The organism is Streptomyces sp. NPDC088147 (assembly GCF_044741565.1).
Classification (GTDB): Bacteria; Actinomycetota; Actinomycetes; order Streptomycetales; family Streptomycetaceae; genus Streptomyces.
In genome coordinates, this window is the sequence record NZ_JBIUSY010000013.1 from 57,039 (window position 1) to 148,432 (window position 91,394).

A 91,394-nucleotide genomic window follows, 5' to 3' on the forward strand; every position below is an offset into this window, starting at 1 on the left:
GCCCCAGGGTGACGTTGTCGCGGAGGGTCAGCGGCAGGTAGGTGAACCGCTGCGGTGCCACCGCCACGTGCTTCCACGCCTCCCACGGCTCCAGCCGCGCGGTGGTCGTGTGGTTCCAGGCCACTTCCCCGGAGGTCGGCAGCAGCAGACCGCAGATCAGCCGGGACAGCGTCGTCTTCCCCGACCCGTTCTCCCCGACCAGCGCCACGATCTCCCCGCGCCGTACCGTCAGCGACACCCCGGCCAGGCTGTCCTTCTCCGCGCCGTCGTACCGGTAGGTGACGTCGCGGACCTCGAACCGCTCCGGCGGCGCCGAGAGTACCTCGGAGCCACGCGAGGCCACCATCGCCTGCCCGTGCGCGTTGTCGAGGAAGTTCTGCCAGTCCTGCACGTACCAGCCGGTGCGCACCAGCCGGGCCCCGCCGTTGATGATGCCCCGCACGGAGCCGGTGGCCGTTTGCAGGGCGAAGACCGCGCCGCCGCCGGCCGCCAGGTCCATCCGGCCGGAGGCCAGCAGCCACAGCAGGGTGGCCCAGACCGCCGCCGAGGCGACTCCGCCGGCCGCCGCACCGGCCAGGCCCATCCAGGCCCCGGTGTTCGCGGCCTTGCGCTCGGAGATGTTGACGGAGGCGGCGAGGCGCCGGTAGCGGCCGAGGAGGAACGGCCCGGCCAGGCAGGCCCGCATCTCCTCGCTGGATTCCATGTAGGACATGTGCCAGCGCAGCTTGTGCAGCATCCGCCGACGCCCCGACGTCTCCAGGCCCGCGAGGTACACCACGCGGGCCGCGCGCACGTACGCGGCGGCCTGTGGCAGGCACGCCAGGAGAAGCAGAGGCAGAAGAAGGGGATGGATCACGGTGAGGACGGTCGCGCCGGCGGCGAGGGTCGCCGTGGCGGCCAGTACGTCCTGGGCCTCCTCCACGAGGTCGGGGGTGACCTGGGCGCCGCGGTCGGCGATGTCGTACTGGTCGTTGTACCCCGGCTTGTTGTTCGCCGCGGCCTCGGCGCCGAGAGCCGCCTCGACCATGCTGACTTCCGCGGCGCGGGCGAGCACCGGCCGCAGCCGCCCGGTCAGCCAGGTCACCGTGACCCCCAGCAGGGCACGCAGCCCGGCGGCTACGGCGATGACGGCCAGTTGCGGAGCCGCCTCCCGCAGCCGCTCGGTGATGTCGCCGGAGGAGATCAGCGCGGTGAGGGTGCCGGTGACGGCGAACAGGCCCAGCGCGGCCAGGACGCCGGTGCCGATCTGGCACGCGAGCAGCCCGGCCGTCGCGCCACGGTCCACCTGCCACGCCATCCGCAGCGACCGGCGCACCAGCACGGGCAGGCGCCGCGCCATCGTGGTCGTCGTCATCTGCGCGCCGGCTTGGAGCCGGGACTCGTCCCGGTACTGGAATTCCTCCTCCTGCGCCGCGCCCCCGCTGTCCGGTGGAGTCCCGTCCGCTTCGTCCGTGCTCGGCTGTGCGGCTGTGCTGCCCGAGGTCAAGTCGGTCCCCCTGTCGGTCGGTCACGGCTGGTTCGCGAGGCTCAACGACACAGCCCTGATATCGAACACACGTTTTTCGGTCGCTTCCGAAGTCCCGGGGCAGAGCGTTCGGGGGACCGCGAAACCGCACGAGCCCAGTTCCCGCAACGGCACTGCCATCAAGGGTGGTTGGCCGAATCGCCGAGGTTCCCAAGCGCCGTACGCCAGTGGGCGCGTTGGTGCGTATGGGGCCCGGCGGACTTGTGGAGTGCGGGGGCTTCCGGTACGCCACGACCCTTGTGGAGCTGACTGTGCACGTGCTTGGTGGCCGCCTTCGAGCGGCCCATCTCGGGCGGCCCATCTCGAGCGGCCCATCTCGGGCGGCCCATCTCGGGCGGCGGCGGCACAGACCCGCACCGCCCCCAAGCCGTGCTCATCAGCTTCCGGTAGTCCTCGCTGAGGCCTTGCCCTCGCGCGGTTCGAGGTTCAGGGGGGCGAGCGACATGATCCGCCAGTCGGCGAGTCGGCCCCCGGCACGCTGGTTGACCCGTGAACGCGGGTCTCTGTTCCCGACCGCGCCCGACTCAGTTGTCGCGCCTCAGCCCTACGAGGACGCGTGCGCGAAGCCGGCCATGGACACGCCGTTGGCCCCGTGGACGAGAGTGTCCGCGCCGACACCGGGAGTGTGCGGTCGGTCAGCGCGGGGTCGCGCTTGCCGGGTGCGAGGCTCTTTGCCTCCATCCCCTCAACCCCTCAACCCCTCAACCCCTCAACCCCTCAACCCCTCAACCCCTCAACCCCTCAACCCCTCAACCCCTCTAGTCCCACGAACACATGTGTCATAATCGGGCGCCGATCATGGCAAGTAACGACCGGGGGGCCGTGTGCATGCCTTTACTCTGGACGCCCCTTATCTGGACACGGATGCGGATCAACTCTGCTTCTCGCTGGACCTGACGGAGCGTCCGGCGCTGGCGGAACGGGTGGTGTCACTCGGCGGGCTGGAGGTGCGGCTGCGGCTGCTCGGGGCCTCGCACCAGGTGATCGCCGGGCCCGTGCTGGAGACGGTGGCCTGTCTGCGGGGAGCGGTGAAGGGGCTGCCCGAGACCTGCGTCCGTCATCTGCCCGGCTGGGTCTACAACTTCGGCGCCACCACCCGCCGACTGACTTCCGAGGAGTTCAGTGCCGAGGTGGCGCAGGTCCTCGGCAAGGCCGCCGACGCCGAGCACAGCCTGTGCGGGGTCTTCCCCGGTTCGCCGGAGGCGGTCACGGCGGTGGTCGTCGAAACGGCCAGAGGGCTGCACGGCGCCGGGCTCATCTGGCGCACCTGGCACACATATCCGCAGAACGGCCAGATCGTATCGACGTACAGCCAGTTGGAGGCCCGATGAACAGCGCCCGATTCGTCCCCGCAGCGGTGGCGGCCGTGCTGGCCGCGCCCCTGCTCACCGCCTGCTCCAGCGACGGGGACAACAACGCGGTCCCGCGCGAGTGGATCAGGAAGACGTACAGCGCGACCGGAGCGGACTGGCTCGACCCGGACAGCACCCCGAGTGAGGTCGCCCAGGCGATCCACCGTGAGCGGGAGGAACTGGACCGTGCCTCCGGCGACCGCATGGAGTTCCTGCGCTACGGCGACGACATGGTCACCGTCTCGCCGCATCGGAGCGGCAGCCTGATCGAGATCGAGGACTACCGCAACGGCTACCACCGCCATCAGCGCCACCTCACCTATTGGCCGGACCCGGACAGCGCGAGCTTCCGCGGCGGCGGCCCCGGCGAGGGCAAGTAACGTCCGGTGACGGCCGGATACGCCGACGCATCCCACGTTCCTCTCGCACAGCACCTGATCACGTCCCGATCCCGCCCCTCAAGAAAGGCAACGCAGTGACCGAAATCCTCGAGTCGACCGGCCAGGCCCTGATCTACGGAGTTGTGGGCCTCTTCGTCATGGCCGTCGGCTTCATCGCCCTCGACCTCGTCACACCGGGCAAGCTGTACCACGTGGTGTGGACGGACCGGAACCGCGGCGCGGCCGTCCTGCTGGGCAGCCAGTCCGTCGCCGTGGGCTTTGTCATCATGAAGGCCATCGAAGCGAGCGAGTCGGAGCAGGGCCTCGGCTACGGCCTGATCAGCACACTGCTGTACGGGTTGGCCGGGGTGTTGGTGATGACCGTCGTCGGCATCGTGATCGGCGTGTTCACGCCGGGCCAGATGGGCGCGGTCGTCCTCGACGACCAGGACGGCCGTCCGCACCCCGCAGCCTGGGTCCAGGCCGGCATGTACCTGGGCACCGGGTTCATGGTCGGCGCGGCGATCTCGTAGCGGCGCCCCACGATGAGCGCCACGACCGTGCGAAGCCGTGAAACCACCGCGGCACCCTCCCGCCCTCCGGTCGTCCAGCACACCCGGGGGGCCCGATTCCTGCTGCTGTTGTCCGTCTTCCTCTGCGCGGCCTGCGGCCTCGTGTACGAGCTGGCCCTGACCGCGCTGGGCAGCTACCTCATTGGCAACTCGGTGCTCCAGACCTCCGTGGTGATCTCCGTGATGGTGTTCGCCATGGGGCTCGGCTCCCTCGCCGCCAAGCCGCTGCGCCGCCGCGCGGTGGGCGCGTTCGCGCTCGTGGAGGGCATCCTGGCGCTGGTCGGCGGACTGTCGGTGCTGGTGCTGTACTCGGCGTTCGCCTGGCTCCAGCTGTATACCCCGGCGATGATCGTGGTCGCGATGGCCGTCGGCCTGCTGATCGGCGCCGAGATCCCCCTGCTGATGACCATGCTTCAGCGGATCCGGCGACAGGAGGCGGGCAGTGCGGTCGCCGACATGTTCGCCGTCGACTATATCGGCGCGCTGGTCGGCGGCCTGTGCTTCCCCCTGTGGCTCCTGCCGACGTTCGGCCAATTGCGGGGCGTACTGGTGGTCGGTGCGGTGAATGCGGTGGCCGGTGTCATCGTGGTGGTGTTCATCTTCCGCCGGCAGCTGCGACGCTGGGTACGCAACGCCCTGCTGGCCGGGGTCACGGTGGTCCTGGCCGTGCTCGGTACGGTGTACACGCTCGCGGACGACCTCGAAGTGACCGCGCGCCAGCAGATGTACCGGGACCCGATCGTCCACGCGGAGACGACGTCGTACCAGGAAATCGTCGTCACCCGCTCCACGTCCTTCACCAGCGAACCGGACATCCGGCTCTTCCTCAACGGCGATCTGCAGTTCAGCTCCGTCGACGAGTACCGCTACCACGAGTCCCTCGTCCACCCCGCACTCGCGGGCTCCCGCGCCAACGTGCTGATCATGGGCGGTGGCGACGGGCTCGCGCTGCGCGAGGTGCTGCGCTACGACGACGTACAGCACGTGACTCTCGTGGAACTGGACCCGGCGGTGACCCGGCTCGCGCGCGACTTCGAGCCCCTGCGCGACCTCAACGACGCGGCGTTGGACGACCCGAGAGTCACGGTGATCAACGCCGACGCCTTCAACTGGCTGCGCGGCGCCGGGCAGCGTTACGACGCGGTCATCATCGACTTCCCCGACCCGGACACGGCGGCGCTGGCCAAGCTGTACTCGGTGGAGTTCTACCACCTGCTCGGCCAGGCCCTGAAGCCGCAGAGCAGGGTGATGGTGCAGAGCGGGTCGCCGTTCTTCGCCCCGAAGACGTACTGGTCGATCGCGAAGACGATCGAGACGGCAGGCTACTCGGCGACCGAATTCCAGGTCGACGTACCGAGCTTCGGCAACTGGGGCTTCGTTCTCGCCACCCCGGGCGGCGGCACATCCCCACCGCTGCGGCTGGCATCGGACGCCCCGCAACTGCGCTACCTGGACGAGGCGGTCCTGAGGGCCGCGGCGGTCTTCCCCGTGGACCGCCGCCGCCAGGACGTACGGCCGAGCACGCTGATGGACCCGGCCGTGTTGACGTACGTGCTGGACGAGTGGGAGAACTACTGACCGCCCACGCCGGCGATCATCGTCCTTGCAGGCAGGGACGGGTTTGCGACAGCGGCCGCTACCGAAGGCGCTGGTGATCTCGTCGCGGCGCCCGCTGTGGACTCCAGCGGCGTCGCTGAGTTGCGCCACGACAGAGAGGACGGTGGCCGGCGGTTGGATCAGGGTGGCCTGAGCCTCGGTGAGGTGGTCTGAGCTGATGGGGCATCTCGCATTGACAGACAGGGAAGCCCGATCCGCCCGGAGCCCGGTCCCGGGCCGGTCACTTCGGTGCGGTGGTCTGGTACGTCCACCGGGATCCGGCCGTCCTCGTCCGCGACAGCACGCAAAGGGCGGCGCGCACGGCTGTGGTCGGCTGACCGTCCGTGGTCCGGATACCGGTTCGGTTGCCGGGCGTAACGCGGGCTCCGGAATGCCAACGCATGACGCGCACAGCGGACCGCCAACTCCCCGACCTGCGCGAGGCCGCCGCACACGGACTCGAAGGTCTTCGTCGAGGGATGGTTGCCTGATTTCGCCTGCGGAGGGGCGTGTTCGCAGACGGGACGGAGGGCGCCTTCTTCAGCGGCCCGGCCGCGTGTCCGATGGTCTGCCCACTCGGGATGCGGTACTCCGAGGTGCAGGTGCTGCCACCGGTGCAGCGGGAAGCGGACGGCCGGCCGTTTCCTCGGCCTGGTCCGCGAAGCCGCGATCGTCGGCGGATGGGAGGCTCGACCCGACGGCCGAGCCTCCGCCATCGACCGCGCGATATCAGGGCGCGAAACGATCCCAGGTGGCGATGGTAGCGATGCCGCTGCTCACGGACCTGACGGTCAGCTGACGCAGCGCCACGTGGTCTCGGGCAGCAGAGAGAACACGGAACCGCCGGGGCTGACGAACTCGCCGGGATGGATCACATGTTTTCTCCCCCCGTAATCCCGCTTCGACCACACACACCAGTCATTCTGAGTCCGGTTCCGCACCGTCTTGCCGCCGTATGGCAGCCCCGCACGGCCCGTGTCATCGGTACCGTTCACGAACCGGGCCATCGGCGAGTTCGACGGTCGGTCCTCCCACACGCAGAAGTTGTTGGCAGGACAGGACACGGCGAGGGATCTGTCGACGGCGACGCCGTCAGTGGTTGTCAGGGGAGCCAGGGTGATCGCGGCGGTAAGCACCATCGCCGCACGGCGCGCAATTCCAGCAAGCAAGCGCAACGCCTCCTTCTGTACCGGTAGCCACGGTTCCCGATGATCCCCATGGGCCATGCACAACACAATCACTCAGGAGAGGGAGCACTCTCGGTACTCGTTGACGCGTCTCCGGGCCCGAGCCCGGCCGTCTTCGAGGAAGACGTCGTGCAGCACTACCAGCAGTTCCTCGCCAACCGGCGCTGGGCACGCCCCGACTCGGAGTACCGCGACCCGACGGCCGACGAGTGGCACGCCTTCGAGGGGCACTTCGGCACCAGAAAGGCCGAGCTCGGCCTGTGCGGGCGTCCCTACGGAAGTCCGCACGAGCCACGTCCCACTCGGCATGCCCTCGATCCGCCCGGCGACCTGAGGGGCGACTGACTCTGGCAGCGGGACGACCACATGGTGAGGAACGGCATCCCCGCGATTCGGCGGGCGGGATCTGGACCGGGATCTACGCAAGGGTGGACCAGGCGGGTGATGTGTTGTGTGTCAGTTCGCCAGGCTGAAGTCGCCGCCGATCGCGGTTGCGATCTTGTCGACTCCTGTCAGGCCGGTGAGCGTGGTGACAGGGGTGCTGCTGTCGGTGGTGGTGCCGTTGCCGAGCTGGCCGGAGCTGTTGGCGCCCCAGGAGCGGACCGTGTTGTCGCCGAGCAGGGCGGTGGTGTGTTCCCGGCCCCCGGTCACCAGCTGAACGCCGGTCAGGCCGGGCACGGATACAGGGGTGTTGCGCTGGTCGGTGGTGCCGTCGCCGAGCTGGCCGGAGGTGTTCTTTCCCCAGGCGTGGAGGGTGCTGTCGGGGCCGGTCACGGCAAGGCTGTGGTGGCAGCCGGCCGCGATGCGTGAGACGTCGCCGGACCAGGCGTCCTGTGTCTTGACCGGGGTGTAGCGGTTGGTGGTGCTGTCGTCGCCGAGCTGGCCTGTGGCGTTGTGGCCCCAGGCCATCACGATGCCGCCGCTGCCGGGGCCACCGACCAGGGCGAGGTTGTGGTTCGCTCCGGCCGCGATCAGCGTCACGCCGGTCAGCTCGCTCACCCGGGAGGCGACATTCCTGCTGGCGGAGGTGCCGTCACCGAGCTGGCCGTTGGTGTTGTGCCCCCAGGCCCAGACGGTGCCGTCCTCGCGGAGCGCCAGGCTGTGGCTCAGGCCGGCGGCGATCGCGATCACCTTGTTGAGCCCTTCGACGCGGACCGGGACGCTGCTGTCCATGTTGGTGCCGTTGCCGAGCTGCCCGTAGTTGTTCTGCCCCCAGGCAACCAGGGTCTGATCGGCCAGCAGGGCCAGACTGTGCGTTCCGCCCGCGGCGATGTCGGTGGCGTTGGAGAGGTTGACGACCTGGCCGGGCGCGTTGTGGCTGAAAACGGAGCCGTCGCCGAGCTGGCCCGAGTTGTTGGCGCCCCAGGACTGCACCGTGCGGTCGGTCAGCAGCGCCAGTCCGTGACCGTTCGCCGAGCTCTTGCCGCCTGCGGCGATCTTCACGACCTCGGCACTGGTCAGGCCGAGCACCGTCGTGGCGGTAGTACGGAAGTCGGTCCAGGTCCCGTCACCGAGCTGCCCGGCACGGTTGTTGCCCCATGCCTTCAGCCGCTTCTCGGTCATGTGATGCCACCCTTCGAATCAAGGAGAGAGGAGCGGGCTGGAGGCTGGCGACGCGGACACGACCGACCTCCGGTTCGTCTCGACCTCGACCCGCGAATAACTGTTTGCAATCAAGTGATCACTATGGGGAGTTGCCTTGCGTAAGGCAAATCCCGTCGCCTGGCCCCTTCGCGAAGGTGGGCCCGCCGCTACGGATCAGCACGACACGGCACCGCGACGATGCACGTGACAGGGGCTAGCGGTTCCCCGGATGGTGCGGTTGAGGATGAAGGTTCGGGCGACCCGGACGGTCGACGCCGTGGTTGTCGCATCAGCGGACCGCTCGGCCGACCCACGTACGCCACGGTGCGACTGCCAGAACCGAAACGGCGAAGGCCCAGCCCATGCCGGCCGACATGGTGACGCTGTCGGCTGCCTGGCACCGAAGGGCGGTTGTGCTGGTGAAGGGCGCGCGGGCCGATCCGGGTGTCCCGGCCGACGGCCGGGAGCAGGACGAGGGCCAGTGGGCTGGTTGTCGCGCCACGGCGGAGCTTGGCCGCGGTGGGGACCTTGTGCGATATTCCGTGGATCACAAGCCACCCCAGCCGTATAACCTGGGGAAATGCTCACCGAAGTCACCGCGACTCGCTATGTCACGCCCTTGCGTGAGGGCGGCTCGCTTCCGGGGATTGTCGAGGCCGACGATCTCGGTACGTACGTCATGAAATTCACCGGCGCGGGACAGGGCCGCAAGACCCTGGTCGCGGAGGTGATCTGCGGGCAGCTGGCCCGCAGGCTGGGGCTGAGGATCCCCGAACTGGTGCGTATGCAACTCGACCCCGTCATCGGACTCTCCGAGCCGGACCAGGAAGTGCAGGAGTTGCTGAAGGCGAGCGGTGGAACCAACCTCGGCATGGACTATCTGCCGGGATCGATCGGTTTCGATCCGCTGGCCTACCAGGTGGGGCCGGAGGAGGCCGGGCGGATCGTCTGGTTCGACGCGGTCATCAACAACGTCGACCGCTCCTGGCGCAACCCCAACATGCTCGTCTGGCACGGTGACGTGTGGCTCATCGACCATGGCGCGACCATGATCTGGCACCACAACTGGCCCGGTGCGCCGGCTTCCGCGGCGAAGCCGTACAACGCCTCCGACCACGTGCTCGCCTCCTTCGGCCCCGATATCGCCTCGGCCGCCGCCGAGCTGGCGCCGCTGGTCACCGAGGAGTTGCTGACGGAGGTCGCCGCCGACGTACCGGACGAGTGGCTGGTCGACGAGCCCGGCTTCGACTCCACCGACGCGCTGCGCCGCGCGTATGTGGAGCCTCTGCTCGCGCGGGCCGGCACGATCCACGAGCGCCTCGTTCTCGACGCGCCCACCACGAACGGCCCGTCGCGGGCGCCCGGTTGGCTGGCCGCCCGGCTGACGCCCGGAGAGCGGACCACACGGCGGACGGCAGACGAGAAGAGCCCCAAGGACGGCGGCCGGTGAGCGTGAAGGACGTCTATGAGTACGCGCTGCTGCGGGTCGTGCCGCGCGTCGAGCGCGGCGAGTGTTTCAACGCGGGCGTACTGGTCTACTGCCGCGCCCGGTCCTACGTTTCGGCCAGGACCCATCTGGACGAGGCCAAGCTGATGATCCTCGACCCGGACGCGGATGTCGTGGGGGTGCGGGCGGCGCTGCACGCCGTCGAGAGCGTATGCCGCGGCGGCGACGCGGCCGGGCAGGCGGCGGACGACGACGCGGGCAGGCGGTTCCGGTGGCTGATCGCGCCACGCTCGACCGTCGTACAGCCCGGTCCCGTACACACCGGACTGACGGACGACCCGGGGGCGGAGGCCGAGCGGCTGCTCGATCTGCTGGTGCGCTGACGAACACTCGCGCGGTCGGCGTGACGCGGGTGGCGTGACGGTCGGCGTGACGCGGGCGGGGCGGCGGACGGCGTGACGTGGGTGGGGCGACGCGGGTGGGGCGGCGGGCGGCGTGACGCCGGTGGTGTGGTGCCGGTGTGATGTCGGCTCCGGATCCCGCCATCGGCGCGGTCGGCCGTTGACACCACGTGCCGTGGCTTCTAGCGTCTCTCTGCTGGACCTACTAAGCGGTTGCTCAGAGGTCTTGGTGATCGGGAGCCGCAGGAGCCTAGGGCGAGGAGAACAGGGATGTCCACCACCGAGCAGCGCGTAGCCATCGTGACCGGGGCGGCGCGTGGCATTGGCGCCGCCACCGCGGTACGGCTGGCGGCGGAGGGCCGCGCCGTCGCCGTACTCGACCTCGACGAGGCGGCGTGCAAGGACACCGTCGAGAAGATCACCTCGGCCGGCGGCACGGCACTCGCCGTGGGCTGCGACGTCTCCGACGGCGCGCAGGTGGAGGCCGCCGTCGCACGGGTCGCGGCCGAGCTGGGGGCGCCGACGATCCTGGTCAACAACGCGGGTGTGCTGCGGGACAATCTGCTCTTCAAGATGACCGAGTCCGACTGGGACACCGTGGTGAACGTGCACCTCAAGGGCGCGTTCCTGATGGCCAAGGCGTGTCAGAAGCACATGGTGGACGCCGGGTTCGGCCGTATCGTCAGCCTCTCCTCCAGCTCCGCGCTGGGCAACCGCGGTCAGGCCAACTACGCGGCGGTCAAGGCCGGTCTCCAGGGCTTCACCAAGACCCTGGCGAAGGAACTCGGCAAGTTCGGCATCACGGCGAACGCGGTGGCGCCCGGCTTCGTCGTCACCGAGATGACCGCCCAGACCGCCGCCCGTATCGGCATGGGCTTCGAGGAGTTCCAGGCCGCGGCGGCGAGCCAGATCCCGGTGCAGCGCGTCGGCAGGCCGGAGGACATCGCGAACGCCATCGCCTTCTTCGCGGGCGAGGAGGCCGGGTTCGTCTCCGGCCAGGTCATGTACGTCGCCGGCGGACCGCTCAACTGAGGCCGGGGGCAACGGACATGACGGAGCGGACGCGGCAGCCGGAGTCCGAGCGGCAGGTGCCGGACAGCGGGAAGGTCGCCCTGATCACGGGCGCGAGCCGGGGCATCGGGTATGGAGTGGCCGAGGCGTTCGTCGCCCGCGGCGACCGGGTGTGCATCACCGGCCGGGGCGAGGACGCGCTCAAGGAGGCCGTGGAGAGGCTCGGTTCCGACCGGGTGATCGGAGTGGCGGGCAAGGCGCACGACGAGCAGCACCAGGCGGCGGCCGTCGCGCGTGTCATGGAGGCGTTCGGCCGGGTCGACTTCCTGGTCAACAACGCGGGGACGAACCCGGTCTTCGGCCCGATGGCCGAGATGGACCTGAACGTGGCCCGCAAGGTGTACGAGACGAACGTCATCTCCGCGCTCGGCTTCGCCCAGCAGACCTGGCGGGCCTGGCAGAAGGAGAACGGCGGCGCGATCGTGAACATCGCGTCGGTCGCCGGGATCTCGGCGTCCCCCTTCATCGGCGCGTACGGCATGAGCAAGGCGGCGATGGTCAATCTGACCCTTCAGCTGGCGCACGAGTTCGCGCCGGCGGTACGGGTCAACGCCATCGCGCCCGCCGTGGTCAAGACCAAGTTCGCGCAGGCGCTCTACGAGGGCAGGGAGGCGGAGGCCGCGGCGGCCTACCCGATGGGACGGCTCGGGGTGCCGGAGGACATCGGCGGCGCCGCCGCGTTCCTCACCTCCGACCAGTCCGACTGGATCACCGGACAGACGCTGGTCGTCGACGGGGGCATCTTCCTCAACGCCGGAGTGGGGTGACGATTCCCGGCGTCGATTTCCCCAAAAGCCCCACCGGATCGGCGTATTGATCCGGTGGGCGCTGCGGTATGGTCTGCCGATCCATGGCTGAAAAGGAGCGTGCACGTGTTCGACCGGACAATTCGGCGGGCCGCCGCGGCCGTGGCGGCCACGTCCCTGCTCGCGGGATGCGGCCTGTTCTCGGACGATGACGCGGAAGCCGGACAAAGGATAACCGTCGGCACGACGAGTGAGCCGAGCACGCTCGACCCGGCGGCGTCCTGGGACAACTCCTGGGAGATGTTCCGCAATGTCTTCCAGACCTTGGTGAGCTTTCCGACCGGCAGTTCGTATCCACAGCCCGACGCGGCGCGGAAATGCCAGTTCACCGACGCCGCCAACCAGGTCTTCCGGTGCGTGCTGCGCGACGGCCTGACATTCTCCGACGGCGATCCGCTCGACGCGGCGGCCGTCAAGCACTCCTTCGACCGGATCCGGAAGATCAATGTGCCGGGCGGCCCCGCCGGTCTGCTGGAATCCCTCCGGACGGTCGAGACGAGCGGGGACGACACCGTCGTCTTCCGGCTGCGGAAGCCGGACGCGACCTTCCCGTTCATCCTCGCCACGCCCGCGATGTCCCTCGTCCCGCCGGCCTCGTATCCGCCGGACAGGCTGCGGCGGGACGGTGGGATCACCGGCTCGGGGCCGTACGTGCTGGACTCGTACACCAGCGGGGACAGGGCGGAGCTGACCCGGAACAAGGACTACCGCGGATTCGCGGAACACCGGAACGACGCCGTCACGATCCAGTACTTCGAGAACTCCGACACGGTCTTCCGCGCCCTGCGGAAGAAGGAGATCGACGCCATCTACCGGGGGCTCACCTCGGAGCAGGTCGTCGCACTCGAACACAAGGGGCCGGAGACCAGGGATCTGCAACTGGTCGAGACCGTTGGTGCCGATATTCGCTATCTCGTGTTCAACCCCGCGGATCCGGCGGCCGGCAAGCTCGCGGTACGTCAGGCGGTGGCCCAGATCGTGGACCGCGACGCGCTGGTGGCCAAGGTCTACCGGGGTACGGCCGAGCCGCTGTACTCGATGGTCCCCAAGGGCATCTTCGCGCACACCACCGGCTTCTTCGACCGGTACGGCGACCCCGATGTGAACGAGGCGAGGGCGATCCTCGAGCGCGCGGGCATCACCGGGCCCGTGCCCCTCACCTTCTGGTACACCACCGACCGCTACGGGTCGGGGACGGCCGCGGAGTTCGCCGAGCTCAAGCGCCAGCTCGAAGCGTCGGGGCTGTTCAGGATCACCCTCCGGAGCAAGCCGTGGAAGCAGTTCCAGGCCGGCTACCAGAAGGGGGAGTACCCCGTCTTCGGCCGCGGCTGGTTCCCCGACTTCCCGGACCCGGACAACTTCATCGCGCCTTTCGTCGGCACGAACAACGCGCTGAGCACGCCGTACGAGAGCCCGGAGATCACCCAGAAGCTGCTGCCCCGGTCGCGGCGGGTGAGCGACCGCGCGGCGGTGAACGCGGAGTTCGAGCGCGCCCAGGAGATCTTCGTCGATGACGTACGGCTCCTCCCGCTGTGGCAGGGCAGGCTGTACGTGGCGTCGACCGATGACATCGGCGGCGGTGAGCGGGCCCTCGATCCGCAGACGGTCATGCAGATGTGGGAGCTGAACCGCAAGGCCAGCTGGTAGCGGGCTTTCAGGGTGTTCAGGGTGTTCGGGGCGTCCAGGGCATTCGGGGCACTCGGGACGTTCGGAGTGTTCAGGATATTCGGAGTGGTGTCACCGGCTGCCGATCGCGGGCGGCCGGAGACCGTTGTCAGTGGTCCCCGGTAGGTTCAGTGCTGCACAAGTGATCGCTTACCGGAGGTTGTTGACGTGACCGACACCGACATGCTGCCCGAGTCCTGGCGCGGCGTCCTCGGCGATGAGCTGCAGAAGCCCTACTTCAAGGAGCTCACCGATTTCGTCGAGGAGGAGCGGTCGAAGGGGCCGGTCTACCCGCCCCGCGATGAGGTCTTCGCGGCGCTCGACGCCACTCCGTACGACAAGGTGAAGGTCCTGATCCTGGGCCAGGACCCGTACCACGGCGAGGGGCAGGGGCACGGCCTGTGCTTCTCGGTGCGGCCGGGTGTCAGGACACCTCCCTCCCTGCGGAACATCTACAAGGAGATGAAGGAGGAGCTGGGCCACCCGGTGCCGGACAACGGCTATCTGATGCCGTGGGCCGAGCAGGGTGTGCTGCTGCTCAACGCGGTGCTGACGGTCCGCGCGGGTGAGGCCAACTCCCACAAGGGCAAGGGCTGGGAAAAGGTGACGGACGCGGTGATCCGCGCCGTGGCCGAGCGGCCCGACCCGGCGGTCTTCGTCCTGTGGGGCGCCTACGCGCAGAAGAAGCTGCCGCTGATCGACACGGAGCGCCATGTGGTGGTGAAGGGCGCGCACCCCTCGCCGCTGTCCGCGAAGAAGTTCTTCGGGTCGCGGCCGTTCACACAGATCAATGAGGCCGTCGCCGCGCAGGGGCACGAGCCGATCGACTGGCGCATCCCTGACCTCGGCGGCCTCGCCTGATCCGCCGGACCGGCCGACAGGCTCGGGTCGTCCGCCCGAGCCTGAAGGCCATTGTCCGTCATGCCGGATAGCGTCGTGTTCGTCGGATGTACTGGACGGCGTGTGGACGGCTCATGGACGGCATACGGAGGCGGCGGTGGTGAGGGAGCGGCAGGAGGCGTCGGAGGACGCCGTCATGACCAGGATCGGGCAGGCGGTCATGCTTCTCCACGGCGGCGACCGCGAGGAGGCACGCAACCGGTTCGGGGAGCTCTGGACGGAGCTGGGGGAGGCGGGCGACGCGTTCCACCGCTGCGCCCTCGCGCACTACATGGCGGATACGCAGGACGACCCGGGCGATGAACTGGCCTGGGATCTGAGGGCGCTGACGGCCGCTGCCGGGCTGGCGGAGGAGCCGACGACCGGTGACCGGACCGGCGGCCGGGCGGATGGCGGCCGGGGGGACGGCGATACGGCGGGCGGTGACCGGGGGGACGACGGCACGGCGGACGGTGACCGGGGAGACGGCGGCGGGACCGGCGGCGACCGGTTGGCTGAGGCCCGGGAGGGGGTGCCCGGGGCCTCATCGGTCGTACGGGCCTTCTATCCGTCGCTCCACCTCAATCTCGCCGCCGACTATCTGAAGCTCCAGCGGCCGGAGGCGGCGCGGCTCCATCTGGACCGGGCGCGTGACGCGGCGGACGCCCTGGGGGCCGAGGGGGATGTGAACGGGGTCCGGGCGGGGATCGACCGGTTGGAGCGGCTGTTGCGCGGACGCTGACAGCGGGTGCGCGGGGTGGGCGTCGGTGTCGGGGTCGCGTATGCGGGGTGGCGTATGGAAGGTGGCGTGTGGGACGTGGCGTATGGGGGGCGTCAATCGCCGTACGTGTCACGGCAGATGCGGGCCTGGGGGCTGTCCTTCGGCCACTTGCCGTACCTCTCGCCGAGGGCGCAGACATCGGCGATGGACGGTGCGGACGACGGCGCCGAATGACGCCGTTCCTCGGGGTGGTCCTGGGCCCGCCGCTCCGGCCGGGACGTGGCCGGGGGCCGCTCGGAGCCCTTCGTCCGGTCCTGGCCCGCCGTCCGGTCCCCGCCCGTCGGCCCGTCCTGGACCGGCGGGCGGGGACCGGCGGAGGAGCGTGGAGCCGCTCCCGGGGCCGGCGGGGGGACGGCCGCCTCCAGCGCTTCCTTGGCCGGGGCCTCGATGATCAGCGGCTCAGGCGCTCCCGGGCCCTGGATGCCGCTGCTCGTCTCCGGGCGCGGCGAGGGACCGGGCGCGGGATGCGGCTCCACGGCCACGCATCCGGAGACGGCGGTGACCGCCACCCCCATCAGGATCATCGCCGCGCTTCTCGTTCGGTTGGTTCGGTGCACCCGGGCAACTCTGCTGGCTGGGGGCGCTGTTGGGGAGCGGAAGAGCGCGGATTGGCCCGGACGGGTGACGCCGGGCCCGCGCGCCGCTCGCTCGGCCGGGTCGGTCGGCAGGTCGGCCCGTCAGCCGGCCGAGCGGCCCGTCAGTCGGCTGACCGGCCGAGCGACCGGTCGGCCCGTCAGTCGCCCGTCGCGCCGTCGATCCGCTCGCGGAGAAGATCGGCGTGGCCGTTGTGCCGGGCGTACTCCTCGATCATGTGGGTGTAGATCCAGCGGAGGGTGAACGGGTCGCCGGTGTCCCGGCTGGGAGGTCCGGCGCCGAGAGCGTCGAGCGAGAGCGGCGCGGCCAGTTCGCGGGCGTGGGCGATCTCGGCGCGCCAGGTGGTGTGCGCCTCCTCCCAGGTGTCGGTCTCCTCGGGGTGGAAGTCGCCGTCCGGGTCGGCGTCGGTGAAGTAGATCGGCGCGGCACGCTCGTCGGCCAGCCGGTTGCGGAACCAGCCGCGCTCCACCTCGGCCATGTGCCGTACGAGACCGAGCAGGGTCAGCCCGGAGGGCGGAACGGACGCCTCCTTGAGCTGTTTCCCGTCCAGTCCCGAACATTTCAGGGCGAGGGTCTCGCGGTGGTAGTCGAGCCAGCCCTCCAGCATCTCGCGTTCGCCGGCGAGGGGAGAGGGCTCGGTGCGTTCGGGTGTGGCCTCGGTGAGTGTCATGGCGGACATCCTCATGGACGAGCCTCCGATGTGGCGAGGGCTTATTCCTCCGGGGCGGATCGGGTCCCGTCCGGGGCGGCTCGGCCCCTGTCCGGGGTCCCGAGCATGCCGCGCAGCAGCTCGCCGAATCCGAGGCGCAGCGCCTCCAGGGACGGTACGGAGTCGTGGTACGAGCCCGCCGCGCAGGAGAACATCAGCCCCTCGCACCAGGCCACCAGCGACAGCGCGTGCCGCTCGGGCTCGGCGGAGCCCGCCGCCGTCATCATCGCGACCAGCGGCTCGCGGAAGCGCCGCCCCATCGCGTCGTAGGAGGCCCGCAGCTCCGGTCGGCGGGTGGCCTCGAGCGCCAGTTCGTAACGGGAGACGAGCAGTTCGGGGTGGCCGGTCAGATAGCGGTGCAGCGCGAGGGCCAGCGCGTCGACGGGCGCGCCCCGGCCGCCCGTGCCGGCCGGCATCTCGTCCGGGGTGAGCACCCGTGCCTCGCGCTCCGCCTGCCGTCGTACCGCCGCCTCCAGCAGCGCCTGCCGGGTCCGCGCGTAATTGGAGGTGGAGCCCTGGGGGAGCCCGGCCAGCTCGTCCACGGCCCGGTGGGTCAGCCCGCGCATACCGCGTTCGGCGAGCAGGGCGAGGGCGGTGTCGGCGATCAGTTCGGCACGGGAGGACCCGGTGGAGCGTGTGGCCATGGAGCCAATCTATCCCGGTCACTACAGCTGTAGTACGGTGACGAGGGGGGTACTACAGCTGTAGTCCGTCCCGGCTTCGGTGCGAGAAGTCATCCAAGGAGAGCGAGAGGAGAGTGAGACGTCATGGATCAGCCCCGCGTCATGGATCAGCCCCGCGTCCTCGTCATCGGTGGTGGGATCGGCGGACTGACCGCGGCCGTGGCCCTGCGTCAGCGGGGGTGGGCGGTCACCGTGCTGGAACGAGCGCCGGAACTCGCCCCGGTCGGCGCCGGCCTCGCCCTCGCGCCCAACGCGCAGCGCGCGCTCGATGTCATCGGGCTCGGGGACCAGGTCCGTGCCCTCTCCGCCTGGCAGGGGGACGGCGGGCTGCGCGCCCCCAGTGGCCGCTGGCTCTCCCGTACGAGCAGCGAGGCCGCGGCCGGCCGTTTCGGCGGCCCCGTCGTCCTGGTCCATCGCGCCACTCTCGTTTCCCTCCTGGCCTCCGCCCTGCCCGAAGGAGTGGTGCGCACCGGTACGGCCGCCGAGCTGACCGACGTGGGCGGGGACGGCCGTCCGGCCGTCGTCAGCACGCCTGACGGCGCGTGGGAGGCCGAGCTCGTCGTGGCCGCCGACGGCATCCGCTCCGCCGCCCGCCGGGTGCTCTTCCCGGACCATCCCGGCCCGCGCTACACCGGGTTGACCACCTGGCGCATGGTCGTCCCGGCCTTCGGGCGGCCGTTCGCGCCGCACGAGACCTGGGGCCGGGGACGGTTGTGGGGCACCCAGCCGCTCAAGGACGGGCGGGTGTACGCGTACGCCATGGCCACGGCGCCCGAGGGCGCTCACGCACCCGACGACGAACGGGCCGAGCTGCGCCGGCTCTTCGGCGGCTGGCACGACCCCGTGCCGGGGATCATCGAGGCCGCCGACCCTGCCCAGGTGCTGCGGAACGACGTCCATGAGATGGCCGTGCCCCTCCCCGCGTACCACCGCGGCCGGGTCGCCCTGCTCGGTGACGCCGCGCACGCGATGCAGCCCACGCTCGGCCAGGGCGGCAACCAGGCCATCGAGGACGCCATCGTCCTCGCGCACCACGCCGGACCGGCGCGCCATACCGGATCAGCGCGCCATGCCGGGTCGGCGCACCATGGTGGACCGGCGCATCAGGCCGGATCAGCGCATCAGGCCGGACCGGCGGACCATGCCGAATCAGCGCACTATGGCCGACCGGTCGGCGCCTTCGGGACGGCCGCCGCATCCGCTGCGGGGCTCGCCGCCGGACTCGCCTCCTACTCCGCCGACCGGCTGCCGCGTACCACCGCGATCGTCCGCCAGGCCACCAGAACGGGCCGGATGACGGCCGTCGGCAATCCGGTCGCCGTCGCCGTACGGGACGCGCTGATCGTCGCCGTCTCCCGCTTCGGGCCCGGACTCATCCTGCGCGGCTTCGCCGGGATCGCCGACTGGCGGCCTCCTGGGCACACGTATGCTTCCGGGACACCGCGTCAGTAACGCGGACGGACACGCGAACCCGCATGTCAACGACTGCCGACGGCTCTCAACGGCCGTCGGCGGCGTATGACGGACATCGGCGCGCTACGTGTGAGGACAGGCTGGGGAGGCCCTTGTGAAGGTCGGCTGCATCGGGCTCGGCGACATCGCGCGGAAGGCGTATCTGCCGGTGCTCACCACACTGCCCGGGGTCGAGCTGCATCTGCAGACCCGTACCCCCGCCACCCTGACGCGTACCGCCGAGGTCCACCACATCCCGGCGGAGCGGTGCCACACCGATCTCGACTCGCTGCTCGCCCAGGGCCTCGACGCCGCGTTCGTGCACGCCCCGACCGCCGTGCACGCCGAGATCGTCACCCGGCTCCTGGAGGCGGGCGTACCGACCTATGTCGACAAACCGATCGCGTACGACCTCGCCGACTCCGAGCGGATCGTACGCCTCGCGGAGGAGCGGGGCGTAAGCCTCTCGGTCGGCTTCAACCGCCGCTTCGCGCCCGGGTACGCGCAGTGTCTGGAGCATCCGCGCGAGTTGATCCTCCTTCAGAAGAACCGGGTGGGCCTCCCCGAGGAGCCGCGCACCTTCGTCCTCGACGACTTCATCCATGTCGTGGACACGCTGCGCTTCCTGCTTCCAGGACCGGTCGAACACACCGACGTACGGGCGCGGGTCAGGAACGGACTGCTGCACCATGTCGTGCTCCAGCTCTCCGGCGACGGCTTCACCGCGATCGGCGTGATGAACCGGCTGAGCGGCTCCACCGAGGAGATCCTCGAAGTGTCGGGACAGGACACCAAGCGTGCCGTCCACGATCTCGCGACGATCATCGACCACAAGGGGCAGCCGAGCGTCCGGCGGCGCGGCGACTGGGTTCCGGTGGCCCGCCAGCGCGGTGTCGAACAGTGCGTCCTGGCGTTCCTCGACGCCGTACGGGCCGGGAAGACGCTCAGCGCGAGGGATGCGCTGCTGACTCACGAGCTGTGCGAGCGGGTGGTACGAGAGGCGCTGGACCAGTCCGCCGCCTGAGCGATCGCGCGCCCTCGACCGCGAAGAACGCCGCCAGGACGACCAGCGCGCCATGGACCGCCCAGTCGCCGAAGCGCGTGTAGAGGGTCGTCCCCCGGGCCAGCGGGAGATCGAAGACGGCGGCGGCCGAACGGTCCGTACCGATCACGCCGGAGACCCGTTCACCCTCGGGGCCGAACACCGCGCTGACGCCCGTGAGCGTGGCGTGCACCATCCCCCTGCCGGTCTCGGCCGCCCGCAGCGCCGCCAGCGAGGCATGCTGCTCCGGCGCCCAACTGCCCTGGAACGACGAGGTCGAGGACTGCGCCACCAGCACCTGCGCGCCGTCCCTCACCAACCGCCTGCTCATATCGGGGAACGCCGACTCGAAGCAGATCAGCGGACCGAAACGCAGTCCGCCCCGGCCCTCGCCCGGCAGCACCATCACGGACGGGCGGGTGCCGCGGATACGGTCCTCACCGGCCGCTTTGCCCACCGAGGTCACCCAGCCGAGCGCGGCACGGGCCGGGATGTACTCGCCGAAGGGCACCAGCCGCATCTTGTCGTACACATCGCCCGTCGGACCGTTCGGCCCCACCAGCACACCGCGCTTGAATATCCCCGCCCGGCCCGCCGGATCGGTACTGCGCGCGTCGACATTGACCAGGATCTCGGCGCCGACCGTGCGGGACAGTACGGCGATCCGTGCCGCCAGATCGGGCCGTGTCGCCAGATCCGCGCCGACGCTGCTCTCTCCCCACACCACCAGATCGAGATCCTGTCCTGCCAGCGTGCGGGTCAGCTCCTCGCCGCGTGCGAACCGGCGTTCCACGGAGCCCGCGCCGGCGACCACGCCCGGCTGGACCACCGCGATCCGCGCCAGCCCCGACCGCCCCGGCTCCGGGGCCCACCACACCGCCGCCGCCACGGTGACGGCACACAGCACCATGCCGAGGGCCGCCGCGGCGCGGGCCCGGGGCACCGAGACCAGCAGGGTCAGCGCGGTGTTCACCGCGACCACCAGCAAACTCACCAGCCACACCCCGCCCACCGAGGCGAGCCGCAGCGCGGGGGAGACCTCCCACTGGCTGGCGCCGAGCAGCCCCCACGGCCCGCCAAGTCCCTCCCAGGACCTGACCAGTTCGACCATCAGCCAGCCCGACGGGAGCACGGCGAGCGCGACGGCGGCGCGGCCCGCGGACGGCGCCCCGCCGAGCACGGCGCGCACCAGCCACCCCCACGGCGCCCACAGCAGCCCCAGCAGCGCCGCCAGCACCACGATGAACACATGCAGGCTCGGTATCAGCCAGTGGTGCACGGCGATGATGAATCCGAGACCGCCCAGCCAGCCGTCCAGCGCCGCGCGGCGGCCCGTGGGCGCGGACCGTATGAGCAGCATCCAGGGCACCAGCGCGGCATAGGCCAGCCACCAGAGGGAGGGGGAGGGAAAGGCGAGGGCCGGGAGCGCGCCGGCGGCCACTGCGGACGCGCCGCGCCACCACGGCGAAGCCGTTCGCATACAGCGCCTCCTCGACGATCACCCCGAACTCCCGTCCGCGTAGCAGACCCTTCCCCCGATCGGGGGAACCGAAGCGGAGACCGAGCAAGCGCGTCCGGCGCGGCTCCCGCAGGTCAGCCGAGGCCGGCCGGTACGGAGGAGCGCCGCCACTTCTCGTGGACGACCACGGTGCGCAGCTGCCAGCCGTCCTCACCGCGCAGCAGCCCGAACGTGAATCCGCCGCCACTCATCAGGTCCTCGCCCGACTCGTGCCGCAGGGGGCTGAGATAGTCGGCCCGCAGCTCGGCGCGGTCGCCCGGATAGCCCCCGAGGTCCTGGATGCGCAGCCGCCGGTTGACGATCAGATGCTGACGGACGGTGAAGGGCCGCAGCGTGCCGGCCAGCCAGTCGGCGACCTCGGCGGCCGTCCCCTCGATACCGCCCGCCGCGGTGTAGTCGGCGCGGCCGTCCGGGGTGAACAGGGCACGGAACCCAGGCCAGTCGGCGTCGTCCACGGCCACGGCGTAGCCGGTGATCACGTCTTCGATCGCCAGACGGTCCATCACGGTCGCGAGATCCACACGCTGTGTCATCGGTTCAGTCTCCGGCAGAGGGAGCCCCAGGCCAAGGGCCATGAGTGGTCAGATCGACTTCCGGACACCCACGTGGCCCATTCGGCGCCGCCCGGGGAACGGGCCCCTGGATCCGGCCGGACGACGAGCCCACCGACACCGTCTGCTCATACGGCCCGTCGGCACGGCCCGCCGACAAGGCACGGCCCGTCGACGGCCCCGTCCACCCCCTCAGCCCCGAGATCAACGGCTGCCACCATGTGTATCTGGCCGCCCCCGGGTCGGACGCCGGGCACTCCCGGCACGCGATGGTCATCCACCCGGGCATGTTCGACCGCTCGCCCTGCGGCACCGGCACCAGCGCTCGTATGGCCCAGCTGCACGCCCGCGGCGAACTCGCCCTCGACACCGACTTCGACAACGAGTCCTTCATCGGTACGCACTTCACCGGCCGCCTCGTCGAAGAGGGCGTCCTCGGGGGGCCGGCCGCGACTCGCGGCCTGACCACCGTGATCCCCACCGTCGAGGGCCGCGCCTGGATCACCGGCACCGCCCAGTACCACTACGACCCGGACGACCCGTTCCCCGAAGGCTTCGAACTCTGACCGCACGAGCACTCCCCCTGAGAGTGGTCTTCCGCCGCTCCTGTTCCGTTATCGGGTGTATGCCGCCATCGCGGGAATGTATGGAGGAAAGCCCCTTTCGGATTCCTCGGGCTGTCGTCCTCCGGCCGGCCCGCCCAGCGAACAGGAGACGGTGGTCATGAGCCGTGTCGGTGACATCCCGCACTATCCCTTCAGCTTTCGCGGCGACGCCCTGGCGAGCGAGCTGGGCAGATTCGTGGTGGAGGAGCCCGTCACCCGTGTGGTGACCAACGCCGGAGCGCGCGGCTGGCTCGTGACCGGTTACGCCGCCGCGCGGGAGGCGCTGAAGGACCCCCGGCTCAGCCGCAGCCTGATCGCCGACCCCGATATGCCGCAGGAGGACAGCTCGGCGCCGCCGCTCAGCGTCGTCGGCACGATGACCATGCTGCGGCGGGCGGGGCTGCGGGACGAGGCCGTGAAGGGCATGGGGCCCCGGCAGACGCATGTCTCCCTGGAGCGGGTACGCGACATCGCCGACACCCTGCTCACCACGATGAAGGCGAAGGCGAAGGCGAAGGCGAAGACGGACGAGAACGAGAACAGGAACGAGAACGGGAACGGGAACGCGGACGAGAGCGCCGAACCGGGCGATCTGGTGGCCGACTTCGCCCTCCCGTGGGCCTCCCACGTGACCTGCGAACTGCTCGGGCTGCCCATCGAGGCGGCCCCCGAACTGGCCGGCTGGTTCCGTCTGCTCAGTACGGGAGGCATGGCCGAGGAGAACCTCTTCGCCGACTGGACCAAGGCGCTGAGCCGCTTCGACGACTGGATGACGGGCATCGGCACGGAAGGGCTCCTCGGCCGCCTCGCCCTGCTGAACCGCTCCTCCTGCCATCCGCTGAGCCATCAGGAGCTGGTGGAGATCGCGCTGTTCCTCTTCGTGTCGGGCCTCGGGAATCCGGCCGGCTTCCTGGCCCTCTGCGGACTGGTGCTGGCACGCGAACCGGAGCTGGCCGCCCGGCTGAGGCGGGAGCCGCGGGCGCTGCCCGGCGCTCTGGAGGAGCTGTACCGGTGGTCCGTCATGCTGGGCGACTCCATCGCGCGTATCGCACGGGAGGACGCCGAGATCGGCGGGGTCCCGGTTCGCGCCGGTGAGCTGGTGCTGATCTCCATCGACGCCGCCAACCGCGACCCCGCCGTCTTCGACTCCCCGGAGCGGCTGGACATCGACAGGCGGCCGTCGACGCCGCATCTCCGGTTCGGGCAGGGCCGGCATTTCTGTCCGGCCGCCGCGCTGAACCGGGCGCAGACCGAAGTGGCGTTGCGTGCCCTGCTCGACACCGTCCCCGGGCTGCGGCTCGCCGTCGCCCCGGATCGGATCCGCTGGCGGCAGGATCACGCCGTACTGCTCCCGGAGGCGATTCCGGTGCGCTGGTGACGGGTCGTACCCCGGCGCGGTGGGCGGTGGCGCGGGTGGGGCGGGGGAGTGCGCGCGACCGCCCCCGCCCCGCCCCCGCCCCGCCCCCTGCCCCCGCCTACGTCACCACCGCCGCCGCGCCGGCCGGTGCGACCGTGGGACGCGTCATATAGCCCGAGGTGAAGAAGTACTCCAGATAGCGGTCGAGCATCGCCGCGTCCACCGGCGGACAGTGCAGCCCGCTCCCGGCCAGGGCCGCTTCGGTATGACGACGGCTCAGCCGGGGGAAGACGCCCTCCAGATACATCTCCTTGACCGAGATGTCGCCCTGGTTCGCCCGGTCCACACAGAGGGACACGAAGGGCGCGGTGGGGCTGGTGGGATGGAGCGCCACATGACGTACCAGCTCGCCCACCCACTCCCCGTACGGCAGCATGCGCATCTCGCATCCCGCCGCGCGCATCCGGTCCAGTACGTCGCGCAGCACGGCCGGGCGGGGATTGGTGAGGTGGTAGACCCGGTCCTTCGCCTGCTGCCGGGTGGCGATGTACACCACGGTCTCCGCCACATGATCGACCGGTACGAAGTCCATCGGCAGCGCGATGTCGGGGGCGAGCCCCGTCTCCGCGATGGTCTTGAACAGCGAACAGATCGCGGTCTCCGTGTTGCAGGCGCCGTGCAGCCGGTCCCCGGTCACTTCGTACGGACGGTAGACGGCGACCGGAAGCCCCTGCTCCGCCGCGTTGCGCAGCAGGCTCTCGGCGACCCACTTGCTCTCGGCGTACCCCATGGTGAGCCGGTCCGCGTGGTCCAGCCGTACGTCCTCGTCGACCTCCCGCGCTCCGGCCGTGCCGAAGCCGGCGAGGACCGCCACCGTGGACAGGAAGTGCACCGGCACACGGCGGCGGGCCGCCAGGCCGATGATCTCGCGGGTGCCCTCGACATTGGCGGCCCGCAGAGCGCTGTAGGGATAGAGGAAGTTGACCCGCGCGCCGTTGTGCACGATCAGATCCAGGCACGCGGCCAGATCGGCGGCGTGCTCCGGGGACAGGCCGAGTCCGGGAGCGGCGAGGTCCGCGGGGAAGCAGACCAGCCGCCGCCGTGCGGAGTCGTCCACGCTGAGGCCGTAGCGGGCGAGCGCGGCCAGGACGCGTCGCTCCGCGTGCGCCGCGCCCGAGGCACGTACCGGGCAGTGGATACGGGCCGTCGTGTCGAGCAGCAGCCGGTCCAGGAGGAACGCGCCGACGAAACCGCTGGCGCCGGTGAGCAGGACGTCCGAGGGGTCGCCGGGCCGAGGAACCGGCGTCCCGGCGGGCGGCAGCGAGAAACCGAGCGCGGTCTCGCGTACGAAGTCGACCTCCGCGTCCGGCGCCTGCCGGGTCGCCGGCGTGCGTGGCGTTCGTGACGGGGCGTCCGGTCGTGGTGTGCCGGCCGGCGGGGCGAGGTGGGCGCCGACGGCGGCAGCGAAACCCTCCAGCGTCGGGTCGGTGAGCAGGGCCCGGATGAGGCTGCTGCCGAGCGCCGCGTCGAGATCCAGCAACGCGAGCGTACGGGCGACGACTTCGGCCGCCAGCAGGGAATCGCCCCCGATGACGAAGAAGCTGTCCGTGGGTGCGGGCCGTACGCGCAGCACCAGCCGCCACACCTCGGCCAGCGCCTCCAGCGGACCCTCCTCCGCCTCCGTGCCGGGGCCGGACGGGCCGGACCGGGGCTCCCGGCGCCGGCCCGGTCCGTGCGCGGTGTCCGCCCATGGCTCCCCGCGCGGCGCGCCCACCTCGCCGTGCCCTGACTCGGCCAGCAGGCGTGTGCGGTCGACCTTTCCGCCGCTGGTCACCGGGAACCGGTCCCGCGCGATGAGGGTCGGCACCGCCTGGGCGGGCAGCCACAGTCCGCAGTACGTCCGCAGCGCGTCCACCGGAACGGTGCCGCCGGGCCGCGCGGGGGTGAGATAGGCGGCCAGGACCCCGTCGCGGAGTTCCACGACGGCCTCGCCGACCTCGGAGTGGCAGCGGAGCCGCGCCTCGACCTCGTCGAGTTCGATGCGCTGGCCGCGCACCTTGACCTGCCGGTCCAGCCGCCCCCGGTACTCCAGCAGGCCGTCGGTTCCCGATACGACGCGGTCACCGGTCCGGTACAGCCGGCCACCCGGTCCGTCCGGCGAGCTGACGAACCGTTCCGCCGTCAGCTCGGCGTCGCCGATGTACTCCAGCGCCAGGCCGTCCCCGCCGACGTACAGTTCGCCCTCCTCGCCCGGCGCGGCGGGTGTGCCGTCCGGGCGCAGTACCCGGCAGGTGGAGGTGGCGAACGGACGGCCGATGGGGACGCGGGTCTCGTCGCCGGTCAGCTTCGGCAGGAAGTAGGCGGTGGACACCACGCTGTTCTCGGTGGGCCCGTAGAAGTTGACGAGGGTCGTGCCGGGGCAGGCGGTCTGTACGGCGTGGGCGAGTCCGGGATCCATCGCCTCCCCGCCCGCGGAGGCGAACCGCAGTCCGCGCAGGGCGCCGGGCCGGGTCCTGGCCAGATGGTGGAAGACGCTGGTGGTGAGGTAGGCGACGGTCACGCCGTGCGTACGGAAACGCTCCTCCAGGACGGCGGGAGCGAGCAGTTCCTCGCGGTCCACCAGGACGAGACAGGCGCCGCCGAGCAGTCCGCTCCAGATCTCGATCGTGGAGGCGTCGGAGGAGAGGCCGTAGCCGTGCAGCACTCCGTCGCCGGGTCCCGGCGGGGGCAGCCGCGGATCCGACAGCACCAACTGGGCCACCCCGCGGTGCGCGATCGCGACAGGCTTCGGCCTGCCCGTGGAGCCGGAGGTGAACATCACGTAGGCGCGGTCGGTCGCCGCCGGGGACGGCGGCGGGGGGATGTCCGGGGTGTCCGGGACATCAGCCGCGTCAGCTGCGCCGGACGCGTCCGGGGGAGCGTCGCCGGTGACCCGGCCGAGCTCGACGCGGGTGTGCAGACCGCGGATACGGCGGGTGCTGCCCGGCAGGACGACGGCGACATGGACGCCCGCGTCCTCGGCCATCGCCCGCAGCCGGGCCGGTGGGTGGTCCTCGTCGAGGGGCACGTACGCGCAACCGGCCTTGAGGATGCCCAGGAACGCGACCAGCGCCTCAAGCGAGCGGCTGCCGCACACCCCCACCGCCGAGCCCGGTTCCACACCGGCGGCGACCAGCCGGGCCGCGAGCCGGTCGGAGGCGGTGCTGAGCAGGCCGTACGTCATGACGCGGTCCCGGTAGCGGGCCGCCGGCGCCTGGGGGGCGGCCCCGGCGCGCGCTTCGAACAGCTCCGGGAGGCTGCTGTTCCGCGGATAGCCGGGGTCCGGAGACGCGGGGTCCCGTGTCCGGCCGGAGTCCCGTGCCCGGTCGGAGTCCCGTGCCCGGTCGGGGCCCGGCGGACGGTCGGGGGCCGGCGGACGGTCGAGGTCCGGCGGACGGCCGGGGCTCGGCGGACGCGCGAAGCCCTGGGGGAGAGGCGTGACGGCCGGTCCGTCGCGGCCGGTCGTGGGGTCGGGGTGGCTGTCGATACCGTCCGTGCGGGGATCGGTGTCGGTCATGCGGTCCTGCCTTCCAGCGCTGTCGGGGGCGGATCAGCGTGGGCCGTCGGCACCGGCGAACTCGGCGGCGAAGGCGGCGAAGTCGGCGCTCCGCCAGTGCTCCGGACGCATCCGGAACGTGATGTCGTCGACGAGCTGGTCCCGCGTCCCCGCGAGGTAGTCCCGTGCCTCGGCGGCCCCCAGATAGCGATGCGCCATGGCCTCGCGCTCCGCCGGGTCCATCGGATCGGCGACGGAGGTGACCGGACCTTCCACGCTGACATAGCGATAGGGGGCGGTCTCGTCCTGTACGCACAGACTGAACCGCCCGGCCTCCCTCATCAGCCGCGCCTTGAGCGACGCCCGGCCGGTCTGCACCACGACGTCCTGGCCCGGCTCGTACCGGTACCAGACCGGTACGAGCAGCGGGGCTCTGACTCCTCGGGGGTCGGTGACTCCCAGGACACCCACATGGGTGTCGGCCAGGAACCGTTCGCGTGCGTCACTCCGCATGGCAGGCACCATCGACAGCCTCCACATCTCGCTCCGGGCCGGTGGACCGCCATGGGCCCCGGCAGTAAAGAGGGAGAGCAGCGGAGCCGGGCTCACCGCGGCCGGGACGTCCGGCCGCCACGCCGCGGGCGGGTCGTACCGCTTCCGCCGTACTCCGCAGCAATCGTCTCGCCCCACCGGTATGCCCCTGCCTGCGCCACATGACCCGGTAAGTAATCCCTTTGGGGGTTTAGTGCTATTAATCGGCCCTGGGGTGGGGGGTCGGTGAGCGGGGGCGGAAAAGGCCCTCTTCGCTTAACGTAGCCGTTCGGATACGTTAAGTGCCGATCGGGATGTGTCGATCAGGCCGGGCCGGAGAGACGGAGACGGATATGACCATGCCAGCGTCGCGGGTGGAGCGAGTCGGTGTGTTCTGCGGCGCCCGGCCGGGCGCCCGCCCCCAGCATCTGAGGCTCGCCACCGAGTTCGGTGAGGCGCTGGCGCAGCGCGGGACGGGCCTCGTCTACGGCGCGGGCGGTGTCGGCATCATGGGCGCCGTCGCCGATGCCGTGCTGGACGCCGGGGCGCCGGTGACCGGAGTGATCCCCCGTCAGCTGTACGAACGCGAACAGCCGGACGAGTCACGCACCGAAGTGATCGTCGTGGAGACGATGCATGAACGCAAGGCGCTGATGTACCGCCTCGCGGTCGGCTTCGCGGTGCTTCCGGGCGGCCTCGGCACGCTCGACGAGCTGCTCGAAGTGGCGACCTGGAACCAACTGGGCATCCATCACAAGCCACTTGTCCTGGTCAACCAGGGCGGATTCTTCGATCCGCTGCTCACGCTCCTGGACAACATGGTCTCCGACGGCTTCATCAGTCAGGAGGAACGCTTCGTCATCCAGGTCGCGTCCGGGGTGGAGGAGGCACTCGACTGCCTGGTCAGCCCGGAGCCCCGGCCCGAGCGGCCGACGATCCCGCCGGCGGCCTCCAGGACCCCGGCGGCCCCCACCGCCGCGACCTGACCGAACCGACGGTCGGGTCCGCGACGGGGAACCGGCGGGGGCGCCGGGCGCGGGACCACCCGGGATCCGTCTCAACTGGGTTCACCGCGCGGCGAGTTGTGTGCGGCGATCGCGCCGGGGATGCTGCCGTGAGGGTGGTGCGTGACACGTCGGGCGGGCGGACCGCCTTCTAGGCGGCCTCGTCCACACTGTCGTGGAGGGCCGCGGCCCACTCCAGCAGCAGGACCTCGTACGCCTCCGCGGGCCATGTCCCGTCGGACGTCTCGGCCGCGTCGACGAGCGCGCGGATGCGCTCATTGGCCGCGACGGCGTCGGATGCCGGGGATGCGGAAGCGGAGGAAGAGGACATGTGGCAAGCGTAGGGGGCGGCGGGTACCTCCCGGTGCCGATCGGGGAGCGTCCTTGCTCACACTTCGCTCACACACTCCCCGCACGGCCACCCCCGCACGGCCCCCGGCGGCCCGGGTCAGCCGGCCGACTCGCCCGCGTGCGGGCTCAGCGTGTCCGTGCCGACCAGAACAAAGAGCGCGATGCCGAGCAGGATCCGGTAGATCACGAACGGCATGAAGCTCTTCGTGGTGATGAATTTCATAAACCAGGCGATAACGGCATATCCAACAACAAAGGCGATGACCGTCGCGAAGATGGTCGGCGGCCAGGCGACGTGCCCCTCGCCCGCGTCCTTCAGCTCGAACGCGCCCGAGGCGAGCACCGCCGGGATCGCGAGCAGGAACGAGTACCGCGCCGCCGCCTCACGGGTGTACCCCATCAGCAGGCCACCGCTGATCGTGGCGCCCGAGCGCGAGACGCCGGGCACCAGGGCCATCGCCTGGCAGAGGCCGAAGATCAGACCGTCCTTGACACTCAGGTCCCGCAGTGACTTGCGCTCCCTGATCGCGCGGTGCTTGCCGCCGGTCTCGTCACGGGCCGCGAGCCGGTCGGCGACACCGAGCACGATGCCCATCACGATCAGCGTGACCGCGATCAGCCGCAGATCACGGAACGGCCCGTCGATCTGGTCCTTCAGCGTCACACCGAGGACACCGATCGGGATCGAGCCGACGATGACCAGCCAGCCCATCTGGGCGTCGTGGTCACCGCGCATCGACTTGTCCACCAGCGAGCGGCACCACGCGGAAACGATTCGGGCGATGTCCTTGCGGAAGTAGATGAGGACCGCCGCCTCCGTACCGATCTGGGTGATCGCGGTGAACGCCGCGCCCGGGTCGTGCCAGCCGGCGAAGGCCGCCGTCAGCCGCAGATGCGCGCTGGAGGAGATGGGGAGAAACTCGGTCAGCCCCTGGACGAGCCCGAGGATGAAAGATTCGAACCAAGACATGGGGAACTACGCCATCCAAGAGATGATCAAGCACTGGCCTGCGGAACGGCGGGGCAGTGACGGACTGAGGGGTGACGGTCGAAACGCGGGTTCGATCATATGGAGGGGTGAGTAGTCCTACTCATGCCGGCTCTTCGCTGATGTGGTGGTGGGCAGCGTAGCGTCTTGAGGGTTGCGGGACGTGGGTGGCCCCTGCTTGTCCCGGGTGCTCGTACCGGGTCCCGGTCGCGTCCGGTTCGGGTCCCCCTCGCGCATAACTCGCGCCATGAATGACCTACACTCAAGTCTTTTGGGCGAGGGCAAGGTCACAGCGTTGTGCTCTGCTGCTGGTTCGCCGGGCTGCCCTAATATCTGGGCATGACGGTCCTCCCTGACGACGGGCTTTCCCTGGCCGCCGAGTTCCCCGATGCGACCCGCGAGCAGTGGCAGAGCCTGGTGGCAGGCGTGCTGCGCAAGTCGGGTCGGGATCTCTCGGGGCCGGCCGCCGAGGACGCGCTGTCCACCGCGCTCCAGGACGGGTTCACCACCCGTCCCCTGTACACCGCCGACGACGCGCCCGGGGACTCCGGTTATCCCGGCTTCGCACCGTTCACCAGAGGCGGCCGTCCCGAAGGGGGCGCGGTCTCCGGCTGGGACGTACGGCAGCGCCATACGCTTCCCGATCCCGTACGCACCAACGAGGCGGTGCTCTCCGACCTGGAGAACGGGGTCACCTCCCTCTGGCTGTCGGTGGGTTCCGCCGGAATCCCGGTGTCCGGACTGGCCACGGCGCTCGACGGTGTCTATCTCGACCTCGCGCCGGTCGCCCTCGACGCGGGCACCGAATTCGGGCCCGCCGCACGGGAGTTGCTCAAGCTGTACGAGGAGCGCGGGGTGGCCCGCGACGCGGCGCGCGGCACCCTCGGCGCCGACCCGGTGGGTGAACTCGCCCGTACCGGACGGGAAGTGACGGGCCTTACGGAAGAGGCCGCCGAACTCGCCACGCTCTGCGCCCGGGAGTACCCGGGCCTGCGCGCGATCACCGTCGACGCGCTGCCCTACCACGAGGGCGGCGCCTCCGACGCGCAGGAACTGGGCTGTTCCCTCGCCACCGGCGTCGGCTGGCTGCGTGACCTCACCGCGGCCGGACTCACCGTCGAAGCCGCCTGCACACAGATCGAGTTCCGGTACGCCGCGACCGCCGACCAGTTCCTGACCATCGCCAAACTCCGGGCCGCGCGCAGGCTCTGGGCCCGCGTGGCCGAGGTCTGCGGCGCCGACGCGGGACCCGGCACCGGGGCGCAGCGCCAGCACGCCGTGACCTCGCCGGTGATGATGACCCGGCGCGACCCCTGGGTGAACATGCTGCGCACCACGGTCGCCTCGCTGGCGGCCGGCCTCGGCGGCGCGGACGCCGTGACCGTACTGCCCTTCGACCACGCCCTCGGACTGCCCGACGCCTTCGCCCGCAGAATCGCCCGCAACACCTCCACGATCCTTCTGGAGGAGTCCCACCTCGGCCGGGTCATCGACCCCGCGGGCGGCTCCTGGTACGTGGAGCGGCTCACCGACGAGCTCGCACACGCCGCCTGGGAGTGGTTCCAGGAGATCGAACGCGCCGGCGGCCAGCGCGCCGCGCTCCACGACGGACTGATCGCCGAGCGGCTCGCGGCCACCTGGCAGGAGCGCTCGGGCAGGCTGGCCAGGCGGCGCGAACCCATCACCGGCGTCAGCGAGTTCCCGCAGCTCTCGCAGCCCCCGGTGGAACGCGACCCGGCGCCCGCGCCGCCCGGCGGCGGACTGCCGGTGGTACGCCGCGACGAGGCGTACGAGGCACTCCGCGCCCGCTCCGACGCGCATCTCGCCGCCACCGGCGCCCGGCCCCGCGTCTTCCTGGCCGCCCTCGGACCGGCCGCCGCGCACACCGCGCGCGCCACCTTCACCGCCAGCCTCTTCCAGGCGGGCGGCATCGAACCGGTCCACGACCCGGTGACGGTCGACGCGGCGACCGCCGCCGACGCCTTCACCCGCAGCGGGGCCGCCGTCGCCTGTATCTGCTCCAGCGACACGCTCTACGCCGAAGGCGCCGCGCCCGTCGCGCGGGCCCTCAAGGCGGCGGGCGCGCTCCAGGTGTTCCTCGCCGGCCGCCCCGGCGAACAGCGTGAGACCTATGTACGGGCCGGAGTCGACGATTTCGTCGTCGCGGGCGGCGACGCGATCGCCGTCCTGACCTCCGTCCTCGACCGGATGGGAGTGGCGTGATGGGGATCCCGGACTTCTCCGAGATCGAGCTGGGCCCCGGCGACAGCGCCGGGGTCACCGAGGACCAGTGGCGTACGGCCGTCAAGGAACACACCGGCAGGGCGGATCACGACCTGTTCTGGGAGACCCCCGAGGGCATCGCCGTCAAACCGCTCTACACCGCACGGGACGTGGCGGGGCTCGACTTCCTCGGCACCTACCCCGGCATCGCGCCGTATCTGCGCGGCCCGTACCCGACGATGTACGTCAACCAGCCCTGGACCATCCGGCAGTACGCCGGGTTCTCCACCGCCGAGGAGTCCAACGCCTTCTACCGGCGCAACCTCGCCGCCGGGCAGAAGGGCCTCTCGGTCGCCTTCGATCTGCCGACCCACCGCGGCTACGACAGCGACCACCCCCGGGTGACCGGCGACGTCGGCATGGCGGGCGTGGCCATCGACTCGATCTACGACATGCGCCAGCTGTTCGACGGCATCCCGCTCGACAAGATGAGTGTGTCGATGACGATGAACGGCGCGGTGCTGCCGGTCCTCGCGCTCTACATCGTGGCCGCCGAGGAACAGGGCGTACCGCCCGAGAAGCTGGCCGGGACCATCCAGAACGACATCCTCAAGGAGTTCATGGTCCGCAACACCTATATCTATCCGCCGAAACCCTCGATGCGGATCATCTCCGACATCTTCGCGTACAGCTCGCAGAAGATGCCGCGCTACAACTCCATCTCCATCTCCGGCTACCACATCCAGGAAGCGGGCGCGACGGCCGATCTGGAGCTGGCGTACACCCTCGCCGACGGGGTGGAGTATCTGCGCGCCGGACTCGGCGCCGGACTCGACGTGGACGCGTTCGCGCCCCGGCTCTCCTTCTTCTGGGCCATCGGCATGAACTTCTTCATGGAGATCGCCAAACTCCGCGCGGCCCGGCTCCTCTGGGCCCGGCTGGTCAAGAAGTTCGACCCCAAGAACGCCAAGTCGCTCTCCCTGCGCACCCATTCGCAGACTTCCGGCTGGTCGCTCACCGCACAGGACGTCTTCAACAACGTCACCCGCACCTGCGTCGAGGCGATGGCCGCCACACAGGGCCACACCCAGTCGCTGCACACCAACGCGCTGGACGAGGCCCTCGCCCTGCCCACCGACTTCTCGGCCCGTATCGCCCGCAACACCCAGCTGCTGCTCCAGCAGGAGTCGGGGACCTGCCGGGTGACCGACCCCTGGGGCGGCAGCGCGTATGTCGAGAAGCTGACCTACGACCTCGCCAGGCGCGCCTGGCAGCACATCGAGGAGGTCGAGGCGGCCGGCGGGATGGCACAGGCCATCGACGCGGGAATCCCCAAGCTCCGGGTCGAGGAGGCCGCGGCCCGTACCCAGGCCCGGATCGACTCGGGACGCCAGCCCGTCATCGGCGTCAACAAGTACCGGGTGGAGACCGACGAGAAGATCGACGTGCTCAAGGTCGACAACTCCTCCGTACGCACCCAGCAGATCGAGAAGCTGCGGCGGCTGCGCGCCGAACGCGACGAGGACGTCTGCCAGGACGCGCTGCGCGCGCTCACCGCCGCCGCCGAGGCCGGCTCGCGCCCCGGCCTCGACGGCAACCTGCTCGGCCTCGCGGTGAACGCGGCCCGCGCCAAGGCCACCGTCGGTGAGATCTCCGACGCACTGGAGAAGGTGTACGGGCGCCACTCCGGCCAGATCCGTACCATCGCCGGTGTGTACCGGAACGAGGCAGGCAGTTCCCCGGCCGTCGAGCACACCCGCGCGGCCGTCGAGGACTTCGAACGGGCCGAAGGACGCCGGCCGCGCATCCTGGTGGCCAAGATGGGCCAGGACGGCCATGACCGCGGCCAGAAGGTGATCGCCACGGCCTTCGCCGACCTGGGCTTCGACGTGGACGTCGGCCCGCTGTTCCAGACGCCCGCCGAGGTGGCGCGGCAGGCCGTCGAGGCCGACGCGCATATCGTCGGGGTCTCCTCGCTCGCCGCCGGGCACCTCACGCTCGTACCGGCGCTGCGCGAACAGCTCGCCGAGGAGGGCCGCGAGGACATCATGATCGTGGTGGGGGGAGTGATCCCGCCCCAGGACATCGAGGAGCTGCACCGGGCGGGGGCCGCCGCGGTCTTCCCGCCCGGCACGGTGATCCCGGACGCCGCACGCGATCTGCTGACCGCGCTCGCGGCCTCGCTGGGGCACGAGACTCCTGCCGGGAACGCTCCTGCCGACGAGGCCGCTTCCGGGAACGCCGCCTCCGGCGCAGAGCGGTGAGCGCGTGCCCCCACGGATCGACATCGACAGCTACGCCAAGGGCGTTCTGGACGGCTCCCGTTCGTACATCGCCCGCGCCGTCACCCTCGTGGAGTCCACCAGGTCCGATCACCGCAGGCTCGCGCAGGAGCTGCTGACCGAGCTGCTGCCGTACTCCGGGAAAGCCCGCAGGATCGGCATCAGCGGCGTCCCCGGCGTCGGCAAGTCCACCTTCATCGACGCGATGGGAACGCTGCTCACCGGTCTCGGCCACCGGGTCGCGGTGCTCGCCGTCGACCCGTCCTCCAGCAGGACGGGCGGCTCCATCCTGGGCGACAAGACCCGGATGGAACGGCTCGCCGTGGACCCGGCCGCGTTCGTACGGCCCTCGCCGACCGCGGGCACGCTGGGCGGGGTGGCCAAGGCGACCCGCGAGACCATCATCGTCATGGAGGCCGCCGGCTACGACGTGGTGCTCGTCGAGACGGTGGGGGTCGGCCAGTCCGAGACCACCGTCGCCAACATGGTCGACTCCTTCCTGCTGCTCTCCCTGGCGCGCACCGGGGACCAGCTCCAGGGCATCAAGAAGGGTGTCCTCGAACTGGCCGACGTCATCGCCGTCAACAAGGCCGACGGCCCGCACGAACGTGACGCGCGCTCCGCCGCGCGGGAACTCGCGGGCGCGCTACGGCTGATGCACCCGGCGGACGCGGCCTGGACGCCGCCGGTGCTCAGTTGCAGCGCCCGGGAGGGCAGCGGTCTCGACACCGTGTGGGAACGGCTCGAACAGCACCGCGCGGTGCTCGGCGCCGACGGCCGGCTGGACCGCAAGCGCCGTGACCAGCAGATCGACTGGACGTGGGCGATGGTCCGCGACCACCTCCTGGACCGGCTGCGCGAGCACCCGGGCGTACGGGAGCTGGCGCCCGCGCTGGAGCGTGAGGTGCGGAACGGAACACTGACCGCGACGCTCGCCGCGGAGCGGATCATCGAGGCGCTGGCGGGCCCCACCGGTACCTGATCCCCGCGGGGGAACCGGTGGGAAGCCGCCGGGACGGCGTGTCCATACTGGACGGGCGCGGCCTCACGGACGCGTCCGCCCAGGGAAGGAACCAGCGAGCGCATGGCCCACGACGAACCGGTGCTGACCACCCGCGCGGGCCGCACCGCCCACCTCACCCTCAACCGGCCCCGCGCCCTCAACGCCCTCACCCACCCCATGGTGCGGACGATCGACGAGGCGCTGGCCGCGTGGGAGAGCGACGACGACGTCACGGCCGTGATCATCTCGGGCGCCGGTGACCGCGGGCTCTGCGCCGGTGGCGACATCCGTGTGATCCACGAGGACGCGCGCACCGGCGCGGGTGCCTCGCACGCGTTCTGGCGCGACGAATACCGGCTCAACGTCCGGATCGCCCGCTACCCCAAGCCGTATGTCGCCCTGATGGACGGCATCGTGATGGGCGGCGGCGTCGGGGTCTCGGCGCACGGCGGCGTACGCGTCGTCACCGAACGGTCCGCCGTCGCCATGCCCGAGACCGCGATCGGACTGGTCCCCGATGTCGGCGGGACCTATCTGCTCTCCCGGGCGCCCGGCGAGCTGGGCACGCATCTCGCCCTCACCGGGCAGACGATCGGCGCGGCCGACGCCCTGCTGTGCGGCCTCGCGGATCACTTCGTCCCCTCCGGCCGGCTGGCCGGACTGCGCGCCGCGCTCGCCGGGCCCGAGGTGCGGGAGGCGGAGGACGTACGGGAGGCCGTGCGCCGGTACGGGACGACCCCGCCGGAGGGGCGGTTCGACGCGGACCGCGAGTGGATCGACGCCTGCTACACGGCCGGCTCGGTGGAGGAGATCATCGAGCGACTGCGTGGCAACGGGGATCCGGCGGCCAAGGACGCCGCCGAGACGCTCCTCACCCGGTCGCCCACCGCCCTGAAGGCCACGCTCGTCGCGATGCGCCGCGCCCGGCGGACGGCCACGCTCGAACAGGTGATCGTCCAGGAGTACCGGGCGTCGTGTGCCGCGCTGACCTTTCCCGATCTCCAGGAGGGCATCCGGGCCCAGGTCATCGACAAGGACCGCAGACCCCGCTGGTCGCCGGCGGAGCTGGCGGAGGTCACGGACGCCGACGTGGCGCGTTTCTCCGCACCGCCGCCAGGCGGCGACCTGAAGCTCGCCACGCCGTGATCAGGTGGGGGAAGAGGATCATGGGGGAGAGGATCAGCGGCGGCGGAGCCGGTGGCGCTGGCGCCAGGCGACGACCGCCGCGGCCACTCCCGTGAGCACGATGAAGCCCGTCGAGATCAGGAACATCGGCGAGGTCGGGGACGACGCCTCGCTGCCCGCGATCACATACGCCGCGGTGTTGGGCACCGTTCCGATCCCGGTCGCCAGCAGGAACGGCGCCCAGCCCATACGGGAGACGGCGGCGCAGTAGTTGGCCGCGGCGAACGGCACCCCGGGAAAGAGCCGGAGCGCCATCATCGACCGGAAGCCGTGCTCGCTCAGCTGACCGTCGGCCGCCAGCAGCCAGCGGCCCCGCAGCAGTGGCCGCAGCGCCCCCTGCCCGAGGAAGCGGACGAGCCCGAAGGAGATCGCCCCGGCCAGCACGCTCCCCGCGACCGCGGCGAGCAGACCGAACGCCGAGCCGAAGAGCGCGCCCGCGGCGAGACTGAGCAGCGGACGGGGTACGAACGCGACGGCGCACAGCCCGTACGCCACGGCGAACAGCACCACCGCCGTCGCGCCGCCGAACTGCGGAGGCCAGCCGTCGGCCAGCAGCTTCTGCGGCTCGTACAGCAGCACCGCCGCACCCGCCGCGGCCAGCACGGCGATGAGCAGGGCGAACCGCGACCAGGGCGAGAGCAGCACCCGGAAGCAGCGGACAGCGAGGCCCGGCGAAGGCTCGGGGGCCGGCCTGGGGACCGGCCTGGGGGCGGTGTCGAGCATTCGGGGATGCTAACCGACCCACGTGAACTCCCGTGGCGGGGAAAACCATTCGACGTGAACGGCGGGCATGGGCCAGGATCGGCGACATGTTCCGGTACGCCTTCCCCGCAGCGCCGTCCGCAGTCGCGGACGCGCCGGAGGCTGCCGGTTTCCCCCTCGCGTACGCGGCAGTCGCAGCGGCGGCAGCGCCCGCACCCGTGGCGCCCCTCGGCGGCGCCCGAAGCTGACCCTTCCCGGATCGTCCGGCGGACCCCGCAGGGGGAGGGTCGGCAAGGCCCGGGGGTCCCTCTCAGCTTCGAGTTCCTGGAAGGAACCACGCGAACCATGCCCAAGACGGCATACGTGCGCACCAAGCCGCACCTGAACATCGGCACCATGGGCCACGTCGACCACGGCAAGACCACGCTGACCGCCGCCATCACCAAGGTCCTCAGCGACCGGGGGACCGGCACGTTCGTGCCGTTCGACCGGATCGACCGGGCCCCGGAGGAGGCCGCCCGCGGGATCACCATCAACATCTCGCACGTCGAGTACGAGACCGACACCCGGCACTACGCGCATGTCGACATGCCGGGCCACGCCGACTACATCAAGAACATGGTGACCGGCGCCGCCCAGCTCGACGGGGCGATCCTCGTCGTCTCCGCGCTCGACGGGATCATGCCGCAGACCGCCGAGCACGTCCTGCTCGCCCGCCAGGTCGGCGTCAACCACATCGTCGTCGCCCTCAACAAGGCCGACGCGGGCGACGACGAACTGACCGACCTGGTCGAGCTGGAGGTGCGCGAACTGCTCACCGAGCACGGGTACGGCGGCGACGCGGCGCCCGTCGTCCGGGTCTCCGGGCTGCGCGCGCTGGAGGGCGACCCGCGCTGGACGGCGGCCGTGGAGGCGCTGCTCGACGCGATCGACACGTATGTGCCGATGCCCGTCAGATACACGGACGCGCCGTTCCTGCTCCCGGTGGAGAACGTCCTCACCATCACCGGGCGCGGCACGGTCGTCACCGGCGCCGTCGAGCGCGGCACGGTGCGCGTCGGTGACCGGGTGGAGGTGCTCGGCGCGGGCATCGAGACGGTCGTCACCGGACTGGAGACCTTCGGGAAGCCGATGGAGTCCGCCGAGGCGGGGGACAACGTCGCGCTGCTCCTGCGCGGTACCCAGCGCGACGCGGTCCGCCGCGGCCATGTGGTGGCGGCGCCGGACAGTGTCGTACCGAGCAGGCGCTTCACCGCGCAGGTGTACGTCCTCTCCGCCCGCGAGGGCGGGCGGACGACCCCGGTCACCAGTGGCTACCGGCCGCAGTTCTACATCCGCACGGCGGATGTGGTCGGTGACATCGACCTGGGCGAGACGGCCGTCGCGCGCCCCGGGGACACGGTCACCCTGACCGTGGAGCTGGGCCGTGACGTCCCGCTGGAGCCGGGTCTCGGCTTCGCGATCCGCGAGGGCGGCCGTACGGTCGGCGCCGGTACGGTCACGTCCCTGCTCTGACCCGCGCCGACCCGGCCGGACCCGCTCCGGCGGCGCCCGTCTCCCCGTACCCCGGGGAGGCGGGCGCGCGGCCGTCGTACGAGCGCACAATGGGAGCGTGAACGAAGCGATCCCCGTCCTGCGCGCCGTGGACAGCGGCACCGCCAAACTGCTGCCCGATGTGGACCGGGAGCGTGCCTGGCTGCTGACGGTCGACGGCGCGCCCCAGTCCTACGTCGACCTCGACGAGCCGACCCATCTGGAGTTCGAGTACGTACGGCGCCTTGCCCATGTCGTCGACCGCGTCGGCGACGAGGGCGCTCCGCTCACCGTGCTCCACCTCGGCGGCGGGGCCTGCACCCTGCCCCGCTATGTGGCGGCCACCCGGCCCGGCTCCACGCAGAGCGTGGTGGAGGCGGACACGGGACTGCTGGCGCTGGTCACGGAACTGCTGCCGATACCGGACGGCACCGGCATCACCGTGCACGGCGCGGACGCGCGCCACTGGCTCGAAGCCGCCCAGGACCGCTCCGTGGACGTGCTCGTCGGCGATGTCTTCGGCGGCTCGCGGGTGCCCGCCCATCTCACCTCCGTCGAGTACGCGCGCGAGTGCGCGCGGGTGCTGCGTACGGACGGGGTCTACGCCGCGAATCTCGCCGACGGGGCGCCCTTCGGCTTCCTCCGCTCCCAACTGGCCACCTTCGCCACGGCCTTCGGGGAACTCGCGCTGATCGCGGAGCCCTCGGTGCTCCGCGGCCGCCGCTTCGGCAACGCCGTCCTGGTCGCCTCGCACACCGAGATCGACACGGCGGCCCTCGCGCGCCGTACCGCCGCCGACGCCTTCCCCGCCCGGGTCGAACACGGCGCGTCACTCAGGCGGTTCATCGGTGACGCGAGCCCCGTACGGGACAGCGGCGCCGTGCCGTCACCCAGCCCGCCCGACGGCGCCTTCAGCGTCGGCTGACACGGCGGAGATCTCCGGGGCCTTCGGCGTCCCCGCCGGTGCGGCGGGTGCGGCGGCACGGCGCGTCAGCACCCAGCCGGGGCCGACCTCCGGTCAGGAGGCCCCGGCCAGCCGGACGGTGCTCATGATCTTCTTGATCGTCGCGTCCGGGATCTCGTCCGGCACGTTCTTGTTGGCGATGAGCACCCAGGTCGCGAAGTCGCCCTTGGCGTTGGCGAACGTGAAGGCGATCGACTTGCCGTCGGTGTCGCACTTGTTCTTCTTGGCGAGGCCCGTGGCCGCCGCGGTCGCGAAGTGGCCCTTGAGTCCTGACGTCGTGGTGTACGCCTCGGACTCGCTGACCGTCACGTTCTTCTTGAGCGACGCCTCGGACTCCTCCTGGGCGAACGCGGCCCAGACCCAGCTGCCCGCCTCGCTCCGCGCGCCCGACGCCGTGTCCTTGGCGCCCCTGCCGCCCTTGGTGCCGGTGCCGCCGAGGCTGCTGTCCTCCAGCTTGCCGTCCCTGTTGGTGTCCTGGGAGCACCACTTGGACTTGTAGAAGGCGGGCGCGGAGAACGTGACGACGGGTGAGCCGTCGCCCTTCTTGGCGTCCTCGAAGCCGGATATCACGCCCGGCTTGTCGACCTCCCAGTCGGCCGGAACATCGAACTGCGTCCCGTGCTTCGGGTTGGTCACCACCTTCCAGCCCTCGATGGTCGGCTTGGCGGCGGCGCCGTCCCGGGGGTTGTCGACGGACGGGTCGGCGGACGGCCCACCGGACGGTGACGCGGAGGAGGACGCCTTGGCGTCGGCCTTGTCGCTCTTCTCGTCGTCCCCGCCCATCACGAAGAAGGCGGTGCCCGCGGCGGCGATCACGACCACCGCGGCGGCCACGACGGCGATGACCGTCGTGTTCTTCTTCCCGCCCGGCCCCGTACCGGGCGGACCGGGCTGACCCGCTACGGGGTACTGCGGCACGGTCGGCTGCTGATACGGGTTGGGCTGCTGGTATCCCTGCTGCGGATAGCCGGGCTGCTGCTGGTGCCCCGGCTGCTCCTGTCCGGGCTGCTGCGGCGGGTAGCCCGGCTGCTGATATCCCGGCTGCTGGTAGGGATTCGGCTGGTGGTACCCCGGCTGCTGGTACGGATTGGGATTCTGGTCCTGCGGGTTTTGCTCGCCCCCGGGCGGCTGCTGTCCTGGCCACATGGCGAGTAACGATAGAGGGGCCCCGCAGCGGCTGCCACGTCCGCCCTGTCAGGGGATGGTGAAGCTCTCCTACTCGCAGGTAACATCGCCCTCCATGACCGCAGATCAGATGTCCGTCGGCGCGATGCTCGCCGCCACCGTTCCCATGGTCAGGACCCTGGGACTGGAGTTTCTGGAGACCACGGGGGAACGGGCCGTCCTCCGGCTGCCCGACCGGCCCGACTACCACAACCACGTCGGCGGACCGCACGCCGGGGCGATGTTCACCCTCGCCGAATCGGCGAGCGGCGCCATCGTGCTCGCCGCCTTCGGCGACCAGCTCCAGCGCGCCGTTCCGCTCGCCGTCAGGGCGGACATCGGCTACAGGAAACTCGCCAAGGGGATCGTCACGGCCACCGCCACGCTGGGCCGGCCCGCGGCGGAGGTCGTCGCGGAGCTGGACGCCGGTGAGCGGCCCGAATTCCCGGTGTCCGTCACCCTCACCCGTGAGGACGGAGCGGTCACCGGAGAGATGACCGTGGTCTGGACCCTCCGCCCGAATACCTGACCTCCGCCCGATTCCTGACCTCCGCCCGATTCCTGACCTCCGCCCGATTCCTGACCTCCGCCCGATTCCCGGCCTCCGCCGGATTCCTCACCGCACCCGCCCACCGGGTAGGCTGCCCGGCGTGCGCCTGGCCAGGCGCACGCCGGGCAGCGGAAACAACGAGAGGAACCGGCGGTGCACGTCCAGGAGTGGCTGGAGACCGTCCCCGCGGTCAGCGTCTATCTCCTGGTGGGGGTGGTCATCGGGCTCGAAAGCCTCGGTATCCCGCTGCCGGGTGAGATCGTCCTCGTCAGCTCGGCGCTGCTCGCCTCCCAGCACGGCGACATCAACCCGTACATCCTCGGCGCCTGCGCCACCGCCGGCGCGATCATCGGTGACTCGATCGGCTATGCCATCGGCCGCAAGGGCGGCAGGCCGCTGCTCGCCCGGCTCGGCGCGAAGTTCCCCAAGCACTTCGGCGAGGCTCAGATCGCCATGGCGGAGCGGTCGTTCCAGAAGTGGGGCATGTGGGCCGTCTTCTTCGGCCGCTTCGTCGCCCTGCTGCGGATCTTCGCCGGGCCGCTCGCCGGCGTGCTGCGCATGCCGTACTGGAAGTTCCTGATCGCCAACGTGCTGGGCGGCATCGTCTGGGCGGGCGGTACGACCGCCGTCGTCTACTCGGTGGGCGTGGTCGCCGAGGCATGGCTCAAGCGCTTCTCCTGGCTCGGTCTGCTGCTCGCGGTGCTGATCGGGATCGCGTCCATGCTCATTCTCAGGAACCGTGCCAAGAAGGCCGCGGAGCGGGAGCCCTCGGCGGCCGAGCCCGATCCCGTACCCGCCGCGGACTGAGTTCCCCGGCTCAGCTCTCGGACCGAGATTTCCGCCGGGTTTTCCGGCCGGGTTTTCCGGCCGAGCTGTCTCGCCGAGCTTTCTCCGGCAGCAGCTGCCGTTCCCGTCAGTCCGCGTGCGTCTCGCGGTGTGCCTTCGCCAGCTCCAGATAGCCCGCCGCGTTCAGCCTGATCCCCGCCCGCTCCTCCTCGGTCAGCTCGCGTTTGACCTTGGCGGGCACCCCCGCGACCAGCGAGCCCGGCGGCACCCGCATGCCCTGCGGTACGAGCGACTGCGCCGCGACCAGCGACCCCGCTCCGATGTGCGCGCCGTTGAGAACCGTGGCGCCCATGCCGATCAGTACGTCGTCCTCGACCGTGCAGCCGTGCAGCACCGCGTTGTGACCGACCGAGACGCGTTCGCCGACCGTGAGCGGGAAACCGGGATCGCAGTGCAGGGTGCAGTTGTCCTGGATGTTGCTGTCCGCGCCCACCACGATCGGCCCGCAGTCGGCCCTGAGCACGGTGTGGTACCAGACGCTCGCACCCGCCGCCACGGTGACATCGCCGACCACCACGGACGTCGGCGCGGTGAACGCGGCGGGGTCGACGCCGGGGACCTTCCCGCCCACTCCGGTGATCAGTGCCCGTTCCGTCATGACGTCTCCTCCGTGCTGATCGGAGTTACACCGTAAGCGACCACTCCAGGCACATAGACCTCAGGTCCGGCACGCCGATGGCTGTATCTGATGACGGTTGATCAATAACCTTGGTGGAGTCGCCCGTTAACGATCGGGCCAGGTACTGACCGAGGAGCTCCATGGCCACCGCACAGCAGGTCCCCGACATCCTGTCGCCCGAGTTCGCCGAGAATCCGTATCCGGCCTACCGGGTGATGCGCGAGAGCGCGCCGCTCATCTGGCACGAGGCCACCAAGAGCTACATCGTCTCGCGCTACGAGGATGTCGAACACGCCTTCAAGGACAAGGAGTCGGAGTTCACCACCGACAACTACGACTGGCAGATCGAGCCCGTGCACGGCAAGACGATCCTCCAGCTGAGCGGCCGGGAACACGCCGTGCGCCGGGCGCTGGTCGCCCCGGCCTTCCGCGGCAGCGATCTGCGCGAGAAGTTCCTGCCGGTCATCGAGCGCAACTCCCGTGAACTCATCGACGCCTTCCGGCACACCGGATGCGCCGACCTGGTGACGGACTACGCCACCCGCTTCCCCGTCAACGTCATCGCGGACATGCTGGGCCTCGACAAGGCCGACCACGCCCGGTTCCACGGCTGGTACACTGCGGTCATCGCCTTCCTGGGCAACCTCTCCGGCGACGCGGAGGTCGCGGCGGCCGGTGACCGCACCCGCGCCGAGTTCGCCGCCTACATGCTGCCGATCATCCGCGAGCGGCGCGACAACCTCGGGGACGATCTGCTCTCCACGCTCTGCGCCGCCGAGGTCGACGGCGTACGGATGAGCGACGAGGACATCAAGGCGTTCTGCAGCCTGCTGCTGGCGGCCGGCGGTGAGACCACCGACAAGGCGATCGCCAGCGTCTTCGCGAATCTGCTGCTCCACCCCGACCAGCTGGCGGCCGTACAGCGGGACCGTACGCTGATCGACCGGGCCTTCGCGGAGACGCTCCGGTTCACCCCGCCGGTGCACATGATCATGCGGCAGACCGCAGAGGACGTGGAGGTGAGCGGGGGGACCATACCGGCGGGAGCCACGGTCACCTGTCTGATCGGCGCGGCCAACCGTGACGGCTCGCGCTACCAGGAGCCGGACCGCTTCAATATCTTCCGGGACGATCTGACCACGACGACCGCGTTCTCCGCGGCGGCCGACCACCTGGCCTTCGCGCTCGGACGGCACTTCTGCGTCGGCGCCCTGCTGGCCAAGGCGGAGGTCGAGACCGGCGTCAACCAACTGCTGGACGCCATGCCGGACATCCGTCTCGCCGACGGGTTCGACCCGGTCGAGCACGGCGTGTTCACCCGTGGCCCGCGGACACTGCCCGTGCGGTTCACCCCGGTCAAGAGCTGACGGCCTCCGCCGGGCCCGGAACGACCGGGCCCGGCGGCCGTACGCCCGCGCGGGCGAGCGGCCGGTACGGCTCCGTTACTGCACGACCGGGGTGAAGCTCACCGGCAGCGCGGTCAGCCCCCGCATCCAGATGGACGGCCGCCACGTCAGCTCGTACGGCTCGACCGCGAGCACCACGTCGGGCAGCCGCTCCAGCAGCGTCTCGACCGCGGTGCGCGCGATGACATCGGCCAGCAGCGGGGCCGGGTAGGGGCAGCGGTGCTCACCGTTGCTGAACGACAGATGCGCGGAGTTCTCCTGGCCGATATGGCCCTCCGGCCAGAGCTGCGGATCGGTGTTGGCCGCGGCCAGCCCCAGGACCAGACAGTCGCCCGCCTTGATGTGCCGGCCGGCGAGCTGTGTGTCGCGCACCGCCCACCGGCCGATGAAGTTCTGTGTCGGGGTGTCCAGCCACAGCACCTCGTTCAGCGCCTGCCCCACACTGAGCCGGCCGCCGGACACGTTCAGCGCGAACCGGTCGTCGGTGAGCAGCAGTCGCAGGGTGTTGCAGATCCAGTTGGCGGTCGGCTGCTGCGCGGCGGCGATGACGGTGATCAGGTCGACGACCATCTCCTCGTCCGTCAGCCCGGCCGGATGGCCGAGCATCCGGGAGGTGAGGTCGGAACCCGGCTGGTCCCGCTTGTCCTTGACCAGTCGCTGCATCCGCTCCATCACGCGCACATAGGCGGCGACGGGGTCATCGCCCTCGGCGGCGTCCAGCGAGATCCGCAGATCGCGGACGAGGTCGTCGGTGTCGACGCCGTCGGCCGGCATCCCGCAGAGCTGGACCACGGCCCGCATCGGCAGCGCGTGCGCGAACGCGGTCATCAGTTCGGCGTGACCGCTGCCGGCGAAGTCGTCGATGAGCCCCTCGGCGATCCCGCGGCAGGTATGGGCCAGTTCGAACTGGTCGATGGCCTCCAGCGCGTCGGTGATCACGCCGGCCCTGCGCTGGTGCTCCGGGCCCTCCGCGAACATGACCGACGGCTGGTAGCCGACGAACGGCATCAGCGGCCAGTCGGGCGGGATCGACGGCCACTGGTTCCAGCGCCGCGAGTCACGGGCGAACAGCTCGTCATGGCTGGTCACATACGAGACCTCGGTATAGCCGAGCACCAGCCAGGCGGGGATGCCCCCGTCGAGCACGACGGGCGCGATCGCGCCGTGCTCCCTGCGCAGGGTGCGGTACAGCTGGGACGGGGTCTGCTGGTACTCCAGGCCGCTCAGCGCCACGGCGTCCTCCTGCGCGCCGGCGTGCGCGGGGCAGCCGGGCGGCGGGACGGCGTGGTCGGGGGAGGGGTCCGCGGAATCGGTCATGGGGTCATCTCCCGGGCCATGGCCAGTTCGTAGAGGTGGTCCACGAGGGTGATCAGTACGCTCTTGCCGGACGAACGCACCCGTGCGTCGCAGTCGATCAGCGGGACATGATCCGGCAGCGAGAGCGCCTGCCTGATCTCCGCCAGTGAGAATGCCGAGACATCGTCGTCGAACCGGTTGACCGCGACCACGAACGGTGTCCTGTGGTGCTCCAGCCGGTCGATCGCGTACCAGGACTCGCTCATCCGCCGGGTGTCGACGAGGACGACCGCGCCCAGCGTGCCCGAGAAGAGCCGGTCCCAGAGGAACCAGAATCTCTCCTGTCCTGGCGCCCCGAACAGATAGAGCACCATGCGGTCGTTGAGGCTGATCCGGCCGAAGTCGAAGGCGACGGTCGTGGTGGTCTTGGTGGTCAGCCCGGCGGTCTCGTCGACACCGATCCCGGCCTGCGTCATGACCTCCTCGGTGTTGAGCGGCCGGATCTCGCTCACCGACCGTACGAGGGTGGTCTTGCCCACCCCGAAGCCGCCCACGATGACGATCTTCAGACCGGTCTCGGCGGCGTCGGCCAGCGGGGTACGGGCCGGAAGCTCAGAGGTTACGGAGTCCATGGAGCACCTCCTTCAGAAGGGCGGAGTCGGGCAGCTCGGCGGAGCGTGCCGCACGGGGATGCCGGGCGGTGATCCGGCCCGTCGCGACGAGATCACCGAGGAGGATCCGTACCACCGTCACCGGCAGCTTCAGCTCCGCGGAGATCTCGACGACCGCCGTGGGATGACGGCACAGTTCCAGGATCCGGACGTGCTCCGACTGCATCCCCGACGTCGGTTCGCACTCGCTGACGATCAGGGTGACCAGATCGAACGAGTCGTCGTCGACCCGGCTGCGGCCACCGGTGACGGTGTACAGCCGGTCGGGATCCCCGGTGTCGACGGGCCGGCGGGGGGTCATGAGGGGGAACTCTCCTGGACCGTCCCGCGTGGCTCGGCCCGCAGATGCTCACCGATCTGCTCGACCAGCTCGGTCATCTGATGGCCCACCACACCCGGGTCGGCACCGTCCTCGGCCACGACCGCGAGATGCGCTCCGTCACCGGCCTCCACGATGAACAGCAGCCCGCCGTGGAATTCGGTCATCGAGTGCCGTACACCGCCGGTGCCGTTGCCGAACTCCACCGAGGCGCCCTGGGCGAGCGCCTGGATGCCGGAACAGATGGCCGCCAGCTGGTCGGCCTGGTCCAGGGTGAGATGACGGCTCCAGCAGAGCTTCAGCCCGTCACGGGAGAGCACCAGGGCGTGCCGGGTGCCGGGGGTGCGTTCCAACAGGCTCTCGAGGAGCCAGGTCAGGCTGTTGTCAGTGGTCTGCATGGTGTGCGTGGGGCGGGTGGTACCGGGCGGACCGGTCACCTGCCCGTGCCTCCAATCTCGCGTTCCGGGTGGGGAAGGGCGCCAAGACCCCGGGCGCCGTACGGGGAGAGGGCGGCCGTTATTCGGCCGGAGTCCCGGATGTGCCGTCAGGTCCCCGCGTACCGCCGGTTCCGGACACGTCGTCGGCGCCGGACGTGCCGGCGGTGTCGGCCGCGCCGGTGGCGTCGCCGGAGCCCGGCCGGTCCTCCGAGGCGCGGCGCGCACGGTGGAAGGCGCCGAACTGCGAGCCCGCGTCACGGCCCGGCTGTACTGCCTCGCGCTCCGACTCCGGCTGCGGCCGGCCTCGGTCGGCGGCGGCCATGGTGCGGCCGGGCGGACGGACCGGCAGACCGTTGGGCGTCGCCACGCGGGGGCCGTCCACCGGGGCGGACGGTGTGGGCAGTACGGGGGAGACCGCCGGGGCGGACGGGGCGGACGAGCGGGGCGGGGCCGCCGTGGTCCGGGAGGCCGGAGTGACCGGCGGGGCGGCGGGAGCCGTCGCCTCCGGGGCGGGGGCCGGGGCCGGGCGCCGCAGGGACTGCTCCGGGGCCACACCGCGCTGCTGGGCCATGAGCTGCGGCGGGAAGAGGACCACGACGCCCGTACCGCCACGGGACGACGGCCGGTAGTTGACGCTGATGTGGTACTTGGCGGCCAGCCGGCCGACCACGGCGAGACCGAGCCGGGTGCCCTGGAGCATCGCCAGGTCGGTGACCCGTCCCGAGACGGACTCCTCGGCGCGCCGCATCGCGGCGGCGGCCATCTTCAGCCCGCTGTCCTCGATGGTCACCACGATCCCGGCGGTGCGCTCCTCGACATAGACATGGACCTCGTCGATCGGCGGGGAGAAGTTCGCCGCGTTGTCCATGAGTTCGGCGAGGAGGTGCATCACGGGCTCGGCGGCGAATCCGGCGATCGCGGCGCGGCTCGAACAGTGCAGCCTGACCCGCTGGTACGCGGAGATCCGGCCCACCGCGCCGCGCAGGATGCTCTCCATGCCGATCGGCTTGTTCCAGGCGCGGCTCGCGCGGCCCCCCATCAGCAGGGCGAGCCGGTCGGTGAGCAGTCCGAGCTGCGAGGTGTTGTGGTCGAGCTTGAGCAGGTCCCCGAAGACCTCTTCGCCGTACCGGTCCTGCATCTCGCGCAGATCCGCGAGCATGCTCACGGCCTTCGCCTGGACCCGGCTCAGCGCCTTGGCGCTGGCGGCCTGTGCCGCCGCGGCCCGTCGCTCACTGATGGCGAAGTCCCTGACCGCCGTGTCCAGCAGGACCCGCAGCCGCGGGTCGGAGGGCTGTTCGACGGTGCCGAGCACGGTGTCCGCGGAACCGCCGGAGCGCAGGCCGCCGAGAGCGTCGGGAAGCGTCTTGGTGGTGAGCAGATCCAGCTCGTCGGCGGCCCGCGTCAGCTGGGCGACAGCTCTGTCACGTTCGGCCGACGCGTCGGCCGAACGCCGTGCGGAGTCGGCGATCTCGGTGGTGAACATCTCCAGCAGGCGCCGCAGTTGGGGATCGGACGGACCCGGGACGGACTCCAGCGTCTCGTCGGCGCCCACGCCGTCCCCGACCCGCTTGACCACCGAGGGCAGCGTCACGTTCAGCAGATGCGCCGATTCCGCGCCCAGCTGGGTCAGCCGCGTCTGCGCCGCCCGCGTCTCGTGCTCGGCGGTGGCCGTTCCGCGCCGGCCGCGGCGCAGCAGCAGCGCGGAGGTGACGGTCGTGACCGCCAGGAGCGCCCAGGCGGTGGCGACGGTGGCGGCCACCCAGGTACGGGCCGCCGCGGGCGCCGTCGCGGCCACGGCGCCTCCCGCCGCGGCGGCCACCACCAGCAGACCCAGGGGTACGGCGAGCGGCAGAGACCGTGCCTTGCGTATGCGGCGCGGGCGGGGGGCGACAGGCACTGACATTCCGCGGTCCCTCGGGTGCTTGAGTGCGGGGGATATAGACGGCCGACCAGCGCGCTTCGGCCGCACGGGCGGGATCTGACACCGATGGGGACGGCGATCTTCCGCACCACATGTGGCGCTCATGCTAACCACGCCGCGAGCTCATGGAACACACAGATCGGCTGGAGCCCACTCAACGGGGGAGTTCGTCCCGAAGTCACCCACCGGCCAGGAGGGGCATGGTAGATACGGTGAACCGGTGTAGCCCCTGTCATATGCGCGAAATCCGCGTCTGCCGTGCCCGAAGCCGGGATGCCGACGCCCGTTCGGGGCTCCGGACGCCCGTCGGCGGCCCGTTGAGGCTCGGTGTGGTCAACTGCTTTCAGCCAACCGTACGGTCATATCGGCTGCCCTGAGCCCGCCCCGGGGGCCTCGGGAGCATCCACCTTTGGGGTGAGCCTCACCGTACGTCGCCCGGGGATGCCACCGCGTGGTCAGGGCGGCGATGCGGACGCGCGGGGCCTCGCAGTACAGTGCGATGAACGAGGGGTGCATCACACCCTAGTGCAGCTCATTGAACTGCCTCATTGAATTTATTGGACGGAACGTGTCGGACCTCGACCAGCTCACGCAGTCGCTCGCCCGCAATCTCAAGCGCTGGCGCGGTGAACGGGGCTTCACCCTCGACGCCTTGGCGGCCAGGGCGGGGGTCAGCCGCGGGATGATCATCCAGATCGAGCAGGCCCGTACCAACCCCAGCGTCGGCACCACGGTCAAGCTCGCCGACGCGCTCGGTGTCTCGATCACCACGCTCCTCGACTACGAGCAGGGCCCGCAGGTCAGGATCGTGCCGGAGAGCCAGGCCGTCCGGATGTGGTCCACGCCCGCGGGCAGCCGGACCACGCTGCTCGTCGGCACCGAGGCACGCGGACCGCTGGAACTGTGGGAGTGGATCCTGCGGCCGGGGGACTCCAGCTCCTCCGACCCGCATCCGTCGGGAACCACCGAGCTGCTGCATGTGACCACCGGCGCACTGACCCTCGTCGTCGACGCCGAGGCACACACCGTACCGGCGGGCGCCTCGGCGGTCTTCGAGGCGAACGTGCCGCACATCTACCGCAACGAAGGCGCCGAGACCGTCGAGATGTTCATGTCCGTGTCGATCCCGCCCGCACGCTGAGACACCCGGTCCGCGCTGGTGAGGCGGCTGTTAGCGTACGGTCCATGCGCGCTCCCCTGGGAAACTTCGACAACGCCGGACGGGCCCTTGACCGCCTCGAAGAACTGACGCCGCCCGTCGCCGACGCCGTGCGCGCCTGGAGTGGTGACGTCCCCGTCGAGCAGCTGGTGTACGTCGACACCGACCCGGCGATCGCCGACACGGCGGTCTTCGCCGAGCACCACGGCCCCGGACTGCTCGACCAGTCCGCGAACTGCGTGGTCGTGGCGGGCAAGCGGGGCGGCGAGTCGACTCTCGCGGCGTGTGTCGTGCTCTCCCGTACCCGCGTCGACGTCAACGGCGTGGTCCGCCGGCAACTGGGCGCGCGCAAAGCCTCCTTCGCCGCGATGGACACCGCCGTCGGCGAGACCGGCATGGAGTACGGAGGCATCACGCCGATCGGACTGCCCGCGTCCTGGCCGCTGCTGGTGGACTCCGCGGTGCTCGACACGGAATGGGTCCTGATCGGCAGCGGCCGGCGCCGCGGCAAGCTGATCGTCCCGGGCAAGATCTTCGGCGGCCTGCCGGGCGCGGTGGTTCTGGAGGGCCTGGGCGTCTGACCTTTCATTCCACGCCGGAACCGAGGGCGAGACGGACCGACGCCGCCTTCGGATCGAGGACGTTGGACCACAGCCAGTGGGACGCGCTCCAACTCCTGCTCCGACGTGGCCCGTTCGCGCACCGGACAACCGGGGCGGCCGGGTGTGATCCCTGGCGGCCGCCCCGGCCGTTCACTGGTAGCGCGTGGCAGAAGTGGCACGCGGCCGTCCGACGGCGGGACCCGGAGAGCGCAAGCGTTGGGCCCTGTGAGGAACGCGGGCCGGTAAGACCTGCGCGGCGAGCCCGAAGTCATCGTCCGCATGCACGAGTTCGTCAGGTTCGGGTCGGTGGCGCGCTCATCGCCGCCGTCAGGAACGTGATCGCCCATCGCCGGGCCGCCTCGCCCGCCACCGGGGACGCGCAGCCAGGGGAGGGCTGCTGGTGGGCTTCAAGGCGGTCGACGACCGTCACGGCGAGGATCCCCCGCATCCGGAACCACAGCTCCTCCGGGGAGAGGCCGGGCAGTACGCGCGCGAAGGCCGCGAGGTAGCGCTCGCGGACCGAGTCCTCGGCCGGGCCGGTCCAGCTGCGTGCCTCCTCGGCCGGGTCGCTGAGGATCGTCACGATCAGCCGGGACGTCCGGGCGCCGCCCTCGTCGCCGGCCGGCATCTCGTCGAACAGGGGCCCCGCGAATGCCTCCACCAGTTCGCCGACCGGTGGGTCGGGGGTCCGGGCGAGCAAGGTGTCGAGCCGGGCGCACTGGGCGGCGTTGACGGGCTCGCTCACGCGGCGGGCGACCGCGGCCATCAGCTCCGCCTTCGAGCCGAAGTGGTAGCCGACGGCGGCCAGGTTCGCTCCGGCGAGTTTGGTAATCGCGCGGACCGAGGTGCCGCGGTAGCCGTGCTCGGCGAAGAGGTGCTCGGCCGCGTCGAGGATCTGGGTGCGGGTGTCTGGGGTCGCCACACGAAGGACTCTACCCATGGCGGATGAAACGAACGTATGATTCAAACGAACGTGCGAAGGAGGGCTGTCATGAAACCGCTCGTGTACGACCCCGGACGGCGACAACCTCATCACGCACGCAGAGAATCAATCACGTAGAGAGTTGATCTCGATCGCCGGGCATCGGTCCATGACCATGTCGAGACCGGCCGCGCGGGTGCGGTCGTACGCCTGTTCGTCGATCACCCCGAGCTGGAACCAGACGGCCTTCGCCCCGATCGCCGCCGCCTCGTCCGCGACCGCGCCCGCCAGGTCGCTGTTGACGAAGACGTCCACGACATCGACCGGGAACGGAATGTCGGCCAGCGAGGCGTAGCCCTGCTCGCCGTGGACCCGCTCGGCCTTCGGGTGGACCGGTACGACGCGTTTGCCGAAGCGCTGGAGCACCGCCGCGACGCCGTAGGCCGCGCGGGACCGGTTGTCGGACAGCCCGACCACGGCCCAGGTGTCGCCGCTCCGCGTGAGGATCTTCCGGATCGTCTCCGTGTCTGCGTACATGTCCTGGACAACGGACCACCACGCCAGGTCATTCCGCAAGGCGCCGCTCTCGCGCCCCCCGCGTGAAATCTCCACATCGGATTCGTGACATCCTCGCTCCCCCCGGCCTCGCCGGCCCCCACATACTGATCGGTACCTGGCCGTTTCAAATCGAGGGGCAGCATGGGAACGGCGGATGAGCATCGAACAGTGAACCTCTGGTCGCTGAGCGAGGATGTCGCCGTCGCCACGGAGGCCGGCGGCCAGACGCTCGTCCTGACCGGGCGGTGGGGGACCGAGCGCATCGGAGACGCGCACCCGGTCGTCCACGAGGCGCTGCGCCGGATGCAGCTCGGGCCCGTACTCCTCGCGAATCTCGAACCCCGGCCGGGCAGTATCGTGCCCCGGGCCCATACGTATCTGGTGCTGCTGCCGGTGCTGAAGCGGCTCTCCCACCTGGTGGTCCGTACGCTCGGCCTGGACGATCTGAAGGGGCCGCTGCTCTCGGTGCTGCCCGTCGCCCGGCCCGCCCCCTTCACCCCCATACCGCTGCCGCCGAAGCGCCCCGTCCGGATGCCGCGCGGGGTGTCGTTCACCCTGGAAGCGGCGGGGTTCGCGCTGGAGTCGGTCGGCTCGCCGCACCGGGTGCTGCTGCACCGCCCCGAGGCGGCCTGGGTGGCAGGCATGCTGGCCTGGCCCATCACCCCGGACCAGGCGTCGGACGCGCTGCCGCTGCCGAGGGCGGTGACGCGGGGAATCATCGAGTATCTGGCCGCGGCCGGTATGGCCGTACCGGTGGATGACTTCGACGGCCACCTCGTCTGAGCGCGGGGGCGGCGCGTGGGCGGCGGCGCGGGGGCGTGCCGCTCTCACAGCGGCACGCTCTCACAGCAGCCAGTCCGCCTCCTGCGCGATCCTGATCGCGTCCACGCGGTTGCGCGCGTTGAGCTTGGCCACGATCGTCGTCAGATAGTTCCGTACGGTCCCCGGTGACAGATGCAGATACCGGGCGATCTCATTGGCCTCCGACCCCTCCGCCGCCATCCGCAGCACCTCCGTCTCCCGCTCGGTCAGCGGCGACTCGGCGCCGTCCCATGCCGAGAGCGCGAGCTGTGCGTCGATCACCCGGTGACCGGCGACCACCCGCCGTACCGCCGTGGCCAGTTCCTGGGGCGGCGCGTCCTTGAGCAGATAGCCGGAGACATGCGCCGACAGCGCGCGCCGGAGCGTTCCCGGCCGGCCCAGGCTGGTGAGGATCAGTGTCCGGCACTCGGGCAGCGACTCCCGCAGCCGGGCGGCCGCCGTCAGTCCGTCGATCCCCGGCAGATCGATGTCGATGATCGCGATATCGGGGCGGTGTTCCAGCGCGGCGGGCAGAATGTGGTCGCCGCGCTCCAGTTCACAGACGACCTTGAGGTCGCTCTCCAGGTTCAGCAGAGCCACCAGCGCTCCGCGGACCATGTTCATGTCTTCGGCCAGCAGAATGCGGATCGCCATGCGTCGGGTCTCCTCCTCGGATCCAGTGGGGCCGCTCAGGCCGCGGAGTCCTGGGCGTAGACGTCGTCCACATCGGGCACTCCTCTGATCAGATGGGCGGGCGCCTCGGCCATCAGATGGAAGGTGCCGTCGGCGCCGCGTGCGACGGAGAGGCGGCCCGACACGGCGCGGAGCCGTGTCTCCAGGTTTCCCAGACCGCTGCCGCTGTGCGGTGAGGAGTCGCGGTACGCCGGGTCGACACCGTCGTTGAGCACGGACAGCCGTACCCACCCGCCTTCTTGAATGGCCTCGATGTCACAGATCCCCGCGCGTGAGTGCCGCAGCAGATTGGTGATCGCCTCCCGCAGCACGGCGGCGAGCACGGTGTCGACCTGCTGGCTGATCTTCCCGAGCCGGATGGTGGCCCCCACCCGCACATCGGCGGCGGCGAGCAGGGACTGCGCCGAACCCAGCTCCTGTTCCAGCGAGAGCCCCCGCAGCCCGCTGGCGACCGTACGCACATCGGCGAGCGACTGCCGTGAGATCGCCAGGACTTCACTGATCTCGTCCATCGCGCGGCGCGGATGCGTCGGGACCAGCCGGTGGATCAGCTCGCTCTTGAGAGTGATCGCGGAGAGGCTGTAGCCCAGCAGATCGTGTAAATCCCGTGCGAAACGCAGGCGTTCCTGGGTGACCGCCATCCGGGTCAGTTCGATCCTGGTGTCGTGCAACGCCTTTACCAGCTCGGCCATCCGGGAGAGTCCGTACACGACCAGTCCGGTCAGCAGCGTCGACTGGCACAGATAGAACGCCTCCCGCAGCGGGAGACGGTCCACGACCGGGGGGATGACCATGCTGATCCCCACGGCGCCGTAGGCGAACCACGCCCGTCGGCCGGGCAGCAGGAGCAGCAGGGAGCCCGCGAGGAAACCGGCCATCGCCCCCCACTGCGAGTGGAAGGCCACGATCGGCAGATAGGTGAGCAGTGCCTGTGTGCCGAGGGTGAGCGACTTCTGCCAGGTGGGCGCCCGGCGGGCCGCGGGGCTGGAGTGTCTCAGCTGCAAGAGGAAAATGAGCAGCATGCCGGTGAGGGAGGCGGTGAGAGAGAACGTGCTGTGGTTCACTCCCATGAGATTGATGATGGTGACGCTCAGATAGCCGAGAAGAGCGATCGTCAGGATGACGCGGGCCAGTTGAGGAGCCGGCAGATCCGGTGGCGTCGTGGGGCCGCGCGTCACCTCGTCCTTCTCCCCCGGCCGGACATTCTCAGTGGATCCGTCATCGCGACTTCGCATGATCGTGTGTCTTCGCAGCCTTCCCCGTCGAACCTCCGTACTACGTGAAGAGCCTAAGTGATCGGCGTGAAGGATGTGCTGAGATCGGGCGGTGCCGGGACGAAATCGTCGTTCCGTTACGCGGACTTTACGCGTCCGCTAGTAGAGGTCATACGAACAGTGGTATGGGGTTCAGTCGGCCGTATGGCGTGGGTTCGGCGCATCTCCCCAGCTCCACAGGCGTGTTGAACAGACGGCCGGGCGCGTACCGGGGCCAGAAGTGCCGCAGCCCCGGGACGATCACCTTCACAACGGGGAGTTCCAGATCGGGTCGGCTCTGGTCGAGTACGAGCAGTTCCATTCCGTGCGCGCGCGTCAACTCCGTGATGGCGGTGACGTCTTGCCACAGATCGTCGGTCGGGGCGTAGACCCAGTCGCGCGGCCCCCGGGCCGGTACGCCCAGATCCGCCCGCAGATAGGGGCGGTTGGCGGCCGTGGAGTGGCGCCACCAGTCCTGCGGCTCGGGATCGGTGATGCGGTAGCCGTCGCCCCCGGCCGTCACCTCGCTGACGAGGGGCAGGAGTTGGCCCATCTCGGTCAGGGCCCGGCGCAGCGCCAGTCGCGGGTCGAAGTGCGCGCCGAAGCCGAAGACGATGTCCTCGGCGGGCTTGTCCGTACGCCGGGACAGGGCCGCGATCACCGGAATGCCGAGGTCCGAGGTCACGTCCAGCGCCCACACCTCGCGGCGCACCGTACGGTAGCCCTCGCGCAGCCGCTCGATGTACGGCTCGCCGAACGCGTCGAGATCGACACCGGGCTGACGGGTCCGGTTGTACCACCACAACGCCACGGCGTCCCGCTCCACCAGCTCCAGGAACCCCTGGATCAGGGCGTCTTCGGGGCTGCTGCCGGCCGCGTTGCCGTTGGAGTCGGCGCTCAGGCCGTCCGGTGACTCCTCCTCGCCGAAGTACAGCATGGAGGTCGGCAGCAGGCGTTGGGTCCGTCCGGTCAGCGACCACACCGGGGTCCAGTCGGTGGGGCGGCGCGTGTCGAAGCGCGGTGGTACGTGGTACAGCCGGTTGCCGCTCGCGTTCCACCGCCCCCTGTCCCGCAACTGCCGCTCGTCGAACAGCTGGCAGGAGTTGGGGTGGATCGCCGCCTCGCCCAGGGCGTGCAGGGAGTCGTGGACCACCGGCTCGTCGCCCTGCCGGGTCCCGCTGTAGCGCTCCACCGCCTCGCCCAGCGCGCTCGTACGGGCCTCCGTGTCCGTGAGCCCTTTGCCCCCGCTGAGGGAGCGCAGCCCGGCCCGCAGTCCCGCCAGCGTCCCACTGCGCATGGCCAGATTCTGGCCGGAGAGAAAGGCGTTGACGAACTCCGGGCTCCCCGGCGCGCGCCGGATCTCCTTGATGATCCCGGTCACGGGATCGACCAACGACCCGTAGCGTTCCAGCATCTGATGGGGCGTCAGTGCCCGATGGCCGTTGAGGTCCTGTACGGCCTTGGGCCGCGACACCGGTGTGAACGGAGCGGTGACCCGCCGGGCCACCAGACCGGGATCCCCGCAGGCCGCGCACTGCGGCAGCCGCGCCACGGGATGGGCCGTGGTGTGCAGCCCCAGTGTGTCCAGTGTGTTCACGGAGTCGTGGGAGGCCGTCCGTGCGCCCGCCAGCCACTTGGCGGCCTCCAGCACGGCGAGCTGGACGGCGATGGCCCTGCCCGCCGCCAGTGTGGCGTGTGGACGCTGAGGCGGTCCCTCCAGGCCCAGGGCGCGCTGGAGGGGGCGTTCGGAGGAGCGGTGACCGCGCAGCCGGGTCGCCAGACAGTGCCAGCACGGGCCCTGGCCGGGGCGGAAGACCGGCCCGATCCAGGGAGCCGCGGAGCCCACCCCCACCAGCAGCCAGGGCGTCCCGGCCGCGCGATGCCGGGCATCGACCTCGCGCAGCCGGGGGGAGAGATAGTCGTCGCACAGGACGAGTGAGAGGTCCGCCTCCGTGTCCGGAGGCGCGAGCGTCAGTCCCGAGGCGCGGCACGCGGCGCCGACCTGCCGCAGATCGATGTCGGTGAGGGCCACCGGGCGCACCGAGGTCCGGGCGAGCGTGTCCAGCGTACGTGCGCCGTCCAGCCCGGCCAGATCCCAGTAGGCCTCGGCGGCCGGATCGGTGCGGGGGGGTGCGGTGGGGTTTTCCGGTGCGGCCCGGTCCCGTACCGCTGCCGAGTCCCGGGCCACCGTCGAGCCGTGCGCCACCGTCGAGCCGTGCGCCGCCGTCGAGCTGTGCGCCGCCGCCGAGTCCGGCACCGTCGCCGAGCCCGGCACCGTCGCCGAGCCCTCCGCCGTGGCCGGGCGGAGCCGCAGCAGTCCCGCCGCGTCGAGGGCCCGCAGCGAGGCGGCGGCCTCCTCCGCGGTCAGCGCGGGAGCCGCGTCGCGCAGTACCCCGTCAGGGCTGCGGCTGCCGTCGAGCAGTGGTACCAGCACTTCGCTGTGATCCCCGTACAGCGCGGTGACACCGCGCTGGGACACCAGATAGGCCGCCTCTCCCGGGACCACCGTGGCGCGCAGATGGCTCTTGAAGCCGAGCCGCGCGCCGTCGCCGGCCGTCGGCCACCAGCCGTTCCCCCCCGCCTCTGTCATCCCTGGTGCTGCTCGTGCCCGTGGAACGCCGGGGCGACGGGAGAGGCGTTGATGCAGATACTCAGCAGCGCGACGCCCTGCTCGGGCATCGAGTCGAGGTCCTCGATGACGAGATGACGCCCCCCGGCCGCCGGTCCGTCGGAACCGAGGAGGGAGGTGATGGCGTTGCTCATGGCGATTGTTCCCCTTTTCATTGCTGTCAGTTGTCGTGCGGCTGTCGTGCGGCATGCCGGATTGATTCTGCGCACAGCGATGTGACCCGCAAACAGTCCCGCATTCACTGCCAGCATATGAAGTTCTCACGTTCAGTGCGGGGTTGTTTACCGACAGCCAAAGCATATGGAGATGAAATGCGGATCGACCCTACGATCTTCCGGTGCGGCGGCTCAGTTCACCGAGGCCCGGCGCGTACCGAGACGACCCGTGGAAGGGACTTTCCGCAGCCGGCCGCCCAGGAGCGCCATTCCGAGCGGTGTCACCGAATGGAGGGCGCAGTTCCGTACCCGTCGGGTGGTGATCAGCCCGGACTCCCTGAGCACGGAGGCGTGTTGGCTCGCGCTGCCGGGGGAGACGCCGAGCCGTGCGGCGAGCTGGCTGGTGGTGCAGGTGTTGGTCAGCGCGCGCAGGGCGGCGGCGCGCGTCTGTCCGACGAGTGCGCTGAGCGCCTGTCCGCCGGTGATCTCCGGGTCGTCCGGGATCGCGAACAGACCGGCGACATCCGGCGGTACGGAGAAGACCAACGCGGGCTGGTCGCTGTCCCGTTCGGAGGCGATGACGCGGCCGACCAGGCCGGGCAGGAACGCCGACGGGTTGAGCAGCAGGCCCTGGCCCTTGAGACGGACGTCCAGCTCCAGCCCGTCGTGTATCTCCAGCACCGGCGGATTCCATACGATCCGGGGGTGCAGCGTGGCGAGTAACTGCTCGACCCCGCCCGTCATGGCGATACGTCCGTGCGCGTCGCACTCACTGTCGAGCCGCTCCAGGATGCTGTCCCAGTACGGGGCGACACCGGCCCGCCACATGTCCACGGCCAGCCGGGTCGCGTCCGTACGCGTCAGGGAGAGCGCGGCGAGCGCCGACGTGTCCGCGTCCGGTGAGGAGTCGAGCAGGAACAGCAGGTCGTCCGGCGCCTTGAGGGCCCGGAGCAGCGGGACGAGCGGTCTGTTGAGGGAGGAGGTCTCGCGGAGCCGGCCGAGTACGTCGCCTCGCCATCGCGCGTAGTCGGCGTTGCGGGACTGCGTGAGCACACCGAGTGCGAAGACCCCTTCGGCGACGGGTCCGAGTGTGCTCTGAAGCCGGGTTCGGGCAAGATCTGCCGCGGTGAAATGGATCCTTTGCATGTAACGCCCCCGTAAGCAAGTGGTGAATCCGTGGCGTCGGCAGTGCGGCCGACAATACGCTCGCCGGTGCGCGGTGGGCACGGCGGGCGCGGATCGCTGGCCCGGTTCTCCGGAGGTCACACCGGTGTGGCGTGCACCAAGGGGGAGGAACCGGGACTCACCGCCGACGGTGCCACGGCCTGAGCTGTGCAGACAGTGTGCGCGTCCTCGAACCGTCATGGCCGATTCACTGCCCGGATCATGAATTCTTCAGGGGTGGCGCCGCGGCGTGCGACGTAGCATCCTGATCGGGCTGAATCATGGTTGGTTGTGGCGGTCGTGGAGGTGCGGTTGTGTTGAAGACGGGGAAGATCCAGCGGTTCGACGAGACGCGTGGGTACGGATTCATCAACCCGGACGAGGGGGGTGAGGACGTGTTCATGCACGCGAACGATCTGCTGGACGAGAAGTACCTCTACCAGGCGGGCAGGGACGTCGAGTTCTTCGTCGAGATGGGCGAGAAGGGCCCGAAGGCGTCGGAGATCCGCCTGATCCATCAGCCCTCGGGCCGCAGGCCGGAGCAGCTGGGAGCGGACGGCGGGGAGGCGGAGGGCCGGTCGGGCGCCGCCGGGTTCCGGAGCGAGCTGACCGACGTACTCCTCGACGCCGACGGCACTCTGACGGCCGATCAGATCAAGCGGATCCGCGCACGGATCGTCGAACTGGCCCGCGCGCACGGGTGGATCGGTCACTGACCGCCGGAGCGGCCGACGCGCACCGGTCCTCACCGACGGGTGAGCGTCGGCCGCCCGGTGCGTCCGTCCCCCCTCGGCCGCCCGGTGCGTCGTCCGCCCCCGTCGGCCGGCGGGCCGGTGCTTCTCCCGCTCGCGCCGCCCCGGCGGCCGGAATTCCGCGGAATTCCGCATCGCACAGAATTGACTTCCGCATAGGGAGTTTTGGCCGAGCCCAAAATGAACAGTTCGGCGGAGTCCCGTCGGGCCCGTGAATACAGGGCATTTGCCGTCAACAGAAACTGTGGCCGCTCCGGTTTCTCTGTGGTTACGTTGTCCGGGCAGGAACGTGAAGTTCTCTGCGGGAGGTCGGGAGTTGCTGGACGACCTGCCGGGATGAAGGCGCGTCACTGTGCTCCAGGGGCCGCGCCTCAGCGACCGCCGTAGGGGAGTAGCTGTGATCAGCGAATCCGTGGAGGAATCCGTACGCCGAGCCCGAGCGGCCGTTGCGGAAGTGGCGTCATGGTCGCAGGCCGACACCGACAGGGCCGTCATGGCCGTCGGCTGGCACTGCTATCGGGAGGAGACCGCGCGCGGACTCGCCCGCCTGAGCCACGAGGAGACCGGGCTCGGGGACATCGAAGACCTGTACACCCTGCAACGCAGACGCGTGCTGGGGATCCTCAACGATCTGCACGGCGCGCGGACCGTCGGTGTCGTCGAGGAACAGCCGGATCTGGGGCTTGTCAAGATCGCGAAACCGCTCGGGGTGATCGCCGTCGCCAGCCCCGCGACGGCTCCGGCCCCGGGCATCATCTGCAACGCGCTGCCGATGCTGAAGACCCGGAACGCGGCGGTCTTCAGCCCCAACCCGCGCGCACACCGCAGCGCACTCGCCACAGTGGACGTCATGCGCGCCGCGCTCGCGGAGATCGGGGCGCCTCCCGACCTGATGCAGTGTCTGCCCGTGACCGGCCGTGAGCCCGGCGAACAGCTCATGGCCGCCGCCGACTCCGTCGTCGCCATAGGCGGTGCGGGAACGGTACGGCGCGCCTACCGCAGTGGTACGCCGGCGATCGGCGCCGGAGTCGGGAACCCGACCGTGATCGTGGACGAGACCGCGGATCTCGAGGACGCCGTCGGCAAGATCCAGCACGGGGCCGGGTTCAACCACGGCACGTCCTGCTCGTCCGAGAGCAATGTGCTCGTGCACCACTCCATCGCCGCCGCGTTCGAGGAGACACTGGCACGCGCCGGCGCCCATCTCTGCACCGACGAGGAGGCCGTCCGGGTCGTCCGGCTGCTGTGGCCGGACGGCAGCACACTCAACCGCGAGATGATCGGCCGCCCGGCCGCGGACATCGCACGGGCCGCCGGGGTCGTTCTCGACGCCTCGGAGAAGGTGACCGTCCTCGTCGTCCGCTGCGCCGACCCCTGGCAGGACTCCGCGGTGCTGCGGGAGAAGCTCTCCCCCCTGCTGACCGTCTCCGTCTACACCGAATTCGACGAGGCCGTGCGGCTGGTGCAGAACATCTCGGAGCGCTGCGGCCTCGGGCACAGCTGCGCCGTGCACACGGCCAGGGCGGACAGGGTCATGCGGCTGGCCGACGCCGTCTCACACTGCCGTGTCGTGGTGAACCAGTCGACCATGACCAACACCGGCAGCCTGGCCAGCGGCGTACCCTTCACCACCACGCTCTCCAGCGGGAGTTGGGGAGGGTCGAGTGTCGCGGGCAACGTCACCTGGCGGCACTTCCTCAACCACACCACCGTCTCCAGGCCCATCCCCGCACGCGTCCCCGACGAGGCGGCGCTCTTCGGCGCCTACTGGGAGGGCGCGCGTGTCACGGATGACCGTGGGGCGGGTGCGCGGGGCGCGGATGCCGGTGAGGCGGGTGCCCGGGATGCGGCTGCGCGGGTCCCAGCGGCACGGGTCGCCCTGTCGGTGGCCGACGCCTGATCCGGAACCACGGCAGAACGGAGAGCGTACGTGGCGATCAGCCGCATCAACGGAATCAACCTCAGCTTCGAGGACACCGGCCAGGGGGAACCGGTGGTGATGGTGATGGGCTCGGGTGCGGGCGGCCGTTCCTGGCACCTCCACCAGGTGCCCGCCCTCACCTCGGCCGGCTACCGGGTGATCACCTTCAACAACCGGGGGATCCCGCCGACCGACGCCTGCGCCGAGGGCTTCACCATCGAGGACCTGGTCGCCGACACGGCGGGGCTCATCGAGCGGCTCGGCATCGGTCCCTGCCGGCTCGTGGGCACCTCCCTGGGCGCCCATGTCGCTCAGGAACTCTGCCTGGCCCGCCCGGAGTTGGTCAGTCAGCTCGTACTGATGGCGACGCGGGGGCGCACGGACTTCATGCGCCGGGCGCACGCGCGGGCGGAACGGGAGTTCCACGACAACGGTGGCACGATGACACCGCTGTACGGGGCCACCCTCCGCGCCCTCCAGAATCTGTCGCCCGCGACCCTGAGCGAGGACAAGGAGGTCCAGGACTGGCTGGATATCTTCGAACTCGCGCCCGTGTCGCAGCTGCCGGGGTACCGTGCCCAGCTCGATATCGACATCACCACCAACCGGCTCGCCGCCTACCGGGGAATCGACAGGCCCTGCCTCGTCATCGGTTTCTCGGACGACCTGATACTGCCCCCGCACTTCAGCCGTGAAGTAGCCGACGCGATACCGGGATCCCGTTATACGGAGATCCGTGACGCGGGTCACTACGGCTATCTGGAACGCCCCGACGGAGTCAACGCCGCACTGCTCGAATTCTTCGCGCGGAACGGCTGATCCGCCGAGGTCAGGCACATCGCGACACCGCACCGTCCACGCACCATTCACGCACCGTCCATCCGTCCATCGACACACATCGAATATCAGGTTCCGGCCGGGACCCTTTGGGCCCAGGCAAAACAGTTGAACCGGCTGAAGCGGCTGGGAGATCATGCCGCGGGGGGCCGGGGGAAGTCCGGAACCCGGACTTGGGGAAGGGAAAACTCATGGAAAACCCGTTCGACAACGACAACGGCTCCTTCTACGTACTGGTCAATCACGAGAACCAGCACTCGCTGTGGCCCACCTTCGCGAACGTCCCGGACGGCTGGACGGTCGTCTTCGGCGAGGACGGCCGGCAGGCCTGCCTCGACTACGTGGAGAAGAACTGGACGGACATGCGGCCCGCCAGCCTCATACGTGAGATGGAGGGCGAGACGGTACCGGCCGGAAAGGCCGGCGTCCCCGCCTGACCCGTCGGGCGCCACAGCCGCGCCCGGCCACCATCGGCCACACAAGTGCGGCAGGAGCAACGCGGGTGCCCCGGAATGCGGTCCGGGGCACCCGCCCTTTGCGTGTACAGGCGATCGCCGGGGGAAGGGAGACCGGCAATCGTCCGTACCCGCGGTCCGGCCGTCAGACCACGTCCCGTCGCATGGGTACCAGTACGGCCACGGCCGCCGCGACGAGAGCGTAACCCGCCAGCAGCAGTCCGCCGCCCACCGGTGACAGCAACGACACCGGACTCGTGGACAGTTCGTCCGCCAGAACATCGGCGAGATAGGTGAAGCTGGTGAGCGAGGCCGTCGCCCCACCGGGCAGCAGCGGGTAGAGCAGATTGACCCCGGGGATCATCATCAGGATCAGCTCACCCATGTAGAGATAGCCGATCACCACCGCGAGAGCCACGATCTGATTGCGGATCAGCGCGCCCATCGCCACCCCGAGCAGGGTGTAGACCGCCATCGTCAGCGCCAGTCTGAGCAGCAGCTCGATCACCGTGCCGGTACCCAGCCCGGGAGTGACCCCGCGCGCCGCGAGCGCCCCGAAGAACCCCACGCCCGCACTGCCGGTCTGCACCAGCCCGTACACCAGGCCGGCCACTCCGAAGGTGACCAGCTTGGCGGTGAGCACCTGCCAGCGCTGCGGGGCGAAGAGGAAGGTGAAGGTGGCCGTACGGTGCCGGTACTCCGACGTCATGGCCAGGGTGCCCAGCGCGGCGGGGACGAAGACCGTGAAGCCCAGCATCCCGAAGACGGACAGGACGCCGTCCTTCGTCTCCAGCCCCGGCATGGGCGGCGAGAAATTCTCGGGTCCGACGGCGGTCAGCAGTCCGACCATGCCACCGCCCAGGACGACGGCGGTCAGCAGCGCCCACAGCCACATGCGCGTGGCCAGCAGCCGGCGGAACTCCGCCTTGATCAACGCGTTCATCGGGCCTCCCCCTCGCTGTCCGCGGTCAGTTCGAAGAACAGCTGCTCCAGACTCGTGTCCTCGGTGAGCAGCTCATGCACCCGCAGCCCCGCGGCGGACGCCAGATCGGCGATCTGCGCGGTCGCGAGCCCATGCACCCGCAGGGCGCCGTCGTGCCCCGTCTCGACGCTCTGCGCGGCCACCCCGTCCGGTGTACCCCGCAGCAGCACCTTCTTGAGCGCCTCGGCGTCGGGGGAGCGGACCAGTACGGTCGACGGCCTGAACCGCTCCATCTCCCGCAGCGGGCCGGCCGCGACCAGCTTGCCGCGCCGGATCATCACGATGTCGTCCACGATCTGCTGGACCTCGCTGAGCACATGGCTCGACACCAGTACGGTGCGGCCCTCGTCGGCGAGTTCACGCAGGAAGCGGCGCAGCCACGCGATGCCCTCGGGATCGAGGCCGTTGCTCGGCTCGTCGAGCAGCAGCACCTGAGGATCGCCCAGCAGCGCGGTCGCGAGGCTGAGCCGCTGCTTCATGCCCGTGGAGAAGGTACGGGTCTTGCGGTGCGCGGCGTGCGCGAGGCCGAGCCGGTCGAGTAACTCCTCGACACGGCCCGCCGGGTGGCCGCCCATGGTGTGATAGATCCGCAGATGGTCGCGTGCCGAGTGATTGGGGTGGAACGCGGAGGCGTCGAGGACCGCCCCGACGATCTCGGAGGGCCGGTGCAGCTCCCCGTACGCCTTGCCGCCGATGGTGGCGGTGCCCGCGGTCGGGGTGACCAGACCGAGGATCATGCGCATGGTCGTGGTCTTGCCGGCCCCGTTGGGGCCGAGGAATCCGGTGATGACGCCCGGCTCCACGGAGAAGCCGAGGCTGTCCACCGCCGTGACCGGCCCGAACCGCTTGGTCAGGCCGGTCACTTCGATCCGGTAGTTCGGTTGGTTCATCAGCTCTTCCCCATACGCTGTCCGAGGTGCTCGGCGAGCTGGTCCGCGTCGTCGAGCGAGAGGACCAGCTCGTCGACCTTCTCACCGTCGGGGGCGCGGTCGAGCAGGATATGCAGACCGGGCCTGCCGCGATAGGCGGCCACGAGCTGACGCGGCCCGACCATGACGCCCCAGAAGCCGATCTTGGCGAACCCCGAGACGACCAGGCCGTTGCGGGTGCCGTGGGCGACGCTCAGCGGACGGTCGACCCGGGTCACCTGGCGCACACTCGCCAGCGGAACGGTCAGTGAGCTGCGGTGGAGCCAGGTCTGCTCCCGCCGGCTGAACTCGACCGTCAGCTCCGCGCCGGAAATTTTCAGCTCTGCCATGAGATCCATCCCTCCCTCTGGGGCCCGCTCCGGGATCCGGTGTGCGGTCCTGCCGTGGCCATCTGTTCTAGTAGTTGTATATCAGATAGAGTGAGCTTGTGCATCTAGTACTCGATCTCGACAGTGAGGTCCCGATCTACCAGCAGATCCGGGACCGGGTGGTGGAAGCCATCGCCGACGGCATGCTGGAGCCCGGCGCGTCCCTGCCCTCCACCAGGCAGTTCGCCGTCGATCTGGCGATCAACTTCCACACCGTGAACAAGGCGTACGACCTGCTGCGCCGCGAGGGCATCATCCGCATCAACCGCAAGAGCGGGGCGGTGGTCCACCCGGACGTGTGGAAGGCGACGGCGGAACTGCGGGTGGGGGTCGACTGGGAGCAGCGGCTGCGCACCCTCCTGGCCGAAGCGATGGTGCGGGGCGTTCCCGAGGAGGAGGTCTTGACGTACGTACGGACGACCCTGGAGGGGTTCGCGAAGCAGGGAGAGGGGGGTGGCGGGGGATGAGGACGCCCTATCGGGGCCGGCGAGTCCAGCGGGTCCGGCGGGTCCGCCAGGCGGAGTGGGTCCGCCGGGCCGAGCGGGTCCGGCAGGCGGAGTGGGGCCTGTGGGTCGAGTGGGGCCGGCGGGCGGAGCGGGGCCTGTGGGATCGGCGGGTCCGCCGGTCAGGTGGGCTCCGGCGGGCCGGGAAGACTCCGGCGGGTCGGCAGAGGCGCGGGGGAACAGGAGGGGCGCGGGGGCGGCCCGAGCGCCGGACCCTTCAGCAGCGCCTCACCCAGCGGTGTGAGCGTGTGGATGGCGTAGTTGCGCGTCCGTGTCGTCGACACCAGCCCGGCGTTGCGCAGCACGCTCGCGTGCTGGCTCGCCGAACCGGCGGACACCCCCACATACTGGGCGAGTTCGGTCGTCGTACGGCTCTCGGTGAGCGCTTGGAGCACCGCGGAGCGCGTGCTCCCGACAAGGGCGGACAGTGACTCTTTCGGCTGGGTGAGGTTCCACAGGGCGGAGGCCATCATGGGGTCGGGATGTACCGGGTAGACCAGGATCGGCGCTCTCTCCGGCGCGGCCTCGTCGAGGAAGAGACGCGGAGGGCCGGACAGGAAGAGCGAGGGCACCAGCAGCAGGCCGGCACCTCGCAGCCGCACGTCGCCCGGCAGCGCCCGGTCGCTCGGGATCGTCAGGACGGGCGGCTGCCACTGGATCCTTCCGTCCACGGCCCGGAACAGCTCGTGCATACCGCCGGTGAACATGAGCCGGCCGCTCGCCTCGCGCTCGCTCTCCAGAAAACTGTGGATCCGGGGCCAGTACGGCTGGATCGCCTCGTCCGCGAACTCGCGGAGAAAGGCCGGAAGATGGATGGAGGATCCCTGGCCGGAGGACGGCTGCGCGGACGGAGCCTGGGCGGTGGGCGCCGCGGTCGCGGGCGCCTGACCGGAGGACGCCTGGCCGGACGGAAGGCCGCTGACGTCGACTCTCACCTTTCCCGACGCCGACAGAGTGATCGACAGCAGACCGGGGGCGGCGGCAAGGCTCTCGGCCAGACCCAGCAGCTGATGGAGGCGCCGGCCCTGCCTGACCTTGACGGCTCTGCGCCATTCGGAGAACGCGTCGTCGGTATTCCGGTGGAGAACCCCCAGCGCGAAAAGCGACTCGGGGACGGGCCCGAGAGGTCTCCGCAGTCGAAAATTCATTACGTCCTTGAAGGTGAAATGAATTCTCTGTGTGTGACCCGCCGGCCCGTCATTTCTGCGTTCGCCTCTCCTCATGCCCGGGTGAACCCCCGTTCGCTCTTTCCTGGAACTCCAGGTCAGTCGTGCACCGTGACACATGGCCATGATGCACGACGGGCACATGGCCGTGCATCGAATACCGATCGGTAATAATTCCGGGACAATTCCCGGGGAAGCCCGCTCGACCTGCGGGTTTCAGTCCTGGCCAAAGGCGCTTGCAAGACAGGCGGCCGATGCGAGAAATTGGATTAGGTGAACACCGTGCTTGTCAGCCTGCTCGTCAATTCCGGGATCCTGCTGGCTCTGGGGGCCGCCCTCTACGCCGCGCCGAGCCCGCTGCTCAACCCCCACGCGGTTCCCTTCGGCGTACGGGTCCCGCCCGACAAGGCGGACGCCCCCGAAGTGAGCGAACAACGCCGCCGCTACCGCGCCCTGTTACTGCCGGCCACCCTCATCGTCACCGTGGCCGCCCTCGCCATCGGCGCCGTACTGGACAGCGTCGCGGTCGGCGGCGTGGCGGCGGTCGTTCTCTGCGCCATCGCCGCCACGCTGTGGCTGAGCGCGCACCGCGCCCTCGCCCGCGCGAAGGAGCGCGGCAACTGGTACGAGAACGTACGGCAGGGCGTGGTCATGGACACCTCCCTGCGCACCGACCCCGTACGGCTCCCCTGGGCCTGGACGATTCCCTCGTTCGTGGTGATCGTCGTGACCGCCGTCGCTGGTGCGATCGTCTACCCGCGGCTGCCCGAGATGCTGGCACTCCCGGAACGCTCCTCGAGCGGAACCGTGTACCGCGAGATCACGACCACCTTCTGGACCGCGTACAGCCTCGTCTTCGCCCAGATCCTGCTGACCGCCGCGGTCATCGGGACAGTCGCCGCCGTACTGCGCGCCCGCGCGGACCTGGATGTCTCACGGCCCCGGAGCAGCGCCGTCCGGCACCGCCGCTACCTCAGCCTGACGGCACGCAGCCTGCTGGGCGTCGCCGCCCTGCTCAACCTCATGCTGCTCGGGCTGTCCGGGATGATGTGGAGCGACAGCCGCTCCGGCGCCGTGCTGACGCTGGTCATCGGCGTACCGACGCTCGCGGCCCTCGCCGTGTCCGTTCCGCTCGTGCGCATGGGCCCAGGAGGCAGCCGACTGGCGCTGGAGAGCGGGGACGGCTCGGGCGGTACGGGCGGCTCCGGCGGCTCCGGCGGCTCGGACGAGGGAACCGGGCTGGTGCCGCGCGACGACGACCGCCACTGGTACGGAGCCGGCACCGTCTACGTCAACGCCGATGATCCCGCCGTCCTCGTGCCCCGGCGCGTGGGCATCGGCTGGACCGTCAACGTCGGCAATCCGCGGTTCCTGATCATCTCCGCGGCGGTGCTCGCGATCGCGGCGGGAGCGACGGTCGTGTCCGTCACCGTGCGATAGCGGGGAGAGCCGTAAGAGCTGGAAGTGCCGGGAGAGCCGGGAGAGTTGAGGGACCTGGAAGGGCCGGGGGACCCGGAAGGGTCGGCATGGCTCGGACAGCTCGGAAACGTACGTGGCGAGGAGGGCCGTCCCGGAGTGCCCGGGGCGGCCCTTTCGGCTGGCACTGAAGGAGTAAAAACCCTCTGACCAGGGGGTTTCCACTGCCGTCGAAGATGATTGCGGAAGCGGGGCCGGAGGGAGAGCCTGGGGACAATGAGACACCGGACAGCGGGGGGAAGCCTTCAGTGGGTACGAGCGGATCACCGGGCCGCGTCGCGGAGATATTCGACGAGCTCGCGCGCGAACATCGTGTTACGGGCGCGCAGTTGGCCCTCTACCGCGACGGCGCCCTGACGGAGCACACGGTCGGAGTCGAATCCGTCCGGACGAAGAACCCGGTGACAGCCGACACCGCCTTCCCCTTCGGCTCCGTGACGAAGTTCTTCACAGCCGGTCTCACCATGCAGTTCGTCTCCGACGGCGACCTCGACCTCGACGAACCGCTCTCCGGACTCGTGCCCGAGCTGAAGAACGCGACCAATCCGCTCATCGGAACCGGCACGGTCCGTCAACTCCTCAGCCACACCGCCGGTCTGGCGGACAGCATCGAGTACGCCGACATGCGCGGCCCCTCGTACCGGCGCTTCGCGACCGTCTGCGGGGAAGAGCCGAACCTCTTCCCGCCCGGCCTCGCGTTCTCGTACTCCAACACCGGGTACTGCCTGCTCGGCTCCGTCATCGAAGCCGTGTCCGGAATGGACTGGTGGACGGCGATGGACAGTTGTCTGCTGCGCCCGCTGGGCATCGAGCCCGCGTTCCTGCACGACCCCAGGCCCGGGGCGGACCAGCCGGTCAGAACCAGGGCCGAGGGGCACGCGATACGCGCGGGCAGCGACGAAGCCGAGCCGGTCGACCATATGACGGCGCTCTCCCTGGCGGCGGCCGGCGGCCTCGCCGGGAGCGCCCGGGACCTGGTCACCACCGCCCGGCTGCACCTCGACGACCGTGGCACCTTCGCCCACCGCCAACTGCTGCCGGAGGACGCGATCCTCCAGATGCGGGAGAGTGTGCCGGACGCCGAACCGTTCGGCCTCGCGGACGCCTGGGGCCTGGGCCTGATGTGCCACAGGAACGGGGACGACGCGTGGTTCGGCCACGACGGAGCGGTGGGCGGCGCCACCTGCAACCTCCGGATCCATCCCGGCAGCAGTACGGCACTCGCCGTGACCACCAACTCCACGGCGGGGCCCAAGCTGTGGGAGGACCTGGTGGGGGAGCTGCGCGCGAACGGGCTCGACCTCGGGCACTACAGCCTGCCGCACCCCGAGGCGCCGCAGGTCGGCGACCTCGCCGACTATCTCGGCAGCTACACGAACGGTGACCTGCTGCTGATGGTTGTCGCCGACGGCGCGGGCGAACTCTTCCTCACCCGCGAGGACTACTCGGACTACCTGCTCACCATCCACGAGGACGACCTCTTCGTCGCCCGGGACCGCGTCCACGACGCCCTGCCGATCATCGGACGGTTCGTCAGGGAGCGGGCGGGCGGACCGGTCGCCGGCCTCCAGTACGGCGGCCGGGCCCTGCGACGCCAGGGCTGAGAGCCGGCGCCAGGCGCCCACGGCGACACATTCACGAGATATACGGGGAAAACAACGATGTTCGAGGGTGGGCAGTCGATGCCGTCAGTCCAGCACGTATCGATCGTGAGTGTGTTCGGGGACAGGGTGGCGGAGTCGCCGGGTTCGGTGGCTGTGGTGTGTGGTGGTGTGTCGTTGACGTATGGGGAGTTGGATGTTCGGGCTGGTCGGTTGGCTCGGGTGTTGGTGGGGTGTGGTGTGGGTGTGGAGTCGCGGGTGGGGTTGTTGTTGGAGCGGTCGGTGGATGTGGTGGTGGCGATGCTGGCGGTGGTGAGGGCGGGTGGTGCGTATGTGCCGTTGCACGGGTCGTATCCGGGGGAGCGGGTGCGGGAGGTGCTGGGGCGCAGCGGTGCGCTGGTGGTGGTGACGGACCGTGCGGTGGACGAGGTCGGCGGGGTGCCGGTTGTACGGGTGGATGCGGAGCCGTTCGCGGATGTGCGGCTTCCGGCTGTGGTTCCTGCTGGTGCGTTGGCGTATGTGATGTTTACGTCGGGGTCGTCGGGTGTGCCGAAGGGGGTGGCGGTGACGCATGGGGACATTGTGGCGTTGGCCGCTGATTCGCGGTGGTCGTCGGGTGCGCATGACAGGGTCCTGTTTCACTCTCCGCATTCCTTCGATGCGGCGACGTATGAGGTGTGGGTGCCGTTGTTGAATGGTGGGACGGTGGATGTGGCGGGGGCTGGGTTGAGTGTGTCGGTGGTGCGGGATGCGGTGGCGCGTGGGGTGTCGGGGCTCTTCCTGACGAAGGCGTTGTTTGATGTGCTGGCGGAGGAGGATGCGGGCTGTTTCGCGGGTTTGGGTGAGGTGTGGACGGGTGGTGAGGCGGCGTCGGGTATGGCGATGGGACGGGTGCTGGAAGCCTGCCCGGGTGTTGAGTTGGTGCATGTGTATGGTCCGACGGAGTCGACGACGTTCGCTGTCTGCGGACCGGTCACTGGCACCGATACCGAAGGTGCGGCGGTGCCTCTCGGGGGGCCGATGGACAACACGTCGGCGTATGTGCTTGACGGTGGGTTGCGGCCGGTCGGCGTGGGGGATTCCGGTGAGTTGTATCTCGGTGGTGGGGGTCTGGCGCGTGGGTATGACGGTCGTGCGGGACTGACGGCTGAGCGGTTTGTGGCGGATCCGTTCGGTTCCGGTGAGCGGCTGTATCGCACGGGTGATGTGGTGCGGTGGCGGTCGGACGGCCGGCTGGAGTTCCTGGGCCGGGACGATGGTCAGGTGAAGGTGCGGGGCTTCCGTATCGAGCTTGGTGAGATCGAGTCCGTGCTGTCGCGTCATGCGTCGGTGGGGCGGGTTTCGGTGGTCGTGCGGGAGGACCGGCCGGGGGTCAAGAGCCTGGTCGCCTACCTCGTACCGTCGGGTGAGCTGGATGTTTCGCTCGTACGTGAGCACGCTGCCGGGGTTCTGCCCGAGTACATGGTGCCGTCCGCGTTCGTCGTCCTGGACGAGCTGCCGCTGACGGTGAACGGAAAGGTCGACCGACGAGCACTTCCCGCGCCCGACGCAGAGGGGGGCGCGGAGTACGTGGCGCCCCGTTCCGACAAGGAACAGCTGCTGTGCCGGATCTGGGCCGAGGTTCTCGGGGTCGACCGCGTCGGCGTGCAGGACGATTTCTTCTCCCTCGGCGGGGACTCCATCACCGGCCTGAAGGTGATGCTTCGTGTCCAGAAGGCGGTCGGGTGCGAGCTGTCGACGAGGACGGTATTCGATCACCCCACCGTCTCCGCGATGGCTGAGGCCGTCGCACGGGCACAGACACCGGAGCGCGCTCACGCTTCGTCCCGGGCCACCGCGATCGCGCCCGCGTCCCGCGACCGTGAGCTTCCGCTCTCCTACGGCCAGGAACGTCTTTGGTTCCTTGACGACTTCGCGCCCGGAGGCGTCGAGTACAACACCGGGCTGGCGCTGCGTCTCGCCGGCCACTTGGACTTGGGCGCGCTGCGGACCGCGCTCGACGGCCTGACCGCGCGGCATGAGGCGCTGCGTACGACGTTCGGCGGTCGAGTGCAGACCGTGGAATCCACGGTGGCCGTGCCCTTGCGTGTCGTCGACCTCGGTGCGAAGAACGACGCCGACCGCCCGCACGCACTGGACAAGGCGCTGAGGACCGAGCAGTCGACGCCGTTCGACCTCGCGACCGGGCCCCTGTTCCGTGTGCTGGCGGTACGCCTCGGGGCGCGGGAACACGTCCTCGTCCTGTCGATGCACCACATCGTCACCGACGGCTGGTCGATGGGCGTCATCACGCGCGAGCTGGCGGCCCTCTACGCCGCTGCCGTACGGGGTGAGGACGCGGACCTGCCCGAGCTGCCGGTGCAGTATCCCGACTTCGCCGTATGGCAGCGTGAACGGCTCACCGGTGACGCGCACGCACGGCAACTCGACTACTGGCGCGCACAGTTGGACGGTCTACAGCCCCTGGAGCTGCCGACGGACCGGCCGCGCCCGGCGGTGCGCACCTCGGCCGGAGCACTCCACACCTTCCAGGTGCCGGGGGAGTTGGCCCGGCGCCTCACGCGTTCGGGCCAGCGGCGTGGGGCGAGTCTGTTCATGGTGCTGACGGCGGTGACGCAGTTGCTGTTGTCGCGGTACAGCGGTCAGCGGGATGTGGCGGTGGGCACGGTCGTCTCGGGGCGTGAGCGTGCGGAGTTGGAGGGCCTGGTCGGGTTCTTCGTCAACACCCTCGTCCTGCGGGCGCGCATCGATCAGGACCGGCACTCCTTCGATGACCTCCTTGACCACGTTCGTACGACGGCTCTTGACGCCTTCGCGCACCAGGAGGTGCCCTTCGACCGGGTGGTGGACGCGCTCGCACCGGAACGCGATCCGAGCCGGACCCCGCTGGTGCAGGCGCTGATCGTCCTCCAGAACTCGGTGGACATGGAAGGCGACTTCGCGGGCCTGGCCGCGCGGCGTGAGCCCGTGCCGCGGGAGTCGTCACGTTTCGACCTCACGCTGGAGTTCTGGGAATCCCCGAGCGGCCTCACCGCGGAACTGGAATTCAACACGGATCTGTTCGACGCGGAGACGGTTGAGCGGTTGTGCGGTCATTGGCTGGTGTTGGCGGAGCGGGTGGTGGCTGAGCCGTCGGTGCCTGTGGTGCGGGTGGGGATGTTGGGTGGGGCTGAGCTGGAGCGGTTGCTGATGGGGTGGGCCGGCCCGGGAGTCGGGGTCGGCGAGCGGTCGGTTGTGGAGCTGATCCAGGACCGTATCGCCGCGGCTCCCGGGGCGGTCGCGGTGCTCGGGGATCGTGGTGTCTCGCTGTCATATGGCGAATTGGGTGCCCGGGTGGATCGTCTGGCGGGGCACTTGGTGGCGTTGGGCGTGGGTGTGGAGTCGCGCGTGGGCGTGTCGCTGCCGAGGTCGGTGGACCTGGTGGTGGCGGCGCTCGCGGTGCTGCGGGCCGGTGGTGCGTACGTGCCGCTGGATCCGGAGTATCCGGCGGACCGGCTGGAGTTCATGAAGGCGGACAGCGGCGTCCGGGTGGTGGTGGACGAGGCGATGTTGGCCGGGCCGCTGTCGGCGGGCGCGGATGCGGGCGCGGGCGCGGACGCGCGGGAGGCTCTGTCGGCGTCCGGCTCTGTGCCGTTGTCGTCGGCGGCGTATGTGATTTATACGTCGGGTTCGACGGGTCGGCCGAAGGGTGTCGTTGTTCCGCATGCGGCGATGGCGGGTCTGGTGCGGTGGGCGGTGGATCTGGGTGAGGATCGTTTCAGGCGGACTCTGTTCTCGACGTCGCTGAACTTCGATGTGTCGGTGTTTGAGCTGTTCGGGACGTTGGCTGCTGGCGGGACGGTGGAGGTGGTCCGGGATGTTCTGGCGTTGACGGAGCGCGACGCGTGGAGTGGTTCCCTCATTTCCGCGGTGCCGTCGGCGTTTGCGGGGGTGCTGGGTCAGGAGTCCGCTGTTTCGGCGGAGATGGTGGTGTTGGCGGGTGAGGCGTTTCCGGCTGGTCTGCTGGAGCAGACGCGGCGGGCGATGCCGGGTGCGGTCGTGGCCAACATCTACGGTCCGACCGAGGCGACGGTGTACGCGACGGGCTGGTTCTCGGATGCTGACCGAGTGCCTGAGGGGCCGATGGTGCCGATCGGGCGCCCGGTGGCGGGTAAGGCCACGTACGTACTGGATGGCGGTTTGTCTCCGGCGCCGGTGGGTGTGTGGGGTGAGCTCTATCTCGGCGGCGGCCTCGCGCGTGGCTACCACGGGCGTTCGGGGTTGACGTCGGAGCGGTTCGTGGCGGATCCGTTCCGGTCCGGTGGCCGGTTGTACAGGACCGGGGATGTGGTGCGGTGGCGTGCGGACGGGACTCTGGAGTACGCGGGTCGTGGCGACGATCAGGTCAAGATGCGCGGGTTCCGTATCGAGCTGGGTGAGATCGAGAGCGTCTTGTCCTCCCATCCGTCCGTGGCCCAGTCCGTGGTGGTGGCGCGGGAGGACCGTCCGGGTGTGAAGCGCCTGGCCGCCTACCTGGTCGGCGTGGGGGATTCGCCCCTCGACGTGGCGGTCGTGCGTGAGCATGTGGCGTCGGCTCTGCCGGAGTACATGGTTCCGGCGGCCTTCGTTGTCCTGGACGCGCTGCCCTTGAATGCCAATGGCAAGCTTGACCGCCGCGCTCTGCCCGCGCCCGAGTTCGCCTCGGCCGACGCGGCTTACGTGGCGCCCCGTACCGAGTCCGAGCGGCTCTTGTGCGGGGTGTGGGCGGAGGTGCTCGGGCTGGAGCGGGTGGGGATCGAGGACAACTTCTTCGACCTCGGCGGCGACTCGATCATCAGTCTCCAGGTCGTCTCGCGCGCCCGCCGTGCCGGACTGGCCCTGTCCTCCCGCGATGTCTTCCTCCACCCCACCATTTCCACCCTCGCCACCAAGGCCGGCCAGGTCGACACGGGTCCCGCCCTGCTCACGGAGAGCGGCCTCGTCACCGGAGCCGTGGGGACAACTCCCGTACGGGAGTGGTTCTTCGACACGCACCCGGTGTCTCCGGAGCACTTCAACATGGGAGCCGGCTTCACCCTGTCTCCCGCCACGGACCTCGATGCTCTGCGGGCGGCCGTCGCCGCGCTGCTCGCCCAGCACGACGCGTTGCGCAGCACGTTCACCCGGACCGCCGAAGGAGCCTGGACCGGGCACATCATGCCTGCCGTCGACCTCGACGCGGTCTTCGCCGTCCATGCGTGCGGCCCTGAGGAGTGGCCCGCGCTCGTCGCGGCGGCCCATGCCGGACTCGACCTGGAACGTGGGCCGTTGGTCCGCGTCCTCGTGGGAGTGACGGATCCGGAGGCGCCGGTCCGGGTCGTTCTCGCCGCGCACCATCTGGTGGTCGACGGCGTGTCCTGGCGCATCCTGCTGGAGGACCTGGAGTCCGCCTACGAGCGGATCGTGACCGGCCGAGAGCCCGATCTGGGGCCCAAGGGCACCTCCGTACGGCAGTGGGCCGCGCGGCTGGCCGAGCACACCGCCGCGGGTGGCTTCGACGCTCAACTGCCGTACTGGCTGGAGACGACGGCCCGCGCCACCACCCAACTGCCCGTGGACCGTCCCGGTGGCGACAACACGGTGAAGTCCGAGCGTTCGGTGTCCGTGCGGCTGTCCGCCGAGGAGACCCGGGAGCTGTTGCAGCGCGTCCCGGCGGTGTACCGGACGCGGCCCAACGACGTACTGCTCTCTGCGCTGGTACGCGCCGCGGGACCGTGGGCCGGTGGCGCGCGATGGGCCGTCGACATCGAGGCACACGGCCGCGAGGAGATCTTCGACGACACCGATCTGACCCGTACCGTCGGCTGGTTCACCTCCATCCACCCGGTCGTCCTGGACGTGCCGGGGGACGAGGGAGCGGACTGGCGCGGCACCATCCGGGCGGTCAAGGAGCGGCTCAGGGCGGTACCGGACCAGGGCGTCGGCTACGGCGCGCTGCGCCATCTCCGGTGGCCGGAAGGTGAGATGAGCACGGGCGGGGGAGCCGGTCTCAGCACCGCCCCCGTTCCCGAGCTGGCCTTCAACTACCTCGGGCACTTCGGCGGAGCGGACGACACCGGCGACGGCTGGTACCGCTCGCTCGTCCTGAACCCGGGCGGCGAGCACCACACCGCCGAGCAGCGGAGCCATGTGCTGGAGGTGGTGGGCGCGGTCCAGGACGGCGTGCTGGCCTTCACCTGGTCGTACTCGGCGAATCTGCACGACCGGGAGACGGTGCGGAGCCTCGCCGAGCGGTTCACCGCCGAGCTGCGGTCGCTCATCGCCCACTGCGCGGAGCCGGATTCGGGTGGCTGCTCCCCGTCGGACTTCCCACTCGTACGGCTCACCCGGGCCGAGATCGATCGGATCGCCGGCGACGGCCGGGACATCGAGGACGTCTATCCGCTGACGCCCCTTCAGGCGGGGATGTTGTTCCACTCGCTGAACTCGCCCGGCTCGGCCGCGTATCTCGAACAGTTCACGTTCGTCATGGACGGAGTCGCGGACCTGGACGCCCTGGCGCGTGCCTGGCAGCGTGTGGTCGACGCCTCGGACGCGCTGCGGGTGTCGATCGCCTGGGAAGGGCTGTCCGAGCCGGTCCAGATCGTGCACCGACGTGCCGAGATGCCCGTCGCCCGCGTCGACTGGACCGGCCGCTCGGAGGCCGAGCGCTCCGCACTGTGGGCCGCGCTCGTCGCCGAGGACCGCGCCGCCGCAGGACTGGATCCGGGCAGTGCCCCGCTCACCCGTGTCACCCTGGCCCGGCTGCCGGGGGAGCGGGTACAGGTGCTCTGGTCGTTCCACCACATCCTGCTGGACGGATGGAGCAGCGCCGCGGTGCTGTCGGACGTCGCGGTGGAGTACGCGGCGCTCGTCTCGGAGGGGGGTGCTCCCGGCCCGGTCGACGGCTCGGTGGACCGCGCGGTGGACGGCTCGGTGGACCGACCGCTGAACGGCTCGGTGGACCGACCGGTGGACCGCGCGGTCCGGCCCGTGCGCGGGGCGTTCCGGGAACACCTCAGGTGGCTGGCCGGACGGGACCAGGAGGAGGGGCGCGCGTTCTGGCGGAGCCGGCTCGCCGGCTTCGAGGAGCCGTCCGCGCTGCCCTTCGACCGCACGCCGGACAGCGCGCACCGCGCCCGCTCGACGGACCGGGTGACCCTGCGCCTGCCCGCGGCGACCGCGCGCGCCGTGGTGGACTTCGCGCGCCGCAGCAGGGTGACCGTCGGCACGATGGTGCACGGCGCCTGGGCGCTCACGCTCTCGCAGTACGCCGGGTCGTTCGATGTCGTGTTCGGTACGACGGTGTCAGGACGCCCGGCCGACCAGCCGGGCGCCGAGAGCACGGTGGGGCTGTTCATCAACACCCTGCCCGTACGGATCGCCGCCACGCCCGCCGAGCCGGTGACGCGCTGGCTGCGGCGGATCGGTGACGAGCAGGCGGAGGCGCGGCAGTACGAGTACGTCGCGCTCCACGAGATCACCACCGATGTGCCCTCCGGCGCCGCGCTCTTCGACAGCCTGGTCGTCGTCGAGAACTACCCCGTGGACACGGACGCCGCCGCACGCCACGGCATCGTCCTGTCCGGTCTCGACGCGGTCGAGTCGACGAACTATCCGCTGACACTCACCGCTCGCGCCGGCGAGGGAACGGCGCAGGAGACGGCGCAGGAGACGGCGGAGGAGACGGGGGAGGGATTCGTCCTCACCTTCGGGTACGACCCGGAGCTGTTCGACGCCGACACGGTACGGCGACTGGCGGCGCGCTGTGCGCGGGCGCTCGACGAGCTGGCCGAGGACGGGGAACGTGCCGTCGGCACACTGACACTGCTCGGCGAGGACGAGCGCGCCCGGGTGCTCGGGGAGTGGAGCGGCGCTCCCGCCACTGCTGCGGATGCCGCACCGGTGCCGTCGACCGGGCGTCCCGCGTCGGTGACGGATGTGTTCCGCGCGCGGGTGGCCGCGTCGCCGGACGCCCCCGCGGTGAAGTTCCGTGACGCGACGCTGAGTTACCGTCAGCTGGACCGGCGGGCGGACCGGCTCGCTCACGCGCTCCTGGAGCGCGGCGTGGGCGCGGGCTCGCGGGTCGGGCTGCTGCTGGCACGGTCGCCCGAGGTCGTGGTGGCGATGCTCGCGGTGCTGAAGGCGGGCGCCGCGTACGTACCGCTGCACGCGGCGCACCCGGCCCGGCGGATGCGGGACGTGCTGGAGCGCAGCGGTGCGGAACTGCTGCTGACCGACGGGTCGGTGCGGGCACCGGAGGGCGTGGCCGTGCTCGATATGAACGATGCGGGGGTGGGTGCCGAAGCTCCTCCCGCGCCTGTGTCCGTGCCAGTGTCCGCGCCCGCGCCCGCGCCCGAGTCCGAGCCCGAGTCCGTATGCGCGTCTGCCGATGTCTCGCCGGAGGCGCCGGCGTATGTGATGTTCACGTCCGGGTCGACCGGGACACCGAAGGGCGTGGTCGTCACCCACGGCGGTGTGGCCGCCCTCGCGGCCGACCGGCGATTCGACTCGGCGGCACACCGGCAGGTGCTCTTCCACTCCCCGCACTCCTTCGACGCGGCGACGTACGAGGTGTGGGGGCCCCTGCTGAACGGCGGATGTGTCGTCGTCGCCGACGAAGAGCTGACCGCCCCGGCCGTACGGCGCGCCGCGGAGCGTGGTGTCACGGCGGTGTTCGTCACGACCGCGCTCTTCGGGGCGCTCGCGGACGAGGACCCCGGATGCTTTGCGGGACTGCGCGAAGTGTGGACCGGCGGCGAGGCGGCATCGGCGCCCGCGATGACGCGGATGCGCGCACACTGCCCGGACACCGAGCTGGTGCATGTGTACGGGCCGACGGAGACCACGACCTTCGCGCTGTGCGGACCGGTCGCGGCCGGGGACGTCTCGGGCGGGCCGGTTCCGCTGGGCGGTCCGATGGACGACACTCTGGCCTACGTACTGGACGGTGCCCTGCGCCCGGTCGGCGCCGGTGTGCCGGGCGAACTGTATCTGGGCGGTTCGGGGCTGGCACGCGGGTACGACGGCCGGGCCGGGCTGACGGCGGAGCGGTTCGTGGCCAGCCCGTTCGCGGCGGGCGGACGGCTGTACCGGACCGGCGATGTCGTACGCCGAAGGACCGACGGCCGAGTGGAGTTCCTCGGCCGGAACGACGGCCAGGTGAAGATACGCGGCTTCCGTATCGAACTCGGCGAGATCGAAGCACTTCTGACGGGGCGCCAGGACGTTGGTGCGGTGGCGGTCGTGGCCCGCGAGGACCGTCCGGGCATGAAGCGGCTCGTGGCCTACCTGGTCCCGGCGGGCGGCTCGGCGCTGGACATGACCTCCGTACGTGAGCAGCTGGCGGCGGCGCTCCCCGCGTATATGGTGCCGTCCGCGTTCGTCGAGTTGGAAGCGCTCCCCCTCACCGTGAACGGCAAGGTCGACCGGCGGGCCTTGCCCGCTCCCGGACAAGGGAGTTGGAGCGGAAACGGGGGCGAGAGCGGCGACGAGGATCCGTACGTGGCTCCGCGCCCCGGAGCGGAAGAGCTGCTCGCCGGGATCTGGCGCGCGGTGCTCGGCACCGAACAGGTGGGCGCGCACGACGACTTCTTCGCGCTCGGCGGCGACTCCATCAGCGCCCTCAAGGTCGTCTCCCGTCTCCGTGCCGCCCTGGGAGCCGGGCTCTCACCGAGGGCGCTGTTCGACCATCCGACCGTCGCGCGCCTTGCTGCCGCGGTGACGTCCGGGGAACAGCTGTCCGCCGCCGGCTCCGCACCGGACGGCAGCGGCATCACCCCGGCCCCACGGGACGGTCGGCCCCTTCCCCTGTCGTACGCACAGGAACGGCTGTGGTTCCTGGACGAGTTCACCCCCGGAGGCGCCGAGTACAACGTCGTCACCACCCTCCGGCTGACCGGCACACTCGATCTGCCTGCGCTGCGGTCGGCCGTCTCGGGGCTGGTGGCCAGGCACGAGGCGCTGCGCACCACCTTCGACTCAGCCGACGGGCGCGGTGTGCAGAAGGTGCACCCGGAGCTCGACGTCACGGTACGTATCGCACAGGCGCACGGGGCGGCCGAGCTTGACGCCCTGCTCCGCGCCGAGGCGGCGGCCCCCTTCGACCTGCGCACCGGTCCGCTGCTGCGCGCGCTCCTGGTGCCGGAGGAGACCCCCGCCCCCTCGTCGTCCTGCCTGCTGATGCTGACGATGCATCACATCGTCACGGACGGCTGGTCGATGGGTGTGATCACGCGTGAGCTGAGCGAGCTGTACGCGGCGGCACTGCGCGGTGGGGCCGCGGACTTGCCGGCGCTGCCGGTGCAGTACCCCGACTACGCGGTCTGGCAGCGCGAGCGGCTCACGGGCGCCGCCCTCGACACGCATCTGGAGTACTGGCGCGAGCACCTCAGGGAACTTCCCGTACTCGAACTGCCCACCGACCGGCCCCGCCCCGCCGTACGGACCGGGCGCGGGGCGCTGCATACGTTCCGCGTTCCGGAGGAGCTGACGACCGCGCTCACGGAGGCGGCGGGGAGGCGGGGCGCCACCCTGTCGATGGCGCTGACGGCGGTCACTCAGCTCCTGCTTGCGCGCTACAGCGGACAGAACGACCTCGCTGTCGCCACGGCCGTCTCGGGCCGGGAACGTACCGAACTCGAAGGGCTCGTCGGCTTCTTCGTCAACACGCTGGTTCTACGGTCGCGCATCGATGCCTCCGCCGACTTCGACGCTCTGCTCACACAGGTACGGGAGACCACGCTCGCCGCGTTCGCCCATCAGGACGTGCCGTTCAGCCGGCTGGTCGAGGAACTGGACCCCGAGCGCGATCCCAGCCGTACCCCACTCGTGCAGGCGGCGGTCACGCTCCAGAACGCGCCCAGAGAGACCTTCGCGCTGCCCGGACTGCGGGTCGAGGAGACGCTTCCCCCTGTGGAGACGGCGCAGTTCGACCTGAACATCGAGTTCGAACCGGTCCCGGGAGGCGGCCTGTTCGCCGTGGTCTCGTACAGCACGGATCTGTTCGATGCGGGGACGGTTGGGCGGATGGTGGGGCATTGGCTGGGTTTGGCGGGTGGGTTGGTGGTTGCGGGGTCGGGTGGGGTGTTGGGTGAGGTGTCGATGGTGGGGGTGGCTGAGCGGGAGTGGGTGGTGGGTGCGGGGCGTGGTGTGGTGGGTGTGGTGTCGGGTGGTTCGGTGGTGGAGGGGTTCGCGGGTCGGGTGGCGGAGTCGCCGGGGTCGGTGGCCGTGGTGTGTGGCGATGTGTCGTTGACGTATGGGGAGTTGGATGCTCGGGCCGGTCGGCTGGCTCGGGTGCTGGTGGGGTGTGGTGTGGGTGTGGAGTCGCGGGTGGGGTTGTTGTTGGAGCGGTCGGTGGATGTGGTGGTGGCGATGGTTGCGGTGGTGAGGGCGGGTGGTGCGTATGTGCCGTTGCATGGGTCGTATCCGGGGGAGCGGGTGCGGGAGGTGCTGGGGCGTAGTGGTGCGGTGGTGGTGGTGACGGACCGTGCGGTGGACGAGGTCGGTGGGGTGCCGGTTGTACGGGTGGATGCGGAGCCGGTGGGGGATGTGCGGCTTCCGGTTGTGGTTCCTGCTGGTGCGTTGGCGTATGTGATGTTTACGTCGGGGTCGTCGGGTGTGCCGAAGGGTGTGGCGGTGACGCATGGGGATGTGGTGGCGTTGGCTGCTGATTCCCGGTGGTCGTCGGGTGCGCATGGGCGGGTGTTGTTCCACTCTCCGCATTCCTTTGATGCGGCGACGTATGAGGTGTGGGTGCCGTTGTTGAACGGTGGCACGGTGGATGTGGCCGGGGCCGAGCTGAGTGTGTCGGTGGTGCGGGAAGCGGTGGCGCGTGGGGTGTCGGGGCTCTTCCTGACGAAGGCGTTGTTTGATGTGCTGGCGGAGGAGGATGCGGGATGCTTCGCGGGTTTGGCTGAGGTGTGGACGGGGGGTGAGGCGGCGTCGGGTGTGGCGATGGGGCGGGTGCTGGAAGCCTGCCCGGGTGTTGAGTTGGTGCATGTGTATGGTCCGACGGAGTCGACGACGTTCGCGGTGTGCGGGCCGGTCACTGGCACCGATACCGAGGGTGCGGCGGTGCCCCTCGGGGGGCCGATGGACAACACGTCGGCGTACGTTCTCGATGGTGCGTTGCGGCTGGTGGGTGTGGGTGTGCCGGGTGAGTTGTATCTGGGTGGTGGGGGTCTGGCGCGTGGGTATGACGGTCGTTCGGGGTTGACGGCTGAGCGGTTTGTGGCGGATCCGTTCGGTTCCGGTGAGCGGCTGTATCGCACGGGTGATGTGGTGCGGTGGGGGCCGGATGGGCGGCTGGCGTTCCTGGGCCGGAGCGATGGTCAGGTCAAGATCCGTGGGTTCCGTATCGAGCTTGGTGAGATCGAGTCCGTGCTGTCGCGTCACGTGTCGGTGGGGCGGGTCTCGGTGGTCGTGCGGGAGGACCGGCCGGGGGCGAAGCGCCTGGTCGCCTACCTCGTACCGTCCGGGGACCTGGACGTGACTGACGTACGTGAGCACGCTGCCGGGCTTCTGCCCGAGTACATGGTGCCGTCCGCGTTCGTCGTCCTGGACGCGTTGCCCCTGACCACGAACGGCAAGGTCGATCAGCGGGCGCTTCCGGCCCCCGATCTCTCCATGGAAGGGGAGTACGTCGCCCCCCGCACGGATGCGGAACGGGCACTGTGCGAGGTCTGGGCCGACGTCCTCGGCAGGGAACGGGTGGGCGTCCACGACAACTTCTTCTCCCTCGGCGGGGATTCCATCTCCAGCCTCCAGGTGGTCTCCCGGGCCCGTCGCGCCGGGCTGGATCTCACCTCCCGGGATGTGTTCCTTCGCCAGAACATCGCCGACCTCGCGGCCTCGGCGACGACCGCCGCCCCACGGAGCGCCTCGCTCGCGCCGCAGGGGGCGGTGAGCGGACCGGTGGGGCCGACGCCCATCCGTGACTGGTTCTTCGCCCACCACCCCGTCGCGCCGCACCACTTCGCCATGTCGATGGGCTTCGAGCTGGCCATCGGTACCGATCCCGCTCATCTGCGGTCGGCGGTCGCCGCCCTGCTGGCGCAGCACGACGCCCTGCGGTCGACCTTCACGCCCTCCACCGGGGCGGAACGCGCCGCGCACACGCGTGGCTGGGCGGGCCGTATCGCTCCTGCCGTGGACGTCGACGCGGTGTTCTCCGTCCATGACCTCACCGGCGCCGACGATGCCGAGAACGTGTGGCAGGAGAAGGTACTCGCCGCACAGTCCGGGATGGACCTGTCCCGCGGGCCCCTGTTCCGTGTGCTCGTCGGGGACCTGGGGCCGGCGCGCCCCGCACGGTTGTTCATCGCCGCGCACCACCTGCTCGTCGACGGTGTGTCGTGGCGCATCCTGCTGGAGGACCTGACCACCGCGTACGCGCAAGCCGCGGCCGGCGGCCCCGTCCGCCTCGGGGAGAAGAGCGCGTCCGTACAGCAGTGGTCGGAGCGGCTGGCCGAGCATGTCGCCGCGGGCGGCTTCGACGACCAGGCCGGCTACTGGCGGACGGTGACGGACACGGAGGCCACGGAGCTGCCGGTCGACCTCCCGGGCGGCGGCAACACGATGGCCGCGCAGGCCACCGTAGAAGTCACCCTGGACGCGGAGGAGACCGAGGCCCTGCTGCACCGCGTGCCCGATGTGTACCGGACACGCACCGATGACGTACTACTGGCAGCGCTCGCCCGCACACTGCGGACCTGGACCGGCCGGGAGCGCACCGCCGTCGCCGTCGAAGGACACGGCCGCGAGGAGCTGTTCGGCGACCTCGATCTGACCCGGACGGTCGGCTGGTTCACCTCGATCCATCCCGTTGCCCTCGCGCTTCCCGACGGCGACGACCGGGCAGCGGCGCTCATGTCGGTGAAGGAACAGTTGAGAGCGGTGCCCGACCGAGGTCTCGGGTACGGCGCGCTGCGCCATCTCTCCGCCGACGGATCCCCTGGCCGTGTGCTCGCCGACGCCGCCGAGCCGCGCATCAGCTTCAACTACCACGGCAGATTTGACGGATCACCCGACACGACCGGGCCGTTGCGCGCGCCCCTGCCCGACGTCGGGCAGGATCACCATCCGGCCGAGGAACGCGCGCATCTGATCGATGTGATCGGTGTGGTCACCGCGGGCCGGCTGACCTTCACCTGGACGTACTCGGCCGAGGTGCACCGCCCCGCGACCATCGAGCGGCTGGCCCGGGACTTCGCCTCGGAGATCAGCGGTTTCGTACGGCACTGCGCGCGGCCCGACGCGGGCGGCCGTACCCCCTCGGACTTCCCGCTCGTCCGGCTCGACCAGGCCACCGTGGACGCGCTCGTGGGGGTGGGCCCCGCGGTGCGGGACTCGGCGGTGGAGGACATCTATCCGCTGACGCCCATGCAGAGCGGCATGCTGCTGCACACCCTCACCGAGCCGGGTGTCTATCTCGACCAGGTGTCGTTTCTGCTGGAGGGCGCCGATGATCCCGCGCTGCTCGCCACCGCCTGGCAGCGGCTCGTGGACGCGACGCCCGCGCTCCGTACGCGACTCGTGTGGGACGGCGTGCCCGAGCCCCTTCAGGTGGTCCTGCGGCACGCGACCGTGGCGATCCGGCAACTGGACTGGACCGGCCTCGAAGGCGCGGCCGATCCCGGTGTCGACGCTGAGGCCGATCCCAACGCCGATTCCGGTGCCGACGCCGACACTGATCCCGTGGCCGGTCCCGGCGCTGCCCCCGGCGTCGACGAACACACCTCGCGGCTGCGCGAGCTGATGGACGAGGAACACGCGGCGGGCATCGACCTGACCGCCGCCCCGCTGATGCGGCTCGTGCTGATACGCGTGCGGGAGGGCGCCGTCCGTGTCGTGTGGACCTTCCACCATGTGGTGCTCGACGGCTGGAGCACCTCACAGATCTTCGAGGACGTCTTCGCCCAGTACCGTGCGCTCGGTACGGGTACGGGTACGGGCGGTGCCGCGCCCCTGGCCGCCCGGCCGCCGTTCCGGGACTACGTGGAGTGGCTGAGCAGGCAGGACACGGCGGCGGCGCGGGAGTACTGGCGCGGGGCGCTGGCGGGATTCGGCTCGCCGACCCCCTTGCCCGTCGACCGCCGTCCCGCCCCCGGCCACCGGCCCCACGCCGCCGAGCGGGTACGGATCGAGCTGTCCACCGACGATGCCGGGGCGCTGACGGAGATGGCCGGACGTCACCGGCTCACCCTCAACTCGGTGGTGCAGGGCGCCTGGGCGCTGCTGCTGTCCCGCTACGCGGGCGAGGCCGATGTGTGCTTCGGCGCCACCGTGTCCGGGCGCCCCGCCGACCTCCCCGGCATGGAGTCCACCGTCGGCAACTTCCTCAACACACTGCCCGTACGGACCCGGGTCCTGGAGACCGGGAGCCTTCTCGACTGGCTCGGCCGGCTCCAGACCGAGCAGGCCGAGGCGAGAAGCCATGAGCATCTCGCGCTGCGGGAGGTGCGCGACTGCGCAGAACTGCCGCGCGGCACCGAACTCTTCGAGAGCATCGTCGTCTTCGAGAACTACCCCGGCAACGAGGAGGCCGCCGCCGCGCACGGACTGCGGGTCACCGATGTGCACGCGGTCGACACCGCGGGCTACCCGCTGGATCTGACCGCCTACGTGGACGCGGACAAGCTGGCGCTGGTGCTCGCGTACGATCCCGCGCTGTTCGACCACGACCGCATCGAGCACATGGCCGAGCACCTGGCCGTGCTGCTGCGCGGCATGCCGGGCAGCACGCACCGGCCGCCCGCCGAACTGCCCCTGCTCTCGGAGGACGGGCGCGACCGGCTGTTGCGTGGCAACGGCAACGGCAACGGCAACGGCGAAGGTAAAGGTAAAGGTACGGGTGAGGGCTGGAGCGGTCGCCGGATCCCCTACGAACACTCCAGCTGTCTGCATGAACTCATCGCCGCGCAGGCGCGCAGCACGCCCGACGCGGAGGCGGTGGTGTTCGGCACGTCCGCGCTCACGTACGCCGAACTCGACTCGCGTGCCAACCGGCTCGCCCAGTACCTGGTCACGCGGGGCGTGGGCCCGGAGACGGTCACCGCCATCTGTCTGGAACGCGGCCCGGACATGGTGGTGGCCCTGCTGGCCGTGCTCAAGGCGGGCGGCGCGTACGTTCCGCTCGATCCCGCCCACCCCGCCGAGCGGCTGGCGTACGTCCTCACCGACAGCGCGGCCCGGCTGGTGATCACGCAACGGTCCCTCGTCGGCGGACTCCCGGCCGGGCCCGCGCCGCTGCTTCCTCTGGACGAGCGGTGGGACCTGATCGCCGGGCTGCCGGACCGGACGCCCGAGACCGGGGTCACCCCGCGCGACATCGCGTATGTCATCTACACCTCGGGGTCCACCGGACGGCCCAAGGGCGTGATGGTCGAGCACCGCAGCATCAGCCATGGCGCGGCGTCCTGGAACGCGGCGTACGGGTTCACCGGCGGCGGAGAGGGGAGGACCGGAGGCGGCGGCGAGGGGAGGACCGGAGGCGGCGGGGGGAAGACCGCCGGCGGAGAGCGGAAGACCGACGGGCCCGTACGGCAGCTCAACGTGGCCAGCATGTCCTTCGACGTGTTCGTCTCCGACCTGGTGCATGCCCTCTGCCACGGCGGCGCCCTGGTCATCGCACCGTCCGAGGCCATCGCCGACCCCGCGCGACTGCTCACCCTCATGCGGACCGCGCGCGTCACCCATCTCGACACTGTTCCGGCGCTGGCCACCGCGCTCGCCGACGAGGCGGCGCGCCACGGCGAGGGCCTTCCCCCGCTGCGCGTGCTGGCGGCCGGCGCGGATCTCTGGCGTACCGACGACTGCCGACGGCTCCTGGACGAGGCCGCCGAGGGCACCACCGTGCTCAACACCTACGGGGTGACCGAGGCCACGGTCGAATCCTCGCTCTATCCGGCGGTACGAGGAGCGCTGCCCGACACCGCCGGTGTGCCGATCGGCAGGCCGAACCCGGGCATCCTGATGTATCTCCTCGACAGCGCGCTGCGGCCCGTGCCGGTCGGTGTGACCGGAGATCTCTACCTGGGCGGTCCCAGTGTGGCCCGGGGATATCTGAACCGGCCGGAACTCACCGCGCAGCGGTTCGTCGCCGATCCTTTCGGCGCGGATCCGGCCGAGCGGCTGTACCGGACCGGCGACCGCGCCCGCTATCTGCCGGACGGCGCCATCGAGTTCGCCGGTCGCGCCGACGAGCAGATGAAGATCCGCGGCTTCCGTATCGAGCCGGGTGAGATCGAGTCGGCGCTGCGACAGCATCCCTCCGTGGCCCGCGCGGTGGTAGCGGCGCGGCAGGACGACGGCGGCGCGGCGCGGCTGGTCGGCTACGCGGTGGTACGGGACGGTCACACCTTCGCCCCGGGCGAGCTGCGCGCCCATCTCAAGGGACTGCTGCCCGGCTACATGGTGCCGTCGGTGTTCATGGAGCTGACCAGCCTGCCGCTGAACGCCAACGGCAAGGTCGACCGGAGGGCTCTGCCCGCCCCGGATCCCGCCGCCCAGGCCGACACCGCGTACCTCGCACCGCGCACGCCGGGAGAGGACGTGCTCGCCGGTATCTGGCAGGAGGTGCTGGGCGTGGACCGCGTCGGCGTCGAGGACGACTTCTTCGACCTCGGCGGCAATTCGATTCAGATCCTGCAGATCAACTCCCGGATCAGAACCGCGTTCGGGGTGGGGTTCTCCGTCCGCGCCTTCTACGACTCCCCGACGGTGGCCGGTCTCGCGGTCGCGGTGGAGGAGCACATCCTCCAGGAACTCGAAGACTCGATACGGCAAGAGCAGCCCGAGCAGCACCAGCGGCCCGAGCAGCATGAGCGGCCCGAGTAGCAAGAGCAGCAAGAGAACTGAGCAACAAGCGGTAACTGGAGGGGGATTCATGAACACGGCGTCCTCGCCGAACTGGAAGTCCGTATCCGTGGCGGAGGGGCGCCCCGTACCGGAGAGCTGGAACGACACCGTACGGCGGGACCTGCTCGGCACCACCGTGCTCGGGACGGTGGAGCGCTGGGCCAGGGACACCCCGGACGCCATCGCGGTCGAGGACGAGGGAACCGGGGACCTCTTCGCCCTGACGTACCGTCAACTCAACGAACGGGCAACGCGATTGGCCCATCAGCTGCGTGCGCGCGGCGTCGGCGGCGAAGCCCGCGTCGGCGTCTGTCTCGACCGGTCGGCCGAGCTGATCGTGGCGCTGCTCGCCGTACTGAAGGCAGGCGGTACGTATGTGCCGATCGACCCCGGCTACCCGGCCGACCGCATCGACTACATGCTCGCGGACAGCACCCCACAAGTACTGATCGCCCGGCACGGCACACTCCCCCTCCGGGCCGGTGGAGCGACGCCCCCCGTCCTGGAACCGGACCCTCTCGACACCGAGCCGGCCGACCTCCACGCGACGGCGCCCGCATCCGCCATCGGGGCGGACACCGCCGCGTACATGATCTACACCTCCGGTTCGACCGGACGGCCCAAGGGCGTGATGGTGCCGCACGGCGGTCTGCTCGGGCTCGCCGTCGCCCATGTCGAGGCGCTCGGGCTCCGAGCGGACAGCCGGGTGCTCCAGTATGTCTCGCCGAGCTTCGACGTCTCCATGGCCGACATCATGATGACCCTCGCCGCGGGGGCCACCCTCGTACTGGCGCCGGGACAGCCCATGGGGGACGAGCTGCTGCGGCTGCTCTCCGAACGCCGCGTCACGCATCTCATGGTCCCGCCGGTCGTCCTCGGCACCGTACCCGAGGCCGAACTGCCCGACCTGCGGACCGTGGTGATCGGCGGCGAGACCTGCCCGGAGGATGTCGTCGCCCGCTGGTCGGCCGGCGGACGCCGGGTGATCAACGCGTACGGTCCGACCGAGGCCACCGTATGCGCCACCCTCAGCGCCCCGCTGTCCACCGACGCACCCGGCCCGTACCCGATCGGCGCGCCCATCGCCAACACCCGGGCCCACGTACTGGACGACACACTGCGCGCGGTACCGGTCGGTGCCTGGGGCGAGCTGTACCTCGGCGGCCCCCTGGCCCGTGGCTATCACGGGCGGGCCGGGCTGAGCGCCGGGCGGTTCGTCGCCGACCCGTACGCCTCGGGAGGCCGGCTCTACCGGACCGGGGACGTGGTGCGCTGGCGGCCGGACGGCGCGCTGGAGTACGGCGGGCGCAGCGACGACCAGGTGAAGGTACGCGGCCTGCGCATCGAACCCGGCGAGATCGAGGCGGTGCTGGCACGCCACCCGGCGGTACGTACCGCGGTCGTCGTCGCACGTGAAGACCTGCCGGGCGTCAAACGGCTCGTCGCCTATCTCGTGGCCGAGCCGGGCGCCGACGGAGAGCCCGGACAGCAGGGAGAGGTGAGCGCGGAGAACGGACCGGACCTGGGTGACGTGCGTGCGCATGTGGCCGCCGAACTGCCCGACTCCATGGTCCCCGCCGCCTTCGTCGTCCTCGACGCGCTCCCACTGACCGCCAACGGAAAACTCGACCGCCGTGCTCTGCCCGCGCCCGCGTACGGGGCACACGGCGCGCACGGGGCGTACGGAACCGAGTACGTCGCCCCGCGCACCGCGACCGAGCGGACGCTGTGCGGCATCTGGACCGAGGTACTGGGCGTCGAACGGGTGGGCGCCGAGGACGACTTCTTCGACCTCGGCGGTGACTCCATCCTCGCCCTCCAGGTCGTGTCCCGGGTGCGGGGCGCCCTCTCCGTCACGCTCCCCTGGCGCACGCTCTTCGACCATCCCACGGTGGCGGGCCTCGCCGGCCTCGTCGGCCTCGCCGAGCGGCGGGACACGGCGCACGCCGATGCCGGCCAGGTCGCCGTCGGCATCCCCGTCGCGGACCGGACCGCGCCGCTGCCGCTCGCCCCCGGACAGCAACGCCTCTGGTTCCTGCACGAGTTCACCCCCGGAAGCGTCGAGTACAACACCGCCGCCGCGCTGCGCCTCTCGGGCGAACTGGACGGATCCGCGCTGCGGGAGGCCGTCACGGATCTGGTGGCGCGGCACGAGACCCTGCGGACGACCTTCGAGACCGAGGAGGGCCGCCCGGTCCAGGTGGTGCATCCCGGCGCCGTCGTACCCGTACGCGCTCTCGATCTCTCGGCCCTCACGGAGAACGCGCGCGTCGCCGAACTCGACGCGGTGCTCCGGGCCGAGCAGGCCACCCCCTTCGACCTGCGCACCGGCCCACTGCTGCGCATCCTGACGATCCGGCTCGCACCCGCCGAACACGTGCTGGTCGCGACGCTGCACCACATTGTCACGGACGGCTGGTCGGTCGGGGTGCTCGTACGTGACCTGGGCGCCCTCTACGCCGCGCGGCTCGTCTCCACTGCCGTGCCCGCCTCCGTCCTCCTCGGCTCGACGCCCGCCGCGCTGACCGGCCTGCCCGAACTCCCGGTGCAGTACGCGGACTACGCGCTCTGGCAGCGGAACGCGCTCGCCGACACGTCGGTGGAGAGGCAACTCGACTACTGGCGGGGTAAGTTGCGGGACCTTCCCGCCCTCGACCTGCCGACCGACCGGCCGCGTCCCGCCGTCCGTAGCGCGGCCGGCGCGGTACACACCTTCGAGGTGCCCAAGGAACTGGCCGACGGCCTGGCCGCGCTGGGCCGCAGTGAACGCGCAAGCCTGTTCATGGTGCTCACGGCGGTGACGCAGTTGCTGCTGGCGCGGTACAGCGGCCGTCAGGACATCGCCGTCGGCACGGTCACCTCGGGGCGCGACCGCGAGGAGACCGAGAACCTGATCGGGTTCTTCGTCAACACCCTCGTCCTGCGCACACGGATCGACGAGTCGGGCTCGTTCAGGGACCTGCTCGCCTCCGTCCGGGACACCGCGCTGGAGGCGTACGCCCACCAGGACGTGCCGTTCGACCGGCTGGTGGACGAGTTCGCCCCCGAGCGCGACACCAGCAGGACCCCGCTGGTGCAGGCGGCCGTCGTCCTCCAGAACGCCTTCGGCGGGCTGACCGAGTTCGGCGGAATGCCCGCCGAACGGGTGTATGTGCCGCGCGAGTCCGCCCGGTTCGACCTCACCTTCGAGTTCTGGGGTCATGACGGGGGCCTCTCCGGCGAGATGGAGTACAGCACGGATTTGTTTGATGCGGTGTCGGTGGAGCGGTTGTGTCGTCATTGGGTTGAGTTGGCTGGTGTGGTGGTGGGTGGTTCGGGTGGTGT

The 91,394-nt window shown here is 70.6% G+C and carries 68 protein-coding genes and 1 pseudogene (1 of these 69 only partly in view); 38 read left to right on the forward strand and 31 right to left on the reverse strand.

The genetic code is table 11. The features are described from left to right. Window positions 1–1,486, reverse strand: the 5' portion of a protein-coding gene (locus ACIOGX_RS35385) for an ATP-binding cassette domain-containing protein (RefSeq protein ID WP_384770888.1). The gene continues 455 nt to the left of window position 1, outside the view; only the first 1,486 of its 1,941 coding nucleotides appear in the window; the start codon lies at window positions 1,484–1,486; its stop codon lies beyond the left edge, outside the window. Between the two features lie 863 nt (window positions 1,487–2,349). Here ACIOGX_RS35385 and ACIOGX_RS35390 point away from each other — a divergent pair. The 4 genes from ACIOGX_RS35390 (at window position 2,350) to ACIOGX_RS35405 (ending at window position 5,407) form a co-directional block, all read left to right on the forward strand. Beyond that, entirely contained in the window at window positions 2,350–2,856 is a 507-nt protein-coding gene (locus ACIOGX_RS35390; protein ID WP_401762523.1) for a DUF2617 family protein, read from the forward strand. Beyond that, complete coding sequence (locus ACIOGX_RS35395) at window positions 2,853–3,257, forward strand: DUF4247 domain-containing protein (RefSeq protein WP_383973880.1); 405 nt, start codon at window positions 2,853–2,855, stop codon at window positions 3,255–3,257. Before ACIOGX_RS35390 ends, ACIOGX_RS35395 begins: the two co-directional genes overlap by 4 nt. A gap of 95 nt (window positions 3,258–3,352) precedes the next feature. Then, a complete protein-coding gene (locus ACIOGX_RS35400) occupies window positions 3,353–3,790 on the forward strand; it encodes a DUF350 domain-containing protein (protein WP_356518240.1) in 438 nt (145 codons plus the stop codon). Window positions 3,791–3,802: 12 nt separating this feature from the next. Beyond that, complete coding sequence (locus ACIOGX_RS35405) at window positions 3,803–5,407, forward strand: polyamine aminopropyltransferase (protein WP_401918826.1); 1,605 nt, start codon at window positions 3,803–3,805, stop codon at window positions 5,405–5,407. Between the two features lie 809 nt (window positions 5,408–6,216). Here ACIOGX_RS35405 and ACIOGX_RS35410 read toward each other — a convergent pair. Then, complete coding sequence (locus ACIOGX_RS35410; protein ID WP_401918828.1) at window positions 6,217–6,651, reverse strand: peptidase inhibitor family I36 protein; 435 nt, start codon at window positions 6,649–6,651, stop codon at window positions 6,217–6,219. A gap of 90 nt (window positions 6,652–6,741) precedes the next feature. On the opposite strand from ACIOGX_RS35410, the gene ACIOGX_RS35415 reads away from it, so the two are divergent. Beyond that, entirely contained in the window at window positions 6,742–6,957 is a 216-nt protein-coding gene (locus ACIOGX_RS35415; RefSeq protein ID WP_401918830.1) for a hypothetical protein, read from the forward strand. Window positions 6,958–7,068: 111 nt separating this feature from the next. On the opposite strand, the gene ACIOGX_RS35420 is transcribed toward ACIOGX_RS35415, so the two are convergent. Next, entirely contained in the window at window positions 7,069–8,175 is a 1,107-nt protein-coding gene (locus ACIOGX_RS35420) for an RCC1 domain-containing protein (RefSeq protein ID WP_401918832.1), read from the reverse strand. A gap of 601 nt (window positions 8,176–8,776) precedes the next feature. Here ACIOGX_RS35420 and ACIOGX_RS35425 point away from each other — a divergent pair. The 7 genes from ACIOGX_RS35425 (at window position 8,777) to ACIOGX_RS35455 (ending at window position 15,207) form a co-directional block, all read left to right on the forward strand. Then, window positions 8,777–9,646: a HipA family kinase gene (locus ACIOGX_RS35425; RefSeq protein WP_401918834.1), complete on the forward strand. Its 870-nt coding sequence runs from the start codon at window positions 8,777–8,779 to the stop codon at window positions 9,644–9,646. Then, window positions 9,643–10,026 (forward strand): DUF3037 domain-containing protein, encoded by a 384-nt coding sequence (locus ACIOGX_RS35430; protein ID WP_383973894.1) that lies wholly within the window; start codon window positions 9,643–9,645, stop codon window positions 10,024–10,026. The genes ACIOGX_RS35425 and ACIOGX_RS35430 overlap by 4 nt, the downstream gene beginning before the upstream one ends. Before the next feature lie 288 nt (window positions 10,027–10,314). Continuing rightward, a complete protein-coding gene (fabG, locus tag ACIOGX_RS35435; protein ID WP_129771614.1) occupies window positions 10,315–11,076 on the forward strand; it encodes a 3-oxoacyl-ACP reductase FabG in 762 nt (253 codons plus the stop codon). A gap of 17 nt (window positions 11,077–11,093) precedes the next feature. Beyond that, window positions 11,094–11,882, forward strand: coding sequence for an SDR family oxidoreductase (locus ACIOGX_RS35440; protein ID WP_387015746.1), 789 nt, complete (start codon window positions 11,094–11,096; stop codon window positions 11,880–11,882). A 105-nt stretch (window positions 11,883–11,987) separates the two neighbouring features. Then, window positions 11,988–13,568 carry an ABC transporter substrate-binding protein gene (locus ACIOGX_RS35445; RefSeq protein ID WP_384770909.1) on the forward strand — a complete coding sequence of 527 codons (1,581 nt, stop codon included), beginning with the start codon at window positions 11,988–11,990 and terminating at the stop codon, window positions 13,566–13,568. 186 nt (window positions 13,569–13,754) lie between these two features. Further along, window positions 13,755–14,447, forward strand: a complete 693-nt coding sequence (locus tag ACIOGX_RS35450; RefSeq protein WP_356518261.1) for a uracil-DNA glycosylase — start codon at window positions 13,755–13,757, stop codon at window positions 14,445–14,447. 175 nt (window positions 14,448–14,622) lie between these two features. Beyond that, entirely contained in the window at window positions 14,623–15,207 is a 585-nt protein-coding gene (locus tag ACIOGX_RS35455) for a hypothetical protein (protein ID WP_401918837.1), read from the forward strand. A 92-nt stretch (window positions 15,208–15,299) separates the two neighbouring features. On the opposite strand, the gene ACIOGX_RS35460 is transcribed toward ACIOGX_RS35455, so the two are convergent. From ACIOGX_RS35460 to ACIOGX_RS35470, 3 genes are all read right to left on the reverse strand, one after another. After that, window positions 15,300–15,803, reverse strand: coding sequence for a hypothetical protein (locus tag ACIOGX_RS35460; RefSeq protein WP_401918839.1), 504 nt, complete (start codon window positions 15,801–15,803; stop codon window positions 15,300–15,302). Between the two features lie 176 nt (window positions 15,804–15,979). Beyond that, window positions 15,980–16,510 carry a DinB family protein gene (locus ACIOGX_RS35465; RefSeq protein WP_401918841.1) on the reverse strand — a complete coding sequence of 177 codons (531 nt, stop codon included), beginning with the start codon at window positions 16,508–16,510 and terminating at the stop codon, window positions 15,980–15,982. A gap of 41 nt (window positions 16,511–16,551) precedes the next feature. Beyond that, entirely contained in the window at window positions 16,552–17,193 is a 642-nt protein-coding gene (locus tag ACIOGX_RS35470) for a TetR/AcrR family transcriptional regulator (protein WP_401918843.1), read from the reverse strand. 141 nt (window positions 17,194–17,334) lie between these two features. Here ACIOGX_RS35470 and ACIOGX_RS35475 point away from each other — a divergent pair, with 141 nt between their 5' ends. Next, window positions 17,335–18,684 (forward strand): FAD-dependent oxidoreductase, encoded by a 1,350-nt coding sequence (locus ACIOGX_RS35475; protein WP_401918890.1) that lies wholly within the window; start codon window positions 17,335–17,337, stop codon window positions 18,682–18,684. Window positions 18,685–18,799: 115 nt separating this feature from the next. Continuing rightward, the gene (locus tag ACIOGX_RS35480; RefSeq protein WP_129771607.1) at window positions 18,800–19,708 is read left to right on the forward strand and encodes a Gfo/Idh/MocA family protein; all 909 of its coding nucleotides are present in this window, start codon (window positions 18,800–18,802) and stop codon (window positions 19,706–19,708) included. On the opposite strand, the gene lnt is transcribed toward ACIOGX_RS35480, so the two are convergent. Continuing rightward, a complete protein-coding gene (gene lnt / locus ACIOGX_RS35485; protein WP_401918845.1) occupies window positions 19,629–21,206 on the reverse strand; it encodes an apolipoprotein N-acyltransferase in 1,578 nt (525 codons plus the stop codon). The two genes, ACIOGX_RS35480 and lnt, sit on opposite strands and share 80 nt — an antisense overlap. A gap of 113 nt (window positions 21,207–21,319) precedes the next feature. Then, window positions 21,320–21,778, reverse strand: a complete 459-nt coding sequence (locus ACIOGX_RS35490) for a nuclear transport factor 2 family protein (protein WP_356518266.1) — start codon at window positions 21,776–21,778, stop codon at window positions 21,320–21,322. A gap of 191 nt (window positions 21,779–21,969) precedes the next feature. Between ACIOGX_RS35490 and ACIOGX_RS35495 the strand changes: the two are divergent. Next, window positions 21,970–22,362: pseudogene (locus ACIOGX_RS35495) on the forward strand (proline racemase family protein); the annotation flags it as partial. A 157-nt stretch (window positions 22,363–22,519) separates the two neighbouring features. Next, window positions 22,520–23,779, forward strand: a complete 1,260-nt coding sequence (locus ACIOGX_RS35500; protein ID WP_401918847.1) for a cytochrome P450 — start codon at window positions 22,520–22,522, stop codon at window positions 23,777–23,779. Window positions 23,780–23,876: 97 nt separating this feature from the next. Here ACIOGX_RS35500 and ACIOGX_RS35505 read toward each other — a convergent pair whose 3' ends face one another. Both ACIOGX_RS35505 and ACIOGX_RS35510 read right to left on the reverse strand, forming a co-directional pair. Next, complete coding sequence (locus ACIOGX_RS35505) at window positions 23,877–27,314, reverse strand: amino acid adenylation domain-containing protein (RefSeq protein ID WP_401918849.1); 3,438 nt, start codon at window positions 27,312–27,314, stop codon at window positions 23,877–23,879. A gap of 33 nt (window positions 27,315–27,347) precedes the next feature. Further along, on the reverse strand, window positions 27,348–27,806 hold the full coding sequence (locus ACIOGX_RS35510; protein WP_356518269.1) for a pyridoxamine 5'-phosphate oxidase family protein: 459 nt from the start codon (window positions 27,804–27,806) through the stop codon (window positions 27,348–27,350). 371 nt (window positions 27,807–28,177) lie between these two features. Between ACIOGX_RS35510 and ACIOGX_RS35515 the strand changes: the two genes are divergently transcribed. Beyond that, window positions 28,178–28,810, forward strand: a complete 633-nt coding sequence (locus ACIOGX_RS35515; protein WP_356518270.1) for a TIGR00730 family Rossman fold protein — start codon at window positions 28,178–28,180, stop codon at window positions 28,808–28,810. Between the two features lie 169 nt (window positions 28,811–28,979). Here ACIOGX_RS35515 and ACIOGX_RS35520 read toward each other — a convergent pair whose 3' ends face one another. Next, a complete protein-coding gene (locus tag ACIOGX_RS35520) occupies window positions 28,980–29,159 on the reverse strand; it encodes a hypothetical protein (protein ID WP_356518271.1) in 180 nt (59 codons plus the stop codon). A 117-nt stretch (window positions 29,160–29,276) separates the two neighbouring features. Beyond that, the gene (locus ACIOGX_RS35525; RefSeq protein ID WP_383975210.1) at window positions 29,277–30,149 is read right to left on the reverse strand and encodes an undecaprenyl-diphosphate phosphatase; all 873 of its coding nucleotides are present in this window, start codon (window positions 30,147–30,149) and stop codon (window positions 29,277–29,279) included. 357 nt (window positions 30,150–30,506) lie between these two features. Between ACIOGX_RS35525 and mutA the strand changes: the two genes are divergently transcribed. The 4 genes from mutA to ACIOGX_RS35545 all read left to right on the forward strand — a co-directional run bounded on the left by mutA (window position 30,507) and on the right by ACIOGX_RS35545 (window position 36,821). Beyond that, window positions 30,507–32,390 (forward strand): methylmalonyl-CoA mutase small subunit, encoded by a 1,884-nt coding sequence (gene mutA, locus ACIOGX_RS35530; RefSeq protein ID WP_401918852.1) that lies wholly within the window; start codon window positions 30,507–30,509, stop codon window positions 32,388–32,390. Further along, window positions 32,390–34,654 carry a methylmalonyl-CoA mutase gene (gene scpA / locus ACIOGX_RS35535; protein ID WP_401918854.1) on the forward strand — a complete coding sequence of 755 codons (2,265 nt, stop codon included), beginning with the start codon at window positions 32,390–32,392 and terminating at the stop codon, window positions 34,652–34,654. The genes mutA and scpA overlap by 1 nt, the downstream gene beginning before the upstream one ends. Window positions 34,655–34,658: 4 nt before the next feature. Then, the gene (gene meaB, locus ACIOGX_RS35540; RefSeq protein WP_401918856.1) at window positions 34,659–35,654 is read left to right on the forward strand and encodes a methylmalonyl Co-A mutase-associated GTPase MeaB; all 996 of its coding nucleotides are present in this window, start codon (window positions 34,659–34,661) and stop codon (window positions 35,652–35,654) included. Window positions 35,655–35,756: 102 nt separating this feature from the next. Beyond that, on the forward strand, window positions 35,757–36,821 hold the full coding sequence (locus tag ACIOGX_RS35545; protein ID WP_401918858.1) for an enoyl-CoA hydratase/isomerase family protein: 1,065 nt from the start codon (window positions 35,757–35,759) through the stop codon (window positions 36,819–36,821). A gap of 33 nt (window positions 36,822–36,854) precedes the next feature. On the opposite strand, the gene ACIOGX_RS35550 is transcribed toward ACIOGX_RS35545, so the two are convergent. Further along, window positions 36,855–37,583, reverse strand: a complete 729-nt coding sequence (locus ACIOGX_RS35550) for a VTT domain-containing protein (RefSeq protein ID WP_356518277.1) — start codon at window positions 37,581–37,583, stop codon at window positions 36,855–36,857. Window positions 37,584–37,907: 324 nt separating this feature from the next. Here ACIOGX_RS35550 and tuf point away from each other — a divergent pair, with 324 nt between their 5' ends. Both tuf and ACIOGX_RS35560 read left to right on the forward strand, forming a co-directional pair. Further along, a complete protein-coding gene (tuf, locus tag ACIOGX_RS35555; protein WP_383975195.1) occupies window positions 37,908–39,077 on the forward strand; it encodes an elongation factor Tu in 1,170 nt (389 codons plus the stop codon). A 97-nt stretch (window positions 39,078–39,174) separates the two neighbouring features. Further along, a complete protein-coding gene (locus tag ACIOGX_RS35560) occupies window positions 39,175–40,020 on the forward strand; it encodes a spermidine synthase (protein ID WP_401918861.1) in 846 nt (281 codons plus the stop codon). 93 nt (window positions 40,021–40,113) lie between these two features. Here the strand turns inward: ACIOGX_RS35560 and ACIOGX_RS35565 are convergent, their stop codons facing one another. Beyond that, the gene (locus ACIOGX_RS35565; protein ID WP_356518281.1) at window positions 40,114–41,205 is read right to left on the reverse strand and encodes a hypothetical protein; all 1,092 of its coding nucleotides are present in this window, start codon (window positions 41,203–41,205) and stop codon (window positions 40,114–40,116) included. 94 nt (window positions 41,206–41,299) lie between these two features. On the opposite strand from ACIOGX_RS35565, the gene ACIOGX_RS35570 reads away from it, so the two are divergent. Beyond that, window positions 41,300–41,752, forward strand: a complete 453-nt coding sequence (locus tag ACIOGX_RS35570; RefSeq protein ID WP_356518282.1) for a DUF4442 domain-containing protein — start codon at window positions 41,300–41,302, stop codon at window positions 41,750–41,752. Between the two features lie 174 nt (window positions 41,753–41,926). Beyond that, complete coding sequence (locus ACIOGX_RS35575; protein WP_356518599.1) at window positions 41,927–42,580, forward strand: DedA family protein; 654 nt, start codon at window positions 41,927–41,929, stop codon at window positions 42,578–42,580. 106 nt (window positions 42,581–42,686) lie between these two features. Here the strand turns inward: ACIOGX_RS35575 and ACIOGX_RS35580 are convergent, their stop codons facing one another. Beyond that, complete coding sequence (locus ACIOGX_RS35580) at window positions 42,687–43,217, reverse strand: gamma carbonic anhydrase family protein (protein ID WP_356518573.1); 531 nt, start codon at window positions 43,215–43,217, stop codon at window positions 42,687–42,689. A gap of 161 nt (window positions 43,218–43,378) precedes the next feature. Here ACIOGX_RS35580 and ACIOGX_RS35585 point away from each other — a divergent pair, with 161 nt between their 5' ends. Beyond that, a complete protein-coding gene (locus tag ACIOGX_RS35585) occupies window positions 43,379–44,605 on the forward strand; it encodes a cytochrome P450 (protein ID WP_401918865.1) in 1,227 nt (408 codons plus the stop codon). Between the two features lie 75 nt (window positions 44,606–44,680). On the opposite strand, the gene ACIOGX_RS35590 is transcribed toward ACIOGX_RS35585, so the two are convergent. The 5 genes from ACIOGX_RS35590 to ACIOGX_RS35610 form a co-directional block, all read right to left on the reverse strand. Continuing rightward, the gene (locus tag ACIOGX_RS35590) at window positions 44,681–45,961 is read right to left on the reverse strand and encodes a cytochrome P450 (protein WP_356518575.1); all 1,281 of its coding nucleotides are present in this window, start codon (window positions 45,959–45,961) and stop codon (window positions 44,681–44,683) included. Beyond that, window positions 45,958–46,572, reverse strand: coding sequence for an ATP/GTP-binding protein (locus tag ACIOGX_RS35595; protein WP_356518576.1), 615 nt, complete (start codon window positions 46,570–46,572; stop codon window positions 45,958–45,960). Before ACIOGX_RS35595 ends, ACIOGX_RS35590 begins: the two co-directional genes overlap by 4 nt. Beyond that, entirely contained in the window at window positions 46,553–46,912 is a 360-nt protein-coding gene (locus ACIOGX_RS35600; RefSeq protein ID WP_129771583.1) for a DUF742 domain-containing protein, read from the reverse strand. Before ACIOGX_RS35600 ends, ACIOGX_RS35595 begins: the two co-directional genes overlap by 20 nt. Continuing rightward, window positions 46,909–47,328, reverse strand: a complete 420-nt coding sequence (locus tag ACIOGX_RS35605) for a roadblock/LC7 domain-containing protein (protein ID WP_129771582.1) — start codon at window positions 47,326–47,328, stop codon at window positions 46,909–46,911. The genes ACIOGX_RS35600 and ACIOGX_RS35605 overlap by 4 nt, the downstream gene beginning before the upstream one ends. A gap of 118 nt (window positions 47,329–47,446) precedes the next feature. Then, window positions 47,447–49,270: an ATP-binding protein gene (locus ACIOGX_RS35610; RefSeq protein WP_401918868.1), complete on the reverse strand. Its 1,824-nt coding sequence runs from the start codon at window positions 49,268–49,270 to the stop codon at window positions 47,447–47,449. A 586-nt stretch (window positions 49,271–49,856) separates the two neighbouring features. Here ACIOGX_RS35610 and ACIOGX_RS35615 point away from each other — a divergent pair. After that, entirely contained in the window at window positions 49,857–50,429 is a 573-nt protein-coding gene (locus tag ACIOGX_RS35615) for a helix-turn-helix domain-containing protein (RefSeq protein WP_401918870.1), read from the forward strand. A 44-nt stretch (window positions 50,430–50,473) separates the two neighbouring features. Beyond that, window positions 50,474–51,028, forward strand: coding sequence for a YbaK/EbsC family protein (locus ACIOGX_RS35620; RefSeq protein ID WP_356518579.1), 555 nt, complete (start codon window positions 50,474–50,476; stop codon window positions 51,026–51,028). 313 nt (window positions 51,029–51,341) lie between these two features. On the opposite strand, the gene ACIOGX_RS35625 is transcribed toward ACIOGX_RS35620, so the two are convergent. After that, window positions 51,342–51,971: a TetR/AcrR family transcriptional regulator gene (locus ACIOGX_RS35625; protein WP_387015815.1), complete on the reverse strand. Its 630-nt coding sequence runs from the start codon at window positions 51,969–51,971 to the stop codon at window positions 51,342–51,344. Between the two features lie 126 nt (window positions 51,972–52,097). Then, a complete protein-coding gene (locus ACIOGX_RS35630; protein WP_383973489.1) occupies window positions 52,098–52,508 on the reverse strand; it encodes a CoA-binding protein in 411 nt (136 codons plus the stop codon). A 189-nt stretch (window positions 52,509–52,697) separates the two neighbouring features. Between ACIOGX_RS35630 and ACIOGX_RS35635 the strand changes: the two genes are divergently transcribed. Then, on the forward strand, window positions 52,698–53,312 hold the full coding sequence (locus ACIOGX_RS35635) for an NADH oxidase (RefSeq protein ID WP_401918873.1): 615 nt from the start codon (window positions 52,698–52,700) through the stop codon (window positions 53,310–53,312). 60 nt (window positions 53,313–53,372) lie between these two features. Here ACIOGX_RS35635 and ACIOGX_RS35640 read toward each other — a convergent pair whose 3' ends face one another. From ACIOGX_RS35640 to ACIOGX_RS35660, 5 genes are all read right to left on the reverse strand, one after another. After that, on the reverse strand, window positions 53,373–53,984 hold the full coding sequence (locus ACIOGX_RS35640) for a response regulator transcription factor (protein ID WP_356518583.1): 612 nt from the start codon (window positions 53,982–53,984) through the stop codon (window positions 53,373–53,375). Window positions 53,985–54,019: 35 nt separating this feature from the next. Continuing rightward, the gene (locus ACIOGX_RS35645) at window positions 54,020–55,258 is read right to left on the reverse strand and encodes a histidine kinase (RefSeq protein WP_356518584.1); all 1,239 of its coding nucleotides are present in this window, start codon (window positions 55,256–55,258) and stop codon (window positions 54,020–54,022) included. A 148-nt stretch (window positions 55,259–55,406) separates the two neighbouring features. Beyond that, window positions 55,407–57,866, reverse strand: a complete 2,460-nt coding sequence (locus ACIOGX_RS35650) for a TOMM precursor leader peptide-binding protein (protein WP_401918876.1) — start codon at window positions 57,864–57,866, stop codon at window positions 55,407–55,409. Then, the gene (locus ACIOGX_RS35655) at window positions 57,863–58,039 is read right to left on the reverse strand and encodes a hypothetical protein (RefSeq protein WP_383973482.1); all 177 of its coding nucleotides are present in this window, start codon (window positions 58,037–58,039) and stop codon (window positions 57,863–57,865) included. The genes ACIOGX_RS35650 and ACIOGX_RS35655 overlap by 4 nt, the downstream gene beginning before the upstream one ends. A 213-nt stretch (window positions 58,040–58,252) precedes the next feature. Then, the gene (locus ACIOGX_RS35660) at window positions 58,253–59,113 is read right to left on the reverse strand and encodes an ArsR/SmtB family transcription factor (RefSeq protein WP_401762421.1); all 861 of its coding nucleotides are present in this window, start codon (window positions 59,111–59,113) and stop codon (window positions 58,253–58,255) included. A 425-nt stretch (window positions 59,114–59,538) separates the two neighbouring features. Here ACIOGX_RS35660 and ACIOGX_RS35665 point away from each other — a divergent pair, with 425 nt between their 5' ends. The 4 genes from ACIOGX_RS35665 to ACIOGX_RS35680 all read left to right on the forward strand — a co-directional run bounded on the left by ACIOGX_RS35665 (window position 59,539) and on the right by ACIOGX_RS35680 (window position 63,171). Then, entirely contained in the window at window positions 59,539–59,940 is a 402-nt protein-coding gene (locus tag ACIOGX_RS35665) for a cold shock domain-containing protein (RefSeq protein WP_356518588.1), read from the forward strand. A gap of 433 nt (window positions 59,941–60,373) precedes the next feature. After that, the gene (locus ACIOGX_RS35670) at window positions 60,374–61,876 is read left to right on the forward strand and encodes an aldehyde dehydrogenase family protein (RefSeq protein ID WP_401918879.1); all 1,503 of its coding nucleotides are present in this window, start codon (window positions 60,374–60,376) and stop codon (window positions 61,874–61,876) included. Window positions 61,877–61,906: 30 nt separating this feature from the next. Next, window positions 61,907–62,716, forward strand: a complete 810-nt coding sequence (locus ACIOGX_RS35675) for an alpha/beta fold hydrolase (protein ID WP_356518590.1) — start codon at window positions 61,907–61,909, stop codon at window positions 62,714–62,716. Window positions 62,717–62,925: 209 nt separating this feature from the next. Further along, the gene (locus tag ACIOGX_RS35680; RefSeq protein ID WP_129771568.1) at window positions 62,926–63,171 is read left to right on the forward strand and encodes an MbtH family protein; all 246 of its coding nucleotides are present in this window, start codon (window positions 62,926–62,928) and stop codon (window positions 63,169–63,171) included. Window positions 63,172–63,334: 163 nt separating this feature from the next. On the opposite strand, the gene ACIOGX_RS35685 is transcribed toward ACIOGX_RS35680, so the two are convergent. Genes ACIOGX_RS35685 through ACIOGX_RS35695 form a run of 3 tightly spaced genes read right to left on the reverse strand, consistent with a single transcriptional unit; the run spans window position 63,335 to window position 65,429 of the window. Next, on the reverse strand, window positions 63,335–64,132 hold the full coding sequence (locus ACIOGX_RS35685) for an ABC transporter permease (RefSeq protein WP_356518591.1): 798 nt from the start codon (window positions 64,130–64,132) through the stop codon (window positions 63,335–63,337). Next, window positions 64,129–65,061 (reverse strand): ABC transporter ATP-binding protein, encoded by a 933-nt coding sequence (locus tag ACIOGX_RS35690; RefSeq protein ID WP_356518592.1) that lies wholly within the window; start codon window positions 65,059–65,061, stop codon window positions 64,129–64,131. Before ACIOGX_RS35690 ends, ACIOGX_RS35685 begins: the two co-directional genes overlap by 4 nt. Further along, entirely contained in the window at window positions 65,061–65,429 is a 369-nt protein-coding gene (locus tag ACIOGX_RS35695; protein WP_356518593.1) for a hypothetical protein, read from the reverse strand. Before ACIOGX_RS35695 ends, ACIOGX_RS35690 begins: the two co-directional genes overlap by 1 nt. A gap of 98 nt (window positions 65,430–65,527) precedes the next feature. On the opposite strand from ACIOGX_RS35695, the gene ACIOGX_RS35700 reads away from it, so the two are divergent. Continuing rightward, window positions 65,528–65,935, forward strand: coding sequence for a GntR family transcriptional regulator (locus ACIOGX_RS35700; RefSeq protein ID WP_356518594.1), 408 nt, complete (start codon window positions 65,528–65,530; stop codon window positions 65,933–65,935). Between the two features lie 158 nt (window positions 65,936–66,093). Here ACIOGX_RS35700 and ACIOGX_RS35705 read toward each other — a convergent pair whose 3' ends face one another. Then, the gene (locus ACIOGX_RS35705; RefSeq protein ID WP_401762412.1) at window positions 66,094–67,119 is read right to left on the reverse strand and encodes a winged helix-turn-helix domain-containing protein; all 1,026 of its coding nucleotides are present in this window, start codon (window positions 67,117–67,119) and stop codon (window positions 66,094–66,096) included. A 291-nt stretch (window positions 67,120–67,410) separates the two neighbouring features. On the opposite strand from ACIOGX_RS35705, the gene ACIOGX_RS35710 reads away from it, so the two are divergent. The 4 genes from ACIOGX_RS35710 to ACIOGX_RS35725 all read left to right on the forward strand — a co-directional run. After that, window positions 67,411–68,577 (forward strand): DUF1648 domain-containing protein, encoded by a 1,167-nt coding sequence (locus ACIOGX_RS35710; RefSeq protein ID WP_401918885.1) that lies wholly within the window; start codon window positions 67,411–67,413, stop codon window positions 68,575–68,577. Window positions 68,578–68,861: 284 nt separating this feature from the next. Next, a complete protein-coding gene (locus ACIOGX_RS35715) occupies window positions 68,862–70,217 on the forward strand; it encodes a serine hydrolase domain-containing protein (protein ID WP_356518597.1) in 1,356 nt (451 codons plus the stop codon). Between the two features lie 102 nt (window positions 70,218–70,319). Further along, window positions 70,320–88,049 (forward strand): non-ribosomal peptide synthase/polyketide synthase, encoded by a 17,730-nt coding sequence (locus tag ACIOGX_RS35720; protein ID WP_401918892.1) that lies wholly within the window; start codon window positions 70,320–70,322, stop codon window positions 88,047–88,049. A gap of 49 nt (window positions 88,050–88,098) precedes the next feature. Further along, a partial coding sequence (locus tag ACIOGX_RS35725) for an amino acid adenylation domain-containing protein (RefSeq protein ID WP_360419903.1) occupies window positions 88,099–91,394 on the forward strand: 3,296 nt, incomplete at its 3' end.

Coding starts and splice junctions, on each gene's coding strand:
- ACIOGX_RS35690 (WP_356518592.1), bottom strand. CDS start 65,061: ATGAACCAACCGAACTACCGGATCGAAGTGACCGGCCTGACCAAGCGG.
- ACIOGX_RS35655 (WP_383973482.1), bottom strand. CDS start 58,039: ATGAGCAACGCCATCACCTCCCTCCTCGGTTCCGACGGACCGGCGGCC.
- ACIOGX_RS35475 (WP_401918890.1), top strand. CDS start 17,335: ATGGATCAGCCCCGCGTCCTCGTCATCGGTGGTGGGATCGGCGGACTG.
- ACIOGX_RS35605 (WP_129771582.1), bottom strand. CDS start 47,328: ATGCAGACCACTGACAACAGCCTGACCTGGCTCCTCGAGAGCCTGTTG.
- ACIOGX_RS35620 (WP_356518579.1), top strand. CDS start 50,474: ATGCGCGCTCCCCTGGGAAACTTCGACAACGCCGGACGGGCCCTTGAC.
- ACIOGX_RS35420 (WP_401918832.1), bottom strand. CDS start 8,175: ATGACCGAGAAGCGGCTGAAGGCATGGGGCAACAACCGTGCCGGGCAG.
- ACIOGX_RS35490 (WP_356518266.1), bottom strand. CDS start 21,778: ATGACACAGCGTGTGGATCTCGCGACCGTGATGGACCGTCTGGCGATC.
- ACIOGX_RS35630 (WP_383973489.1), bottom strand. CDS start 52,508: ATGTACGCAGACACGGAGACGATCCGGAAGATCCTCACGCGGAGCGGC.
- mutA (WP_401918852.1), top strand. CDS start 30,507: ATGACGGTCCTCCCTGACGACGGGCTTTCCCTGGCCGCCGAGTTCCCC.
- ACIOGX_RS35570 (WP_356518282.1), top strand. CDS start 41,300: ATGACCGCAGATCAGATGTCCGTCGGCGCGATGCTCGCCGCCACCGTT.
- ACIOGX_RS35565 (WP_356518281.1), bottom strand. CDS start 41,205: ATGTGGCCAGGACAGCAGCCGCCCGGGGGCGAGCAAAACCCGCAGGAC.
- ACIOGX_RS35470 (WP_401918843.1), bottom strand. CDS start 17,193: ATGGCCACACGCTCCACCGGGTCCTCCCGTGCCGAACTGATCGCCGAC.
- ACIOGX_RS35645 (WP_356518584.1), bottom strand. CDS start 55,258: ATGCGAAGTCGCGATGACGGATCCACTGAGAATGTCCGGCCGGGGGAG.
- ACIOGX_RS35455 (WP_401918837.1), top strand. CDS start 14,623: ATGACCAGGATCGGGCAGGCGGTCATGCTTCTCCACGGCGGCGACCGC.
- ACIOGX_RS35515 (WP_356518270.1), top strand. CDS start 28,178: ATGACCATGCCAGCGTCGCGGGTGGAGCGAGTCGGTGTGTTCTGCGGC.
- ACIOGX_RS35600 (WP_129771583.1), bottom strand. CDS start 46,912: ATGACCCCCCGCCGGCCCGTCGACACCGGGGATCCCGACCGGCTGTAC.
- ACIOGX_RS35595 (WP_356518576.1), bottom strand. CDS start 46,572: ATGGACTCCGTAACCTCTGAGCTTCCGGCCCGTACCCCGCTGGCCGAC.
- ACIOGX_RS35545 (WP_401918858.1), top strand. CDS start 35,757: ATGGCCCACGACGAACCGGTGCTGACCACCCGCGCGGGCCGCACCGCC.
- ACIOGX_RS35525 (WP_383975210.1), bottom strand. CDS start 30,149: ATGTCTTGGTTCGAATCTTTCATCCTCGGGCTCGTCCAGGGGCTGACC.
- ACIOGX_RS35410 (WP_401918828.1), bottom strand. CDS start 6,651: ATGGCCCATGGGGATCATCGGGAACCGTGGCTACCGGTACAGAAGGAG.
- ACIOGX_RS35465 (WP_401918841.1), bottom strand. CDS start 16,510: ATGACACTCACCGAGGCCACACCCGAACGCACCGAGCCCTCTCCCCTC.
- ACIOGX_RS35505 (WP_401918849.1), bottom strand. CDS start 27,314: ATGACCGACACCGATCCCCGCACGGACGGTATCGACAGCCACCCCGAC.
- ACIOGX_RS35580 (WP_356518573.1), bottom strand. CDS start 43,217: ATGACGGAACGGGCACTGATCACCGGAGTGGGCGGGAAGGTCCCCGGC.
- ACIOGX_RS35510 (WP_356518269.1), bottom strand. CDS start 27,806: ATGCGGAGTGACGCACGCGAACGGTTCCTGGCCGACACCCATGTGGGT.
- ACIOGX_RS35520 (WP_356518271.1), bottom strand. CDS start 29,159: ATGTCCTCTTCCTCCGCTTCCGCATCCCCGGCATCCGACGCCGTCGCG.
- ACIOGX_RS35640 (WP_356518583.1), bottom strand. CDS start 53,984: ATGGCGATCCGCATTCTGCTGGCCGAAGACATGAACATGGTCCGCGGA.
- ACIOGX_RS35395 (WP_383973880.1), top strand. CDS start 2,853: ATGAACAGCGCCCGATTCGTCCCCGCAGCGGTGGCGGCCGTGCTGGCC.
- ACIOGX_RS35440 (WP_387015746.1), top strand. CDS start 11,094: ATGACGGAGCGGACGCGGCAGCCGGAGTCCGAGCGGCAGGTGCCGGAC.
- fabG (WP_129771614.1), top strand. CDS start 10,315: ATGTCCACCACCGAGCAGCGCGTAGCCATCGTGACCGGGGCGGCGCGT.
- ACIOGX_RS35550 (WP_356518277.1), bottom strand. CDS start 37,583: ATGCTCGACACCGCCCCCAGGCCGGTCCCCAGGCCGGCCCCCGAGCCT.
- ACIOGX_RS35650 (WP_401918876.1), bottom strand. CDS start 57,866: ATGACAGAGGCGGGGGGGAACGGCTGGTGGCCGACGGCCGGCGACGGC.
- tuf (WP_383975195.1), top strand. CDS start 37,908: ATGCCCAAGACGGCATACGTGCGCACCAAGCCGCACCTGAACATCGGC.
- ACIOGX_RS35590 (WP_356518575.1), bottom strand. CDS start 45,961: ATGACCGATTCCGCGGACCCCTCCCCCGACCACGCCGTCCCGCCGCCC.
- ACIOGX_RS35695 (WP_356518593.1), bottom strand. CDS start 65,429: ATGGCAGAGCTGAAAATTTCCGGCGCGGAGCTGACGGTCGAGTTCAGC.
- ACIOGX_RS35500 (WP_401918847.1), top strand. CDS start 22,520: ATGAGCCGTGTCGGTGACATCCCGCACTATCCCTTCAGCTTTCGCGGC.
- ACIOGX_RS35405 (WP_401918826.1), top strand. CDS start 3,803: ATGAGCGCCACGACCGTGCGAAGCCGTGAAACCACCGCGGCACCCTCC.
- ACIOGX_RS35680 (WP_129771568.1), top strand. CDS start 62,926: ATGGAAAACCCGTTCGACAACGACAACGGCTCCTTCTACGTACTGGTC.
- ACIOGX_RS35425 (WP_401918834.1), top strand. CDS start 8,777: ATGCTCACCGAAGTCACCGCGACTCGCTATGTCACGCCCTTGCGTGAG.
- ACIOGX_RS35685 (WP_356518591.1), bottom strand. CDS start 64,132: ATGAACGCGTTGATCAAGGCGGAGTTCCGCCGGCTGCTGGCCACGCGC.
- ACIOGX_RS35585 (WP_401918865.1), top strand. CDS start 43,379: ATGGCCACCGCACAGCAGGTCCCCGACATCCTGTCGCCCGAGTTCGCC.
- ACIOGX_RS35705 (WP_401762412.1), bottom strand. CDS start 67,119: ATGAATTTTCGACTGCGGAGACCTCTCGGGCCCGTCCCCGAGTCGCTT.
- lnt (WP_401918845.1), bottom strand. CDS start 21,206: ATGCGAACGGCTTCGCCGTGGTGGCGCGGCGCGTCCGCAGTGGCCGCC.
- scpA (WP_401918854.1), top strand. CDS start 32,390: ATGGGGATCCCGGACTTCTCCGAGATCGAGCTGGGCCCCGGCGACAGC.
- ACIOGX_RS35610 (WP_401918868.1), bottom strand. CDS start 49,270: ATGTCAGTGCCTGTCGCCCCCCGCCCGCGCCGCATACGCAAGGCACGG.